General features: G+C 67.9%; 99 protein-coding genes, 3 tRNA genes and 1 pseudogene (2 of these 103 only partly in view). 67 read left to right on the top strand and 36 right to left on the bottom strand.

From position 1 onward, the window contains the following. The 4 genes from ABDJ85_RS16090 to ABDJ85_RS16105 form a co-directional block, all read right to left on the bottom strand. On the bottom strand, nt 1-105 hold the 5' end (the start) of the coding sequence (locus tag ABDJ85_RS16090) for a hypothetical protein (RefSeq protein ID WP_347705813.1). The gene continues 156 nt to the left of window position 1, outside the view; 105 of the gene's 261 nt are visible here — the first part of the coding sequence; the start codon lies at nt 103-105; the stop codon falls past the left edge of the window. Nucleotides 106-400: 295 nt separating this feature from the next. After that, nucleotides 401-491, bottom strand: a tRNA-Ser gene (locus ABDJ85_RS16095). A 20-nt stretch (nt 492-511) separates the two neighbouring features. Next, nucleotides 512-1,420, bottom strand: a complete 909-nt coding sequence (locus ABDJ85_RS16100) for an SPFH domain-containing protein (protein ID WP_347705814.1) — start codon at nt 1,418-1,420, stop codon at nt 512-514. Nucleotides 1,421-1,437: 17 nt separating this feature from the next. Continuing rightward, entirely contained in the window at nt 1,438-1,863 is a 426-nt protein-coding gene (locus tag ABDJ85_RS16105) for an NfeD family protein (RefSeq protein WP_347705815.1), read from the bottom strand. Between the two features lie 107 nt (nt 1,864-1,970). Between ABDJ85_RS16105 and ABDJ85_RS16110 the strand changes: the two genes are divergently transcribed. The 3 genes from ABDJ85_RS16110 to ABDJ85_RS16120 all read left to right on the top strand — a co-directional run bounded on the left by ABDJ85_RS16110 (nt 1,971) and on the right by ABDJ85_RS16120 (nt 5,665). Then, nucleotides 1,971-4,238, top strand: a complete 2,268-nt coding sequence (locus tag ABDJ85_RS16110; protein ID WP_347705816.1) for an Orn/Lys/Arg family decarboxylase — start codon at nt 1,971-1,973, stop codon at nt 4,236-4,238. Between the two features lie 106 nt (nt 4,239-4,344). Next, a complete protein-coding gene (locus ABDJ85_RS16115; protein ID WP_347705817.1) occupies nt 4,345-5,271 on the top strand; it encodes a GGDEF domain-containing protein in 927 nt (308 codons plus the stop codon). Between the two features lie 121 nt (nt 5,272-5,392). Next, complete coding sequence (locus ABDJ85_RS16120) at nt 5,393-5,665, top strand: hypothetical protein (RefSeq protein WP_347705818.1); 273 nt, start codon at nt 5,393-5,395, stop codon at nt 5,663-5,665. 68 nt (nt 5,666-5,733) lie between these two features. Here the strand turns inward: ABDJ85_RS16120 and ABDJ85_RS16125 are convergent, their stop codons facing one another. Beyond that, nucleotides 5,734-8,448 carry a TonB-dependent receptor gene (locus tag ABDJ85_RS16125; protein ID WP_347705819.1) on the bottom strand — a complete coding sequence of 905 codons (2,715 nt, stop codon included), beginning with the start codon at nt 8,446-8,448 and terminating at the stop codon, nt 5,734-5,736. 176 nt (nt 8,449-8,624) lie between these two features. Here ABDJ85_RS16125 and ABDJ85_RS16130 point away from each other — a divergent pair, with 176 nt between their 5' ends. The 6 genes from ABDJ85_RS16130 to ABDJ85_RS16155 all read left to right on the top strand — a co-directional run bounded on the left by ABDJ85_RS16130 (nt 8,625) and on the right by ABDJ85_RS16155 (nt 14,452). Then, complete coding sequence (locus tag ABDJ85_RS16130) at nt 8,625-10,061, top strand: cyanophycinase (RefSeq protein ID WP_347705820.1); 1,437 nt, start codon at nt 8,625-8,627, stop codon at nt 10,059-10,061. Then, on the top strand, nt 10,058-11,359 hold the full coding sequence (locus ABDJ85_RS16135; RefSeq protein ID WP_347705821.1) for a cyanophycinase: 1,302 nt from the start codon (nt 10,058-10,060) through the stop codon (nt 11,357-11,359). Before ABDJ85_RS16130 ends, ABDJ85_RS16135 begins: the two co-directional genes overlap by 4 nt. After that, a complete protein-coding gene (locus ABDJ85_RS16140) occupies nt 11,356-11,871 on the top strand; it encodes a YbaK/EbsC family protein (RefSeq protein WP_347705822.1) in 516 nt (171 codons plus the stop codon). The genes ABDJ85_RS16135 and ABDJ85_RS16140 overlap by 4 nt, the downstream gene beginning before the upstream one ends. Beyond that, nucleotides 11,868-12,098, top strand: a complete 231-nt coding sequence (locus ABDJ85_RS16145; RefSeq protein ID WP_347705823.1) for a DUF1289 domain-containing protein — start codon at nt 11,868-11,870, stop codon at nt 12,096-12,098. Before ABDJ85_RS16140 ends, ABDJ85_RS16145 begins: the two co-directional genes overlap by 4 nt. 238 nt (nt 12,099-12,336) lie before the next feature. Next, nucleotides 12,337-14,019, top strand: a complete 1,683-nt coding sequence (locus ABDJ85_RS16150; protein WP_347705824.1) for an MFS transporter — start codon at nt 12,337-12,339, stop codon at nt 14,017-14,019. 232 nt (nt 14,020-14,251) lie between these two features. Then, on the top strand, nt 14,252-14,452 hold the full coding sequence (locus tag ABDJ85_RS16155; RefSeq protein ID WP_347705825.1) for a hypothetical protein: 201 nt from the start codon (nt 14,252-14,254) through the stop codon (nt 14,450-14,452). A 34-nt stretch (nt 14,453-14,486) separates the two neighbouring features. Here ABDJ85_RS16155 and ABDJ85_RS16160 read toward each other — a convergent pair whose 3' ends face one another. Further along, nucleotides 14,487-16,118 (bottom strand): sensor histidine kinase, encoded by a 1,632-nt coding sequence (locus ABDJ85_RS16160; RefSeq protein ID WP_347705826.1) that lies wholly within the window; start codon nt 16,116-16,118, stop codon nt 14,487-14,489. Nucleotides 16,119-16,288: 170 nt separating this feature from the next. Here ABDJ85_RS16160 and ABDJ85_RS16165 point away from each other — a divergent pair, with 170 nt between their 5' ends. The 4 genes from ABDJ85_RS16165 (at nt 16,289) to ABDJ85_RS16180 (ending at nt 21,419) form a co-directional block, all read left to right on the top strand. Continuing rightward, nucleotides 16,289-17,398 (top strand): ABC transporter substrate-binding protein, encoded by a 1,110-nt coding sequence (locus tag ABDJ85_RS16165; RefSeq protein WP_347705827.1) that lies wholly within the window; start codon nt 16,289-16,291, stop codon nt 17,396-17,398. A gap of 65 nt (nt 17,399-17,463) precedes the next feature. After that, on the top strand, nt 17,464-18,252 hold the full coding sequence (locus ABDJ85_RS16170; RefSeq protein ID WP_347705828.1) for an SDR family oxidoreductase: 789 nt from the start codon (nt 17,464-17,466) through the stop codon (nt 18,250-18,252). Between the two features lie 9 nt (nt 18,253-18,261). Continuing rightward, nucleotides 18,262-20,628 (top strand): penicillin acylase family protein, encoded by a 2,367-nt coding sequence (locus ABDJ85_RS16175; RefSeq protein ID WP_347705829.1) that lies wholly within the window; start codon nt 18,262-18,264, stop codon nt 20,626-20,628. A gap of 32 nt (nt 20,629-20,660) precedes the next feature. Continuing rightward, a complete protein-coding gene (locus tag ABDJ85_RS16180; RefSeq protein ID WP_347705830.1) occupies nt 20,661-21,419 on the top strand; it encodes an SDR family oxidoreductase in 759 nt (252 codons plus the stop codon). Here ABDJ85_RS16180 and ABDJ85_RS16185 read toward each other — a convergent pair whose 3' ends face one another. Together ABDJ85_RS16185 and ABDJ85_RS16190 are read right to left on the bottom strand one after the other, a co-directional pair. Next, nucleotides 21,420-22,112 (bottom strand): DUF3047 domain-containing protein, encoded by a 693-nt coding sequence (locus ABDJ85_RS16185; protein WP_347705831.1) that lies wholly within the window; start codon nt 22,110-22,112, stop codon nt 21,420-21,422. Between the two features lie 147 nt (nt 22,113-22,259). Next, nucleotides 22,260-23,618 carry a hypothetical protein gene (locus ABDJ85_RS16190; protein ID WP_347705832.1) on the bottom strand — a complete coding sequence of 453 codons (1,359 nt, stop codon included), beginning with the start codon at nt 23,616-23,618 and terminating at the stop codon, nt 22,260-22,262. Between the two features lie 81 nt (nt 23,619-23,699). Here ABDJ85_RS16190 and ABDJ85_RS16195 point away from each other — a divergent pair, with 81 nt between their 5' ends. Beyond that, nucleotides 23,700-24,275, top strand: coding sequence for a YceI family protein (locus ABDJ85_RS16195; RefSeq protein WP_430765564.1), 576 nt, complete (start codon nt 23,700-23,702; stop codon nt 24,273-24,275). A 13-nt stretch (nt 24,276-24,288) separates the two neighbouring features. On the opposite strand, the gene ABDJ85_RS16200 is transcribed toward ABDJ85_RS16195, so the two are convergent. From ABDJ85_RS16200 to ABDJ85_RS16215, 4 genes are all read right to left on the bottom strand, one after another. After that, nucleotides 24,289-24,669, bottom strand: a complete 381-nt coding sequence (locus ABDJ85_RS16200) for a hypothetical protein (RefSeq protein WP_347705834.1) — start codon at nt 24,667-24,669, stop codon at nt 24,289-24,291. 92 nt (nt 24,670-24,761) lie between these two features. Then, entirely contained in the window at nt 24,762-25,604 is an 843-nt protein-coding gene (locus ABDJ85_RS16205) for a cupin domain-containing protein (RefSeq protein WP_347705835.1), read from the bottom strand. Nucleotides 25,605-25,618: 14 nt separating this feature from the next. Beyond that, on the bottom strand, nt 25,619-26,311 hold the full coding sequence (locus ABDJ85_RS16210; RefSeq protein ID WP_347705836.1) for a sigma-70 family RNA polymerase sigma factor: 693 nt from the start codon (nt 26,309-26,311) through the stop codon (nt 25,619-25,621). Next, on the bottom strand, nt 26,298-26,705 hold the full coding sequence (locus ABDJ85_RS16215; RefSeq protein WP_347705837.1) for a cupin domain-containing protein: 408 nt from the start codon (nt 26,703-26,705) through the stop codon (nt 26,298-26,300). Before ABDJ85_RS16215 ends, ABDJ85_RS16210 begins: the two co-directional genes overlap by 14 nt. Nucleotides 26,706-26,776: 71 nt before the next feature. Here ABDJ85_RS16215 and ABDJ85_RS16220 point away from each other — a divergent pair, with 71 nt between their 5' ends. Further along, complete coding sequence (locus tag ABDJ85_RS16220) at nt 26,777-27,241, top strand: SRPBCC family protein (protein WP_347705838.1); 465 nt, start codon at nt 26,777-26,779, stop codon at nt 27,239-27,241. Here ABDJ85_RS16220 and ABDJ85_RS16225 read toward each other — a convergent pair. Genes ABDJ85_RS16225 through ABDJ85_RS16245 form a run of 5 tightly spaced genes read right to left on the bottom strand, consistent with a single transcriptional unit; the run spans nt 27,220 to nt 31,024 of the window. Continuing rightward, nucleotides 27,220-28,467 carry a D-arabinono-1,4-lactone oxidase gene (locus tag ABDJ85_RS16225; protein WP_347705839.1) on the bottom strand — a complete coding sequence of 416 codons (1,248 nt, stop codon included), beginning with the start codon at nt 28,465-28,467 and terminating at the stop codon, nt 27,220-27,222. The genes ABDJ85_RS16220 and ABDJ85_RS16225 overlap by 22 nt on opposite strands. Before the next feature lie 16 nt (nt 28,468-28,483). Continuing rightward, nucleotides 28,484-29,374 (bottom strand): KPN_02809 family neutral zinc metallopeptidase, encoded by an 891-nt coding sequence (gene ypfJ / locus ABDJ85_RS16230; protein WP_347705840.1) that lies wholly within the window; start codon nt 29,372-29,374, stop codon nt 28,484-28,486. Between the two features lie 2 nt (nt 29,375-29,376). Next, the gene (gene dcd, locus ABDJ85_RS16235) at nt 29,377-29,943 is read right to left on the bottom strand and encodes a dCTP deaminase (RefSeq protein WP_347705841.1); all 567 of its coding nucleotides are present in this window, start codon (nt 29,941-29,943) and stop codon (nt 29,377-29,379) included. Further along, nucleotides 29,940-30,638, bottom strand: a complete 699-nt coding sequence (locus ABDJ85_RS16240; RefSeq protein ID WP_347705842.1) for a pseudouridine synthase — start codon at nt 30,636-30,638, stop codon at nt 29,940-29,942. The genes dcd and ABDJ85_RS16240 overlap by 4 nt, the downstream gene beginning before the upstream one ends. Beyond that, nucleotides 30,635-31,024, bottom strand: coding sequence for a YchJ family protein (locus ABDJ85_RS16245; RefSeq protein ID WP_347705843.1), 390 nt, complete (start codon nt 31,022-31,024; stop codon nt 30,635-30,637). The genes ABDJ85_RS16240 and ABDJ85_RS16245 overlap by 4 nt, the downstream gene beginning before the upstream one ends. Nucleotides 31,025-31,106: 82 nt before the next feature. Here ABDJ85_RS16245 and ABDJ85_RS16250 point away from each other — a divergent pair, with 82 nt between their 5' ends. Next, entirely contained in the window at nt 31,107-31,559 is a 453-nt protein-coding gene (locus ABDJ85_RS16250) for a GyrI-like domain-containing protein (RefSeq protein ID WP_347705844.1), read from the top strand. A 48-nt stretch (nt 31,560-31,607) separates the two neighbouring features. Then, nucleotides 31,608-33,974 (top strand): UvrD-helicase domain-containing protein, encoded by a 2,367-nt coding sequence (locus tag ABDJ85_RS16255; protein WP_347705845.1) that lies wholly within the window; start codon nt 31,608-31,610, stop codon nt 33,972-33,974. Here the strand turns inward: ABDJ85_RS16255 and ABDJ85_RS16260 are convergent. Next, nucleotides 33,928-34,710: an arginyltransferase gene (locus ABDJ85_RS16260; RefSeq protein ID WP_347705846.1), complete on the bottom strand. Its 783-nt coding sequence runs from the start codon at nt 34,708-34,710 to the stop codon at nt 33,928-33,930. The two genes, ABDJ85_RS16255 and ABDJ85_RS16260, sit on opposite strands and share 47 nt — an antisense overlap. Then, nucleotides 34,707-35,471 carry a leucyl/phenylalanyl-tRNA--protein transferase gene (gene aat, locus ABDJ85_RS16265; RefSeq protein ID WP_347705847.1) on the bottom strand — a complete coding sequence of 255 codons (765 nt, stop codon included), beginning with the start codon at nt 35,469-35,471 and terminating at the stop codon, nt 34,707-34,709. Before aat ends, ABDJ85_RS16260 begins: the two co-directional genes overlap by 4 nt. Nucleotides 35,472-35,477: 6 nt before the next feature. On the opposite strand from aat, the gene ABDJ85_RS16270 reads away from it, so the two are divergent. The 32 genes and pseudogenes from ABDJ85_RS16270 (at nt 35,478) to ABDJ85_RS16425 (ending at nt 68,585) form a co-directional block, all read left to right on the top strand. Further along, nucleotides 35,478-35,843, top strand: a complete 366-nt coding sequence (locus ABDJ85_RS16270; protein ID WP_347705848.1) for a Spx/MgsR family RNA polymerase-binding regulatory protein — start codon at nt 35,478-35,480, stop codon at nt 35,841-35,843. Nucleotides 35,844-36,010: 167 nt separating this feature from the next. Continuing rightward, complete coding sequence (locus ABDJ85_RS16275; RefSeq protein ID WP_347705961.1) at nt 36,011-37,216, top strand: ammonium transporter; 1,206 nt, start codon at nt 36,011-36,013, stop codon at nt 37,214-37,216. 73 nt (nt 37,217-37,289) lie between these two features. After that, complete coding sequence (locus ABDJ85_RS16280; protein WP_347705849.1) at nt 37,290-37,997, top strand: riboflavin synthase subunit alpha; 708 nt, start codon at nt 37,290-37,292, stop codon at nt 37,995-37,997. A 147-nt stretch (nt 37,998-38,144) separates the two neighbouring features. Further along, nucleotides 38,145-39,485, top strand: a complete 1,341-nt coding sequence (locus ABDJ85_RS16285; RefSeq protein WP_347705850.1) for an MATE family efflux transporter — start codon at nt 38,145-38,147, stop codon at nt 39,483-39,485. Between the two features lie 91 nt (nt 39,486-39,576). Beyond that, nucleotides 39,577-40,545, top strand: a complete 969-nt coding sequence (locus tag ABDJ85_RS16290) for a BMP family lipoprotein (RefSeq protein WP_347705851.1) — start codon at nt 39,577-39,579, stop codon at nt 40,543-40,545. Nucleotides 40,546-40,551: 6 nt separating this feature from the next. Further along, a complete protein-coding gene (locus ABDJ85_RS16295; protein WP_347705852.1) occupies nt 40,552-42,078 on the top strand; it encodes an ABC transporter ATP-binding protein in 1,527 nt (508 codons plus the stop codon). Beyond that, nucleotides 42,075-43,175: an ABC transporter permease gene (locus ABDJ85_RS16300; protein WP_347705853.1), complete on the top strand. Its 1,101-nt coding sequence runs from the start codon at nt 42,075-42,077 to the stop codon at nt 43,173-43,175. Before ABDJ85_RS16295 ends, ABDJ85_RS16300 begins: the two co-directional genes overlap by 4 nt. Beyond that, nucleotides 43,168-44,133: an ABC transporter permease gene (locus ABDJ85_RS16305; RefSeq protein ID WP_347705854.1), complete on the top strand. Its 966-nt coding sequence runs from the start codon at nt 43,168-43,170 to the stop codon at nt 44,131-44,133. The genes ABDJ85_RS16300 and ABDJ85_RS16305 overlap by 8 nt, the downstream gene beginning before the upstream one ends. Next, a complete protein-coding gene (cdd, locus tag ABDJ85_RS16310) occupies nt 44,133-44,546 on the top strand; it encodes a cytidine deaminase (protein ID WP_347705855.1) in 414 nt (137 codons plus the stop codon). Before ABDJ85_RS16305 ends, cdd begins: the two co-directional genes overlap by 1 nt. 7 nt (nt 44,547-44,553) lie before the next feature. Further along, complete coding sequence (locus tag ABDJ85_RS16315; RefSeq protein WP_347705856.1) at nt 44,554-45,393, top strand: purine-nucleoside phosphorylase; 840 nt, start codon at nt 44,554-44,556, stop codon at nt 45,391-45,393. Further along, complete coding sequence (gene deoC, locus ABDJ85_RS16320; protein ID WP_347705857.1) at nt 45,390-46,148, top strand: deoxyribose-phosphate aldolase; 759 nt, start codon at nt 45,390-45,392, stop codon at nt 46,146-46,148. The genes ABDJ85_RS16315 and deoC overlap by 4 nt, the downstream gene beginning before the upstream one ends. Before the next feature lies 1 nt (nt 46,149). Then, nucleotides 46,150-47,460 (top strand): thymidine phosphorylase, encoded by a 1,311-nt coding sequence (deoA, locus tag ABDJ85_RS16325; RefSeq protein WP_347705858.1) that lies wholly within the window; start codon nt 46,150-46,152, stop codon nt 47,458-47,460. A 12-nt stretch (nt 47,461-47,472) separates the two neighbouring features. Beyond that, nucleotides 47,473-48,162 (top strand): tRNA (guanosine(46)-N7)-methyltransferase TrmB, encoded by a 690-nt coding sequence (gene trmB / locus ABDJ85_RS16330; protein WP_347705859.1) that lies wholly within the window; start codon nt 47,473-47,475, stop codon nt 48,160-48,162. Continuing rightward, nucleotides 48,159-49,367, top strand: a complete 1,209-nt coding sequence (coaBC, locus tag ABDJ85_RS16335; RefSeq protein WP_347705860.1) for a bifunctional phosphopantothenoylcysteine decarboxylase/phosphopantothenate--cysteine ligase CoaBC — start codon at nt 48,159-48,161, stop codon at nt 49,365-49,367. The genes trmB and coaBC overlap by 4 nt, the downstream gene beginning before the upstream one ends. 9 nt (nt 49,368-49,376) lie before the next feature. Then, a complete protein-coding gene (gene dut / locus ABDJ85_RS16340; protein WP_347705861.1) occupies nt 49,377-49,826 on the top strand; it encodes a dUTP diphosphatase in 450 nt (149 codons plus the stop codon). A 128-nt stretch (nt 49,827-49,954) separates the two neighbouring features. Next, nucleotides 49,955-51,703 (top strand): diguanylate cyclase domain-containing protein, encoded by a 1,749-nt coding sequence (locus ABDJ85_RS16345; protein ID WP_347705862.1) that lies wholly within the window; start codon nt 49,955-49,957, stop codon nt 51,701-51,703. A 400-nt stretch (nt 51,704-52,103) separates the two neighbouring features. Beyond that, nucleotides 52,104-53,003 (top strand): FAD:protein FMN transferase, encoded by a 900-nt coding sequence (locus ABDJ85_RS16350; RefSeq protein ID WP_347705863.1) that lies wholly within the window; start codon nt 52,104-52,106, stop codon nt 53,001-53,003. Nucleotides 53,004-53,046: 43 nt separating this feature from the next. Then, nucleotides 53,047-56,061 (top strand): HzsA-related protein, encoded by a 3,015-nt coding sequence (locus tag ABDJ85_RS16355; protein WP_347705864.1) that lies wholly within the window; start codon nt 53,047-53,049, stop codon nt 56,059-56,061. Between the two features lie 4 nt (nt 56,062-56,065). Continuing rightward, nucleotides 56,066-56,623 (top strand): hypothetical protein, encoded by a 558-nt coding sequence (locus tag ABDJ85_RS16360; RefSeq protein WP_347705865.1) that lies wholly within the window; start codon nt 56,066-56,068, stop codon nt 56,621-56,623. After that, nucleotides 56,623-57,378 (top strand): SH3 domain-containing protein, encoded by a 756-nt coding sequence (locus ABDJ85_RS16365; RefSeq protein WP_347705866.1) that lies wholly within the window; start codon nt 56,623-56,625, stop codon nt 57,376-57,378. The genes ABDJ85_RS16360 and ABDJ85_RS16365 overlap by 1 nt, the downstream gene beginning before the upstream one ends. 7 nt (nt 57,379-57,385) lie before the next feature. Continuing rightward, nucleotides 57,386-58,000 (top strand): outer membrane beta-barrel domain-containing protein, encoded by a 615-nt coding sequence (locus ABDJ85_RS16370; protein ID WP_347705867.1) that lies wholly within the window; start codon nt 57,386-57,388, stop codon nt 57,998-58,000. Between the two features lie 8 nt (nt 58,001-58,008). Beyond that, entirely contained in the window at nt 58,009-58,494 is a 486-nt protein-coding gene (locus tag ABDJ85_RS16375) for a TlpA disulfide reductase family protein (RefSeq protein WP_347705868.1), read from the top strand. 5 nt (nt 58,495-58,499) lie between these two features. Continuing rightward, complete coding sequence (locus ABDJ85_RS16380; protein ID WP_347705869.1) at nt 58,500-58,739, top strand: DUF4266 domain-containing protein; 240 nt, start codon at nt 58,500-58,502, stop codon at nt 58,737-58,739. Between the two features lie 88 nt (nt 58,740-58,827). After that, nucleotides 58,828-59,682: pseudogene (locus ABDJ85_RS16385) on the top strand (DUF3570 domain-containing protein); the annotation flags it as partial. 141 nt (nt 59,683-59,823) lie between these two features. Next, entirely contained in the window at nt 59,824-60,417 is a 594-nt protein-coding gene (locus ABDJ85_RS16390) for an AraC family transcriptional regulator (protein WP_347705871.1), read from the top strand. Nucleotides 60,418-60,428: 11 nt separating this feature from the next. Then, the gene (locus ABDJ85_RS16395) at nt 60,429-62,333 is read left to right on the top strand and encodes a hypothetical protein (protein WP_347705872.1); all 1,905 of its coding nucleotides are present in this window, start codon (nt 60,429-60,431) and stop codon (nt 62,331-62,333) included. Next, nucleotides 62,323-65,493 carry a tetratricopeptide repeat protein gene (locus ABDJ85_RS16400; RefSeq protein ID WP_347705873.1) on the top strand — a complete coding sequence of 1,057 codons (3,171 nt, stop codon included), beginning with the start codon at nt 62,323-62,325 and terminating at the stop codon, nt 65,491-65,493. Before ABDJ85_RS16395 ends, ABDJ85_RS16400 begins: the two co-directional genes overlap by 11 nt. Beyond that, nucleotides 65,490-65,828: a hypothetical protein gene (locus tag ABDJ85_RS16405; RefSeq protein WP_347705874.1), complete on the top strand. Its 339-nt coding sequence runs from the start codon at nt 65,490-65,492 to the stop codon at nt 65,826-65,828. The genes ABDJ85_RS16400 and ABDJ85_RS16405 overlap by 4 nt, the downstream gene beginning before the upstream one ends. Continuing rightward, nucleotides 65,825-66,484, top strand: coding sequence for a MotA/TolQ/ExbB proton channel family protein (locus ABDJ85_RS16410; protein ID WP_347705875.1), 660 nt, complete (start codon nt 65,825-65,827; stop codon nt 66,482-66,484). The genes ABDJ85_RS16405 and ABDJ85_RS16410 overlap by 4 nt, the downstream gene beginning before the upstream one ends. Nucleotides 66,485-66,502: 18 nt before the next feature. Beyond that, on the top strand, nt 66,503-67,012 hold the full coding sequence (locus ABDJ85_RS16415; protein WP_347705876.1) for an ExbD/TolR family protein: 510 nt from the start codon (nt 66,503-66,505) through the stop codon (nt 67,010-67,012). Next, a complete protein-coding gene (locus ABDJ85_RS16420) occupies nt 67,009-67,494 on the top strand; it encodes an ExbD/TolR family protein (RefSeq protein WP_347705877.1) in 486 nt (161 codons plus the stop codon). The genes ABDJ85_RS16415 and ABDJ85_RS16420 overlap by 4 nt, the downstream gene beginning before the upstream one ends. A gap of 2 nt (nt 67,495-67,496) precedes the next feature. Continuing rightward, entirely contained in the window at nt 67,497-68,585 is a 1,089-nt protein-coding gene (locus tag ABDJ85_RS16425) for an AgmX/PglI C-terminal domain-containing protein (RefSeq protein ID WP_347705878.1), read from the top strand. A gap of 100 nt (nt 68,586-68,685) precedes the next feature. Here ABDJ85_RS16425 and ABDJ85_RS16430 read toward each other — a convergent pair whose 3' ends face one another. From ABDJ85_RS16430 to ABDJ85_RS16445, 4 genes are all read right to left on the bottom strand, one after another. Beyond that, nucleotides 68,686-69,102 (bottom strand): hypothetical protein, encoded by a 417-nt coding sequence (locus ABDJ85_RS16430; protein ID WP_347705879.1) that lies wholly within the window; start codon nt 69,100-69,102, stop codon nt 68,686-68,688. Between the two features lie 24 nt (nt 69,103-69,126). After that, on the bottom strand, nt 69,127-69,441 hold the full coding sequence (locus ABDJ85_RS16435; RefSeq protein WP_347705880.1) for a helix-turn-helix domain-containing protein: 315 nt from the start codon (nt 69,439-69,441) through the stop codon (nt 69,127-69,129). A gap of 76 nt (nt 69,442-69,517) precedes the next feature. Then, nucleotides 69,518-69,592 (bottom strand) — tRNA-Arg (locus ABDJ85_RS16440). A gap of 93 nt (nt 69,593-69,685) precedes the next feature. Next, complete coding sequence (locus tag ABDJ85_RS16445) at nt 69,686-70,726, bottom strand: acyltransferase family protein (protein WP_347705881.1); 1,041 nt, start codon at nt 70,724-70,726, stop codon at nt 69,686-69,688. Nucleotides 70,727-70,899: 173 nt separating this feature from the next. Between ABDJ85_RS16445 and ABDJ85_RS16450 the strand changes: the two genes are divergently transcribed. Next, nucleotides 70,900-71,751 (top strand): PEP-CTERM sorting domain-containing protein, encoded by an 852-nt coding sequence (locus ABDJ85_RS16450; RefSeq protein WP_347705882.1) that lies wholly within the window; start codon nt 70,900-70,902, stop codon nt 71,749-71,751. 120 nt (nt 71,752-71,871) lie between these two features. Here ABDJ85_RS16450 and galA read toward each other — a convergent pair whose 3' ends face one another. From galA to ABDJ85_RS16485, 7 genes are read right to left on the bottom strand one after another with little or no spacing between them, the layout of a single operon-like run. Then, nucleotides 71,872-74,760, bottom strand: coding sequence for a beta-galactosidase GalA (gene galA / locus ABDJ85_RS16455; RefSeq protein WP_347705883.1), 2,889 nt, complete (start codon nt 74,758-74,760; stop codon nt 71,872-71,874). Nucleotides 74,761-74,767: 7 nt separating this feature from the next. Then, on the bottom strand, nt 74,768-78,628 hold the full coding sequence (locus ABDJ85_RS16460) for a translocation/assembly module TamB domain-containing protein (protein ID WP_347705884.1): 3,861 nt from the start codon (nt 78,626-78,628) through the stop codon (nt 74,768-74,770). Between the two features lie 43 nt (nt 78,629-78,671). Beyond that, on the bottom strand, nt 78,672-80,483 hold the full coding sequence (locus ABDJ85_RS16465) for an autotransporter assembly complex protein TamA (protein ID WP_347705885.1): 1,812 nt from the start codon (nt 80,481-80,483) through the stop codon (nt 78,672-78,674). A gap of 2 nt (nt 80,484-80,485) precedes the next feature. Then, on the bottom strand, nt 80,486-81,667 hold the full coding sequence (locus tag ABDJ85_RS16470) for a vWA domain-containing protein (protein ID WP_347705886.1): 1,182 nt from the start codon (nt 81,665-81,667) through the stop codon (nt 80,486-80,488). Nucleotides 81,668-81,692: 25 nt separating this feature from the next. Next, nucleotides 81,693-83,699, bottom strand: a complete 2,007-nt coding sequence (locus tag ABDJ85_RS16475) for a S9 family peptidase (protein ID WP_347705887.1) — start codon at nt 83,697-83,699, stop codon at nt 81,693-81,695. A 30-nt stretch (nt 83,700-83,729) separates the two neighbouring features. Further along, nucleotides 83,730-84,323, bottom strand: a complete 594-nt coding sequence (locus tag ABDJ85_RS16480) for a GNAT family N-acetyltransferase (protein ID WP_347705888.1) — start codon at nt 84,321-84,323, stop codon at nt 83,730-83,732. Further along, nucleotides 84,323-85,186, bottom strand: a complete 864-nt coding sequence (locus tag ABDJ85_RS16485; protein ID WP_347705889.1) for an AAA family ATPase — start codon at nt 85,184-85,186, stop codon at nt 84,323-84,325. The genes ABDJ85_RS16480 and ABDJ85_RS16485 overlap by 1 nt, the downstream gene beginning before the upstream one ends. Nucleotides 85,187-85,303: 117 nt before the next feature. Between ABDJ85_RS16485 and ABDJ85_RS16490 the strand changes: the two genes are divergently transcribed. From ABDJ85_RS16490 to ABDJ85_RS16500, 3 genes are all read left to right on the top strand, one after another. Then, nucleotides 85,304-85,948: a c-type cytochrome gene (locus tag ABDJ85_RS16490; RefSeq protein WP_347705890.1), complete on the top strand. Its 645-nt coding sequence runs from the start codon at nt 85,304-85,306 to the stop codon at nt 85,946-85,948. Nucleotides 85,949-86,108: 160 nt separating this feature from the next. Further along, entirely contained in the window at nt 86,109-87,320 is a 1,212-nt protein-coding gene (locus ABDJ85_RS16495) for an HD-GYP domain-containing protein (protein WP_430765560.1), read from the top strand. Nucleotides 87,321-87,417: 97 nt separating this feature from the next. Continuing rightward, a complete protein-coding gene (locus ABDJ85_RS16500) occupies nt 87,418-89,349 on the top strand; it encodes a hypothetical protein (protein ID WP_347705892.1) in 1,932 nt (643 codons plus the stop codon). Between the two features lie 10 nt (nt 89,350-89,359). Here ABDJ85_RS16500 and ABDJ85_RS16505 read toward each other — a convergent pair whose 3' ends face one another. Together ABDJ85_RS16505 and ABDJ85_RS16510 are read right to left on the bottom strand one after the other, a co-directional pair. Further along, entirely contained in the window at nt 89,360-92,392 is a 3,033-nt protein-coding gene (locus tag ABDJ85_RS16505; RefSeq protein ID WP_347705893.1) for a glycosyl hydrolase family 28-related protein, read from the bottom strand. A 261-nt stretch (nt 92,393-92,653) separates the two neighbouring features. After that, nucleotides 92,654-92,741: transfer RNA gene (locus ABDJ85_RS16510), tRNA-Ser, on the bottom strand. Between the two features lie 473 nt (nt 92,742-93,214). Between ABDJ85_RS16510 and ABDJ85_RS16515 the strand changes: the two genes are divergently transcribed. From ABDJ85_RS16515 to ABDJ85_RS16530, 4 genes are read left to right on the top strand one after another with little or no spacing between them, the layout of a single operon-like run. Then, complete coding sequence (locus ABDJ85_RS16515) at nt 93,215-95,050, top strand: thiamine pyrophosphate-binding protein (RefSeq protein WP_347705894.1); 1,836 nt, start codon at nt 93,215-93,217, stop codon at nt 95,048-95,050. 60 nt (nt 95,051-95,110) lie between these two features. Continuing rightward, nucleotides 95,111-96,250: a cytochrome P450 gene (locus ABDJ85_RS16520; protein ID WP_347705895.1), complete on the top strand. Its 1,140-nt coding sequence runs from the start codon at nt 95,111-95,113 to the stop codon at nt 96,248-96,250. After that, the gene (locus tag ABDJ85_RS16525) at nt 96,251-97,057 is read left to right on the top strand and encodes a citrate synthase family protein (protein ID WP_347705896.1); all 807 of its coding nucleotides are present in this window, start codon (nt 96,251-96,253) and stop codon (nt 97,055-97,057) included. Further along, a complete protein-coding gene (locus ABDJ85_RS16530; protein ID WP_347705897.1) occupies nt 97,054-97,902 on the top strand; it encodes a citrate synthase family protein in 849 nt (282 codons plus the stop codon). The genes ABDJ85_RS16525 and ABDJ85_RS16530 overlap by 4 nt, the downstream gene beginning before the upstream one ends. Nucleotides 97,903-97,907: 5 nt before the next feature. On the opposite strand, the gene ABDJ85_RS16535 is transcribed toward ABDJ85_RS16530, so the two are convergent. Next, nucleotides 97,908-100,019, bottom strand: a complete 2,112-nt coding sequence (locus ABDJ85_RS16535; RefSeq protein WP_347705898.1) for a TonB-dependent receptor plug domain-containing protein — start codon at nt 100,017-100,019, stop codon at nt 97,908-97,910. 323 nt (nt 100,020-100,342) lie between these two features. On the opposite strand from ABDJ85_RS16535, the gene ABDJ85_RS16540 reads away from it, so the two are divergent. Both ABDJ85_RS16540 and ABDJ85_RS16545 read left to right on the top strand, forming a co-directional pair. Further along, nucleotides 100,343-101,290: an ABC transporter substrate binding protein gene (locus ABDJ85_RS16540; protein ID WP_347705899.1), complete on the top strand. Its 948-nt coding sequence runs from the start codon at nt 100,343-100,345 to the stop codon at nt 101,288-101,290. Between the two features lie 103 nt (nt 101,291-101,393). Next, the gene (locus tag ABDJ85_RS16545) at nt 101,394-103,061 is read left to right on the top strand and encodes an ATP-binding protein (RefSeq protein ID WP_347705900.1); all 1,668 of its coding nucleotides are present in this window, start codon (nt 101,394-101,396) and stop codon (nt 103,059-103,061) included. Here the strand turns inward: ABDJ85_RS16545 and ABDJ85_RS16550 are convergent, their stop codons facing one another. Then, nucleotides 103,062-103,889, bottom strand: coding sequence for a symmetrical bis(5'-nucleosyl)-tetraphosphatase (locus ABDJ85_RS16550; protein ID WP_347705901.1), 828 nt, complete (start codon nt 103,887-103,889; stop codon nt 103,062-103,064). Between the two features lie 147 nt (nt 103,890-104,036). Between ABDJ85_RS16550 and ABDJ85_RS16555 the strand changes: the two genes are divergently transcribed. From ABDJ85_RS16555 to urtE, 8 genes are all read left to right on the top strand, one after another. Beyond that, nucleotides 104,037-105,338: a hemolysin family protein gene (locus ABDJ85_RS16555; protein WP_347705902.1), complete on the top strand. Its 1,302-nt coding sequence runs from the start codon at nt 104,037-104,039 to the stop codon at nt 105,336-105,338. Continuing rightward, complete coding sequence (locus ABDJ85_RS16560) at nt 105,335-106,078, top strand: SapC family protein (RefSeq protein WP_347705903.1); 744 nt, start codon at nt 105,335-105,337, stop codon at nt 106,076-106,078. The genes ABDJ85_RS16555 and ABDJ85_RS16560 overlap by 4 nt, the downstream gene beginning before the upstream one ends. Nucleotides 106,079-106,283: 205 nt before the next feature. Then, nucleotides 106,284-106,952 (top strand): N-acyl amino acid synthase FeeM domain-containing protein, encoded by a 669-nt coding sequence (locus ABDJ85_RS16565; protein ID WP_347705904.1) that lies wholly within the window; start codon nt 106,284-106,286, stop codon nt 106,950-106,952. A 249-nt stretch (nt 106,953-107,201) separates the two neighbouring features. Beyond that, nucleotides 107,202-108,458: an urea ABC transporter substrate-binding protein gene (gene urtA / locus ABDJ85_RS16570; RefSeq protein WP_347705905.1), complete on the top strand. Its 1,257-nt coding sequence runs from the start codon at nt 107,202-107,204 to the stop codon at nt 108,456-108,458. Between the two features lie 161 nt (nt 108,459-108,619). Continuing rightward, on the top strand, nt 108,620-110,137 hold the full coding sequence (urtB, locus tag ABDJ85_RS16575) for an urea ABC transporter permease subunit UrtB (protein WP_347705906.1): 1,518 nt from the start codon (nt 108,620-108,622) through the stop codon (nt 110,135-110,137). Then, the gene (gene urtC, locus ABDJ85_RS16580; protein ID WP_347705907.1) at nt 110,134-111,180 is read left to right on the top strand and encodes an urea ABC transporter permease subunit UrtC; all 1,047 of its coding nucleotides are present in this window, start codon (nt 110,134-110,136) and stop codon (nt 111,178-111,180) included. The genes urtB and urtC overlap by 4 nt, the downstream gene beginning before the upstream one ends. Then, nucleotides 111,177-112,010 (top strand): urea ABC transporter ATP-binding protein UrtD, encoded by an 834-nt coding sequence (urtD, locus tag ABDJ85_RS16585; RefSeq protein ID WP_430765561.1) that lies wholly within the window; start codon nt 111,177-111,179, stop codon nt 112,008-112,010. Before urtC ends, urtD begins: the two co-directional genes overlap by 4 nt. Further along, nucleotides 112,000-112,704, top strand: a complete 705-nt coding sequence (urtE, locus tag ABDJ85_RS16590; RefSeq protein ID WP_347705908.1) for an urea ABC transporter ATP-binding subunit UrtE — start codon at nt 112,000-112,002, stop codon at nt 112,702-112,704. Before urtD ends, urtE begins: the two co-directional genes overlap by 11 nt. On the opposite strand, the gene ABDJ85_RS16595 is transcribed toward urtE, so the two are convergent. Continuing rightward, entirely contained in the window at nt 112,693-113,067 is a 375-nt protein-coding gene (locus ABDJ85_RS16595) for a VanZ family protein (RefSeq protein ID WP_347705909.1), read from the bottom strand. The genes urtE and ABDJ85_RS16595 overlap by 12 nt on opposite strands. A gap of 1 nt (nt 113,068) precedes the next feature. Next, on the bottom strand, nt 113,069-113,436 hold the final stretch of the coding sequence (locus ABDJ85_RS16600) for a hypothetical protein (RefSeq protein ID WP_347705910.1). It continues 1,912 nt past the right edge of the window; only the last 368 of its 2,280 coding nucleotides appear in the window; the start codon falls outside the window, past its right edge; the stop codon is at nt 113,069-113,071.

Consider the following 113,436-nt stretch of genomic DNA (forward strand, 5'->3'; position numbering starts at 1 on the left):
AAGCTTCACGACCTCGCTGGCCTCACTGGTCGCCGGGCTCAGTGCGAGCAGCGCCGCCAGTGCGCAGGCGAAGATTCCGAAGCGAGAGGTTTGATTCAGCGGCATGACCAACTCCGAGCCCGAGCAATGCGGTGGATACGGCCTGCACTGTGACTCGCTCGGCAGCGAGACGCGAGCAGCTTGCGATGAACTGCCTGAATGCAGCCATGAACTGCATTTTCATGCTGCGCAATGGACGCGCTGAAGCAGCGCTGCCAAGCAGAAACCCACCGTTGGGTGTAGTCCGCCAGTGTAGCGGCGACACCGCTCGGGAGGGCGGGCAGCCCCAGGCCGATCGCATGAAATGCACGTCAAGAAAAGCAAAAGCCCAGGGTCATCGACCTTGGGCTTGCGGCGTTGCTGGCGGAGAGGGCGGGATTCGAACCCGCGGTGGGCTATTAACCCACACACGCTTTCCAGGCGTGCGACTTAAACCGCTCATCCACCTCTCCGTGCAGCCAAGTATTCTAGCTCAGGTCTTGTGGGCCTTGATGAGAGCCATGGCGCTGCCGATAAGGGCTGACACCTCACCGAGATTGCTCGGGACGATCAGGGTGTTGTTCTTCTGTGCGAGCTGAGCAAAGGCATCGACGGCGCGTTCGGCCACCTTGAGCTGGACGGCTTGTTCGCCGCCCGGCTGTTGGATGGCGGATGCGATCTTGCGGATGGCGTCTGCTGTAGCGTCAGCCACAGAGGTGATGGCGGCGGCTTCGCCCTGGGCCTTGTTGATGTCGGCCTGCTTCTCGCCCTCGGACTTGGCGATGGCGGATTCACGCTCGCCGGTGGCGATGTTGATCTGCTCCTGGCGGCGCCCTTCAGACGCGGCGATCAAGGCGCGCTTCTCGCGCTCGGCCGTGATCTGGGCTTGCATGGAGCGCAGGATCTCGGCCGGGGGCGTCAGGTCCTTGATTTCGTAGCGCAGCACCTTGACGCCCCAATTGAGCGCGGCTTCATCGAGGGCTTGCACCACGGCGCTGTTGATGGAGTTGCGCTCCTCAAAGGTCTTGTCCAGCTCCATGCGGCCAATGACGGACCGCAACGTGGTCTGGGCGAGCTGTGTGATGGCGATCACGTAGTTGCTGGCGCCATAGCTTGCACGCATCGGGTCAGTCACCTGGAAGTACAGGATGCCGTCGACGGTGAGCTGCGTGTTGTCCTTGGTGATGCAGACCTGGCTGGGCACGTCGAGCGCGATTTCCTTGAGCGAGTGCTGGTAGGCCAGCCGATCAACGAAAGGGACCAGGAAGTTCAGGCCGGGCGTGAGCGTGGCGTGGTACTTGCCAAGTCGCTCGACCACCCAGGCGTGCTGCTGGGGCACGACCTTGATCGAGCGCACGACAAAGACGGCGGCGATGACGAGGAGGATGAGGGCGATTTCCATGGGGCTTAGCTCCGGGTTCAGCGGTCCAGCAGCAGGCAATTGCCGTCCAGCGCGCGGATGGTGTGGCGGCCAGGGGCGGCCGGTGGGGTGCCGATGAAGCGGGCTTGCCAACGGGCGCCGCGGTGTTGGACCTCGGCCCGGTCGTCCTGCCAGGCGGGCACCTCGACAGATTGGCCGATGTCGAGATTGACGTCGGGGTTGGCCGCAGCCGGCAGTGCAGTCGGATGGCGCTGACGCCGCTGGTACCAGCCCGCGATGCCCAAGCCGGCGACGGCTGCGGCGGCCAGGAATTGGGTCGTCATGCCCAGGTGCAGATGCGCCGCAAGCGCGCCCGCAGCGGCCCCGATGGACAGCATCAGCAGGTAGAAGGTGCCGGTCAGCAACTCGGCGGCCACCAGTGCGCCGGCAACCAGCCACCACAGTGTGGAGGTGTTCAAGTCCATGGCTGAGTGAACTCCCTTCTCTGTCAGGTCCGGCGCAGTGTAGTTCTGCAACACATGGCGCCCTACACTGCGCGCCGCTTTTGTGATCCCGCCCGCTGGAGGCTTTGATGCAGCGCTTTCGCTTTCCGATCGTCATCATTGACGAGGACTACCGTTCAGAAAACACCTCCGGGCTGGGGATTCGGGCATTGGCCGAGGCCATCCAGAAGGAAGGCATGGAGGTGCTGGGCGTCACCAGCTATGGCGACCTGAGCCAGTTCGCCCAGCAGCAGAGCCGGGCCTCGGCCTTCATCCTGTCCATCGACGATGAGGAGTTCACACCGGGTCCCGAGCTCGACCCCGCCGTGTTGAACCTGCGCAAGTTCATTGGCGAGATTCGATTCCGCAACCCGGACATCCCGATCTACGTCTACGGCGAGACCCGCACCAGCCAGCACTTGCCCAACGACGTGCTGCGCGAGCTGCATGGCTTCATCCACATGTTCGAGGACACGCCCGAGTTCGTGGCCCGGCACATCATCCGTGAGGCCCGCAGTTACCTCGATGGTCTGGCGCCGCCTTTCTTCAAGGCCTTGATGGACTATGCGCAGGACGGCTCCTACTCCTGGCACTGCCCGGGGCACAGTGGTGGCGTGGCCTTCCTGAAGAGCCCGGTGGGCCAGATGTTCCACCAGTTCTTTGGCGAGAACATGCTGCGCGCCGACGTCTGCAATGCCGTGGAAGAGCTGGGCCAACTGCTGGACCACACGGGCCCCGTGGCGGCCAGCGAGAAGAACGCGGCGCGCATCTTCAATGCGGACCACTGCTTCTTTGTCACCAACGGCACCTCCACCTCCAACAAGATGGTGTGGCACCACACGGTGGCGCCGGGCGACGTGGTGGTGATCGACCGCAACTGCCACAAGAGCAACCTGCACGCCATCATCATGTGCGGCGCTATCCCCGTGTTCCTCACGCCCACGCGCAACCACTACGGGATCATCGGCCCCATCCCCGAGAGCGAGTTCAGCGCCGACGCGATCCGCGCCAAGATCGCCGCCAACCCGCTGCTGCGGCACGTCGACCCGGAAACCGTGCAGCCGTCCATCATGACGCTGACCCAGAGCACCTACGACGGCGTGCTCTACAACACCGAGGTCATCAAGCAGAAGCTTGACGGCTATGTGCCCACGCTGCACTTTGACGAAGCCTGGCTGCCGCACGCTGCCTTCCATGACTTCTACGGCCAGTTCCATGCCATGGGCAAGAACCGTCCGCGTCCCAAGGAGGCCATGGTCTACGCCACGCAGAGCACGCACAAGCTGCTGGCTGGCATCTCGCAGGCCAGCCAGGTGCTGGTGCAGGACTCGCAGACGGTGAAGCTGGACAAGCACCTCTTCAACGAGGCTTACCTGATGCACACCTCCACCTCGCCGCAGTACTCGATCATTGCGAGCTGCGATGTGGCGGCGGCCATGATGGAGCCGCCGGGGGGGACGGCGCTGGTGGAGGAGAGCATCCGCGAATCGCTCGACTTCCGTCGCGCCATGCGCAAGGTCGACGAGGACTACGGCGACGACTGGTGGTTCAAGGTCTGGGGGCCCGACTTCCTGCGCGCCGAAGAGGGCGCCGAGCCTATGGCCGCCGACTGGATGCTGCATGCCAACGAAGACTGGCATGGCTTCGGCGGCTTGGCCGAAGGCTTCAACATGCTGGACCCGATCAAGTCCACCATCATCACGCCCGGGCTGGACATGGAGGGGCGCTTTGCCTCGACGGGTATCCCGGCCTCGGTGGTGACCAAGTTCCTGGTCGAGCACGGCGTGGTCGTCGAGAAGACGGGCCTCTACTCGTTCTTCATCATGTTCACCATCGGCATCACCAAGGGCCGCTGGAACACGCTGCTGACGGCGCTGCAGCAGTTCAAGGACGATTACGACCGCAACGCGCCGCTGTGGCGCATCCTGCCGGAGTTTTGTGCGGCGCACCCCAAGTACGAGCGCATGGGCCTGCGCGACCTCTGCCAGAGCATCCATCAGGCCTATGCCGAGGGCGACATCGCCCGGCTGACCACGGACATGTACCTGTCCAACCTGCAGCCTGCGATGACGCCGACCGACGCCTACGCCTGCATTGCCCAGCGCCGCACCGAGCGTGTCGCCATCGACCACCTGGAAGGCCGCATCACCACCAGCCTGCTCACGCCCTACCCGCCGGGCATTCCGCTGCTGATCCCGGGCGAGCGCTTCAACCGCAAGATCGTGGACTACCTGAAGTTCACCCGCGCGTTCAACGACAAGTTCCCCGGCTTTGCGACCGACGTGCACGGCCTGGTCCATGAGGTGGACGAAGCCACAGGGCGGGGCGCCTACTTTGTGGATTGCGTGCGAGATTGAACTGAAACGCCCAGTCGGGACCGATTTCACGCCTTAATCCATGGCAGGGCGCTGGCCGTACTGCCATAGTTGAGGGATTCTTTGGGCCTGCATTCGGAGCGCCTTCATGTCCTCTCCCTCGTCGCACGATGACCTCACCGCTGTCCGCATGCGCACGCTGCTGCTGCGTGCCCCGCTGGCCGTGGCTTTTGTCGTCAATGACAGCTTTGCCGTCGTCAGCGAGCACTTCAGCCACCTGTTTGGCCATGGTGATGACGCTGATCTGACCGGCAAATCCATCCGCCAGGTCTTGACCAATGACACGGCCTTTGCTTCGCTGCGCGAAAAGGCGCATGCGGCCGCACTGGCGGGCCGCCCGTTCGACGAAGAGGTCGAGTGCGCCCGCCGCGACGGCAGTCGCTTCTGGGCACGCTTGCAGGTCACGCCGCTGCACTGGGAGGCGCCCGAGGGCGAGGCCATGTGGGTGGTCGAGGACGTCACCGCCGCCCGGGCCCAGCGTCTTCAGCCCACCTGGACAGCCAAGCATGACAGCCTGACCGAGCTGGTCAATCGCCGTGAGTTCGAGCGCCGCCTGAGCGAGCACGTCGGCAGCCGGCGTGGCGAGCCCGTTTCCGTGCTGGCTGTGGACGTCGACAACTTCTCGGAAGTCGTCAAAGGCATGGGCGCCGAGGTGGGCGACCATTTCCTGTACGGACTCGGCCAGTTGCTACAGGCCAAGGTGCGGGCGTCTGACCTCGTCGCCCGGCTGGAAGAGGACCATTTCGCCGTGCTGCTGCCCGACTGCGACTCGCACTACGCCGAGATCGTGGCCGAGAAGGTGCGGTCGGCCGTTGCGGGCTACCGTTTGCATTGGGGCCTGCACCGGGCTCGCGTCAAGGCCAGCATCGGCGTCGTCCAGGTGCAGCCCACGCTCGACACGCCGGAGGGGGTGATCGGTGCCGCCACCATGGCCTGCGCCGAGGCCAAGGCCGCCGGCGGCGACAGCGTGCGGGTCTTCGTGTCGACCGGCGCGTTCGACCAATTGGCAGGCTGAAGACCCGCCAATCCCTCTCCAAGGCCCAAACTGCGCCGGAATTGGCGCTTTTCCTGGGCCCATTTCCGGCTTTTGGCGGGGCGCACTGGTGTTATGCCGGGCAGAGGCAGACAATTGGCCCATGAACGTCGCCCTGTCCACCGCGCTGTCGGGCATCTCCGCCGCAAACGAGCGCCTGCGCGCCGCTGCTGCGAACATCGCCAACCTGGCGGCCTCCAGCCAGACGCGCGGCAGTGCCGAGCCCACCAATGTGGACAAGCGGCCCGAGGTTGAAATCAACCCCGCCAACGAGATCGTGGAGCAGCAATCGGCGTCGTATGCCTACGTGGCCAACCTCAAGGTGCTGACGACGCAGCTCAACACGACTGGCGCGCTGCTCGATATCAAGACCTAAGATTTCGAGCACCCAAGCAAAACGGCCGACTCAATGTCGGCCGTTCGCTTTTTGGGGTCAAGCACTCGTTAGTGCAGGCTGTATCGGATGCTGGCGTAGACGCTGCGACCACGCGGGTCGGTGTAGCTCGGGTCATAGCCAGACAGGAAGAAGTAGGCTTGATTCGAGAAGGGTGGCGCTGTGTTGGCCAGGTTCTTGATGCCGGCTCGTACGGTGAACTGCTTGTTGGCTTCCCAGGCGGCCGACAGGTCCCAGAGCGAATAGGCCTTCACGCGATTGGGTGCCACAACGGTGCCAGCGTTGTTGTCGATGGCAGAGTTTTGGTCTGTGTAGCTCGACAGATACGTGTTGCTAAGCGTTGCATTCCATGGGCCCTGGCTCCAGTCGAAGGTCAAACGATGGCGCCAGCGCTGGACCACCCCATCGTTCACGAACTTGCCGAGGTTGCTGACGAAGTCGTCACCAAAGCCGGTTTGCCGCTCGGACTTGAGCGCCAAGGTGCCAATCAACTTTGCACCAAACGCACCGATGCTTGTTCGCAAGCTCTTCAGTTCCAGGCTGAGATCAAGTCCGTTGACGTTGTGTCGACCACGGTTGTCTTTGCGCAGTTCGATGAAGCAGATCGTCGAGTCCTCAGGGTCGTAGTCGCAGCCTTGAAGCCCTTCGTTCATATTGAGCCGGTGAACCAGCGACGCGTATTTGGCCTCGTTGCGCAGGATGATGTCGTCACCGATGGTGCTGATCACATCGCGCTTGAGGATCGACCAATAGTCCACGCTTGCGCTCCATCCCGGCAGGGGCTCGAGCACCATGCCGATGCTGAACTGCCGACTGCGTTCAGGCTTGAGCTTGGCGTTGGCGTAGGTGCGCGTGGTCCAGAAGTCTGCGCAGGTGGCCAGGTCGTTGTCGTTCTCGCGCATGCAAACCGGGTCCGGTAGTACCTGGGTCTCGCCAGTCTTGACGGGCCGATACAGGTCATTCAGCGAGGGGGCCCGGAAGCCTGTGCCGGCGCTGGCGCGCAGCAGCAGCGCCTTGGTCGGTTGGAAGCGCACGCCCAACTTCGGGTTGGTGGACGAACCGACGTCCTGGTAGCGATCATGCCGCACTGCGAATTGCAGCTCCAGTTGCTTGCTCAGTGGCGCGTTCACCTCACCGTAGAGGGCCCAGACCTTGCGGCGGTGATTGGTGGACTGCGCATCGCCAGGCGTCGTGTCACCCAGTATGTTGTCGGAAAGCAAGAGCGCTGAGGCGGCGCTCTCAACCTTCTCTTGTCGCCATTCCGCTCCCAGTGCCAAGCCCAATTCGCCCCCGGCAAGCTGGCCAAGGCTGCGTTGAGCTCGCAGGTCGACCACGTCCATCACGCCGCGCGCAGTGCGTGTTTCGACGTCCAGTTGGTTGTTGCGCAGATAGTCAAGCCCAGCAGCCTTCTGGGGGCCGAAGGGGTTGATGAGGCCGCTGTAGAAAGCGTCCATCATCTTGTCGTAAAGGTAGTAGCCCGCGACGTCACGTTCGCGGATGCGGTCGGTGCTGTGATTGATGGCGGCGTCGTAGTCCCAGTCAGCCAGGCTGCCTTGAAGGCCGATCAAGGTGCGGGCGCCCTTGCTCAGAACCTGACTCTTGCGAGGCCCTGCATCGATCAGCCGTGTGCGCACAGTCAAGTCTTCGTCCAAGCCGGTGGCGGCGATGCTAGGCACGAAGCTGACCGGAATGTCTGCGTCAATGCGGTTGGAGGTGCCGGTGTATCGAGTTCGAGAGTCGGTCAGTGACTGCTCGATGAACATCTGGTGGCCTGCGCTCAACTGGAAAACAGCACGACCGAGGAAGCTGCTCTTGCGGGAATCCGGGTAGAGCTCGACATCGCGCATGTAATCGAAGGTGCAACCATCCACGCCACCAATGCCATCGGGCAGGTACAAGGTGTGAGGTGGGCTGCAGGTTGGGGCGGCAAGATTGATCGTCCGACTGGAAATGGTGTGCCCGGCCACCTTGAAGTCGGCATCCTCCAGGAAGTTGCGCTGCGAGCGTGTCAGGCGGATGTTGGCCGGAAAGCCTGCCGAAGAGAGCAGGTGCGGCAGCCGCTCAGGCACTTTGAGTTCATCAATGAACTTGCGCTGCGCGGTGTTAAGGGCATCGGTCCTTTGTACGTCGACAACGGCCATCACGTTGAAACGATCTCGGGCGAGATCGCCAAAGCCCCCTCCGACCGATGCAGTGCGCTTGCCTGCGCCGCCTTCCTGGGTCCGCATGGCGGAGATATCCAGGTCCAGTCCGCGATAGTCCTTTCGAGTGATGAAGTTGATGACACCACCGATCGCGTCCGAACCGTAGAGCGCCGAGGCGCCGTCCAGCAGGACCTCCACCCGCTGTACGGCCGCGAGGGGAATGCTGTTGAGGTCCACTCCGGAGTCGTCGCCAGGCGAGGCGAAGTTGGCCATGCGCCGTCCGTTGAGCAGCACCAACGTAGAAGAGGTGCCCAGCCCCCGCAGATTCGCGGAATTGAAGCCGGCCTGGTCCTTGTAGCCCGCGTTCATCATGCTCACGCCGTCGGTGAGGCTGTTGCTTGCAGCGCTGATATTGGCCATCAGTTCTGCGGCGGTGGTGACACCCGCCTTGACGATGTCTTGCCGGGAAATGACCTGCACCGGGAGAGCGGTTTCGGACGCGAGGCGCTTGATCGCCGTGCCAGTCACTTCGACGCGGTCGAGCTTCTCCTGCGCTGCGGCCGGATTGCAGAGCGTGGCGAGCGCGGCAAGCGCGGCAAACGCGGTAGGGCGCATTGTCATGGGCATGATGCAGACTCGAATGGAGTGAGGACGGCGGAGTCTAGAGACACCGGCGCGCCAGCGAGCGGCCTCGTTAGGGGCCAGTCGCGCCGTCGCCACGCTGTCGACCTTTGCATTAGGGAAAGGCGGCCTCGCCGCTCTGCCATGATCCAGATCCGGTTTGCGTTGAGAAGGCCATGAACTTGCGATTCCGAAAGCTCACCCTGCGGGCAGTGCTGTCCGCCTCTGTCTTGCTGCTTGCCCTGCCGCTGGCCTGGGCTGCCAGCCCGGCCCCCGCGCCAGCCCGCCCTGCCAGCGCAGCAGCTGCCTACCCAGCCGCCGCCAAGCCGGCTGCCAAGCCGGCTGCCAGTGCGCCCCAAGCGGCGTCAGCGCCCGTCGCGGCCGCCCCCAAGCCGCCCGAGCCCGAACCCGCCGTGCGCGGCTATGCCGTGCCCATCGGCGGCGCGCTCAAGGCCGACAACGAAGAGGTCTGGCAGCGCCTGGTGCAGTTGGCCGGTGGCAAGGGCGCGCGGTTTGTGGTTTTTGGCACCGCCAGCGAGGACCCCGAGGCCAGCGCCAAGCAGGTGGTGGACCAGCTTCAACGGCGCGGCGCCCTGGCGGAGGCCCTGCCGGTGGCGCCCAAGTTCTCGTGGGTGGACCTGAACAAGGTCGTGCGCGACCAGGCCTTGATCGCCAAGGTCAAGGCGGCGCGTGGCGTCTTCTTCACGGGCGGCTTGCAGGAGCGCATCGTCGATGTGCTGCTGCCCAATGGCCAGACCACGCCCATGCTCGACGCCATCTGGGATGTCTACCGCCGGGGCGGCGTGGTGGCCGGCACCTCGGCCGGCGCGGCCATCATGAGCACGGTGATGTTCCGCGATGCCCCAAGCGTCATCAACATCCTCAAGGGCCGCTTTGCCGAGGGCAAGCAGATCGACCGGGGCCTGGGCTTTGTGGGGCCGAGCCTGTTCGTTGACCAGCACTTCCTCAAGCGGGGCCGCTTCGGCCGCATGATCCCGCTGATGATGTCCAAGGGCTACCAAATCGGCCTGGGCGTGGACGAGAACACAGCTGCCGTCATCCGGGGCGACGAGGTCGAGATCATTGGCGACCGGGGCGCCCTGGTGGTGGACCTCAGTGCCGCCACCAGCAAGCCCGAGCTGGGCGCCTTCAACGTCACCGGCGCGCGTCTGTCCTACCTGGAGCATGGCGACCGCTACCACCTGCGGGCTCGCAGCGTCACGCCCGCGCCCTTCAAGCTGCGGGGCGACCTGCATGACCATGAGTCGCCGAGCTTCCGGCCCTACTACACCGACGAGGTCTTCCACCTCGACATGCTGGGCGACTCGACCATCTCCAACGCCATGAGCCGCCTGATCGACAGCAACCGGACCGAGGTGCAGGGCCTGGCCTTCGATGTCGTGCCCCGGGCCGGCGACCCATTGGCCGAGCTGGGCTTCCTGTTCCGCCTCTACAAGGGCTCTGACAGCCTGGGCTGGAGCACCGAGGAGTTTGGGGGCGAGCAGTACACCGTCACCAATCTCTACTTGGACGTCTCGCCCGTGCGCCTGCCCAGGCCGCTGTACGGCCAGTGGCCGGTGCCGGCCGCCTCGGCGGCAGGAGCCCAGCCATGAGGCTGCCTGGCGCACGGCGGGCGCCGCGGGCCCTGCTGGCGCTTGCGGGGGTTCTCGCCACCGGGTTGGCTGCGGGGCAGACGGCCATCGCCATCGGCGGCGCCTTGCGGCTCGACAACGACGAGGTCTGGCAGCGCATCGTGGACGAGGCGGGCGGGCAGGGCGCCCACATCGCCGTGTTTGCCACCGCCGCCGGCAACCCGGAGCGCAGTGCCGCCTACATCGCCGCCGCGCTGGCCCGCCGTGGGGCGGTGGCCGATGTCATCCCCGTCGCGCCCAAGCTGCCCAATTCAGACCCGGCTGCGCGTGTCGGCGACCCGGCCCTGATCGACACCGTGCGCCGGGCGCGCGGCGTCTTCTTCTCGGGCGGCTCGCAGGAATACATCGTCGACACCCTGATGCCCGGCGGCCAGGAGACGCCCCTGCTGCGCGCCGTGCGCGAGGTGTTTGCCAAGGGCGGCGTGGTGGCCGGCACGTCGGCCGGGGCGGCGATCATGAGCCGCAGCATGTTCCGGGATGCGCCGGACAACCACATGGTCCTCAAAGGCGTGTGGCGCGAGGGCAAGGAGTTCGACCGGGGCTTGGGTTTCGTGCCGCCCCAGCTCTTTGTGGACCAGCATTTCCTCAAGCGGGGCCGCATCGGGCGCATCCTGCCGGCGATGCGGGCGCTGGGCTATCCGCTCGGCCTCGGGGTGGAAGAGAACTCGGCCATCGTCGTCAAGGGGGACCAGGTGGAGGTGATCGGCGGCAAGGGCGCCGTGCTGGTGGACCTGCGCGAGGCCCGCTCGGATGCGCGCCTGCCCGCCTTCAATCTGCAAGGCGTCCGCCTCAGCTACCTGGACCGCGGTGACCGGCTCGACCTGGGCACTGGCGCCGTCACGCCATCCGCACGCAAGCTGGCTGAGCCGCGCATCGACCCGGCAGCGCCAGACTTCAAGCCCTACTACCGCAACGAGCCCTATTACCTCGACATGCTGGGCGACCAGACCTTGCTCAATGTGATGGCTCGCCTCATCGAGAGCGCCGCGCCCGAGCTGCGCGGCCTCGCCTTCCGCGCCCGCCCGCGTGCCGAGGACCCTGCGCCCAGCCTCGGCTTCGAGTTCCGGCTCTACAAAGGCCCGGGCACGGTTGGCTGGTACTACGGCGGCCAGGGTAGCGAGGAATACACCGTGCTCAACGTGCGGCTCGACGTGCTGCCCGTGCGGGTGGCCTCGCCGCTCTTCACGCCGCTGGAGCCCGGGGCGGCCGAGGGCGTGACCGCCGCCAAGCCGCCAGAAGCGGCGACCAGCGCACGATGAACACCATCTCACCCGACGCCACGCCCAGCTCCGAAGGTTTTGCCCGCGTCACGGCTGCCTTGCAGGCGCTGGCCCACGCTGAGCCACCGCGCTGGCTCTCGGCCTCGGCGCGTACCGCGCAGGAGGCGGCTGACGCCTTGGGGGTCGAGCTGGGGCAGATCGCCAAGTCAGTGGTATTTCGCTCCCGGGCCGACGACCGTGCCATCCTCGTCATCGCGCCCGGCGACCGTCGCATCCATGAGCCCAGCCTCAAGCAACTGACCGGCCCGCTGGCGCGCGCCGATGCCGACTTCGTCAAAGCCCGCACAGGCTTTTCCATCGGCGGTGTCTCGCCGCTCGGCTTTGCGCCGGCAGCTGGGCTGCCTGCGCCGCACCTGTACCTGGACCGAGGCCTGTTTCGCTTTGCCCTGGTCTGGGCCGCTGCCGGCCACCCCAATGGTGTTTTCCCGGTGCGGCCAGACGACCTTGCCCGCCTGACCCAGGCGCCCATCGTCGAGGTCTGCCCCCCGTGAGCGCGCCATTGGCCCTCTCGCCCTGCACGCGTGTGTGCCGGATGGATGAGCGGCTGGGCTGGTGCCGTGGCTGCGCTCGCAGCCTGAACGAGATCGCCCGCTGGCGCGATGCTGACGATGCGGACAAGCAGCGCATCCTGACGGCCCTGCCGCCGCGCCGCGCGCAATTGCAGCGTGAAGGGCGCTGGCTGGAGCCGGATGCCGGTTCCGCTGATCTTCTCTTCTAGCTGCGCCGGGCGGGCACGGGGCCAGGGCTTGCCAAGCCTGACAAAGGCTCATCGCGCCGGCTGAGGACTTTCCCTTGAGCCCCCTTCGACTCTCGCAATGAGAAAAGCCAGCTCCGGGTTCGTGCTGAATTTGTCAGTTTGGGTTCAGTCAGCTGTCAGAAGCCGGTCAGAGCTACTGTGAATAGTGCACACGAGAGCGGCCCGGGGATGGGTGGCTCGACAACTCATGGAGACATCTATGGCAACTGCAACCGCTGGTTCGGCCGCCGCACCCATGACCGCAGCCGAGAAGAAGGTCATCTTCGCCTCGTCGCTGGGTACGGTGTTCGAGTGGTACGACTTCTATCTCTACGGCTCGCTCGCAGCGATCATCGCGAAGCAGTTTTTCGCTGGTCTTGAGCCTGGCGCGGCCTTCATCGCCTCGCTGATGGCTTTCGCCGCTGGCTTCATCGTGCGCCCCTTCGGCGCGCTGGTGTTCGGCCGCCTCGGCGACATGATTGGCCGGAAGTACACCTTCCTGGTCACGATCTTGATCATGGGCCTGTCGACCTTCATCGTCGGCGTCCTGCCCTCCTACGCCACCATCGGCGCGGCCGCTCCGGTCATCCTGATCGGTCTGCGTCTGCTGCAGGGCCTGGCCCTGGGCGGCGAGTACGGTGGTGCTGCCACCTACGTGGCTGAGCACGCTCCGCAAGGCAAGCGCGGTGCTTACACCTCCTGGATTCAGACCACGGCCACGCTGGGTCTGTTCCTGTCGCTGATGGTCATTCTCGGCACCCGGACCTACCTGGGCGAGAAGGACTTCGGTGAGTGGGGCTGGCGTGTGCCCTTCCTGGTCTCCATCTTCCTGCTGGGCATCAGCGTCTGGATCCGTCTGTCGATGAACGAGTCGCCGGCCTTCCAGAAGATGAAGTCCGAGGGCAAGACCTCCAAGGCCCCGCTGTCCGAGTCCTTCGGCCAGTGGAAGAACATGAAGATCGTGCTGCTGGCCCTGTTCGGTCTGGTCGCCGGTCAAGGCGTGGTCTGGTACACGGGCCAGTTCTATGCGCTGTTCTTCCTGACCTCGGTGCTCAAGGTCGACGCCTCGGCAGCCAACATCATGATCGCGGTCTCGCTGATCATCGGCACGCCCTTCTTCGTCGTGTTCGGCACCCTGTCTGACAAGATCGGTCGCAAGCCCATCATCATGGCGGGCCTGCTGCTGGCCGTGCTGACCTACCAGCCGCTGTTCAAGATGCTGACCGAAGCCGCCAACCCGGCGCTCGCCAAGGCTCAGGCCACCGCGCAGATCAAGCTGACGGTCAACACCGCCACCTGCTCCTTCCAAGGTAGCCCGATCGCTCGGGAAGTGGACTTCACCAGCTCCTGCGACATCGCCAAGCGTGCTCTGGCCCTGTCGGCCGCCAGCTACGAGACCGTCCATGACGCCTCCGCCGCTGTTGCCGTCGTCGCCGTTGGCGACAAGACCATCAGCAGCCTGAACGCTACCAAGCTGACCGAGCACAAGTTCGACGAAGCTTCGGCCAAGGGCATCGCCGCCTTCAAGAAGGACCTGGCCGACGCGCTCAAGGGCGCTGGCTACCCTGCCAAGGCCGACCCCGCTGGGGTTGACCAAGTCAAGGTCGTCGGCATCCTGGTGATCCTGGTCATCTTCGTGACCATGGTCTACGGCCCGATCGCCGCCATGCTGGTCGAACTCTTCCCGACCCGCATCCGCTACACCTCGATGAGCCTGCCGTACCACATCGGCAATGGCTGGTTCGGCGGCCTGCTGCCTTCCATCACCTTCGCGATGGTGGCGCAGAACGGCAACATCTACTACGGCCTCTGGTACCCCATCGGCGTGGCTGCGATGAGCTTTGTCATCGGCATGCTGTTCGTCAAGGAAACCAAGGACGTGGACATCTACGCCCGCGACTGAGCGTCGCACATGCGCAGCCCGCGTCGGCCTGAGGGCCGACCGGGCGCCTGACCAAGGCCGGCTTCAAGCCGGCCTTTTTCATTGGCGGATTAGCGGATTGGCGTGCGCGTTGCGGGTGGTCAGGCTCGCTTGTCGGGCCTCCTGCCTGGGCCGTTTGGGGCCTGCTTCAGGTGCACGTCAGTCTGGGCGCGCACACTGCCGCTCTCCCTCAGACTCTCATGCCCTCACGACCATGTGGAAGCTCCTCGCCGCCTTCGCCGTCTTCGCCGCTCTGGCCATCTACATGCTGATGAAAGGCGGGGCCAACGTCGACATGTCTGGCGAGAAGCACGATGTCACCGCTCCGGCGCATGAGGCGGCCAGCACTCCTGCGGTGCCTGCGGCCTCGGCCCCTGAGGCGGCTGTGCTGCCGGCTTCTGCCGCCTCGCAGTAAGCCTCGTATTCAGCCTCGTCGTGAGCCGATCGGTTTAGACCGCCTCGGGGCGGTCTGACCCGGTGCGATACGGGGCCACCGAGGGCAGCCTGATCGTCATGCGGGTGCCCTGGCCCGGCGTGGATCGCACGTCGATCACGCCGCCGAGCACATTGGTCACGATGTTGTGGACGATGTGCATCCCGAGGCCCGAGCCGCCCGTGCCGAGCTTGGTCGTGAAGAAGGGGTCGAAGATCCGGCGCCTGACGTTCTCGTCCATGCCCCGGCCGTCGTCGATCACCTGAAGCTCCACCTCCAGGCTGCTCACCGCGCGGCACAGTACGCGCACCGTGCCCTCCGCGCGGCCGTCAAAGGCGTGGACCAGGGTGTTCATCAGCAAATTGGTCAGCACCTGCCCAAGCGAGCCCGGGAAGCTGTCCATGTGCAGGCCAGCTTCCAGTTCGGTCTTGATGACATACGGCGTGTGCTTGAAGCGCGGCTCGACCATCACCAGCACGTCCTCGATCACCTGCGCCAGATCGAAGGCCCGGCGCTGGTCGGTGGTCTGGTCGATGGCGACCTGCTTAAAGTCGCGCACCAGGTCAGCGGCCTTTTGCACGTTGCGGTGCAGGATGTCCTGCCCGTGGCGCGAATCCCGCACCAGGTCCTCCAGCACGCTGCGGCGCAGCGATCCGCCGCCGGTCAGCATGCGCTCCAGTTCCTTGTAGCGGTCTTCCAGTGCTGTCACCACGGTGAGTGCGTTGCCCAGGGGCGTGTTCAGCTCGTGGGCCATGCCGGCCACCAGGCGGCCCAGCGAGGCCAGCTTTTCAGACTCCACCAGCTCGCGCTGCGCCGTCTGGAGCGTGGCCAGCGCGCGGGACAACTCCTCGTTGCTCAAGGTCAGCTCCGAGGTGCGCTGAGCCACCGTGGCCTCCAGGCTCAGGTTCTGACGGCGCAGGGCCTCAAAGGCCGACAGCAGCGCCAGGCGCATGCGCTCCATCGCGCTGGCCACGCGGGTCAGCTCATCGGCGCCGCCGCTCATCTCCAGCGGTCGGTCCAACTGGCCCGACGCCAGCAGTTCGGCATCGTTGGTCAGGCGTGCCGTGGGCCGCAGCACCAGCGCTCGCATCACCCACAGGATCAAGCCAGCCGACAGCACCAGCATCACCGAGCTGCGCATCAACGCCCACAGCTGCTCCTCCTGCTTGGCGCGTAGCAGGGGCAGGGCGCTCATGCTGATCTTCAGGCGTGCAATTTCGCGGCCATCGCGGCGAATGGGACGGCTGTCGGTCAGCGTCAGTTCGTCTTCGCTCTCCTCGTGTTTGCGCTCGTAGACGAGGAAGGGCTGGGTCGCGTGCGGGTCCACCACGGTCACGGCCACAAAGCGCGGGTCCTCGACCTGGGCATTCACCATCGGCAAGGCCAGCTCGGGTGCCACCTGCCAGACCGGCTCGGCCAGCGACAGCGACATGATGGCCAGCGTGTGGCTCAGGTCGCGCTGCAGGTCTTCCATCACCGCGCGGCGCGTCTTCTGGCCGTCGTAGACCAGGACCGCCGCCGTGGGCAGCAGCAGGCCCACGGCCAGCGCGAGCAGTACGGCAAAGCGCAGCGAATTGCCCCGCACACCCAGCCACCGCTTGGCCGGAGGCGAAGCAGGTGCGGGCGGCAGCGGTGTGCTGGGCGACATGCTGGCTGAGTTTAGGGCGCTGTGCGTTTTGCCGCATGCCCCGGCGCGCCACATCTGCCGCTCGGGTTAACACCAAGTGGAAGCAGCAGCTACAGGGCTGGGTGCGCGATCAAAATTCGCGCGCTCAAGAACATGCCGAGGAAGGGGATCGTATGGATCGACGGAATTGCTTGCGTTCACTGGGAGGGACCCTGGGCGCAGCGTCGACCCTCGGATGGTGGAACCCCGCCCAGGCGCAGTCCGTGCTGCGCTTCGGGATGATCGCGGGCTTCACCGGCCCGGTCAGTGCACTCACGCAGGAAAGCGCCGACGGCGCGCGCCTGTGCTTCGAGGCCGTCAACGCCCAGGGCGGCGTGCGCGGCCAGCAACTGGAGCTGGTGGCGCTGGACGACAAGTACGACGCCGCGCTCACCGCGCAGCACGGCAAGAACCTGGCATCGCAGGGCGTGCTGGCTTTCCTGCTCAGCCGCGGCACCACGCAGTCCGAGGCGCTGGTGCCCATCGCCACCCAGGCGCGCATGGCGCTGATCGCGCCGGTCTCCGGGGCCATGAGCCTGCGCTATCCGGTGCAGCCCAATGTCTTCAACCTGCGTGCCAGCTTCCAGCTCGAAGCAGAGCGCGCCGTGCGTCACCTGGCGCAGACCGGTGTCAAGCGCATCACCATCATCAAGAGCAATGACGTGTTCGGCACCGACGGTGGCATGGGTGCCATCAAGGGCCTGGAAGCCGTTGGGCTTCGCGTGCTCTCGAACCTGAGCTACGACCGTGCCAAGCCCAACCTCGCACCCATGATGCAGGCCGTGGCCAAAGCCGGCATCGAGGCCGTGGTGCTGATCGGCCCTGGCTACGCGGTGGTCGAGGGCGTGCAGGCGCTGCGTGCGGCGGGCTCCACCGCGCACGTGGCCACCTTGTCCAACAATGCCAACGCCGATTTCGTGAAGTCGCTGGGCGACCAGGCGCGAGGCGTCATCGTGACCCAGGTCATGCCCTATGAGCGCTCGTCCAACAACCCGATGGTGCGCGAGGCGCTCAACCTCGCCAAGGCCAGCGGCCGTACCGAGCTGACCTCAGCCCACGTCGAGGGCTTTGCCGCCGCACGCCTTGTGGTCGAGGCGCTTAAGCGCGTGCCCAAGGACATCTCGCGCGACAACCTCGTCAAGGCGCTGGAAGGCGGCCGCTTCGACCTCGGCGGCCTGCAGGTGCGCTACACCGACAAGGACCACTTCGGCCTGGAGTTCACCGACGTCTCCATCATTGCCGACGGCAAGTTCCTGCGCTGACCGCCAGCGTTGGCGCCATCATCCGGCCCTGCCCATGCAGGGCCGTTTTCGTTTCGGGGGTATCGATGGATCTTGGCTTGACTGGGCGCTGGGCCCTGGTGTGTGCAGCAAGCAAGGGCCTGGGGCGCGGCTGCGCCGAGGCGCTGGGCGCTGAAGGCGCGAACCTCGTCATCACCGCGCGCGGCGAGGCCACCCTGCAAGCCACGGCCGCTGCGCTGCGCCAGGCTTACCCCGGCATTGAGGTGCGCGCCGTGGCGGGCGACATCACCACGCCCGAGGGCCGCGCCGCCGCACTGGCCGCCTGCCCGCAGGTGGACGTGCTCATCACCAATGCCGGTGGCCCGCCGCCTGGCGATTTTCGGGACTGGGCGCGAGACGACTGGATCGCCGCGCTCGACGCCAACATGCTCACCCCCATCGAACTCATCAAGGCCACCGTGGACGCCATGGCCGAGCGAGGCTTTGGGCGCGTTGTCAACATCACCTCGGCGGCCGTCAAGGCGCCGAACGATGTGCTGGGCCTGTCCAACGGTGCGCGCACCGGCCTCACCGGCTTTGTGGCGGGCCTTGCGCGTCAGCCGCGCCTGGCGGGGCGCAATGTCACGCTCAACAACCTGCTGCCCGGCGCCTTTGACACCGACCGCCTGGCCAAGACGCTCGCGGCCGGCGCGGTAAAGGCCGGGCTCAGCCAGGACGCCTTTGCCGAGCGCCGCCGCCAGGGCATCCCCGCCCAGCGTTTTGGCACGGCCGCCGAGTTCGGTGCAATCTGCGCCTTCCTGTGCAGCCAGCAGGCCGGCTACCTGACCGGGCAGAACCTGCTGCTGGACGGCGGCGCCTACCCCGGCACCTTCTAAGGACGGCCCATGCGCTGGATCAAACGCCTCACGTTGTGCCTGCTTGCCCTGGTGCTGCTGCTTGCTGCCGTGCTGACCGGCTTGTTGCGCGGCAGCCTGGCCCAGCTCGATGGCGAGCGCAATGCCGGCGCCGCCGACCTGGCCGCCCCGGTCGAGCTGCAGCGCGATGCGCGCGGCTACCTCAGCGTGGTGGCCGAGAGCCGCCTCGACGCCGCCAGGGCCTTGGGCTTTGCGCATGCGCAGGAGCGCTTCTTCCAGATGGACCTGCTGCGCCGCAATGCCGCCGGCGAGCTGGCTGCCCTCGTGGGGCCCAAGGCGGTGCCGCTCGACAAGGGGCGGCGCGTGCATCGCTTTCGCGCCCGGGCGGAAGCCGCGCTGGCCGCACTGGAGGCGCCTGACCGCCAACTGCTCGACGCCTACGCCGCCGGCGCGAATGCCGGCCTGGCCGCGCTCTCGGTGCGCCCGCCCGAGTACCTGCTGCTGCGTCAGACCCCAGCGGCCTGGCGCGCGGCCGACACCCTGCTGGTCACGCTCAGCATGTACCTTGACCTGCAGCGCGGCCAGGGGCGCGACGAGCTGGCCATGGGCGCGCTGCACAGCCTGGTCCAGCCCGACTGGTATGCCTTCCTGACCCAGCACAGCAGCGACTACCAAGCCGCGCTGGACGACTCGCGCGTGGACCCGGTGCCCGTGCCCGCCTCGCCCTGGCCCGCAGCCCTGCGCGCCGCCCAGGTGGCCTGCAGCGACTGCCGTGGCACCGATGCGCGCGACATCGGCTCCAACAACTTCGCCGTCTCGGCCGCCCACGCCACGCACGGCCACGCCATGGTGGCCGACGACATGCATCTGGGCCTGCGCGTGCCCGGCACCTGGTTCAAGGCCCGGCTGCAGTGGAAGGAGCAGGGCGCCACCCGCGACGTGACCGGCGTGACCCTGCCCGGCACGCCGCTGGTCGTGGCCGGCAGCAATGGCCAGGTGGCCTGGGGCTTCACCAACACCACGTCGGACTGGACCGATGTGATCCGCCTGCAGCTCTCGGCTGACGGCCAGGCCTACCGCAACGGCGGGGCTGACAAGCCCTTCGTCCGCCACCTGGAGCGCATCGAGGTGGCCGGTGCTGCTGCCGAGAGCATCGAGGTGCTGGAGACCGACTGGGGCCCCGTGCTGGAGCCCGCCGGCCAGCGCGGCCCGCGCCATGCGCTGCGCTGGGTGGCGTATGACCCGCAGGGCCTCAACGTCGGGCTGCGCCAGCTGGAGCGCGCAGCCACGGTGGACGAGGCTGTGCGCGCCGCCGCCGGCATGGGCCTGCCCGCGCAGAACCTGATGCTGGCCGACCGCAGCGGCCGCATTGCCTGGACCGTGGCCGGTGCCATACCCCGCCGCGTGGGCAGCGACGACCCCAACCGCCCGCAGGACTGGAGCGACGGCAAGCCCCGATGGCAGGGCTACCTCGGCCCCGACGAGCAGCCCCGCGTGCTGGACCCCGCCGATGGCCGCCTGTGGACCGCCAACTCCCGCATGGTGGGCGGCGCCGCGCTGGCCAAGCTGGGCAACGGCGGCTACGACCTGGGCGCCCGCGCCCAGCAGATCCGCGACGCACTGCGGGCCCAGGACCGCTTTGATGAAGCCGGCCTGCACGCCATCCAGCTGGACCACCGCGCGCTCTTCCTGGCGCGCTGGCAACGCCTGCTGCTGGACCGCGTGCTCACGCCCGAGTTTGTCGCCAGCCAAGGCTTGCAGGCCTACCGCCAGCATGTGGAGCAAAGCAGCGAGGCCGCGCGCGTGGATGCCGTGGGCTACGTGCTGGTGAGGGAGTTCCGCGCCACGCTGTTGGAGCTGCTGTTTGCGCCACTGGCCGGCCAGCTCGAAGCCCAGGGCCACAAGTTTGCCGACCTGCGCCTGGCGCCCGAGGTGCCCGGCTGGGCGCTGATCCGCGCCGGCCGGCCCGACACCCTGCCCGAAGCCTTTGCCTCCTGGCAGGCGCTGCTACAGGCCGCCGTGCTGCGCAGCCGCGACGCCCTCATCGCCCGCCACGGCACGCTGGACCAGGCCACCTGGGGCCGCGAGAACCCCGCCAACGTGCGCCACCCGCTGTCTGCCGTGCTGCCGCCGCTGGCGCGCTGGCTCGACATGCCCCAGCAAGGCCTGGCCGGTGACCGCCACATGCCGCGCGTGCACGCGGCCGGCCACGGCCAGTCCGAGCGCATGGTGGTGGCACCCGGCCATGAGGAAGACGGCTGGCTGGTGCTGCCCGGCGGGCAGAGCGGGCATCCGCTGTCGCCCTTCTACGCGGCCGACCACGCGGCCTGGGTCAGCGGTGAGCGCGTGCCCTTTTTGCCAGAGGCCACTCGGCATCGTTTGATACTTCGGCCCTGAGAGCCCTCGAACAAATCCGGCCCACCTCGCCCATGCCAACCTCACCAACCTCCCGCATTGCTCTCGTCACCGGCGCCGGCAGCGGCATTGGCCGCGCCGTGGCGCAAGCCCTGGCCGAGGCCGGCTGGCAGCTCGCGCTGCTGGGGCGCCGTGAGGCCGCGCTGCGCGAGACCGCTGTCAGCCTCGCCACGCCTGAGGCCCTGGTGCTGCCCGCCGACGTGACCGACGAGGCCCAGGTGGCCCACGCCTATGCGCAGCTTGAGGCGCGCTTTGGCCGGCTCGACCTTTTGTTCAACAACGCCGGCGTGTCGTCCCGCAAGGTGGCGGTGGACGAGCTCTCGGTCGAGGAATGGCGCGCGGTGGTGGACACCAACCTCACCGGCAGCTTCCTGTGCGCCCGCGCCGCCTTTGCGCTGATGAAACGCCAGCAGCCGCGCGGCGGCCGCATCGTCAACAACGGCTCCATCTCGGCCCATGTGCCCCGGCCCTTCTCGGCGCCCTACACGGCCACCAAACACGCCGTCACCGGCCTCACGCGCAGCCTCGGGCTCGACGGCCGAGCGCACGACATCGCGGTGGGCCAGATCGACATCGGCAACGCCGCCACCAGCATGGCCACGCCCATGCAGCAGGGCATCCTGCAGGCCAATGGCCAAGTGGCCGTCGAGCCCACGGTGGACGTGGCTGAGGTGGCGCGGGCGGTGGTCTACATGGCCAGCCTGCCGCTGGGGGCCAATGTGCCCTTCATGACCGTGATGGCCACGGCCATGCCCTACATCGGGCGGGGCTGACTACTTCAGCTTGATCTCGCCGTACCAGGTCTTGGCGCGGCTGCGGGTGTTGTCGGTGTCGGTCATCACCGCAAAGGACGCCAGCTTGCCGGGCTCCTCGCCAAAGGCGAGCCGGAAGTCGGCTGCCAGGTCGCGCTTGTGGTCGCGCCAGTGGCGGCGCTCGCCGGGGCCCGAGTCCACGACGATCTTGCGGATGCGGTCACTGCGCGGGTGGATCACCACCGTGCCCACCGGCAGCTCGGCATCCCACACATAGACCAGGCTGGCATAGGGCGGCGTGTGGCCGGTGAGGGCATGGGCCAGCTCGAACATCATGCGGGTCTTGAGCGGCAGGGCATCGATGTCGCCCTCAAAGCCGAAGACCACGCGGGCCACGGCGTCGGAGCGCTCGGCAACACCGACGTTGGCGTTGGGAAGCATGTCTTGCACCCACCACGAGAACTCGACCTCGTGCACCGGCTGCGGGCCGCCGGGCAGGCGCTTCATCCAGAAGCTGGCCGAGGCATCGGCCTCGGCCGCGAAGGCCGGTCGGCCGTCTTTCTCGGCCCAGCTGTAGCGGGTGGCGCGCTTGCCGGGGATGGGGATGTTCTCCCAGCCGTCCACACTGGGGCTGGCCGTGGGCGGCGCTGACGCGCAGGCCGCCAGCAGGGCGGCCAGGAGCGTGATCAGCAAAGTGCGCAGCGGCGTGAACATGGGGGTGAGTGGCTCTTCAGCGTCGGCCCGATTCGATCACGCAGCCCGTGACACCGGGGTGGTCGCCGGGCAGTAGCGCTCGCAGCGGTGTCAAACCCGTCACGCGGCAGGGCGGTTTGCGAGGCTTCAGCGGCTGATCAACGGAGGTCAACGAGCGGGGCGCAGCGCCTCGGCCGCCTGCACCCAGGCCAGCGCCTCGCCGGGCGTGACGGGGCCATCGGCGGCGTCCACCTCGACGACGACGAGATACCCCGCCAGCGACTCGGTGGCCACGCCGGCATAGGCCTGGGCCAGGCGCAGTTGCTGGCTACTGAGCAGCCGACCAGTGCTGGCGTCCCAGCGCTCGGGGGCCACCAGGCAGCCGGCCGAGGGTGTGCCGGGCAGGAAGCGCGCTGCCGGGTGGTAGGCCTCGGTGCGCACCACGCTGCCGTGGGCCAGGATCTCATCACGGCCTGCACGGCCGGCCAGCCAGGCCTCCTTGAAGGGCGCATAGCCTTGCCAACTGGGCGGCAGGAAGCTGTCGTAGGTGGCCTCGGTCCAGGGCTCGCTGCGGGTGGCGTGCTCGAACTCGGCGACCGTCGCCTCGATCGGCAGCTTGCTGTGTAGGAAGGGCGTGGGCCCGATGGTGGGGTTGCTGGCCGCCACGCTGCTGCCCACGATGGTGAACAGGCCCTGGGGCGTGTTGCCATTGGTGATGGTGCCTGGCAGGCCGGAGCGGGCCAGCGCGAGTTGGGGGATGGCCAGCAGCTCGCCGTTCGCCTCGCGCAGGAAGCGGCCATCGGGTGCGCGCACCAGGGCCAGGCCGATGTGCTGGCGGCCTGGCCGCTGCAGGCTGAAGACCACCGGGTAGCCGGGCCGCAGCGGCGCGGCCAGCAGTTCAGCCAGCGGCGGGTGCTGCGGCGCTGCGCTGTCCAGCCGCTGCATCAGCGCCGTCAAGCGCGCGTCGTCGCGCCATTGCGGGAACTGCTGCGGGATGCGCTCGCGCAGCCGTGCCTCGACCCCGGGCACGCGGGCGGCCAGCAGGGTGTAGGCCGCAATCGCAAAGGGCTTGGTCTCGGGCAGCTGAGGCAGCAGGGGCTCGACCAGCGGCGCTGCCTCCTGCGGGTAGAGCGTGTGCGCGGCCGTGAGCAGCGCGCGCTGAGTGTTGGCGTCCAGCGCTGGCAGGTTAGGCAGCGCGGCCAGCAGCATGGGACGGGCGGTGTCGATCTCGGTGTCGTAGTGGGCCGCGAGGTCGAGCAGGCCGGGCAGGGCGGCCAGGCGCTCGGGGCCGTCCGGCAGGGCCAGGCCGCTGCGCAGCCGGGCCAGGTCGGCCTCGCGCTGGGCTTGCTCGCCGGCATCGCTGGTGGCGGGCCACTGCAGGTCGGCCGGGCGCAGCGCCAGCAGTTGGGTCGCCGTGTAGCTGGGGGGCGCTGGCGGGGGTTGGACGGTGCTGCAGCCGGCCAGGGCGAGCAGCACCCCCAGCAGCACGAGAGCGGCGCCCCGCAGGCGCCAGGAACGAGCATTCATGCGGGCGAGGTTACCCCGGGATGTCGAGAGCCCGGCACCTGCTTCGTCATGCTGACAATCGCCGCCGACAAACTCTCTGCCCTGCCCATGAAACACCTGCTGCTCGCGCTCTGCCTCCCCATGACCCTGGCGCAAGCCGCGCCCGTGACCTACCAGATCGACCCCGCCCACACCTTCCCCAGCTTCGAGGCTGACCACATGGGCATCTCGGTCTGGCGCGGCAAGCTCAACCGCAGCAGCGGCAGCGTGGTCTACGACAAGGCTGCCGGCACGGGTACGGTGGAGGTCAGCATGGACCTGGCCAGCATCGATTTCGGCCTCTCGGCGCTGAACGATTGGGCGCGCGGCCAGGCCCTCTTCAACCTGGCCAGCAAGCCCGCCACGGCGGTCTACAAGGGCCGGCTGGCCACGCCGGTGAACGGCGTGCCGAGCAAGGTGGAGGGGGAGTTGAGCCTCAACGGCGTGACGCGGCCGGTGACGCTGTCCATCAGTGCGCTCAAGTGCGTCCCGCACCCGCTGTCAAAGCGTGATCTCTGCGGTGCGGATGCCTATGGCAGCTTCCAGCGCGACGACTTCGGCCTCACGGCCGGCAAGGACTATGGCTTCAAGATGGATGTGCAGTTGCGCATCCAGATCGAGGCGGTGGCGACGGAGTAGTGCAGCTTGGGCTTTAGTGCACCAGGCCGATGAACTCGCCCGCGCCCTGGTAGTCGTTGAACAGCTGCTCTGCCAACTCGCACAGCTCGGGCTCATCGCTGGCAGCACCTTCGGCCAGGCGGTCAAAGGCATAGATGCGGTCGTAGAGCATGCGCGTGGGCTGCAGCGGGATGCCGGCATTGGCCATCAACTGACCAAAGCGCATCAGGTCTGCGCTTTGCACGCCGCCGGTGGTGGGGCCTGACACGCTGAGCCCCAGCTCGCGGATATCGCCCAGGTGCAGGCCGGCTGCGATCTTGAGCCCCGAGTTGGCGCCACGCCAGGCATGCCCAGGGTCGCCCAGGCCGGCAGGTTCGTCGGCGGGGATGGGGATGAGGTGCAGGGGGATCAGCATGGCGTTGGCTCCAAGGAGGCTTGGGCCAGATGCTGACGGCTCGCGGCAAAACTTAAGCCGGAATTAGCGGGTGCTTTGCCGGCTGATTCGATTCAAGTTTCGCCAGCGATGAATTGCAGCTCGACGTCGCCATGGGCAAAGAGCACCCCGGCCGTCTCGGCGCGCGTCAGGGCGTGCTGCGTGCCGGCGGGCGCGACCTGGTAGTCGCCGGCCTGCATCAACACGTCGTCCAGGAAGAGCTCGCCTGCGAGCATCAGGCACTCTTCGTCGTGACCATGGGTGTGGAGAGGCACGAAGGCGCCGGGGTCCACTTGGTAGAGCAGCGCGGCTTCGTCACCTTCGGCCCAGAGCACGCGGCGGCGGATGCCGGGGCCATAGGCGGGCCAGCCGGCCTCGCAGTCGCGCACCAGCCGGCTCGCATCGCCCGGGCGTGCCGGTGCCTCGCGCACAAAGAGCCGTGCTCCCTGTGGGCCGGCCTGCAGCGAGGCGGCTGCCGTGGCGGGCAGGCGCAGATAGTCACGCAGGCTGAGTTCGTGGCCGGCCAAGCAGGCGCTGCCAGCCATCACCAGGCATTCCAGCGTGGCGCCTGGCAGGCTTGGCAAGGTGGGGATGTCTGCGCCTGGGGCGAGGTCCAGCAAGCGCACACGCTGCGGCTCGCCTCGGCGCAATGGCCGGTCGGTGGCGGCGGTGTAGAGCAGCCGGGCGCTGACACCTTCGGCCAGCGCCTCGGGCGCGGCGCGGCGCAGGCGTGTGGTGTGCATGCCGGCTTCCTTAGCGTGTGAGCGGGCGAGGCGACCTGCCAGGCTGCTGCGGGCGCTCGATGCGGCCGGCGTGGGCGCCGCCCAGGCCTGGGCAAAGGGCTCACTGAGCAAGGGGCTGAGGTCGTCGGGCAGCGCCGCGTCGGTGTCGGGGGAGAGCGGAGGCGTGGGCTTCATGATGGGGGCTTGGGTCAGGACACCAAGGCGTGGGCAGCGCCCTCGCCCAGCACCTGGCGCAGGCTGTGCAGCGCGCGGCGGATCTGGGACTTGACGGTGCCCAGCGGCAAGGCCATCTGGGCGGCAATCTCTTCGTGGCTGAGGCCATTGAAAAAAGCCAGGGCCACGAGCTGGCGGGGCTGGGGCTTGAGCAGCAGCAGGGCCTCATGCAGGTCGGCATGGCCGCGCGCCACGGCCAGCAGTTCGTCGCCGGGGTCGATGCCCGCGTCGGGCGGTGCGGGCAGGGCCTCGTCGTCCAGGCTGTCGGCCACGAAGCGCGCCTCGTGCCGCAGGGCGTCGATGGCGCGCGAGCGAGCCATGCCCAGCAACCAAGTCAGCGCCTTGCCCCGCGAGGCATCAAAGCGCGGCGCCTGGCGCCAGACCTGGAAGAACACCTCCTCGACCACCTCCTCAGCCAACTGCGGCCGCCGCACCACGCGCAGCACCAGGCCCCAGACGCGTGAGAGCGTGGCGTCGTAGAGCAGCATCAGTGCGCGCTCGTCGTGGTCGACGATGCGGTCGATCCAGGCGCAGAGCTGGGCCTCGTCGGCGGCCGGGGTGCGGGGCAGGGCCGGCGCGGCATCGACCGGCGCCTCGTCCTCGTCAGGCTCAAAGTCCAGGACCTCGGGCTCTGCGGGCGCTGGCAGCTCAGGGTCAGAAGCGTGCATGCTCGGCCTCGGGGATGGCGCCACGCAAAAAGAGGGTGGCCCCGGTCGCGGTGTGGATGCGGGCGTGCAGATGCCCAGCCCGCGCCAGATGGTAGCCACCGGGCCCCACCTCGATGCGGCTGCCCACGCAGAGCCGGCCGGCCAGCACCAGGCACTCTTCGTCCTGCGGGTGGCGGTGTGGCGGGATCTCGGCGCCGGGCGCCAGTTGCAGCAGATAGGAGAGGGCGCCGCCCGACTCATGCAGCACCTTGATGCGCACGCCGGGCAGCCAGTCCTGCCACGGCGCCGCGCCGGGCTCGCCGTCGGCGGCCAGAGTCAGGTGGGCTGCCTCGGCATCGGCCACGCGCTCGATCACGCGGCTGCGCAGGCGGCGGGGTGGGGCGGCGGTGGGCATGCGGGGTGTACGTCGCCAGCGCTGGTTTGGATGCAGGCATCCGCCGGCCGGGCCTGCGCGTATCCAGACGCATGACTCCAGCAAGCCCCTGGCACTTCGATCTCGTCAGCCACTGGCGCCTGCGGGCGCGCCCGGAAGACGTCTGGGCGGTGCTGACCCAGCCCGAGTGCTGGCCGCAGTGGTGGCCCCAGGTGCAGGCCGCCCAAGACCTGGGCGAACAGCGCCGTCGCATGGTCTGGCGGGCGCCACTGGGCTACCGGCTGGTGGTGGAGCTGGAGGTGACTGAATCCCTGGCGCCCCAGCGCTTGCGAGCCCAGTCCCGTGGGGACCTGCAGGGCGAGGGCATCTGGCTGCTGCGCGAGCACGCGCCCTACACCGACGTCACCTACCTCTGGCGCGTTCAGCTGCCCGCCGGCTGGATGCGCGCCTTGGCGCCCGTGCTGGCCCCGCTCTACCGCTGGAGCCACGACCGGGTGATGCGCGCTGGCGGAGAAGGCCTGGCGCGCTACCTGGGTCAGAGCGCCGAGAACAAGTGACGTTCGAGGAAGGCGTTGGAGAACTTGCCGGCCGGGTCCCAGCGTCGGGCCAGGGCGGCAAGGTCGCGCCAACGCGGGTAGACGCTGGCCAGCTGCGCCGGGCTGTGCGCGAATAGCTTGCCCAGGTGGGGCCGGGCCCTCATGGGCGCGAGAGCGGCTTCCAGCGTGGGCAGGAAGGCTTCGACCTCGGGGCCCTTCTTCAACCAGTTGAAGTGCAGGCCCACCGTGGGCCGGCCCTGGGTGCAGCTGAGCCAGAGATCGTCGGCCGCCATGGTGCGCACTTCCGAGAGGCCCAGGATCGGCGCCAGGCCGGCTCGCAGGCCCACCACGGCGCGGATTGCGGCGCCGGCCTGCTCACGGTCGACAAAGTATTCGCTCTGCAGCTCATTGCCCACGGCGAGCGCATCGCGGAAGGCGTAGTGCGGCAGGCGCTCGTGACAAGGGCCGGGCTGCCCGCAGGGCGTGAGCGTGCGGTCGGTGGGCGGCGTGCCCGTGGGGCCGGCTGTCGCGCCGTGGAAGCTGGCGGGCATCGCCGACGGGAGCCGGCGCTTGAGCCACACGGTGTCGATGCAGTCTTGCTGCCAGGTCGTGAACGCACTGACGCTGTAGGCCGCACCGCTGATGGCATCGAAGTCGGCCAGGTAGCGCTCGAGCGAGAGGCGTTCAAAGCAGTCCTGCTGCACCTGGAAGCTGGGCACCAGGTCCAGGCTGAGCCGCGCGACGATGCCGAGCGCGCCGATGGAGACGGCGGCCGCGCGGAAGTCGTCGCCATCCTGGCCGCGCTCCAGCACGCGCAGCGAGCCATCGGGCTGCACCAGCTCCAGCCGTTTGATGGCGGTGGCCAGTTGGCCGATGTTGTCGCCCGAGCCATGGGTGGACGTCATGCAGGCACCCACCACCGTCACATGCTTGAGCGAGGGCAGATTGGGCAGCGCCCAGCCGGCGGCCTCCAGCAGCGGGCAGAGCTGCTCGTAGGTCATGCCGCCGTGGATCGTGACCTGCCGCCGGGCGGCGTCGATGACCGGCGCCTCCTGCAGGTCACCCAGCCAGAGCAGGTCGCCGTCGGTGTCGGCAATGTCGTGAAAGCAGTGACGCGAGCCGATGACGTGGGCCTTGCGCGCGTCGCGGACGAGGGCTTGCAGCTCCTCAATCGAGCGGGGGCTGTGCACGCGGGCGGCGCTGAAGCGCACATGGCCCGACCAGTTCTGTTGCTGCCAATCCTGCATGGCGGTGCCCTCGGGCTCAGCTACGTGCGAAGGTGTTGCACTGGTTGATGTCGCCACTGGCCATGCCGCGCTTGAGCCAGCTCATGCGCTGCTCGCTGGAGCCGTGCGTGAAGCTTTCGGGCACGACGCGGCGGCCGGCGTTGCGCTGCAGGGTGTCGTCACCGATCTGCGTGGCGGCATTGAGGGCCTCTTCCAGGTCGCCTTTCTCCAGCCAGCCCTTGCTTTGCTGCGAGTGATGGGCCCAGACGCCGGCCAGGCAATCGGCCTGCAGCTCGACGCGCACGCTCAGCGCATTCATCTGCGCCTCGCTGACGCGGCCGCGCTGGCGGTCCACACGGTCGGTCACACCCATCAGGTTCTGCACATGGTGGCCCACCTCGTGGGCGATCACATAGGCCTGGGCAAAGTCGCCCGGCGCGCCAAGGCGGCCGCGCAGGGTGTCGAAGAAGCCAAGGTCGATGTAGACCTTGTGGTCACCCGGGCAGTAGAAGGGGCCGGCGGCCGCTTCGCCCCGGCCGCAGGCGGTGTCCGTGCCATTGCGGAAAAGCACGAGCGTGGGCTGCTCGTAGGTTTTGCCACTGGCCTTGAAGACAGCGCCCCACACATCCTCGGTGTCAGCCAGCACGGTGGACACGAAGGCGGCGCTGCGGTCATCGGCCGGCGGGCGCTGGGCGGGCGTGGCGGGGGCTTCGTAGGCGCTGGGCGCGCCGCCGCCCGAGAGCAGGCCAAGCACTGTGAGCGGGTTGATGCCGAAGATCCAGCCGGCAATGAGTGCGATGGCCACGGTGCCCAGGCTCAGGCCCCGCCCGCCAAAGGCGCGCACCGGCAGGCCCATGCCACCGCCGCCGCCACCGTCACCGCGTCGGTCTTCGACGTTGTCGCTTTGGCGTTGGCCTTCCCACTTCATGATCAGGTCTTGGGCAGGGTCACGCCGCGCTGGCCCTGGTACTTGCCGCCGCGGTCCTTGTAGCTGGTCTCGCAGACCTCGTCGCTCTCGAAGAACAGCACCTGGGCGCAGCCTTCGCCCGCGTAGATCTTGGCGGGCAGGGGCGTGGTGTTGCTGAACTCCAGCGTCACATAGCCTTCCCACTCGGGCTCGAAGGGCGTGACGTTGACGATGATCCCGCAGCGGGCATAGGTGCTCTTGCCGAGGCAGATGGTGAGCACATTGCGCGGGATGCGGAAGTACTCCATCGTGCGCGCCAGCGCAAAGCTGTTGGGCGGGATGACGCAGACATCCTTGTTGATGTCGACGAAGCTGTTCTCGTCGAAGTTCTTGGGGTCCACCACCGTCGAGTGGATGTTGGTGAAGACCTTGAACTCGGGCGCGCAGCGGATGTCATAGCCATAGCTGCTGGTGCCGTAGGAGACGATCTTGCGGCCATCCACCTCGCGCACCTGACCGGGCTCGTAGGGCTCGATCATGCCGTGCTGCTCGGCCATGCGCCGGATCCATTTGTCGCTTTTGATGCTCATGGGGCAGAGATTAACTGACGCCATTCCGGCCCGGGCTCGGCAGCGATCCGAAGCGGCGTGTGCATGAGGGGGTGGGGCAGGCGCAGCTCGGCCGCGTGCAGCCACAGGCGTTGCAGCCCGAAGTGAGAGGCCAGCACGCGGTTGAGCGGCCCCTTGCCGTGCGTGGCGTCACCCACGATGGGGTGGGCGATGTGCTTGAGGTGGCGGCGGATCTGGTGCCGGCGGCCCTGTTGGGGCCAGAGTTCGAGCAGGGCCAGGCGCGTGGTCGGGTGCTGGGCCGACGTGGCGACAGGCAGCTCGATGCGCTCGCGGCAGCGCCAGCGGGTCTGGGCATCGAGCATGGGCTGCCCAGCGGACGGGAGTTCGGGATCGCGGGCCAGCGGGTGGTCGATCAAGCCCTGGTCAGCGCCCGGCCAGCCGCGCACCAGGGCCAGATAGCGCTTGTCCGGCAGGCCCGCTTCAAACATCGGGCCCAGCAAGCTGGCCACTTCGGCCGACAAGGCGAAGAGCAGCACGCCCGAGGTGCCTCGGTCCAGCCGATGCACGGGCCACACCGGCTGGCCGAGCTGGTCTCGCAGCAGCTGCACGGCGGCTTGCTGCTCGTCGGCAGCGAGTTGGGTGCGGTGCACCAGCAGGCCGGCCGGTTTGTCGATGGCGACGAGATGCTCATCGCGGTGGAGGAGGGTCAGCGTCAACGCAGATCGCCGTCCACGTAGAACCAGACGCCACCCTCGCGCACAAAGCGGCTGAGCTCGTGCAGCCGATGCGCCCGCCCGCCGAGCTTGCTGCGGGCGACGAACTCGACCGTGCCGTGGTCAGCATCCTGCAGTGCGGCAGCCTTGACCGTGAGGCCCAGCCACTTCAAGCCGGGCTCGGGCGCGTCCAGCACGGCCGGGCGGGTGCTCGGGTGCCAGGTGGCGAGCAGGTAGTCCCGCAGGTCCAGCACAAAGGCGCTGTAGCGGGAGCGCATCAGGGCCTCAGGGCTCGGGGCGGGCAGGGCGCCATCGGCGGCAAAGGCTGCATGCCAGTGTCCGCAGCAGGCGTCGTAGGCAGCGGGCAGGCCGCAGGGGCAGGGCGTCATGGGCGGCGATGATGCCAGCGCGCGTTGTCGAGACGGGCTCTCGTCGTTCGTCGTGCCTGAATCTGCTCCCTGGAGACCCGCAATGTCCGTCACCGTCCAAGCCCGCAACGCGTTCACCGTCATCGGCCTGTCGCTGCGCACCGTCCCCATGTCCCCCGAGATCCCGGCGCTGTGGCCGCGCTTCATGGCGCGCGTGGCCGAGGTCGGCGGGCGGACCGAGCCCGAGGTGACCTATGGCGTGATGCGCTCTGCCGGCGCCGCGCTGGACTACCTGGCCGCCGTGGCCGTGCAGCCTGGCACCGCAGCGCCTGCAGGCCTTGATCGCGTCGAGGTGCCAGCCGGCCTGTTTGCGGTGGTTGCCTACCCGCTCTCGCAACTTGGCGAGGGCTATCACGAGATCTTCTCCAAGCTGCTGCCCGAGTCTGGCTACCAGCAGCGGCAGGACTGGATGCTGGAGCGCTACGACGAGAACTTCTGCCCCGACGAGCCGCAGTCGCGGGTCGAGATCCTGGTGCCGGTGGCGCCACGAGGCTGACCGTTTGCCGGCGGGTGCGCCTGCGGGCGGCCTTCCTACAATCCCTGGATGCATCTCCAGCCCCCGGCCGCCGCGTCCAGCCCGCTTCTCAAGAACCTCAACCCCGAACAACTCGCGGCCGTGACGGCGCCCGCTGAGGCGGCCTTGATCCTGGCCGGGGCGGGCTCGGGCAAGACGCGGGTGCTGACCACGCGCATCGCCTGGCTGATGCAGACGGGGCAGGTGAGCCCCGGCGGGATCATGGCCGTGACCTTCACCAACAAGGCCGCCAAGGAGATGCTGACGCGGCTGACGGCGATGCTGCCCGTGAATGTGCGGGGCATGTGGATCGGCACCTTCCACGGCCTGTGCAACCGCTTCCTGCGCGCGCACTGGAAGCTGGCCAAGCTGCCGCAGTCCTTCCAGATCTTGGACGCGAGTGACACGGTCTCGGCCATCAAGCGCGTGATCAAGGCCATGAACCTGGACGAGGAGCGTTTTGTTCCGAAGCAGGTGGGTTGGTTCATCGCCGGCTGCAAGGAAGACGGCCACCGCCCCGGCGACGTGGTGGCGCACGACGAGCAGACGCGCAAGCTGGTCGAGATCTACGCCAACTACGACGACCAATGCCAGCGCGAGGGCGTGGTGGACTTTGCCGAGCTGATGCTGCGCTCCTACGAGCTGCTGCGCGACAACGCGGCCATCCGCGAGCACTACCAGCAGCGCTTCCGCCATGTGCTGGTCGATGAGTTCCAGGACACCAACAAGCTGCAGTACGCCTGGCTCAAGATGTTTGCGCCGCCGGACAGCCGCTCGGGTCAGAGCCTGATCGCTGTGGGCGACGACGACCAGAGCATCTATGCCTTCCGAGGTGCGCGCGTCGGCAATATGGCGGACTTCGAGCGCGAGTACCGCGTCCAGCAGGTCATCAAGCTGGAGCAGAACTACCGCAGCCACGGCCACATCCTGGACGCTGCCAACGAGCTGATCAGCCACAACAGCCAGCGCCTGGGCAAGACCCTGCGCACCGATGCCGGCCAGGGCGAGCCCCTGCGCGTCTACGAGGCCGCGAGCGACTTTGCCGAGGCGCAGTGGCTGCTGGAGGAGCTGCAGTCGCTGTACCGCGGCGGGCTGGTGCGGCAGGAGATGGCCATCCTCTACCGCAGCAATGCGCAGTCACGGGTGATCGAGTCGGCGCTGTTCAATGCTGGCATTCCGTACCGCGTCTATGGCGGCCTGCGCTTTTTCGAGCGCGCCGAGGTCAAGCACGCGCTGGCTTACCTGCGGCTCTTGGAGAACCCGAACGACGACACCAGCTTCCTGCGCGTCGTTAACTTCCCGACGCGGGGCATCGGCGCCAAGACGCTGGAGACCTTGCAGGACCTGGCCAAGGCCAGCGGCCGCAGCCTTTACCAGTCTGTCAGCGCGGTGCCGGGCAAGGGTGGCGCCAACCTGGTGGCCTTTGCCAACCTGATCGACTCGACCCGCAACCTGACCCAGGGCCACACCCTGCGCGAGATCATCGAGCAGGTGCTGGCGACCTCGGGGCTGATGGACTTCTACCGCACCGACAAGGACGGGGCGGAGCGCGTCGAGAACCTAGAGGAACTGGTCAACGCGGCCGAGGCTTTCGTGACGCAGGAGGGCTTTGGCAAAGATGCCGTGGCGCTGCCGGTGGACGAGGTTGCAGAAGCGGGAACGCCCGGCGCCACGCCCGACGCCGAGACGGGCGAGATCATGTCGCCGCTGGCGGCTTTCCTCACGCACGCGGCGCTGGAGGCCGGCGACAACCAAGCGCAGGCCGGCCAGGACGCCGTGCAGCTGATGACCATCCATTCGGCCAAGGGGCTGGAGTTCGATGCCGTCTTCCTGACCGGCCTGGAAGAGGGCTTGTTCCCGCACGAGAACGCGCTCTCGGCCCACGACGGCTTGGAGGAAGAGCGCCGCCTGATGTACGTGGCCATCACCCGGGCGCGCAAGAAGCTGGCGATCAGCTTCTGCCAGACCCGCATGCTGCACGGCCAGACGCGCTACAACGTCAAGAGCCGCTTCTTGGACGAGCTGCCCGAGACCAGCCTCAAGTGGCTGACCCCGCGCAACCAGGCCGGGGGCATGGGCTTCGGCTCCGGCTTCTCGCGCGACTACGCGAGTGCCTGGGAGCGAGGCAGCGGGCTCAAGAGCATGGTGGGCGCCGGCCGGGTTGAGCAGAAGGCCGCCTGGGTTGAGCCGCCGCTGCCGCCTTCACTGCGCCAGAAAGTCTCTGAGGAACACGGTGGCCTGCGCGTGGGCAAGGGCGTGTTCCACACCAAGTTTGGCGAGGGCGTGCTGCTGACCCTGGAGGGCAGCGGCACCGATGCGCGCGCCCAGGTCAACTTCGGCCGCCACGGCGTCAAGTGGCTGGCGCTGTCGGTGGCGAAGCTTCAGCCGATTGATTGAGGTCGTCCGCGTCGCTCCACTCCCCCTGCCGCAGCACCTGGTGCGGCCTGAACTTGGCCTTGTAGGCCATCTTGGGGCTCTCGGCGATCCAGTAGCCGAGGTAGAGGTGGGGGAGCTTCAGGTCGCGCGCCTGCTGGATCTGCCAGAGCACGGCGTAGGTGCCGAGGCTGCCTTCGGCCTCGGGGTCGTAGAAGGTGTAGACCGCTGAGAGCCCGTCGCTCAGGATGTCGAGGATGGCGACCATGCGCAGCAGGCTGCTGCCATCAGGCTGCGGCTCGCGGAACTCCACCAGGCGCGAGTTGATGCGGCTTTGCAGCAGGAACTGGGTGTACTGGTCAACGCTGTCCTGGTCCATGCCGCCGCCACTGTGGCGGCCGGCCTGGTAGCGCAGGTAGAGGGCGTAGTGCTCGGGCGAATAGCCCAGGCGCATCACCCGGGCCTGCAGGTGGCGGTGCGCGGTGAAGGCGCGGCGCTGGCTGCGGCTGGGCGCAAAGCGCTCCACGGGGATGCGCACCGGCACGCAGGCGCGGCAGTCGTCGCAGTAGGGGCGGTAGGTGAAGAGCCCGCTGCGGCGAAAGCCCGAGGCCACCAGGCCGGAATAGGCATCGGCGTGGATCAGGTGGCTGGGTGTGGCGACCTGAGAACGCGCCTGGCGCCCGGGCAGGTAGCTGCACGGGTAGGCGGCAGTCGCATAGAACTGGATCTGCGCGAGCGGGAGGTCTTTGGGGTAGGTCACGTCTGGGGTGGCGGGGCGTCCAGCAGCCAACGCCACAGGCGTGAATCGTAAGACCAGTCGTGACCCCAGCTTTCGGGGCTCGGAGCCCGGACAACCACGGCCACATGGGCCTCAAAGGCCGCTCGTGGGACCTCGGCGGCACCGAACGAGGCCAGGTGCCGGGTGTTCTGCTGGCAGTCGATCCAGGGGATGTCGAACTCCCGGCACAGGCAGATCAGCGCGCACAGCGCGATCTTGGAGGCGTCGGTGCGGCGGTGGAACATGGACTCGCCGTAGAACATGCGCCCGAGGTTGACGCCGTAGAGCCCCCCGGCCAGTTCGCCGTCCATCCAGGTCTCGATGCTGTGCACGGCGCCGCGCGCTGCCCAGTCCAGGTAGGCAGTCTGCAGCTCAGGCACGATCCAGGTGCCGCTTTGGCCGTCGCGGGCCGTATTGGCGCAGGCTGTCAGCACGGCCGAGGTGGCGGTGTCGATGCGGATCTCGCAGCGCGGGTCGGCCACGAAGTGCTTGAGCGTCTTGCGCAGCGAGCGTGAGAGCTTGAAGTCGGCCGTCTTGAGCACCATGCGCGGGTCGGGGCTCCACCACAGCGGTGGCTGCCCCGGCGCATACCAGGGAAAGATGCCGCGCCGGTAGGCCGCGTGCAGGCGTTCGGGGCTCATGCTGCCCCCGGCTGCCAGCAGGCCCGGCACGTCGGTGTCCCGGCCCAGCGCCTGGCTGGTGGGCGGGAATTCGAGCGAGGCATCGTCGAGCCAGGGAATCATCGGCCCATGGTAGCTTTGCATCCCATGATCACCGTCTACGGCATTCCCAATTGCGACACCGTCAAACGCGCCCGGGCCTGGCTGGCCGAGGCGGGCTTTGAGGTGGCCTTTCATGACTTCAAGAAGGCCGGTGTGCCGGCTGATCTGGCCGCCGAATGGCTGCGGATTTTTGGCCGCGATCGTGTGGTCAACCGCGCCGGCACCAGCTGGCGCAAGCTGGACGAGGGGACCCGCGCGGGCGTTACGGACGACGCCTCGGCCCTGGCCCTGATGCAGGCCCAGCCGTCGGTGATCAAGCGCCCCCTGGTGCGCTGGCCGGACGGGCATTGGACGCTGGGCTTTCGCGCCGAAGAGTTCCAAACTGGTGCATAGCAGGCACGGAAATAGTGCCCAGGCGCCAGTTCGCGGTGCGGGCTTGGCGCCCCAGCGGGGGTTGATGCGCACCTAATGCGGGCACGCAACTTGCTGCCATGGTGCGGTTCGCCTCGCAGGTGTGCGTGGCGGCATCCATTGAGCCACCCGAGACCGTTCTAACCACCATGGATTCGTCGATCAAGCAGGGCGCCGATGCGCTCTTCATCCTCCTGGGCGCCATCATGGTGCTCGCCATGCACGCGGGCTTTGCCTTCCTGGAGCTGGGCACCGTGCGCCGCAAGAACCAGGTCAATGCCCTGGTCAAGATCCTGGTCGATTTTTCAGTCTCGACCCTGGCCTATTTCTTTGTCGGCTACTCGGTGGCCTACGGTGTCAACTTCTTCAGCGGCGCCGAGGTGCTGGCCGCCAAGAACGGCTACGAGCTGGTCAAGTTCTTCTTCCTGCTGACCTTCGCGGCGGCCATCCCGGCCATCGTGTCGGGCGGTATTGCCGAGCGTGCACGCTTTGGCCCGCAGCTCATCGCCACGGCCGTGCTGGTGGGCTTTTTCTACCCGGTGTTCGAGGGCGTGGCCTGGAACCAGGCGCTGGGCTTCCAGGCCTGGCTCAAGGGCTTCACGGGCGCTGAGTTCCACGACTTTGCCGGCAGCGTCGTGGTGCACGCCGTGGGTGGCTGGATCGGCCTGGCGGCCGTGCTGCTGCTCGGCGCCCGCGCCAACCGCTACCGCCGTGACGGCGCCATGAGCGCGCACCCGCCGTCCAGCATCCCCTTCCTGGCCCTGGGCGCCTGGATCCTGGCGGTGGGCTGGTTCGGCTTCAATGTGATGAGCGCACAAACGCTCGACAAGATCTCGGGCCTGGTGGCGGTCAATTCGCTCATGGCCATGGTGGGCGGCACGCTGGCCGCCACACTGATGGGCCGCAACGACCCCGGCTTTGCCTACAACGGCCCGCTGGCCGGCCTGGTGGCCGTGTGCGCCGGCTCGGATCTGATGCACCCGCTGGGCGCTGCCGTCACCGGGGCCGTGGCCGGTGTGCTCTTCGTCAAGTTCTTCACCTGGACGCAGAACAAATGGCGCATTGACGACGTGCTGGGCGTTTGGCCCCTGCACGGCCTGTGCGGCGCCTGGGGTGGCCTGGCCTGCGGCATCTTTGGTCAGACGGCGCTGGGCGGGCTGGGTGGCGTGTCTTTCCTGTCCCAACTGCTGGGCACGGTGCTGGGTGTGGCCTGGGCCTTTGTGGGCGGTTTGGTGGTCTACGGCGTGCTGCGCCAGGTGATCGGCCTGCGCTTGAGCCAGGAAGAGGAATTCGAAGGCGCCGACCTCGCCATCCACAAGATCAGCGCCTCGCCGGACAACGAAGGCAGCTGGTAATCTCCCCGGCATCCCCATCTCTGCGAGGGCCCTCTATGCTGAGGGCCCTCGTTTCGTTTCAGGAGTCGCGTTCGTGTTCACCGGCATCGTGCAGGGCGTCGCCCAGGTCGAATCCATCGAGGCCCGCGAGGGCCTGCACACGCTGTGGCTGCGATTCCCCGAGGGCTTTGACACCGACCTCGCCATCGGCGCCAGCGTGGCCTGCGATGGCTGCTGCCTGACGGTGACCGAGCGCCAGCCCGGCGGCCGCGCCGGGTTTGATGTGATGGCTCAGACGCTGAAGCTCACCACCCTGGGCGGGCTGCAGGTGGGCTCGGGGCTCAATGTCGAGCGCGCCGCCCGCGATGGCGCCGAGATCGGCGGCCACCCGCTCTCGGGCCATGTGGACGCGACCGCACGCATCGCCGAGATCCGCCGCCCCGAGAACAACGTCGTGCTGCGCTTTGCCGTGCCCGCGCCCTGGATGCGCTACGTGTTTGCCAAGGGCTATATGGGCGTCAATGGCTGTAGCCTGACCGTGGCTGAGTGCCAGCGCGAGCGCGACGGCTCGGGGTGGTTCGAGGTCTGGCTGATCCCTGAGACCCTGCGCATGACGACCTTTGCGAACAAGCAGGTGGGCGACGCGGTGCACCTTGAAATCGACCGCAGCACCCAGGTGGTGGTGGACACGGTGCGCGACGCGTTGGAAGAAAAACTGGGCGCACTGTTGCCCCTGCTGGAAGACCTGGCCCGCGAGCGCGGCATCGAGTTGGGGCAGATCACGCCCCGCCTGCCAACTTGAACCCAATTCGTCCCCCGAAATCCGGGTAAACGCGGATTTCGGGCGCTTGATTGCCTTAGGATGCCGACCCTGGCTGACAAGCGCTTTCATAGCTGCCACACGTAGTGACAGCGGTGTCTTCAGGCCCCATACCGTCCCGCCGCCCTGATGCACGCCCGTCCCCGCTTGTTCGCCCTTGTCTGGCCGATGTTCCTGGAGTTGTTGCTGGGCATTGGGCTGGGCGTGGTCGCCACCGGCCTGGCGGCGCGCATCTCCGACACCTCGGGCGCGGCCTTTGGCATTGCCAACCACGTGTTCACGACCCTGTTCATCCTGTTCCGGGTGGTGGGCGCCGGGGTGAGCGTGGCCATGACGCAGGCGCTTGGCGCCGGCCGGCGCGACCGGGCCGATGCCATTGCCCGCGCCGTGGTCGGCGTGAGCACCTGGATGGGCGGCATTGGCGCCTTGGCGGCGCTCGTGGCGGCCAAGCCGCTACTGCTGCTGATCAATGCGCCGGCCGAGGTCATGCCGCTGGCCGTGCCCCTGCTGCAAACCTTGGCGCCCGCGCTGATGATCGACGCCTGGAACGCCAACATGGCCAGCGTGCTGCGCTCCCACCTGCGCAGCCGCGAGGCGCTGGTCGTCGTGGTCGTCATCCAGGCGATCACCCTGGCCAGTGCCGTGTTCCTGATGCCCGAGATGGGCTTGCCCGGCTATGCGCTGGCCTGTGCGCTGGGTCGCTCTGCGGGGCTGGCGCTGCACATCCTGCTCTGGCGCCACCGGCTTGACCTCAAGCTGCGCGCGCCGGATTGGTGGCAGCTGCGCCGGCCCGAGCTGGCGCCGGTCTTCCACGTGGGCCTGCCGGGTGCGGCCGAGAACATCTGCCACCGCATGTGCTTCATGTTCAGCGTGGCGGCGGTGGCCAAGCTGGGCGCCGGCGCGCTGGCGACGCACGCCTACGCCTTTTCCTTCATCGGCATCATCCTGCTCAATGGCCTGGCCATCGGCTTCAGCGTCGAGATCCTGGTCGGCCACATGATCGGCGCGGGCAATCTGCATGGCGCCAACAAGCTGGTCAAGCGCGCGCTGGCCTGGGGGCTGGGCATCACCCTGGCGGTGGCTGGCAGCTTTGCGCTGTTCGCCAAGCCGCTGTTTGGCCTTTTCACCAAGGACCCGGAGCTGCTCAAGCAAGGCGCCATGCTGCTGGCCATGACGATCATCCTGGAGCCCGGCCGCACCTTCAACCTGGTCGTCATCAATGCGCTGCGTGCCACCGGTGACGCGCGCTACCCGGTGATGGCCGGCGCGGCGTCCATGGTGCTGGTGCTGGCCGGTGGCTCCTGGCTGTTTGGGGTCTACCTGGGCTGGGGGCTGGTGGGCGTGTTCATCGCCTACACGCTGGACGAATGGATCCGCGGCCTCTCGATGTGGCACCGCTGGGTCACCCTGCGCTGGGCGCCCTATGCGCGCGCTTCGCATCGCAAGCTGCGCCGGGCTCGCGCCCACTGAGCTTGTCGTAAGCGTGGGGCGGATCCCACGGGAAGCAACGCCGCTCTTCCTAGAATCGCCCGGTGTTTACTCACCCGTCGAAGTTGCCGCGATGAAGCTCCGCCTTGCTCCCCTCGCGCTGCTGGCCGCCCTGGCCACGGCCCATGCCCAGCAGCCTGCTGTCATCTTCGACATGGGTGGCAAGTTCGACAAGTCCTTCAACCAGGCCGGCTACGTCGGCGCCGAGCAGTGGAAGAAGGAAACCGGCAAGGCCTATCTCGAGTTCGAGATCAGCAACGACACCCAGCGCGTGCAGGCGCTGCGGCGCATGGCAGAGAAGGGTGCCAGCCCCATCATCGGCATCGGCTTCGCGCAGGCCTCGGCCATGCAGCAGGTGGCCAAGGCCTTTCCCAAGACCCAGTTCGTCATCATCGACGGCAAGGTGGACCTGCCCAATGTGCAGTCCGTGCTTTTCAAGGAGCATGAGGGCAGCTATGTGGTGGGCGCGCTGGCGGCCATGGTCAGCAAGACCGGCAAGCTGGGCTTTGTCGGCGGCATGGACATCCCGTTGATCCGCAAGTTCCAGTGCGGCTACGAGCAAGGCGTGAAGGCCACCAACCCCAAGGCCGAGGTGTTCTCGAACATGACCGGCACCACCTCGTCCGCCTGGAACGACCCCACCCGTGGCGGTGAGCTCGCCAAGGCCCAGTTCGCCAAGGGCGCGGATGTCGTCTTCGCAGCGGCAGGCGGCACGGGCGTGGGCGTCTACCAGGCGGCCAAAGATGCCGGCAAGCTGGCCATCGGGGTCGATAGCAACCAGAACCACGTGCAGCCCGGCACCATGCTGACCTCGATGGTCAAGCGTGTGGACGTGGCCGTGTACACCGCCCTCAAGAGTTGGACCGGCGGCCTGCAGGTGCTGGGCCTGAAGGAAGGCGCTGTGGACTACGCGCTCGACGAGCACAACGCCAAGCTGATCCCGGCGCCGCTCAAGGCCAAGGTCGATGCCGTGAAGGCCGACATCGTGGCCGGCAAGATCAAGGTCGCCGACTACATGGCTGACGGCTCTTGTAAGTACTGAGCCTGCATGCCAGTCGCTGTTCGCCTCCACGGCATCTCCAAGCGCTTTGGCGCCGTCCAGGCCAACCGTGAGGTAAGCCTGTCGGTGGCCGCTGGCTCGGTGCATGGCCTGGTGGGCGAGAACGGTGCGGGCAAGAGCACGCTGATGGCCATCCTCTATGGCTACTACCTGGCGGACGCCGGCCACATCGAGGTGAACGGCCAGCCGGCCCGCATTGCCAATTCGCACGAGGCCATCGCGCTCGGTATCGGCATGGTGCATCAGCACTTCATGCTGGTGGACACGCTCTCCTGCCTGGAGAACGTGATGCTGGGCGCCGAGGGTGGCTTCTTCCTTGGCGCGGCCAAGCGGCTGGTGCGGGCCGAGCTGCAGCGCCTGATGGCCGAGACCGGTCTGCAGGTCGATCTCGATGCCCTCGCGGGTGACCTGCCCGTGGGCGAGCTGCAGCGTCTGGAAATCTTGAAGGCCCTGTACCGCGGCGCACGCATCCTGATCCTCGACGAGCCCACCGCCGTGCTCACCCCGCAGGAGACCGACCAGCTCTTCGTCACCCTGCGCGCCCTGCGCGAGCGCGGCACCACCATCCTTCTGATCACGCACAAGCTGCGTGAAGTGATGAGCCTGTGCGACGCGGTGACCGTGATGCGCGCGGGCCAGGTCGTTGAGTCGCGCCCCATTGCCGAGTGGACCGAGGAGCGCCTGGCTGAGTCCATGGTGGGCCGCAAGGTCAGCCTGGGGCGGCCTGCCGCAGCGGGAACCGAAGTGGGCGCCATTCGCTTACAAGCCACCGGCCTGCGCCTGCGCCATGCCAATGGCGTGCCCGCGCTGCGTGACGTGTCATTGAGCCTGCGTGCGGGCGAAATCGTCGGCGTGGCCGGTGTGTCCGGCAATGGGCAGAGCGAGCTGCTGGAGGTGCTCTCCGGCCTGCGCGCGCCCGAGGCTGGGCAGATGCAGCTGGGCGATGTGCGCTTCACGTTTGATGCCTGGCTCCACCCCGCCCAGGCCCGCGAGTTGCGCCTTGCCCATGTGCCCGAAGACCGCCATGCCGTGGGCCTGGTGATGAGCTTCCCCGCCTGGGAGAGCGCCGTGCTGGGCTACCAAGACCTGCCCAAGTACCGGCGCGGCCCGAGCATGAACCACCCGGCCATGCAGGCCGCCACCGCCGCGATGCAGGAGCGCTTTGACGTGCGGCCGCGCGATGTGCAGCTGGGTTCGTCCAAGTTCTCGGGCGGCAACCAGCAAAAGCTCATCCTCGCGCGCGAGATCGGTGAGCAGCCGCAGGTGCTGCTGGTCGGCCAGCCCACGCGCGGCGTGGACATCGGTGCCATCGAGTTCATCCACAGCCAGCTGCGCGCGCTGCGCGATGCCGGCTGCGCCGTGCTGTTGGTCTCCAGCGAGCTGGACGAGATCCTCGCCCTGGCCGACCGCGTGCTGGTGATGAACGCCGGCCGCATCACCGGCGAGCTGGCCATCGACGACTGCGACGAACGCCGCCTCGGCCTCTTGATGGCCGCGCAGCAGGAGGCCGCATGACGCCGCTGCCGCGCTGGATCGACCTCGGCCTGCTGCCGATTTGGAACCTGGCGATGGCGCTGCTCGTCGCGGGCCTCGTGGTGCTGGTCATCGGCCACAGCCCCTGGCAGGCGCTGAGCGTGTTGCTGCAGGGCTCGCTCGGCAGTGCGCGCGGGCTGGGCTACTCGCTCTACTACGCCACCAGCTTCATCTTCACGGGCCTGGCGGTGGCGGTGGCCATCCATGCGGGGCTGTTCAACATCGGCGGCGAGGGCCAGGCCACGCTGGGCGGCATCGGCGTGGCCCTGCTCGCGCTGTGGCTCGGGGCCAAACTGCCGGCGGTGGTGCTGCTGCCGCTGCTGGTGCTGGCCGCCGCCGGCTTTGGCATGGTCTGGGCGGCGCTGCCGGGCTATCTGCAGGCTTGGCGCGGCAGCCATGTGGTCATCACCACCATCATGTTCAATTTCCTGGCGGCGGGGCTCAATGGCTATCTGCTCGTCAACTGGCTGCGCCCGGCCGACAGCATGGCCGTCGAGAGCGCCGAGTTCGCGCCCAGCGCGCGCTTCCCCGCCGTGCATGAGCTGCTGGAGAGCGTGGGTGTTGAATGGCCATCGTCGCCGCTCAACCTCAGCCTCCTGCTGGCGCTGGCGGCCTGCGTCTTCGTCTGGTGGTTCCTCTGGAAGAGCGCGGCCGGCTATGCGGTGCGCGCCGTCGGGGCTTCGCCGCGCGCCGCGCACTACGGCGGCATCGCACCGCGCCGGCAGATCCTGCTGGCCATGGCAGTGTCGGGGGCCCTGGCCGGCCTGGTCGGTGTCAACGAAATCTCGGGCGTGCAGGGCAAGCTGACGCTGGACTTCGTGGCTGGCGCGGGCTTCACCGGCATCGCCTGCTCGCTGATGGGCCGCAACCACCCGGTGGGCATCCTGCTCGCGGCCTTGCTCTTTGGCGTGCTCTACCAGGGCGGGGTCGAGGTCTCGTTCGAGCTGCAAGGCTTCAGCCGCGAGATGGTCGTCACCGCCCAGGGCTTGATCGTGCTGTTCTCGGGCGCGATGGCCACGGTCAGCGCGCCGCTCTTTGCCACCCTGTATGCCCGCTTCAAGGGAGCAAAGCATGGATGAGCTGCTGATCGGCTCCCTGCTCGCTTCGCTGCTGCGCGTCAGCGTGCCTCTGCTGCTGTGCGCGATGGCCGGCGTGCTGTCCGAGCGCGCGGGTGTGGTGGACCTTGGGCTGGAAGGCAAGATGCTGTTTGCCGCCTTCGCCGCAGCGGCCACAGCCTCGCTCACGCAGTCGGCCGGGCTCGGTCTGCTGGCGGCCATGGGCGTGGCCTGCTTCGTGTCCCTGGTGCATGGCTTTGCGACCGTCACCCACCGGGGCGACCAGATCGTCTCCGGCGTGGCGCTCAACATGATTGCGGCCGGCCTCACCGTGGTGCTGGGCATCGCCTGGTTCCAGCAAGGTGGGCAAACGCCCGCCATCGGCCCCGAGGTGCGCCTGGGCGCCCTGATCCCGGGCTTTGGCGAGCCGCGCGCGGGCGATTGGCTGGCCTCGGTGCTGGGCCATGGCCTGCTCAGCCACAACGCGCTGGTCTACCTGGCCTTTGTGCTCGTTGCCTTGGTGTGGTTCTTCCTGGAGCACACGCGGCCCGGCCTGCGCCTGCGCGCCGTGGGCGAGAACCCGGCCATGGTCGATGCCGCCGGCGTCTCGGTGCCCGGCCTGCGCTATCAGGCGCTCATGATGAACGGCGTGCTCTGCGGCCTCGCGGGCGCTTACCTGACCCTGGCGCAGAACGCGTCCTTCTCTCCCAATATGACGGCCGGCCGTGGCTATATCGCGCTCGCGGCGATGATCTTTGGCAAGTGGCGCCCGCTGCCCACGCTGGGCGCCTGCTTGCTGTTCGGCTTCCTGGACGCGGTGGCCATTCGCTTGCAGGGCGTGCAGGTCCCGGGCATTGGTGAGGTGCCGGTGCAGCTGATTCAGTCGCTGCCCTATCTGCTGACGGTGGTGTTGCTCGCCGGCTTCATCGGCCAGGCCGTGGCGCCCAAGGCGCTGGCCAAGCCGTACTTGAAAGAACGTTGATGAACCTGGACGACGCCCTGTTGGCCGACCTGCTCGCCGCCTCGCTCGACGCCCGTGCCTACTCGCACTCGCCCTACTCAGGCTATGCGGTCGGCGCCGCCGTGCTGGATGAACAAGGCCGCATCCACAAAGGCGCCAATATCGAGAACGCCGCCTACCCGCAGGGCTGGTGTGCCGAGGCTTCAGCCTTGACGGCTATGGTGATGGCCGGGGGCAAGCAGGCGAGGGCGGTGCTGGTGACGGGGCCGGGGCCCGAAGTCATCACGCCCTGTGGCGGCTGCCGGCAGAAACTGCGCGAATTTGCGGGCCCTGAATTGCTGATCCTGGCGGGCGACCCGAGTGGCCTGCGGGGGCGCTGGACGCTCTCCGAGCTGCTGCCGCACAGCTTCGGGCCCGACCATTTGAAACCTTGAGGACGACATGACGACGAACTCTCAGTCGCTGGATGCTTTGATCGACGCCAGCGTGGACGCGCTGAAGGCGCAGTGTGGTGAGGCCCCGGCCGTGGCCGTGGTGCTGGGCTCGGGCTGGTCGGGCGCGGTGTCGCGCGTCGAAGGCGCGCTGCACCTGCCCTACACGGCGCTGCCCGCCTTCCCGCAGCCCAAGGTCGAGGGCCACGTCAGCGAAGTGGTGGTGGGCCGCATCGGCGCCCAGCGCGTGGTGATGCTGCGCGGCCGCGTGCACACGTATGAGAGCGGCGACTGCACCGGCATGGCCGGCGCCATCCGCACGCTCAAGCGCTGGGGCGTCAAGCTGCTGCTGCAGACCAATGCCTCGGGCTCGCTGCGGCACGAGATGCCCCCGGGCAGCCTGATGCTGATCAACGACCACATCAACGCGCCGCAGCGCAGCCCCCTGGTGGGCGAGACCGGCATGCACCGCTTCGTGGACATGAACGGCGCCTACGACCCCGAGCTCCGCGCCCACGCGCGCACGGTGGCGGCAGGGCGGGGCCGCATCCTGCCCGAGGGCGTCTACGTCTGGGCCTTGGGGCCGCAGTTCGAGACCCCGGCCGAGATCCGCATGTTTGCCGCCTGGGGCGCCAGCGCGGTGGGCATGAGCACCGTGCCCGAGACCATCCTGGCTCGCCACGCCGGCCTGCGCGTGATGGGCCTGGCGTTGATGACGAACATGGCAGCCGGGATGTCGGCCGAGGCGCTGACGCACGAGCTGACGCTCAAGCAGGCGGCTGCATCGGCTGAAGACGCCGCCGACTTTCTGGCCGCGTTGGTGGCCAGCTTTGCGGACATCCCGCTATGAGCCTACAAGACGCCGCCCGCCAGGCGCTCGCTTGCCTGGACTTGACCAGCCTGAACGACGCCGACACGCCCGCCGACATCGACGCCCTGTGCCGCCGCGCCCAGACGCTCTTTGGCCCCGTGGCCGCCGTGTGCGTATGGCCGCGCTTTGTGGCGCAGGCGCGCGCTGCGCTGCCCAAGGAAATCGGCGTCGCTGCGGTCGCCAACTTCCCGCACGGCGGGCTGGACCTGGCGCCCGTGCTTGCCGAGGTACAGACCATCATCGACGCCGGCGGCGACGAGATCGACGTCGTTTTGCCCTATGCGGCGCTCAAGGCCGGCAAGGGCAGTGAGGTGTCTGAGTTCCTGGGCGAGGTGCGCCACGCCAGCCGGCCGCTGACGCTCAAGCTCATCATCGAATCGGGCGAACTGGCCACGCCAGAGCTCATCGCCGAGGCCACGCGCTTGGGGCTGATCGCCGGCGCCGACTTCATCAAGACCAGCACTGGCAAGAGCAAGGTCTCGGCCACGCTGGCCGCTGCCGAGGTGATGCTGAAGGAAATCGCTGGCAGCGGCCTGCACGCAGCGGGCTTCAAGGCCTCGGGCGGCATCCGCACGGTGGCCGATGCGGCGCCGTATCTCGACCTCGCGGCGCAATTGCTGGGCCCCGATGCCGTCAATCCGCGCCGCTTCCGCTTCGGCGCCAGCGGCCTCTTGAACGACATCGAGGCTGTGCTCTCCGGCACCGCTGCCGCGCCTGCCAAGGCAGGCTACTGAAATGCTCGCCCAAGAAATCATCCGCACCAAGCGCGACGGCCGCGCGCTCGATGCCGCGCAGATCGAGGCCTTCGTCAAGGGCCTGACCGATGGCTCCTGGAGCGAAGGGCAGGTGGCGGCTTTAGGCATGGCCGTCTTCCTGCGCGGCATGGGCCGCGATGAGGCTGTGCTGCTGACGCGGGCCATGATGCATTCGGGCCGTGTGATGCAGTGGCCTGGCATGCCCGGCCCCGTGCTCGACAAGCACTCCAGCGGTGGCGTGGGCGACAAGGTCAGCCTGATGCTGGCACCCCTGGTGGCAGCTTGCGGCGGCTATGTGCCCATGATTGCCGGCCGGGGCCTCGGCCACACCGGCGGCACGGTGGACAAGCTCGAATCCATCCCCGGTTACACCACCACGCCCGACCCGGCCGCCTTCGACCGCATCGTGCGCACCTTGGGCTGCGCCGTCATCGGCCAGACGGCCGACCTGGCGCCGGCCGACAAACGCTTCTACGCCACGCGCGACGTGACAGCCACGGTCGAGAGCGTGCCGCTCATCACCGCCAGCATCCTGTCCAAGAAACTGGCCGCCGGCCTGCAGGGCCTGGCCATGGACGTGAAGTGCGGCAACGGCGCCTTTGCCGCCACGCCCGCGTTCGCCCGCGAGCTGGCCGAGAGCATCGTGGCCGTGGCCACCGGCGCCGGCCTGCGCACGCGGGCCTTGATCACCGACATGAATCAGATCCTCGGCACCGAGGTGGGCAATGCGCTCGAAGTGCTGGAGACCATCCGATACCTGCGTGGCGAGGCCCGCGAACCTCGGCTGCATGAAGTGACCCTGGCCCTGGCGGCCGAGATGCTCGTCATAGGCAATCTGGCACCCGACCTGTCTGCCGCCCGCACCCAACTGCAAGCCGCGCTGGACAGCGGCGCCGCCGCCGAGAAGTTTGCGCAGATGGTGGTGGCCCTGGGCGGCCCGGCCGATTTGCTCGACGCTCCCGCCAAGCACCTGCCCGCCGCGCCCGTGGTGGTGCCCGTGCCCGCGCCCCGCAGCGGCGTGCTCACCGGCATGGCCACGCGTGACCTGGGCCTCTTGATCGTCGAGATGGGCGGTGGCCGCCGCGTGGCCGGTGCCCGCATCGACATGCGTGTCGGCTTCAGCGCCGTGCGGCCGGTGGGCAGCGCCTGCCAGGCGGGCGAGCCCATCGCCTTCGTGCACGCGGCCGACAAGCCCCAGGCCGAGCGCGCCGTGGCCAGCTACCTGGCCGCGACACAATGGGGGGATGAGCCGCCTCCCAGCACGCCCCTGGTGCTCGCGGAGGTCGGTTGACTGCCGATCCCGATGACTGCTGATACCCCCGAATTCCCCCGCGCCATCAAGAGCTTCGTGACCCGTGCCGGCCGCATGGGCACGGGCCAGATCAAAGCCCTGGCCGAGCTGGGCCCGCGCTTCGTCCTGCCTTATCAAACGGAGCGGCTCGACCCGGCCGCCGTCTTCGGCCGCCAGGCCCCGCTGGTGCTGGAGATCGGCTTTGGCATGGGCGGCGCCACCGCCGAGATTGCCGCTGCGCTGCCCGACCACGACTTCATCGGCTGCGAGGTGCACGAGCCCGGCGTGGGCGCGCTGCTCAAGCTGATTGGCGAGCGTGAGCTGCCCAATATCCGCATCGTCCAGCACGATGCCGTCGAGGTGCTGGAGCACATGGTCGGCCCGGCGGCCTTGGCCGGCGTGCACATCTTCTTCCCCGACCCTTGGCACAAGAAGCGCCATCACAAGCGCCGGCTGATCCAGCCCGCCTTTGTGGCCAAGCTTGTGCAACATCTGCAACCCGGTGGCTACCTGCATTGCGCCACCGACTGGCAGCCCTATGCTGAACAGATGCTCGAAGTCTTGAGCGCCGAGCCGCTGCTGCAGAACACCGCCAGCGGTTATGCCGACAAACCCGCCTACCGGCCGCTCACCAAGTTCGAAGCGCGCGGCCTGCGGCTGGGGCATGGGGTCTGGGACCTCGTCTTCCGGAGACGTGCATGAGCTTTGCCAACCGCCTCGGCGGCCGCCATATCCTCGTCGGGATGAGTGGCGGCATCGCCTGCTACAAGATCGCCGAGCTGGTGCGATTGCTCACCCAGGCCGGCGCCACCGTGCAGGTGGTGATGACCGAGTCGGCCGAGCAGTTCATCACCCCGGTCACCATGCAGGCCCTCTCGGGCCGCGCGGTCTACACCAGCCAGTGGGATGCACGCCCGGGCAACAACATGGCCCACATCAACCTCAGCCGCGAAGCGGACCTGATGCTGATCGCCCCGGCCAGCGCTGACTTCATTGCCCGCCTGGCCCAGGGCCGGGCCGACGAGCTGCTCAGCCTCACCGCCCTGGCGCGCCGCGTGGACCACTGCCCGCTCTACGTGGCGCCCGCCATGAACCGCGAGATGTGGGCCCACCCGGCCACGGTGCGCAATGTGGCCCAACTGGTGGCCGATGGCGCCCGCATCCTCGGCCCCGACAGCGGCGCCCAGGCCTGCGGCGAAGTGGGCGACGGGCGCATGCTCGAAGCCGCTGCGCTCTTTGAGGCCATTGGCGCGCACTTCCAGCCCAAGGTGCTGCGCGGCAAGCGCGTGCTGGTCACCGCCGGGCCCACCTTCGAGCCCATCGACCCGGTGCGTGGCATCACCAACCTCTCCAGCGGCAAGATGGGCTTTGCCATTGCCCGCGCTGCGGCCGAGGCGGGTGCCGAGGTCACGCTCATCGCCGGGCCCGTCGTGCTGCCCACGCCGGCCGGCGTGCAGCGCATCGACGTGCAGACCGCCGTGCAGATGCACGACGCGGTGCTGCCCATCGCCGCCAAGCACGATGTCTTCATCGCCACCGCAGCGGTGGCCGACTGGCGGCCCGCCGCCGTGCACGCGCACAAGATCAAGAAGGCCGAGGACGGCATCACCGCGCCCCAGATCGCGATGACCGAGAACCCCGACATCCTGCGCGCCGTGGCCCAGCTGCCGCAGCCGCCGTATTGCGTTGGCTTTGCGGCCGAGAGCGAAAAGCTCGCCGAGCACGCCGAGGCCAAGCGCCGCCGCAAGGGCATCCCGCTCATCGTGGCCAACCTCGGGCCCGCCACCTTCGGGCGCGACGACAACGCGCTGCTCCTGATCGACGCCACCACGCAGCGCGAGCTCTCGCGTGCCGACAAGCTTTCGCTCGCGCGCGAGCTGATCCAGGAAATCTCCGTCCGAATCTGATCCCGACCGATGCACACCATTGACCTGCAAGTGCTCGACAGCCGCATGGCCGAGCACATCCCCGCCTACGCCACGCCCGGCAGCGCCGGCCTCGATCTGCGCGCCTGCCTCGATGCACCGCTGACGCTGCAGCCGGGGCAGACCGAACTCATCCCCACGGGCCTGGCCATCCACATCGCCGACCCGGGCCTCGCCGCCATGATCCTGCCGCGCTCGGGCCTGGGCCACAAACACGGCATCGTGCTGGGCAACCTGGTCGGCCTGATCGACAGCGACTACCAAGGCCAGCTCATGGTCAGCTGCTGGAACCGTGGCCAAACGGCCTTCACCTTCCAGCCCTTTGACCGCATGGCCCAGCTCGTCATCGTGCCCGTGGTGCAGGCGGCCTTCCGGCAGGTCGTGAGTTTTGACGCGTCTTCGCGCGGAACCGGCGGTTTTGGCTCGACGGGCAGGGGCTAAAAGCCCTTCGACCCCAGGGGTGGCTTCCTAAAATTGCGGCTGGGTTGTCACTGGGCGTTCTCCCGGTGGCGTGACGTGTTCTTCGCCCGGGTCCGCGCAAGCGAACAAGCCCGGGTGCCCCCCTGTACATGCAACTTCTCAGCCGAGGTGGTTTACAGCGCCGACTGCTCGTGGCCGTGCTCAGCGTGGCCACCTTGCTGTGCGCCGTTGTGGGCGTGATTGGCTACGAGTGGGCTTACCAGCGTGTCGATCAATCCAGCCAGAGCACGCTGGAGGCGCTGGCCCGTGCCGTCGAGCGGCCGCTGGCTTTTGCCGTGCACAGCGGCGACACCGCCCTGGTGGAGGAAATCCTTGAAGGTCTGGCCCGCCACGAGCTGCTGACGGGTGTCGAAGTGCGCACCCCGGTCGGGAACCTGGTGGCCCAGTACCCGCGGGACCGGGCTAACAGCGCCACCGAGGCGTCCAGCCTCTTCGTGACGCGGCGCCTGGCCTCGCCCACGGCTGTGCGCCAAAGCGCCGGCACCCTGACCCTGGAAGCCAACACGCAGCGTGTGACCGAGCTGGCGGCCCGCCAGGCCTGGATGGTCAGCGCGCTGCTGGGCAGCCAGGTGCTGGTCTTGGCCGTGGTGCTGTACTTCGCGGCGCAGCGCCTGGTGTCACAGCCCATCGTGAAGCTGTCTGACCGCCTGCGCCAGATCACCCCCGGCGGCACGCGCCGCCTGCGCAAGCCCTCGCGCCACAGCCAGGACGAGATCGGCCAGCTGATCGACAGCGCCAACGCCCTCATCATCGCCAGCGAGACCGCGCTGGCCAGCGAGCGGCGCATCGGCATCCGCATGGCCGAGCTGGAGGCCCAGTTCCGCGAGATCTTCGAGTCCAGCCGCGCCGGCATCTTCCTGCTCGACACCAGCCTGCGCCTCGTCACCTGCAACCCGGCTGCCGCCCACCTGCTGGGCCATGTGGCCGAGGCCCAGAGCGGGGACGAGGCGGCGCCGCCCTTCATCGACCTCGTCTTTGCCCGGCCCACCCGGGTGCGCGAGATCCTGGAGCGCGCCAAGACCAGCGGCGGCACCGCCACCGTGGACCTTGAACTTGCCCGGCAGGACGGCCAGGGCACCGAGCCGACCCAGAGCGCCCCGCGCTGGGTGCACTGCACGTTCTCGCTGCGCCAGGGCACGGGCGCCGACGAGCGCATCGCCGTCGAGGGCGTGATCTTCGACATCACCGAGCGCAAGCAGGCCGAGCGCACCGCCCGCTACCAGTCCCAGCACGACCCGCTCACCGGGCTCAAGAACCGCGTGGGCACGCTCAAGCGCGCCTCGCAGCACCTGGCCGAGGCCCAGCTGCAGCGCGGCTCGCTGAGCGTGCTGTGCATCGACCTCGACGGCTTCAAGGCCGTCAACGACAGCTATGGCCACCAGGCCGGGGACGAGGTGCTGATCGCCTGCGCCAAGCGCATGCGCACCGTGCTGCGCCGTGCGTCCGACCTGATCGGCCGCTTGGGCGGCGACGAGTTCGTCGTTGTGCTGCCCGGGCTGGACGTGGGCGACGAGCAACTGGCCGAGGCAGCCACCGCGCTGCTGACTGCTTTGTGCGAACCCATCGCCCTCAGCACAGGCGGGCTGGCGCGCGTCAGCGCCTGCATCGGCGCCGCCAGCCTGTGGCGCCATGGCCGTGATGTGGACACTTTGATCGCCGCAGCCGACCAGGCCATGTACGCCGTCAAGCAAGGCGGTAAGGCCGCCGTGGCCTGCGCTCTGGCCGACCGCGATGCCGGCGGCGACACCGAGGTGTCCGAGCTGGAGCTGCTGCGCCGCCAGCGCGCGGCGGCGGCGCTGACATCGACCATGTCGGTGTTTGCTGACTCCGAGGCCTGAGCCTCTGAGTGGGGCCCGCGCGGCGACGAGTGCCGCCGCGTGCCGCAGGTTTTTGCGTTGCGTTGAAACCTAAACAACCAGCTTGGTAGCAACTGCTGGCGGCCCGCAACCCATCGTTACCGACAGCCTGCGACCGAATGTAAGGTGTTCGCGGTTCGCTAACCAAATGCGCCTTTTTTCACGGCGCAGCCCTCCATCATGCCGCGCATCGTTGCGGGAACGTGATCAGAGCGCTGGCTGTTGCGCACTGCTCGTGCCCGTTTTTTGTTTGGCATGAAGTCAGTGGGTTAGCGACATGAGCCTGGCTCTGAACCTTGTCGATCCCCGGCCGAGCCCTATGGCTTGGCCGCGTGAGCCTGCGCACCCGCAGGATGGGTGGCACGCGCGCTGTGAAGCCATCATGGGCACGGCCATTCACGTCGAGCTGTGGTGCGAGGACGCCTTGCTGGCCCATGCGGCCATGGCGGCCGTCATCGACGAGATGCACCGCATAGACCGCCGGATGAGCCCGCACAAGCCCGACTCCGAGCTGTCACGCATCAACCGTGATGCAGCCGCCCAGCCGGTGCGGATCAGCGCCGAGATGTTTGCGCTGTTGGAGCGTGCACAGCACTTCTCGGCGCTCTCGGGCGGTGCCTTCGACATCACCTACGCCAGCGCCGGCCAGCTGTACGACTACCGCGCGGGCCTGAGCCCCGACGACGCCAGCCTGGCCGTGGCCCAGGCGCTGATCGGCTGGCGCGGCCTGCTGCTGGACGCCGCCACGCGCAGCGTGCGCTTTGCGCGGCCCGGCATGCGCATCGACCTGGGCGGCTTTGCCAAGGGCCATGCGGTGGACCAAGGCATCGACATCCTGCGCCGCCACGGCATCGCCCACGGCATGGTGAGCGCGGGTGGTGACAGCCACGTGCTCGGTGACCGGCGCGGCCGCCCCTGGACCATCGGCGTGCGCGACCCGCGCCGCGCCGGCGAGGTGGTGGCCGTGCTGCCTCTGCAGGACACGGCCATCTCCACCTCGGGCGATTACGAGCGCTTCTTCGAGCGCGACGGCGTGCGCCACCACCACTTGATCGACCCCGCCACCGGCCGCTCGGCGCTGGGCGTGCAGAGCGTGACCATCCTGGCCGACGACGGCCTGACCAGCGAGGCGCTGTCCAAGTGCGTCTTCGTGATGGGCCCGAAGCGCGGCCTGCGCTTCATCGAGACGCAGCCCGGCGTGGATGCCGTGGTGGTGGACGCCGATGGCGTGCTGCACACCTCGTCCGGCCTGCACAACGCAGCCAGCGGAGCGGTGCAGTGAGCCGCGCGGCTGGCCCTTTTGAACATCGTTGAAGGAGGTCCCCATGCGGAACCTGATACGTGTGACCACGCTCGCCCTGGCGAGTGTCTTGAGCCTGCTGCTGGCTGCCTGCGGCGCCGGTGAGCGCAGCGAACCCAGCCACGACCCTGACACCCTGACCGTGCAGGGCGACGTGCCCATCGCCTACGCCAAGCGCGCCAGCGGCATCAACATGAACCCCACCACCGGCGTGAGCTTTGCGCCCGGCGGCGACTTGATGATCCGCGAGAAGTCGTCCGCCAGCGCGGCCGAGTTCAACGTCACGCAGGCCTACACCCAGGGCAAGGGCGATGTCTCCGACCCCGAGGCCTCGTACGACGGCAAGAAGATCGTCTTCGCGATGAACTGCCCGGTGGCCAACCACGCCGACTGCACTGGCCGCTGGAACATCTGGGAGTACGACATGAGCGCCGGCGGCCTGCGCGGAGGCTCGCTCAAGCGCCTGACCAGCTCGACCACCGGCGACGACGACGTCGACCCCGCCTACCTGCCTGCCGGCGCGGGCTTCGTGTTCGCGTCCAACCGCCAGCGCGCCACCGTGGACCTGCCCAGCGGCACTGACACCTACGCCGCGCTCGACGAGTACGAGCGCGAGAAGGTGCTCAACCTCTACACCATGGACGCCAAGGGCGGCGCCATCACCCAGATCTCGGTCAACCAGAGCCACGACCGCAACCCCGTGGTGCTGATGGACGGCGACATCATGTTCTCGCGCTGGGACCACGTCGGCGGCCGCAACCATTTCAAGATCTTCACGGTGCGGCCCGACGGCACCAATATGTTCATCCGCTACGGCGCGCACAGCGAGGGCAACAGCTTCCTGCACCCGCGCGAGATGGACACCACCGGGGCCTTCAAGGGCTACCTGGCGTCCGACCTGATGCCGCTGTCGGGCACGCACGAGGGCGGGGCGCTGGTCTTTGTGGACGCCGCCAACTTCTCGGAGCAGGACACCCCGGCCACGAGCAAGGTCAAGGCCATGTCGGGCCAGAGCTACCCGACCGAGAAGCCGCTGGAGTTCGAGCGCGGCCTCTCGCGCTGGGGGCGCATCACCACGCCCTATCCGCTGTGGGACGGCAGCAACCGCGTGCTGCTGTCCTTCGCGCCCTGCCAGGTCAACAAGCGCGCTTCTAGTTCTGAGGCCTACATCGTCACGCCCTGCGCCAACCTCAGCGAGGCTGAGCTGAAGGCGCTTGGCGACGACATGAGCCCCGCCGCCGAGGCCACCGCCAACATCCGCGACAACGTGCCCCCGGTCTACGCGGTCTATATGTTCGACCCGGCCAAGAAGACCCTGCTCATCGTCGCGGCGCCGCCCGAGGGCTTCATCTACACCGACCCCATCGCGCTGCAGCCGCGCCCCGAGCCCAACCCCTCCGCCACCACAGCCTCGGCGCGCCGCGCGCTGGCGGCCGGCAGCTCCAACCTGCCGCCCGGCATGGGCTTGCTCTCGGTACGCAGCGTCTATGACACCGACGGCCTCGGCCGCATGGGCGACCCGGTGCTGGCCGAGGCCGACCGCGCCAACGGCTGCACCACGCCCATCCCCACCATCGCGCCCACCGACCCCGACGACACGCGCAAGCAGGTGGCCGATCTGCTGTCGCTCAAGGACCCCGCCAAGCCGGCCTACTACTGCAGCCCCGCACGCTTTGTGCGCGTGGTGCGCGCCGTGCCCCCCAAGGGAGGCATGGGCACGCGGGAGGCCATTGGCGAGACCGACTTCGAGCCTCAGCAGATCCTCGGCTATGCGCCCATCGAGCCCGATGGCTCCTTCCAGATCCAGGTGCCGGGCGATGTGCCGCTGGCCGTGGCCGTGATCGACGAGGCCGGCCGCGCCTTCCAGACCCACACCAACTGGATCCAGGTGCGCCCCGGCGAGACGCGCACCTGCGACGGCTGCCACAGCCCGCGCCGAGGGGCCGCGCTCAACTCCTCGACCATCAAGGACACCGTCCCTGCCGCGCTGATGAGCACCTTCCCGCGCAGCTCGGGCGAGACCATGGCCCAGACGCGCACCAACAACGTCGCCGGCTTGCTGAGCCTGTCGATGGACGTGGCCTACAGCGACGTCTGGGCCGACCCCGCCAAGACCGGCGGCCGCAAGCGCGCCAGCCTCTCGCTCAAGTACACCGGCAACACCACGCCCGACGGCAAGCCCGACCCGGCCAACGACCTGGCCACGCCCGTGCCCACCAAGGGCATCGTCAACTACCCCGACCACATCCAGCCGCTGTGGTCGCGCGACCGGGGCGCCAACACCTGCACCGGCTGCCACAACATTTCGGCCAAGCTCGACCTCAGCGGCACGCGGGCGGGCACGGGGCGCTTGATCTCCTACGAAAAGCTGATGGTGGGCGACCCCAAGATCGACCCCCAGACCGGCCTGCCCATCGTGCGCGTCGAGGACGGCGAGGCCCGGCTGGAGCGCCTGCCCGCCCTGGTGGACACCGGCGCCAGCGAGGGTGATGCCCTGGGCCTGGCGCGCAAGAGCCGGCTGATGGAGATCCTTTCCGGCCAGACCTTGATGGTGGGCAGCGAGGCCCGCAAGGTCCACCCCACGCCCACCACGCTGGACCACAGCAAGCTGCTGAACAAGGCCGAGCTGCGCCTGCTGGCCGAGTTCATGGACCTTGGCGGCAAGTACTACAACGACCTCAGTGCCGGCGGCGTCAAGCAAGTGGCCAAGCTGACCCAGCGCTCCTTCGAGGCCACCGTCTACCCCATCCTGCAGAGCACCTGTGCCGCCGGCTGCCACCAGGCCATCGGCAGCAAGAACGCAGCAGCGGGCAGCAACTTCCGGCAGAACCGCTTCGTGCTGACCGGCGCCCCCGAGGGCGACTTCAACGTCACCCTCAGCATGATCTCCAACGTCTGCGCGCCGCCCAGCAACTACCTGCTCAGCCGGCCGTCCACGGTGCCGCACCCGGCGGCGGCATCGGCCTCGGCACCTGCGGTGCTGCCGGCCGACAGCGCCAACTACAAGGCCATTGCGGCGTGGATTGCAGGAGGCTGTTAGAGCCATGCGCAGCGTCCTTCCATCGCTCTTGGTGCTCACCGCCGCCCTTTCAGCTTGCGGTGGTGGCGGCAACCCGCTCGACAACCCGGCCACCATCACCAACACCTCGGCCGACGCGGGGCAGAAGCTCTCGTTCGCCTACTACCAAAAATGCGTCAACCCCATCCTGCTGGAGCTGCTGCCCATCGCCGGCACGGCGGTCACCAACACCTGCGCGGCTGGCGGTTGCCATGACGTGAACACCGGCAGCGGCGGGGCCTTGCGCATCAACCCGCGTGCGGCTGAGGTCGTGATCGGCCCCACGCCCGACGTCGCCGCGCTGCGGCTGAGCGAGATGTACCGGAACTTCCGCTCCGCCCAGGCCCAGGTGGTGTTTGCCGAGCCCGCAGCCAGCCGCCTCATCACTAAGCCCCTGGTGCGCGGCGTGCTGCATGGGGGAGGGCGCGTCTTCCTGGACGAGAACGACCCCAAGGCGCGCACCTTGATCTACTGGATGTCCCACCCCGTGCCGCAGGGGCTGGACGAATTCAGCGCTCCGGCGCCAGCGTCATGCGCGGGTTGATGCGCTTCGTCCTGCCCTTGCTGGCTGGGTTCACCCTGCTGCTGGCCGCACCCGTGCGTGCGGCCGACGAGCCGCCCGAGCAGGTGCAAGTGGCCGACGCCTTCCTGGAACTGCACACCGGCCCGGGGCGTGGCTTCCCGGTCTTCCATGTGGCGGGGCGGGGCGAGCAGGTCGAGATCCTGCTGCGCCACACCGACTGGTTCAAGGTGCGCGTCAGCCGCGACCTGCACAACGTCAAGGAGGGCTGGGTCTCGCGGGCGCAGATGGAAACCACGCTGACCCAGGCCGGCCTGCGCAAGACCTTCCGCGACGTGCTGCTGGACGACTACCTGCACCGCCGCGTCGAGATGGGCATGGCGGGGGGGCGCTTCAAGAACGAGCCCGTGCTCAAGCTCTGGACCGCCTACCGCCTGAGCGAGACCCTGTCCGTCGAGGCCACCGTGGGCCAGGTGCAGGGCGTGTTTGCCGGCACCGACTTCTGGCACCTCGGCGTCAATGCCGAGCCTTGGTCTGACAAGCGGCTCTCGCCCTTCATCGGCATTGGTCTGGGCAAGTTCAAGAACATCCCCAACACCAGCTTGGTCAGCTCGATCACCACCGACGCCAAGCTCGCCAGCGCCGTGGCCGGCGTGCGCTGGCACCTGACCGACCGCTTTGTGCTGCGCGCCGACGTCAGCCTCTACACCGCCTTCGTGGCCGACACGCGGGCCAGTGAATACCGCGCCTTCACGGCGGGCCTCTCCTTCTTCTTCTAAGGCAGCCATGCACATCACCCGCGCACTCGCCCTCGTCTTGCTGACCCTCGCCAGCGCAGCCTGGGCCGCCGAACCCGTCATCACCCCCGAGGTGGACCGCCGCGACGTCAGGCTGCCGCGCATCCCCTCCAACGACTTCACCGTGGGCGCCTTCGTCGGCACCTATGCCACGCAGAACTTCGGCTCCAGCCTCGTCAAGGGCCTGCGCCTGGGCTATCACATCACCGAGGACTTCTTCGTCGAGGGCAACCTCGGCCGCTCCCAGGTCACCGACGCCAGCTTCCGCCAGATCCTGCCCGGCGGCATCTTCGTGAGCGAGGAGCAAAAGCTCAGCTACTACAACATGCTCGCGGGCTGGAACTTCCTGCCCGGCGAGGTCTTCCTGGGCCGCAGCGTGGCGCGGGCCTCGGCGCTCTATGTGGTGGCCGGCGTGGGCGGCACGCGCTTTGTGGACCAGAAGCACCAGACCATCAGCTTCGGGTTGGGGGCACGCGTCTTCGTTTCCGACTGGGCCTCGCTGCAGGTGGACCTGCGCGACCACCGCTACGCGCTGGACCTGCTGGGCAAACGCCAGAGCACCAACAACCCCGAGTTCACCGTGGGTGCCACCTTCCACTTCTGAGCCGCGCCATGCACGCCTTCCCTCTCTCACGTGTGCTGGCCTGGGCACTGCTGGCTGCCTCCAGCCTGTGCGCTGCCGCCCCCGCGCCCGACTTCACGCTGCGCACACTGGACGGCAGCAACCTGCGCCTGCACGAGCAGCGCGGCCGTGTGGTGCTCATCAACTTCTGGGCCACCTGGTGCGGCCCCTGCCGGCAGGAGATGCCGCTGCTCAACCAGCTGTTCCAGAAGTACCGGGGCTCGGGCTTCACGCTGCTGGGCATCAATGTGGATGAAGACGGCCGCAAGGCTCAGGCCGTGGCCAAGCAGCTGGGCCTGGCCTTCCCCGTGCTGCTGGACGCCGACAAGGCCGTCAGCCAGCGCTACGAGCTGGCCAGCATGCCCTCCACCCTGCTCATCGACCGCGACGGCCGCGTGCGCTACCTGCACAAGGGCTACCAGGCCGGCTACGAGGCCCTCTACGAAAAGCAGATCCGCGAACTGCTGAAGGAATGAACGCCATGCATCGCACCCTTCTGAGTTGTCTTCTGGTGGTCGCCACGCTGCTGCTGAGCGGCTGCGCATCGATCAAAGCACCTGAGCCCTGGGTCAAGCCTTACGAGCGCGAGCGCCTGGCCGACCCCATCATGCAGGTGTCGCGCAATGCGCTGTCCAGCAAGCACTTCGAGCACGTGTACGAGGTGCGCGAGGGCGCACGCGGCGCGAATGGTGTTCAAGGAGGCGGTTGTGGCTGCAACTAAGGCACTTCGGGCCGCAGCCTTGCTCGGCACCGCCCTGGTCGGCGCCGAGGCCGGCGCCGTGACCCTGCCTGACGACCAGGCCGAGGCCATGGTCCACATCTACGAGGCCGACGGCCTGCGCGCCACGGGCCCAGCCGTGCTGGTGCGCAAGAAGCTGGGCACGGCGGTGTCGCTGCAGGGCAGCATTTATGTCGATCAGGTCAGCAGCGCATCCATCGACGTGGTCACCACGGCCAGCCCCTTCAAGGAAACGCGCAGGGAGTTCAGCGTCGGGGGCGACTACGTCTACCGCGACAGCCAGGTCACCGTCTCCACCACGCAGAGCACCGAGCCCGACTACAAGGCCCGCTCGCTCAGCGTCGATGTGGCGCAGGACATGTTCGGCAACATGACGACGGTGTCGCTGGGCTTCTCGCGCGGGGCCGACGACGTGGGCCGGCGCGACGTGGGCTTCTTCGACAAGGCGCGCCACTGGCGCTACCGGCTCGGGGTCACGCAGATCCTGTCGCCCAACTGGCTGGCCACGCTCAATGTCGAGGCCGTGGCCGACGACGGCTACCTGGGCAACCCCTATCGATCAGCCCGCGTGGGCGGCGCCTTCGTGCCCGAGAACGACCCCCGCACCCGCTCCAGCCGCGCGCTCAAGCTCGGCACCGTGGGCGCTCTGGCGGGCGGCAGCGCGATGCGTGTGTCCTACCGCTACTTCTGGGACAACTGGGCCATCCGCGCCCACACTGTCGAGGCCGGCTACAGCCGCTATGTGGGTGAGAGCTTCCTGATCGACGGCAGCTTGCGCCTGCACTCGCAAGGCAAGGCCCTGTTCTACAGCGACAACGCCCTGGCCGACACCCTCTACCTGTCGCGCAACCGCCAGCTCAGCAGCTTCAAGAGCATCGGGCTCGGCGCCAAGCTCACCTACACGGCCGGCAAGGTCCGCGAGACGGATATCAAGCTCAGCGCCGCCTACCAACTGCTGCACTTCAAGTACAGCGACTTCACCGACCTGCGCACCGGCAACGCCTATGCGCTCAACGCCCACGTGCTGCAGCTGTTTGCCACGGCGAGCTTTTGAAGGAGAACGCGAGTGCGTGCCTTGATGACCCTTGTGTTTGCGCTGTTGGTGGGGGCACCGGCCTGGGCGGCCGATGCCGTGCCAGTGCCTGCGGCTGCTGCAAGCGCCCCGGCGGATGTGGCCAGCGCCCCCGCCGGAGCAGCCAGCGCGCCCGAGCCCCCCCAAGCCCTCGACCAGCGCGTCGAGGCCGTGAAGGCCGAGGTCATCCGCCTCAACCGCGACCTGCTGGTGCTGGAGGAGGAGTTGCTCTTCCCCGCCAGCACGCAGGTGGCGGTGTTCGTCTCCATGGACGTGGGCAAGATGTTCGAGCTCGACTCGCTGCAACTGAAACTCGACGACAAGCTCGTCGCCAGCCACCTCTACTCGCCGCTGGAGGTGCAGGCCCTGCACCGGGGCGGCATGCAGCGCGTCTACCTTGGCAATCTCAAGTCGGGCACGCACGAGGTGGTGGCCTTCTTCACCGGCAAGGGCCCGCACTTCCGCGACTACAAGCGCGCCGCCACCATCAAGTTCGAGAAGGGCGCCGACCCGTCCTACATCGAGCTGCGCATCGTCGACTCCACGGCCAAGCTGCAGCCCGAGTTCGACGTCAAGGTCTGGCAATAAGAGGGCAGGGCGTGCGCCGGGCTATCACTCTCATCGCTGCGCTGGCCTGCTGGGCTGGCACGCCCTGGGCCGCCGAGGCGCCGCCGCCAAAGCTGGTGCAGGCGCCGCACTACGGCGACACGCTCTTCCACTTCTTCCAGGACCACTACTTCAGCGCCATCACCGGCCTGATGACCTCGCAGCACTTCAATCGCCTGAGCCCGCATGACGACGAGGCCGAGCTGCTGCGCGGAGGCATGCTGCTCTCTTACGGCCTGCACCGCGAGGCCGGCGAGGTGTTTGCAAAGCTGCTCGACGCAGGCGCCAAGGCGGCCGTGCAGGACCGGGCGCGTTTCTTCCTGGCCAAGATCCGCTACCAGCGCGGGCTGCTGCCCGAGGCGCTGGACGCCCTGGGCCGCATCGGCAAACAGTTGCCGCCTGCGCTGGAGGAAGAGCGCGCGCTGCTGCACGCCAATGTGCTGCTCGCCAGCCAGGACTACGCCGGCGCCGCGCAGCAGCTCAAGGCACTGAGTGCGCTCAAGACCACAACCACCGGCGCCAGCCTCTATGCGCGCTACAACCTCGGCGTGGCCCTGGTGCGCAGCGGCGACGTGGCCGGTGGCCGCGTCTGGCTCGATGAACTCGGCAAGGCCACCTCTCCAGCCTTGCCCGCCACCCCCGAGTACCGCGCGCTGCGCGACCAGGCCAACCTCGCGCTCGGCTTTGCCATGCTGCGCGACGAAAAGCCCGACGCAGCCTCTGGCTACCTGCAGCGCGTGCGCCTGGAGGGCCCGCAGTCCAGCAAGGCCCTGCTGGGCTATGGCTGGGCGCTGGCCGCCGCCAAGAAGCACCGCGAGGCCCTGGTGCCCTGGCAAGAACTGCTGCGCCGCGATGCGCGCGACGCCGCCGTGCTGGAGGCCCGGCTGGCCGTGCCGCTGTCCTACGTGGAGCTGGGCGCGCTGGGCCAGGCGCTCACGCGCTACCAGGAGGCCATCGCGCTCTACGGGCAGGAGAGCCGCTCGCTGGACGAATCCATCGCCGCCATCCGCGCCGGCCGCCTGATCGAGGGCCTGCTGGCCGCCAACCCTTCGGCCAGCCCGGGCGCCGAGATGAGCTGGTTCGACGCCATCCAGTCCCTGCCCGCCATGCCTCACGCCGGCCACTTGAGCGATGTGCTGGCCCAGCACGAGTTCCAGGAGGCCTTCAAGAACCTGCGCGACCTGCAGTTCCTGGCCGGCAACCTGCAGGCCTGGCAGGACAAGGTCGAGGTCTATGGCGACATGGTGGCCCACCGCCGCCAGGCCTATGCCCAGCGCCTGCCCCAGGTGCTGGCGCAGGCCAATGCCGCCGGCCTGGGCCAACTCCAAGCGCAGCGCGATGCCCTGGCCACTGAGCTGGACCGCGTGGAGCGCGAAGTGGACATCGAAGCCCTGGCCACGCCCGCGCAGCGCGCACTGCTGGAGCGCGTGCAGCGCGTCAACGCCAGCCTGAAGGCGCTGCTTGAAGAGCCCGGCCTGGACGCCGCTCGCCAACGCGCCCGCCTGGCCACCGGCCTGCTCACTTGGCAACTGGCCCAGGACCACGCCGACCGGCTGTGGTCCGCGCAAAAGGAGCTGCGCACCATTGACCGCGAACTGGCCGAGGCCCGCGACCGCGAGGCCGCGCTGGCCCGCGCACAGCAGCAGGAGCCCGCCCGCTTCGACGCCTTTGCCACCCGCACCCAGGCCGAGGCCGCCCGCATTGCCGCCCTGATCCCGCAGGTGGCCCGCCTCACCCAGCAGCAACAGCAGGCCGCGCAGGAGATCGCCATTGCCCAGCTCGTGAAGCAGAAGGAGCGCCTCGCGCTCTACAGCACCGAGGCCCACTTTGCGGTGGCGCAGCTGCATGACCGCGCAGCGCAAGCTGAGGGGAAGAAGGAGGGCGACCGTGCGAAGTAGCCCGCTGCTGATCGTCGTGGTCCTAGCCTTGAGCGCCTGCTCCAGCGTGCAGCGCTGGTTTGCCAGCGACCCACCGGAGCCGCCCACGCTCAAGACCCTGGCCGGCCGCAGCGCGACGGTCGAGAAGGACGCGGGCGTGCAGGCCACCGAGGAGCAGACCATCGCGGCCTACCGCAAGTTCCTCGACGCCGCACCCGCCACCAAGAAGGCCCCGCAGCGCGCCGAGGCCCTGCGCCGTCTGGGCGACCTGGAGATGGACCGCGCCGACAAGCAGTCCGCCACCAGCACGGCTGCCGTGTCCCCCACGGACCCCGACTACGCCACCGCCCTGGCCCGCTACCGCGACTACCTCAAGGCCTACCCCCAGGACCCCGGCAACGACCGCGTGCTCTACCAAATGGCTCGCGCCCACGAGCAAACCGGCAAGCTTGAAGCGGCCCTGAGCACGCTGGACCGCCTAGTCAGCCAGTACCCCAAGACCAGCTACCTCGACGAAGCCCAGTTCCGCCGCGGCGAGCTGCTGTTTGCGCTGCGCGACTACGCCAAGGCCGAGACGGCTTATGGCAGCCTGCTTGCCAGCAGCAACCCCTTCCAGGAGCGCGCCACCTACATGCAGGGCTGGTCGCGCTTCAAGCAGTCGCGGCTCGACGAAGCGCTGCAGTCCTTCTTCAAGGTGCTCGACCTCAAGGCCGAGCCGCTCGCCCGCACCGGCGAGCTGCAAAGCTTGAGTGGCCTCACGCGCGCCGAGCGCGAGCTGCTGGAGGACACCTTCCGCGTCACCAGCCTCAGCCTGGCCGCGCTGCAGGGCGCCGAGTCCATCACCGCCTACGTGAACCAGCCTGGCCGGAGCAGCTATGAGTTCCGCGTCTACGAGCAGCTCGGCGAGCTCTACCTGAAGCAGGAGCGCCTCAAGGACGCCGCCGACACCTTTGGCGCCTTTGCCCGCCGCCAGCCGCTGCATGCCCAGGCCCCGCTGCTGCAGGCCCGTGTCATCGACATCTACCAGGGCAATGGCTTTGCCAACCAGGCGCTGGAGGCCAAGAAGGCCTACGTCTCGCGCTATGGCCCCGAGGGCGAGTTCCGCCAGGCCAACCCCGAGGGCTGGGCGCAGGCGCAGCCCCTGGTCAAGACCCACCTCACCGAGCTGACCCGCCACCACCATGCGCTGGCGCAAAAGACCAAGGCCCCGGCCGACTATGCCGAGGCCGTGCGCTGGTACCGCCTCTACCTCGACGCGTTCTCGAAGGAGCCAGAAGCCGCCCAGCAGCACTTCCTGCTGGCCGAGCTGCTGTTTGAGGACAAGCGCTTTGCCGAGGCCGTGCCCGCCTACGAGCAAACCGCCTACGGCTACCCCGCGCACGCCCGCAGCAGCGACGCCGGCTACGCCGCCTTGCTGGCCTACACCCAGCTTGAGAAAACCACCCCTGCACCCGAGCTGCCCGCCTTGCGCAAAACGGCCGCCGCCAGCGCCCAGCGCTTTGCGAGCAGCTTCCCCGCCGATGCCCGCGCCAGCACGGTGCTCACGCACGCGGCCGAGCAGCTCTATGCGCTGGGCGAGGCCGGCCCCGCCACGGCCACCGCCCAGCAAGTGCTGGCCCTGAAGGCCGCGCCCGCCGAGCTGCGCGTGGCCTGGACGGTGCTGGCCCATGCCGCGTTTGAGCGCAACGACTTTGCCGCCGCCGAGCCCGCCTATGCCCAGGTGTTGGCGTTGACGCCCTCCAGCCCCGCCACTGACGGCGCCCGGCGCGATTTGGTCGAGCGCCTTGCCGCCTCGGTCTACAAGCAGGGCGAGCAGGCCCGCAGCAAAGGGCAATTGCGCGAGGCCGTCGGCCACTTCAGCCGCATCGCTGGCCTGGCGCCTGACTCGCCCGTGCGCGCTGCCGCGCAGTACGACGCGGCCGCCGCGCTCATCGCCCTCAAGGACTGGCCGCAGGCCGCCGCGGTGTTGGAGGACTTCCGCACCCGCTACCCCAAGCACGCGCTCCAGGCCGAGGTGGCGCCCAAGCTCGCGGTCGTCTACACCGAGAAGGGCAGCTGGGCTCAGGCTGCGAGCGAGATGGAACGCCTCTCGGCCGTGCAGACCGACGCCAGCCTCGCCCGCGCCGCGCTGTGGCAAGCGCTGCAGCTGCGCGAGAAGGCCAGCGCCGAGACCCCCGCCGCCCGCACTGCGTTGGCCCAAGCCTACGAGCGCTACCTCAAGGCCTACCCCCAGCCGCTGGAGCCCGCGCTGGAGGCCCGCTACCGCCTGGCCTTGCTGGCCCGGGCCGATGGCAACGCCGCGCGCGAGCTGGGCTTGATGCGCGAGGTCTTCCAGGCCGACCAGGCCGGGGCAGACGCTCGCACCCCACGCACCCGAACCCTCGGCGCGCTGGCCGCGCTCAGCCTGGCCCAGCCGGCGCTGGAGGCCTACCGCAAGGTCCAGCTCGTCGAGCCCCTGGCCCGCCAGCTCAAGGCCAAGAAGGCCAAGCTCGAAGACGCCCTCAAGGCCTACGCCGTAGCGGCCGACTACGGCGTGGCCGAGGTCGTCACCGCAGCGGCCTACCAGTCGGCCGCGCTCTACCAGGACTTCGGCCGCGCCATGCTCGCCTCACAGCGGCCCAAGGGCCTGAAGAAGCTGGAGCTGGAGCAGTACAACGTGATGCTCGAGGAGCAGGCCTTCCCCTTCGAGGAAAAGGCCACCGAGCTGCACGAGATCAACGCCCGCCGCACGGCGCAGGGCGTGTACGACGAGTGGGTGCAAAAGAGCTTTGTGGCACTGCGCGAGCTGCGCCCGGTGCGCTACGGCAAGCTGGAGGTGGCTGACGTTGCCGCCACAACACCACTCGCCATCGAGCCGCTGGAGCAAGCCGTGGCCAAGGCGCCCGGCCAGGCCCGCCTGCACCACCAGCTCGCCTTGGCCTACCGGCAGGCCGGCCAGTTCAGCAAGGCCCGCGCGGCCTACGAGCAGGCCCTGCAGCTGGACCCGCAACTGGCGCCGGCGGTGCTCAATCTCGGCATCCTCTTTGACCTCTACCTCGGCGACGGCGCCCGCGCGCTGGCCCAGTACGAGCGCTACCTCGCGCTCACGCCGCAGGGTGATGCGAGTGTGAGCAAGTGGATTGCCGACCTGAAGAACCGCAAGCCCGCGCCCGTGGCGGCGGCCACGAAGGAGAAGCCATGAAGCGCTGCGCCGCCTTCTTGCTCGTCGCCCTGGCCGGCGCTGCCATGGCCCAAGACCGCGCCGAGATCGACCAGACCAAGATCATCGGCAACCGCGAGCTGCCCAAGGTGCTCTACATCGTGCCCTGGAAGAAGCCCGCCCCCGGCCAGCTCTCGGGCAAGCCGGCGGCCAGCGTGCTGGACGAAGTGCTCGCGCCGGTGGACCGCGAGGTCTTCCGCCGCCAGGTGGCTTATCAAGCCCAGACACAAGCGCAGGCCCAGGCCCAGAGCAGTGCTGCCACCCCACCCACCCCCCAACCAACAACCGATCCCGAACCCCAGAGGAGAGCGCCATGAGCGTCGTCGATTTCGCCGTCAAATTTTTCCAGGACAGTGGCGTCGCCATCTACTTCAGCATCGCCATCATGGCCGTGGGCCTCGCCATTGCCATCGAGCGCTTTGTCTTCCTGCGCAAGGCGCGCAGCGACAACCGCCAGCTCTGGGCCAGCCTGCTGCCCGTGCTGCAGGGCGGGCGCTTCAAGGAGGTCCATCACATGGCCTCGGGCTCCGACGCCGCCATCGGCAAGATCGTCGTCAACGGCCTGGAGCGCATGCAAAGCCCCGGCCGCCGCGAAGACTTCGACGCCGCGATGGAGGAGGGCATGATGGAAATCGTCCCCCGCCTGGAGAAGCGCACCCACTACATCGCTACGTTGGCCAACGTGATCACCCTGGTGGGCCTGCTCGGCACCATCATCGGCCTGATCAAGGGCTTCACGGCCGTGGCCGCCGTCAACCCGGCCGAGAAGGCCGAGCTGCTCTCGGCCTCCATCTCCATCGCCATGAACAACACGGCCTTTGCGCTGTCGGTGGCGATCCCCTTCCTGCTCATCCACGCCTTTCTGCAAGCGCGCACGACCGAGATCGTCGATGGCTTAGAGGCCGCCAAGATCAGCTTCCTGAACGTGACCGGCCGCATCCGCGCCGAACAGCAGGCCGGGCACGCCCACTGAGCCGCCGGAGCGCAGACCATGCCCGTCCGCCGCCCCCGCAAGCCCGTCGCCCACCTGGAGGTGACGGCCTTCATCAACGTCATCGTGGTGTTGGTGCCTTTTCTGCTGTCCACCGCGGTGTTCTCGCACCTTGCGGTGATGGACCTGGCCCTGCCCGCCAAAAGCTCAGGCCCCGAGCAGATCAACACCGAGCAGCTGCTCAAGCTCGAGGTCGTGATGCGGCCCGACGCGCTGGAGGTGGGCGACCGCATTGGCGGCCTCATCGAGCGCATCCCGTCCACGCCCGAGGGCTATGACCTGGCCGCCTTGTCCACCCTGCTGCAACGCATCAAGGACAAATACCCCGACACCCGCTCGGCCAGCGTGCTCGCCCAGCCCGACACGCCCTACGACAGCCTCGTGCAGGTGATGGACGCGGTGCGGCAAGCCAAGCCACCGGCTGGGGCCGGCAAGCTGCCAGACATCGAGCTCTTCCCCGATGTCTCCATCGGTGATGCACCGGTCATCACGAAGAAGGGCCCCGCATGAAGCTCACGCCCCTCCAGAAGCGCGCCGCACGCCTGGCCCGCAACCACACCGGGCTGGACATGAACCTCGTCGCCCTGATCGACATCTTCACCATCCTGATCTTCTTCCTGATGTCCAGCACCGGCATCGAGACCCTGACCAATGCCCGCGCCGTCAAGCTGCCCAGCTCGGTGGCCGAGAAGGCGCCGCGCCAGACCCTGGTGGTGTCCGTGAGTGAGACCGACATCGTGGTCGAGGGCCACAAGGTGGCCGATGTGTCCGAGGTGCTACAACTGGACGGCGACCTCATCCCCGGACTCAAGCAAGAGCTTGATGTGCTGGCCGCGCGCCCCGTGCTCGGCGCCGACAAAGACAACAGCCGGCAGGCCGTGACCGTGATGGGTGACAAGCGCATCCCCTACCGCCTGCTGCGCAAGGTGATGGCCACGGCCGCGCAGGCCGGCTTTGTCGAAGTCGCCTTCGCGGTGCAGAGGAAGACGTGAGCATGAGTGCCCTCGCCATCACCTTCCGCCCCGACGTGCTCGCCTGGGCCGACGTGCCCGAGGACGACGCCCGCTACCGACGCGTCCTTAACACGGTGCTGGCTGCGGTGGCGCTGGTCTGCATCGCACTGCTGCTCAGCCCAAAGCCCGTGCTCGACCGCGCCCAGCCCCCCGAGCTGCCGGCCCGCCTGGCCAAGCTGCTGGTTGAAAAGGCGCAGACGCCACCTGTCAAACCCAAGCCCGAACCCACCCCACGCACCGAGGCTGAAAAGCCCAATGAGCCCAAGGCCCCCACCTTGCCCAAGGCCCCGCTCTTGAAAGGCGCCCCCGTCCCCGAGGCCCGCAACCCCGTGGCCGACCGCCCCCCCGGCGAAGTGGCCGCCGCCCGCCGCAAGGCCGCCGGCGTGGGCCTGCTGGCCATGAAGGACGAACTCGGTGCCCTGCACAGCGTCCCGGCAGCCGTGCAGCTGCGCCAGGACATCAAGCCCGGCGCCGGTGTGGGCACCGGCAGCGGCCCCGGCGTCGGCGCAGGCACGGACGCCGGCATCCCCGAACGCAACATGATCACCTCCAACGCCGCCGGCGGCAGCGGCGGCATCAACACCGCCGCCTACAGCCGCAACACCGGCGGCGGCGGCCTGGCCGGCCGCTCCACCACCTTGGTCGAAGGCGTCATCGGCGGCGGCGGTGGGGGGGGCTACGGCGGTGGCGGCCAAGGCGGCAAGGGCAACACCCTGGGCGGCGGCGGCAACGGCACCGCGAGCGCGGGCGGCACCGTGCAACGCGGCTCAAGCGGCAAAGCCTCCCGTTCGCTCGAAGACGTGCGCCTCGTCTTCGAGCGCAACAAAGGCTCCATCTACGCCATCTACAACCGCGCCCTGCGCGAAGACCCCGCGCTGCAAGGCAAGGTCGTCGTCGAACTCAAGATCGCCCCGTCCGGCGAAGTCACCGACTGCCGCATCGTCTCCACCGAACTCAAAACCCCCGAGCTGGAACGCAAGCTGCTCGCCCGCATCCAGCAGTTCGACTTCGGGGCCAAGCAGGTGGATGTGATGGTGGTGACGTATCCGCTGGACTTTTTGCCGTCGTGAGGGGCTTGCTTGACCGAGTGCCGGCGGACGCGACGGATCCCTTGGGGCTGGTTCGGCTCGAGCGACTGACTAAGCGCCTTTTATAGAAGTGCTGACCGCATCACTGATTGAGCAGGTCCTGTGCGGAGGTCGCATAGCGCTGAAAGAACTCCTCCAACGTGGCCGCCACCAAGGCCGGAGGAGAACCATCAAAACGATCCACGAACACGGAGCTATGGGTCTCGCTGACAGGCCTCAACCTGTATTCCCAACAGGAAATCAGATAGTCAGAGAACAGCACTCCAAACTCGGAAAAGCTCTGGGCCGCAATTTCTTCAAGCGTCCAAAGACGCCAGTACTCCTCGTCCATCGTCCGCATGCCGCCAAGCGTGCTGTAGAGCGAAACGACATCTGGCGTCGCGATTGAGCCTAAGTGTTCAAAGACCTTCGCGACCTCCCCTGGACGCTCCGGAGGCAATGGTTCCGCACCCTCTGCAACCCAGCGAGGAAGCAAACTGAACAGGGCGTGCTGGCTCATGGTTCGGTTACGCCGACGCCCGGGTCACGCCACGACCTCCAGCCCGCATTTCTGCACGAGATGCAGGAGCTTCAGCGCGGTGCCGGTCGGCTTCTTCTGACCGATCTCCCACTTCTGCACCGTGGACAGACTGGTGTTCAGCAGGCGGGCAAAGACGGCCTGGCTCACATGCGAGGACTCGCGGATGCGTTTGATCTGGGTAGGTGCCAGTGGCTCGACCGGTGGCGGGCACAGCTGGTCGAACTCGCGCAGCGTGACTTGCTCCATCACGCCCGCCTTGTGCAGCCCGTTGGCCGTGTCATGCACCGCCGCAAGGATGGGGGACTTAGTCTTGCGCATCGAAATCTACCTTGCGCTCGCGCTCTTGGCGGTCCGAGACCAGATCCTTGGCAGGGCGGCAGCGGCTGGTTCCGGCTGGTCCCGCCGACAGGAATCGAACCTGTATTTGCCGCTTAGGAGGCGGCCGTTCTATCCATTGAACTACGGCGAGCGAGGGGGCGGATTCTAGGTGCCGGCTGCTGGCTTGCTGGCCGCCGGATGGGAGCAAGACCAGCGACCTGGCCGATCCGGCAAGTCGCGCGCGTCAACGCGAGCCCGCGAGCAGCCGCATCAGGCGCGGCGAGAGTTTGTGGAGTGCGGCATGCGACAGCAGCAGCGCGACGATGACGATCACGGGTGCCAGCAGGTAGACGGCCAGCGGCGCGCTGATGACGGAGGGCAGCAGCTTCTTGACGATGGTGAGCAGCGGCTCGTGCGCGGCGAATATGAAGAAGCTGGCGGTGGCGAAGCGGAGCAGGAAGGCGCGGGCCTTGCCGGACGGTGAGCCCAGGCCCGTCAGCCACAGCGCGACCGGCACGCCCAGGGCGATCTCGAGCTTGCGGAGGGCCAAGCCGTAGGGCTGGCCGAGGTAGGCGGGCGTGGCCAGAAGCAGCAGCAGGTAGGGCCACAGGAGGAAGCGGGTGCGGCCGTCCAGGCTGAACAGGCTCAGCCCGCGCGCGCGGCAGAACAGCCCGACCGAAAAGAACAGCGCCGCCTCTGGCGCAGGGATGGGGTAGGGCTTGGCCGTGAGCAGCCACAGGCTTGCCATCAGCGCCAGCGTGACCTTGGGTGCTGCCTTGACCGCCAGCAGGAGCAGCGGGGAGACGATGACCATCACGATCAGGTCGCGGATGAACCAGAACTGGTGGGCGATGGGGAGTGCGGAAACTCCGAGCAAGGCGTTCCCGTAGTCCATAGGCCCGAAGTTGGCGATGACGGTGCTGCCCGAGAAGTAGCGCGCCGTGGCTGGGTGGGCCTGGGAGGCAGCGAAGAGGCCGAGGCTGAGGGCGTTCCAGAGCACCATGGGCAGCAACAGCGTCCGGGCGCGCGCCTTGAGCTTCTCCAGGTAGGTCGCGCCCGACCAAGCGCCGTGCCCGTACAGGAAGAAGCCGGCCATGAGAAAGAAGATCGGCACAGCCAGCCGGGCGACGCCATCGGACAGCAGCAGTTGCGCGAGCGTCTTGGCGTCGATGGTGTAGGCGCCTGAGCCGGGTGGCGGCAGCGTGGACGCGTGGATGAAGACCACGCCCGCGATGAGCGGCAGCCGAAGCATGCGCAGGCGGTCGGACTGGGCCCGGTCGATCATGGGTGATGGCTGTCTTGCAGGCAGACCCATCGGCATGAGCCCGCTCGGGAGGAGATGGCGTTCAAGGCGCCGCCTTCACTTCGAAGCCTCACGATGGCCTGCTGGAGGCTCGGCGAGATGATGGTGACCTGGGCAGGGCCGGGGTCGCGGGTGGCTTGCACGATGAGTTGGGCGTGGCCGTTGAAAGCCCTGCGTTGCCAGGGGGCTGCTGGGATGGTGATGCGCAGTTGGGTCCGGCGGGCGGCGTCGGCGGTGGCGTGCATGCCGACGGCGGCGAGGTCAGCTCAGCTGTCGAACAGCTTTACAGAGAGCGTGACCGGAAAGTGAAACTTCTTCTAAGTGACTGTCATCAAGGAGATTTCATCGCTGGTATGAAGTTTGCTCAAGTTGGGCGCACGCCTGAATATAGGCTTGTCTCAAGTGCAAATCATCGAACAACCATTAGCAAAAGGCTTGACATGAAACTCAAAGGTCTTGCGGCAGCAGTCGCGGCAGTCGTCACCATGGCGGCGCCGGCTGTTTCGAACGCAGCGGTCATCAACACCAGCCCGATCCCCACAAGCGTCATCGTTGTCGGCGACAACGGTATGGAGTTTGTCTACGGTGCTGTCACCAGCCCCAACGCCCCGTGCTGCAGTGTTCAAGTGACCTTGACGCAGGGCTTCCGTCTGCCCACCGCCGAAGAATTGGTTGCAGGCTTTGGCACGCTGAATTCGCTGCTCGCGGACTTCAATCTGCTCGACGACGACGACAGCAACAATCGCGTGGCCTTCCAGTACTTCAACAACTTCGATGTCGCGCCTTCGGGCAACGTCGGTGATGTTCGCGCTGGGTACATCAACAATCTGAACTTGGGCGCGGGCTTCTACGACTACGCCGGCTCCGCTTTCCGTACTGACGACAACGCGGATTTCTTCTTCGTCCGCGAAGCTCAACAAACGGGCCGTGACGTTCCTGAGCCTGTGACCCTGGCACTTGTCGGCCTGGGTTTGGTTGGCGTTGGCGTCTCGCGCAAGAAGCGCTGATCTCGGTTCACAGATGCGCAAAGCCCCTAGCGATTGCTAGGGGCTTTTTTCTTTCTGCGAGCAGTGCATTGCTCCTGAAATGCGCCGAGCGAGGGGCTTGTCTCTTGGAAGCGGCACTGCTCAGGGCGCCGCTTTTACTTCGAGCCTCACGATGGCCGGCTGGAGGCCGGGCGAGGTGATGGTGACCTGGGCGGGGCCGGGGTCGGCCGTAGCTTGGACGATGAGTTGGGCGTGGCCGTTGAAAGCCTTGCGTTGCCAGGGTGCGGCCGGGGTGGTGATGCGCAGTTGGGCCCAGCGGGCGCCGTCTTGGGCGGCGTCGGCGGTGGCGCGCATGCCGGCGGGGGGCGAGGCGAGGTGCCAGACCAGCTCGTTGCTGTCTTGCAGGGTGCTGGGGTCGAGCCTCAGCACCTGCAGGCCGTCCGCCGCAGGCTGGGGCGTGACGGGGCGGCCGTTGAGCAGCAGTTGCTGGCCGGGGGCGATGGTGGCGACGAAGAGTTCGGCCAGCTCGCCGGGCGCGAGCACGGGCATGGCGAAGTGGGTGCGGATGGCGGCGTAGGGCGCGGGGGCGGGGCGTTCATGGTCAGGCACCCACTGGAAGGGGTCGCGCCAGGCGCGCGGGTCGGCGTGGCGGGTGGGGTCTGCCAGGGCTTCAGCTCGGGTTTCGTCGCGGATGGACCAGGGGCCAAAGCCGTTGAAGCGGTAGCGCTCGGCCGGCTTGTCGGCCTCGTGCGAGCCGGGGTGGCCGTTGCCCATGCCGAGCAGGCGCAGCGGGCCGCTGGCCTGGAACTGCAGCAGGTTGTCGGCGCCGGGCACGAGGCGGCCTTGGGCGTCGTGCACGGTCAGCTCCAGCACGGCGACGTCCTGGCCATCGGCGCTCAAGCTCTGGCGGGTGGTGGTCACGGCGATGGCGGCCGGGGCGCCCGCGGTGGCCACGGTCTGGGTGGCGGTGAGCTTGCCGCCTTGGTAGCCCCGCGCCACCAGCTCGCCAGGGGCGTAGGGCACGGTCCATTGGCCGTGCGTGTAGCGGGCGATGGCCTTGCGGCCGAGGGACTGGCCGTTGAGCAGCAGCTCGACCTCGTCGGTGTTGGTGTAGACGCGCACGTCGATGGGCTGGCCCTCGCGGCCGGGCCAGGTCCAGTGCGGCAGCACGTGGACCATTGAAGCTTGCGTCCAGGCGGCGCGCAGGTAGTGGCCGCTGTCCTTGAAGACGCCGGTGGTGTCGAGCATGCCGAACTGCGAGGAGATGGCCGGCCAGCCGTAGGGCGCGGTCTCGCCTCGGTAGTCGAAGCCTGTCCAGTAGAAGGCGCCGGCGATGAAGGGACGCTCGATGTTGTAGCGCCAGGTCTGCTCGACGGACGCGGTGCTGGCGCCGCCCGAGGGCTGGTCGTAGGCGGAGGAGAACACGCGCGCCGGGTCGGCGGCGTAGATGCCGCGCGTGGCGTGGGTCAGGCCTTCTTCGGTGACGACGACGGGGCGCTGGGGGAAGCGCTTGTGCATGGCGTCGATGTCGTGCTGGGCCTTGTAGTTGAAGCCGAGGATCTCGCTGCCGACATAGGTGCCCTCGGGCTGGCCGGAGCTGGACGCAGCCAGGGTGAGGCCGCGCGTGGGGTCGAGCCGGCGGACGATGGTTTGCATCTCGCGGGCGAGGCGGGTGCCGAGTTCGTTGTTCTCGATGGCCCACTCTTCATTGCCCACCGACCACAGGATGACGGACGGGTGGTTGCGGTCACGCCGCACCATGCGCTCCAGCTCGTGCCGCAGCTCAGGCGTGGTGCCCATCACGCGGTGCTCGTCGATGACGAGCAGGCCGAGGCGGTCGCAGGCGTCCAGCAGCTCGGGCGTGGCGGGGTGGTGGGCCGAGCGGATGGCGTTGACGCCCATGGTCTTAAGGCGCTGCAGCCGCCATTCGATGAGCGAGTCGGGCAGGGCCACACCCACACCCGCGTGGTCCTGGTGGTTGTTGGTGCCTTGCAGCTTGAGGTGCTGGCCGTTGAGGAAGAAGCCCTGGTCGGCATCGAAGCGGATGCTGCGGATGCCGAAGGGCGTGGTGTAGCGATCCACGACCTCGCTGCCCTGGCGCACTTCGGTGACGAGGGTGTAGAGCTGGGGCGTGGCCAGCGACCACAGCTGCGGGGCTTTCAGTTCAATGCGGCTGTTGGCCTCGGACTGGCTGGCGGCGGCGAGCGTGGCGGCGGGCAGGGTCTGACGGGCGACGCGGCGGCCTGCGGGGTCGAGCACCTCGTGGACGAGGGTGTAGCGCGTGGGGGTCTTGCCGTCGTTGACGACGGTGGTGGCTATGGTCAGCCGTGCGCTGGTGGCTTGGTTGCCCTGCAGGCCTGAAATGTCAGCCCGCACAAAGCTGCCCCAGTGCCCGACGTGCAGCGGCGCGGTCTTGCTGAGCCAGACGTGGCGGTAGATGCCGGCGCCTTCGTACCACCAGCCTTCCATGCCGGTAGCGTCCACGCGCACGGCGACGACGTTCTTCTGGCCGTAGTGCAGGTAGTCGGTGATGTCGTAGCGGACGCTGGCGTAGCCGCTGTGCTCGCGGCCGATGTAGTGGCCGTTGACCCAGACGACGCTGTCGCGGAACACGCCGTCCAGCTCCAGCGCGATGCGCCGGCCTTGGTCGGCGGCGGGGATGTCGATCTCGCGCCGGTACCAGCCGACGCTGTTCTCGGGGAAGGGCCGGCCTATGGCCTTGGAGCCGTGGTTGGTGTCGCCCCGAGAGTCAAACGGCAGCTCCACGGCCCAGTCGTGCGGCAGGTGAAGGCGGCGCCAGGTGCGGTCGTCAAAGTCGCGCGCAGCCGGGCCATCCCCATAGCCGGCCTTGGCAAAGAAGAAGGGCCGCAGGCTGTGCTTGAAGTCCTGCCCGGCGTCCACCGCATGGCCGTAGGCAAAGCGCCAGTGGTCGTCGATGCGCACGCGCTCGCGCGGGGCGGCGTGCAGGCTGAGGGCGGCGGCGGCGAGCCAGGCGGCGGCCAGGAAGCGCAAGAAGAAGAGCTTGGTCATGGTGGGGTCAGTTCCAGCGCCACTGCCAGATCAGGTCCAGCGCGTTGTCGTCGCCGCTTTGAGCGCGCAAGGTGAAGCGCTGGGCGATGCGATAGATGAGCTGCCAGGAGCCGGTGGTGGCGTTGAGGCTGCGCTCGTAGCCGACGTACCAGCGCTGCGAGAGCTGGCGGCCGAGGCGGACGATGGTGGTGCGGGTGTCGTCGTCGGCGCGGGCGACGGAGAGTTCGTCCAGGCCGAGGCTGCGCAGCGAGCGGCCGGAACCGCCTTCGCCGGCCAGCAGGGCCACGGCGGCACGTTGCAGCAGGGCGGCGTCGGTGCGGCCCAGGCCGTCGGGGCCACGGCCGAGCAGCAGCCAGGAGAGCTTGTCGGTTTCGGACAGCTCGGGCTCGGAGAACAGTGCCACGCGAGGCGCCAGTGCGGTGCCCGTGACGCGCACGCCGACACGGGTGTCGGTGTTGGGGCGGGTGGCGATGACGTCGAGCGCCGGGTTGTCGTAGGCGCCGGTGAAGACGAGTTCACCTTGCTCGATGTCGAGCCGCTGGCCGTAGGCGAGGTACTGGCCGCCGTGGGTTTGGATCTTGCCGGTCAGCTGCAGTTTCTGGTCGCGCTGGCCGAGGTGCAGCTTGCCGCGCAGCTGGGTCTCCAGGCCACGGCCGAGCACGTGGAAGGCGTCGCCAAGATCGACGTCGAGATCGACCTGGGTGGTGCGCGCAGGGGCGCGGCGCGTGGCACGCTCAGCGCTGACCGCAGGGCCGCGCTGCACGACGACGTCGTCTGCCAGGGACGGTGCATCGGCGCGGCTGAAGTCAAAGCGGCCTTCGTCGGCACGAAGCAGGCCCTTGAGCTGCAAGGTCTCGGGCGTGAGGCTGAGCTGGGCCTTGCCGCTGGCCACCAGGCGCTGGTCGGCGCGGCCCAGGATCTGCAGCCTGTCGGCCTGGAACTGCAATCGCGCGGCGGGCTTGGCGCCAAGTTCTGCGTCGCCCGTGGCGGTGATCACGCCTGGGCCGGCATGGGCCTCGAACTGTTCGAGCCGGGCCTTGTCTCCGTCGAGCTTGAGGAGGATGCGGCCATCGCCCACGTCCACGCCTTGCAGCGCGTGGCGCACCGAGAGGCCGTCGCCCTCGACCTGGCCCTTCCAGAGCGGTGCGCCGAGGCGGCCGCTGAGCCGCGCCAGGCCGTTGATGCGCCCACCGAGGCGCCAACCGGCGGGCAGCCAGCTGCCCCAGCGAGAGAGGTGGTCCACCTGGGCTTGCAGCACGCCGTCGAGCGCGCTGTTGGCATCGGGCCAGGGGCCAGGGCCGGCCAGGCTTTGGGTGGCAACAAAGTTGCCCAGCTGCTGGCCGGCCACGCCTTGCGCAAAGCGCCAGACGCCGTCGTGATGGCTGGCTGCGAGTCGCAGATCCGAGAGGCCGAGTGGCATGGGGCCGGCGTCGTCTTGCACGCGCAGGTCGCCGCCGAGACGTTCGATCAGCAGGTCGCCATCGAGCCGGCCGGCGCGCCATTGCCAGCGCGCGGTGCCGCCCACGCGCAGGTCGCCCGTCCAGCCAAAGTCGGGCTGCCAGCGGGCCAGCAGGGGGGCCACATCAAAGGGCAGCAAGCGTAGGTCGAGCAGGGCTTCAGAGCCCGTGTCCTTTGGCTGCCAGCGCAGGGTCTGCCAGGCGATGCGCGCGCCGGCGATGTCGGCCTGGGCGGAGGCGAAGTCCAGGCCTTGGGCTGAGGCTTGAAGGCCAAGGTCCTGGGCCTCCAGCAGCGGCGGCAGGCCGGGGCGCAGCGGTGCCAGCTGCACGCGGGCCAGGCGGCCGCGCCATTGCAGGCGCTGCAGGTCAGGCAGACCTTCCAGCCCGCCTTGCGCGTCGGCTTGCAGGGCGAGGGTGTCGCCCGGGCGGCCGGGCAGGGGCGAGGAACCACCGGCCTTGAGCTGCAGCCGGTGTGCGGCCCAGTTGCCGTCGAGCTGGGCTTGCAGCTCGTTCAACTGCAGGCCGGGCAGGCTGATGCCGCTGGCCTTGAGGTCGAGCGCGAGCGGGCCTGAGCTGTCGAGGGCGGGGAGTTGCCAGCGCGCTTGCAACTGGTTCAGACGGCCTTGCTCGCCCCAGCGCAGTTGGCTGGCTTCGCCTTGGCCGTCAGCGACCAGGCGCCAGCCTTGGCTGGGGTGGCTGAGCGTGAACGTGGTGTCGAGCTTGAGCTGGCCGGCGAGGTGGGCCAGGGCAGGGTGCAGCGCCTTCAGCGTGTTCAGTTCGGCCAGTTGCGGGGCCTGCAGGCGCAGGCGGCCTTCAAAGCTCTCTAGGCGGCCTTGGCCCTGGGCATTGAGGTCGGCACTGCCCAGCTTGAGCTGCAGTTGCAGGCCCCAGGGGTTGGTGGGCGCGCCGCGCTCCAATGCGGCTTGGCCGCTGAGGGGCAGCTCGGCCACCTTGCTGTCTTGCAGGCTGAGCTGGACGGCGGTGCGGGCCGTGCTGTGTTGCCCTTCAAACTGCCCGTTCAGCCGCATGGCGGGCAGGCTGCCGCGCCACAGGCGCGAGGGGTCGAAATCAGCCAAGCGGCCGGTCAGGGTGGAGCTGCCAGCCGGGTCGTGCTGGCCGCTCAGGGTGGCGCGGCCGCCGGCGGCGAGGATCTCGCCCTCGTCCAGCCGCCAGCGTTCGCCCTCGTGCGTGAGCAGGGCGCGCAGGCGCAGGGGTGCTGGCGTGCGTTGGCCTTGCAGGTCAAAGCGCAGCTTGAGGGGTTGGCCACCGCCGCCGCTGAGGTCCACCGGCCCATCGAGCCGGCCGGCCACCAGGCGGGCGTCGAGCCGTTCGGGCTGCAGGTCGTCCAGCTGGGCTTGCAGCTGCCAGCGCCCATCGGGCGAGACCTGGCCCCGGCCGGTGATGCGGGCATCGCCGCCGAGGCGGGCTTGCAGGGCGTCGATGCGCAGCTCCTTCAGCGCGTCGGGCATGAAGCTGGCATCCAGCACCAGCTCGCGCACGGGCAGGCGGCCCAGGTCCCAGCGGCCGACGTGGGGGTTGGTGAGGCGCAGGTGCAGGTGCTGGCGGGTGGTGTTGGCCTCGGGGGTGAGCCGGGCCTCGCCCTCCAGCGCGGTGTGCGGCGCAGCGCTGTGCAGGGCGGCGAGGTCGAGCGCGTGGGTCTCGAGCGTGAAGGCGCCCAGGGGCCAGGGGGCAAAGGGCCGCACCAGGCCTTGGAAGGCGAGCGATTGGCCTTCAGCCTCCAAGCGGCCCTTGGTTTGCAGCGCGGCCAGCGGGCCTTGGGCCAGCAGCTCGCCGCGCCAGGCGGGCAGGTCGGTGCCGGCATCGGCGGGCCGGTTTTCCGGGCTGCTGACGCGCAGGGCCAGGCGCGTCTGCATGGGCGCGCTGCCGTCCACGCTGAGTTCGCCCGCGAGTTGCAGCTGCTGCCAGCGCAAGCGCTGCAGGGTGAAGGCGTGGTGTTCTCCCAGGGAGCCGGCGGCGCGCAGGTCTTGCAGCTGCACGCCGGCCAGGTCGAGCGAGGCGATCTCGATGGCTGCGACCTCGACGGCCACCGGCGAGCGCCAGGCCTGCAGCGGGGCGCTGTTGCTAGGCGTGGGGCTGGGGCGGAACAGCAGCTGCTGCAGGCTGAGGCGGTCGAGCTTGAGGCCGCCAGCCTCCCAGCGCAGGCCGCGCCAGGCCAGGCCACGCAGCTCGATCTGCTCGCCGGTGCTGAGCTTCAGCTGCAGGTGATCGGCCTCGAAGTCACCCAGCAAGGGGCCACGCACGCCCTCGGCCTGCACGCCGGGCAACTGCTGTAGCAGCAGGAGTGAGCCGCGCGAGGTGGCGAGCAGGCCGAAGCCGGTGGCCAGCAGGAGTAGGGCTGTGAGACCCAGGCCGAGCAGGGCCCAGAGTAGGGTGCGAGCGGGCCGGTTCATAGCGCGATGCCCACACTTGTCAGCGAAGCTGCAGCGTCTAGCTTCATAGCGCAATGCCTACGCTGAAATGCAGCCGCCAGCGCCCCGTCTGTTCAGCACGCGCGAGGTCCACCTTCAGCGGCCCCACGGGGCTGCGCCAGCGCAGGCCGGCACCCCAGCCGATCTGGGGCCGGTAGCTGCCCCAGGAGGTGGCGGCCTGGCCTGCGTCGATGAAGACGGCACCCATCAGCTGCGGCATGGCAAGGTTGATGGGCCGGGCGGCTTCCACGCTGGCGGTGGCCATCACGCGGCCGCCCACCACGGCGGGGCTGCCGTTGACGATGGCCTGGGGCCCGAGGCTGTGGAAGGCGTAGCCGCGCACCGAGTCGTCACCACCGGCGCGCCACAGCAGCTTCTCGGGCAAGGCCACCTGACCGGCGCCCAGCACCTGGGCGGCTTCAACGCGGGCCGAGCCAAACCAATGCGCGCCCAGCGGCCTGAAGACGCCGAGCTTGAACTGCGCCCGAGCAAAGCCCGCACTGCCGCCATCGTCTCGCGCCATGCCCGCGCCCACCAGCAGCAGGCCGTGGTGGCCGTCGAGCGGCAGCAGCACGTTGTCCAGCCGGCGCTGGATCCATTGCCGGTTGAGCGACACAGCGGCGCGCCGGTCGATGCTGCCGGTGCGCTCCTCGCGAGAGCGCAGCAGCTCGGCATAGGTGAGCTGCTCGTCGTCGGTGGTGTCGCGCAGCCAGCCAAGGCGCAGGCCGAGGCTGGTGCTGATCTGGTCGCCCGAGCGGTCCTGCTCGTACTGCATGGAGGCGAGGCGGCGGGTGAAGTCTTCTTGCGGGTGGGAGCTGAGCTCGAACTCGGCGGTGCGCAGCTCGCGCCCCAGCTCCAGCTTGCTGCGGGCGCGCAGCGGCAGGCCCAGGGGCTGGCGGTTGAGGTACTCCAGCCCCACGCGCTGCCCGGCGTTGGCGTGGTAGCCGACCGAGGTGGTGGCCTGCTGCTGCGGCGCCTCGCGCAGGCTCACCAAAACCGGGTAGAGCCCATCGGGGCTGGCTTCGTCCAGCAACAGCTGCACGCGTGCGGCATCGAAGAGCTGGGTCTTGACCAGGCGCTCCTGGAAGTCGAGCAGGCGAGACTCCAGGTAGCGGTCGCCGCTCTGGAAGCCGGCCAGGCGCTGGACCACGCTCTCGCTGTGACGCTCCAGCCCCTCGATGCGCAAGCTGCCCAGCCGCGCGCGCACGCCGGGCTGCAGGCGCAGGCTGAGCTGGGCACGGGCAGCCTCGGGGTCCACGTCGGCGCGGGTCTCATCCCAACGCGCCAGCGGGAAGCCGCCCGCGCGCAGGCGCTGCAGGGTGGCGCTCTTGGCGGCGGCCCAGGCGGTCTGGGTGAAGGCGTCGCCCTCGGGCAGGGACCAGGCTTGGCGGGCCATTTGCAGCACGGCTTGCTGGTCGGCTTCAGGCAAGGCGGTGTCAGCGGCCAGGTCGAGCTGCAGGCTGCCTACGCGGGTGAGGGCGCCGGGCTCGACGATGAGGCGCAGGTCGCCAGGGTGCTCGTCGGTCTGCTCGACGCGGGCGGTGGCGTTGAAGTAGCCCTCGGTCTCCAGCAGGGCGCGGGCTTCGGCCGGTGTGGCGCGCACCAGGCGCTGCAGCTCGGCGGCCCCCAGGGGCACGCTGCTGGCGCGGAAGCGGGCGAGGTCGAGGTGGGTGTCGAGCAGCTCGCGCAGCGCGCTGGGGCTGACCTCAATGCTGAGGCGGTATTCGGCCGCCGCTGCGGGCGTGGTGGCGGAAGGCGCCACCGGCGGGGGTCGCGAGGTGGCGCAGCCAGCCAGCAGCAGGATCCAGAGAGCAGCACTGGCTGCTCGTGCAGACAAGGTCATTTGGAGAGCAGGCGCATCGCGCTCTCCAGGCCGCTCAGCGTGAGCGGGAACATGCGCTGGCGCACGATCTGCTGGACGAGGGAGATGCTTTGTCGGTACTGCCAGACGCCCTGGGGTTCAGGGTTGATCCAGGCGTGGTGCGGGAAGGCGTTGACGAGGCGCTGCAGCCAGTCGGCGCCGGGCTCCTCGTTGTTGGTTTCAACGCTGCCACCGGGCTGCAGGATCTCGTAGGGGCTCATGGTGGCGTCGCCCACGAAGATCAGCTTGTAGTCGCGGTTGAACTTGTGGATCAGGTCCCAGGTGGAGAGCTTCTCGGCGTAGCGGCGGCGGTTGTTCTTCCACACGTAGTCATAGACGCAGTTGTGGAAGTAATAGAACTCCAGGTGCTTGAACTCGGCCTTGACGGCGGAGAACAGCTCCTCGACGCGGTGGATGTGCTCGTCCATGGTGCCGCCCACGTCCATCAGCAGCAGCACCTTGACCTTGTTGTGGCGCTCCGGCTGCATGCGGATGTCGAGCAGGCCGGCGTTGGCGGCGGTGCCGTGGATGGTGCCGTCGAGGTCCAGCTCCAGCTCGGAGCCCTCCCGCGCAAAGCGGCGCAGGCGGCGCAGCGCGACCTTGATGTTGCGGGTGCCGAGCTCGACGCCGTCGTCATAGTCGCGGTAGGCGCGTTGCTCCCAGACCTTGACGGCGCTCTTGCTGCCTCCCTTGCCACCGATGCGAATGCCCTGCGGGTTGAACCCGCCGTTGCCGAAGGGGCTGGTGCCGCCGGTGCCTATCCACTTGCTGCCGCCTTCGTGGCGTTCTTGCTGTTCTTCGAGCCGTTGTTTCAGCGTCTCCATCAGCTCGTCCCAGCCCATCTTCTCGATGGCAGCTTTTTGCTCTGGCGTGAGTTCGAGATCGAGCGTCTTCTTGAGCCAGTCGAGCGGCACCTCGGTCTTGAAGTCGGTCAGCATCTCGACGCCTTTGAAGTAGGCGGCAAAGGCGCGGTCGAACTTGTCGAACTGGGTTTCGTCCTTGACCAGGCAGGCGCGGGCCAGGTGATAGAAGTCGTCGATGGAGGCCCAGCCCTCGGCCCCGATCACCTTGGCCTGCAGGGCTTCGAGCAGGGTCAGGTACTCGGGCACCGTCACCTTGAGCTGGGCGGCGCGCAGGGTGTAGAAAAACTGGGTGAGCATGGCGGGGCCGATTTTCCCAGGGCCGTCAGCGGCTGCGAGCCTTGGCCTTGGGGGCGTGCAAGGCCAGCCAGTCAAACACCTCGCGGTACCAGAGGCGGCTGTTGCGCGGCTTCAGGATCCAGTGGTTCTCATCGGGGAACCACACCAGCCGCGCCGGCACGCCCAGGCTTTTGAGCGTGTTGTAGTAGGCCAGGCCCTGGGCGTCGGGCACGCGGTAGTCCTGCGCGCCATGGCTGACGAGAGTGGGCGTGCGCGCGCCGGCGATGTGGGCGGCAGGGCTCTGGCGGGCGACCTGGGCCGGGTCGTCAAAGTAGCGGGCGCCCAGCTCCATGTGGTGCCAGCTGTAGGCGTCGTCGGCATACATGGCCTGCCAGTCGAAGCAGCCGGCGTGGCAGACATAGGCGCGGTAGCGGCCAGGTGCGACGTGGGCGTTCATCCAGGCCACCATATAGCCGCCATAGCTGCCGCCGGCGGCGCTGATGCGCTTGGCATCGACCCAGCGCTGCTGCAGCAGCCAGGTGGTGACGGCTTCGATGTCCTGCAGCTCCAGCTCGCCCCAGCGGTGGGTGATGCTGTCGAGGAAGGCATGGCCGAAGCTGGAGGAGCCGTGGTAGTTGACGCAGGCGACCACATAGCCTTGCTGGGCAAAGACCTGGTGGTTCCAGCGCCAGTGCCAGCTGTCGCCAAAGCAGGTGTGCGGGCCGCCGTGGATGAGGTGCAGCACCGGGTACTTGCGGCGCGGGTCAAAGCCCGGCGGCAGGATGAGCCAGGTTTGCACGGGCTCGCCCTGAGCGCCTTCTATCCAATGCTCCTCGGCCTCGCCAAAGCGGTGGCGTGCGAGCCTCTCGTCGTTGAAGTGCTCGATGCGCAGCGGGCCTTGGTCCGTCAGCACCGAGAGGCGAGGGGGGTGGTGCAGGCTGTCGTGCTGGACCACGCAGGTGGTGCCCTGCAGGTCAAACGCGCCCACATGGCCGCCACGGCACAGGCAGTCCACCTCGCCGCTGGGCAGGTGCATCTGCCAGAGGTGGCGGCGCCCTTGGTCTTCGGCAGCAAAGACGATGGCGTCGTCCTCGGTCGTCCAGCGCAGCGGGGCGGCGATGTCGCGGTCCCAGTCGGCGCTGCACAGTGCCCAGTGGCCGCGCTGGTCGAGCACGCCGAGCTGGTTGGGCGCCGTGTGACGGGCGCCTTGGTGGCTGGCCAGGAAGGCCAGGTAGCGCCCGCTGTGGCTGTAGCGGGGGGCGTCGAAATGCCAGTCGGCGTCCTGCAGCAGCACGCGGTGCTGGCGGTTGCGCACCTCGATCTCGGCCAGCGCAAAGCGGTTCTCGCAAGACGGCTCTGGTGCGGGGTCGAAGGCGAAGACGATGCGTTTGCCGTCGGGCGCGATGTCGTAGGCCTGGGCGCTGTGGTCCATGCGGCCGAGTTCAAGCTTGGTCCCCTCGAAGAGGTCGCGCACGCGGCCGGTTGCGGTGTCGAGCACGTGCAGATGCAGCGCGCGGCCTTGGGGCAGGTTTTGGTCCCACCAGCGGTAGAGCGTGTGGTCGGTGACGTAGGCGCTTTCCTTGCGCGCGCGCTCGGCCTGCATGCGTGCGGCTTGCGCGGCGTGCTTCAGCTCGGGCCAGACCCAGGCGGCAAAGGCAATGTGCCGACCATCAGGGAACCACTTGAAGGACTCGATGCCGGTGGGAAGCTCGGCGGCACGGCGGGCCTCGCCGCCGTCGGGGGCGATCAGGTAGAGCTGGGGATCGGCATCCGGCTTGCCGTCGCTGTGGCGCTTGGCGATGAAGGCGATCAGGTCGCCACGCGGGCTCCAGTGCGGCGTGTGGTCCTTGTCGCCGGCTTCGGTCAGGCGGCGCGGGCGGCCGCCGAGCGTGGAGAGCAGGTGGAGGCTGCTGCGGCTGCGGTTGTCCTCCATCGAAGGCTGGCTGACGCAGACCACCGCTTGGCCGCCATCGGGCGAGAGGCTGGGCTCGCCGACGCGGGCCAGGGACCAGAGGGCATCGGCATCGAAATCAAGGTGCGGGCGAGACGGCATGGGGGAGCCCGAGGGCGAAGCGGTCAGGGGTCAGCGCGGCCGGCTCAGCTGCCACTGCAGGTGGGCCTTGATCTCGGGCCACTCGCCGGCGGTGATGCTGTACATAACGGTGTCACGCACGGTGCCATCACGCCGCAGCGTGTGGTGGCGCAGCACGCCGTCGCGCTTGGCGCCGAGGCGCTCAATCGCGCGCTGCGAGGCGAGGTTGAAGTTGTCGGTGCGGAAGCCAACGACCTCGGCGTCCAGGGTCTCGAAAGCGTGAGTGAGCAGCAGCAGCTTGGCGGTGGTGTTGACGGCGCTGCGCTGCACGCGGCGGGCGTACCAGGTCCAGCCGATCTCCAGCCGGTCAATCACCGGGACGATGTCGTGATAGCTGGTGCAGCCCAGCACCTTGCCGGTATGGGCGTCCAGCACGGCAAAGGGCAGGCGGTGGCCTTCAGCCAGGCCTTGCAGGGCTTTCTCGACATAGGCCTGGGTCTCGGCCGGCTTGGGGACGCTGGTGAAGCGCAGGTTCCAGAGCTCGCCATCGGCCGCCGCGCTTTGCAGGCCATCCACGTGGGCCAGCGACAGGGGCACGAGCCGGAGGTGCTCCGACTCCAGCGTCACGGGTTGCACGTCCAGCATCAGCGGTTGGCCCTTTGCATGAACACGAGTTTTTCAAAGAGGCTCAGGTCCTGCTCGTTCTTGAGCAAGGCGCCCACCAGGGGCGGCACGCTGACCTTGCCGTCCTCGCTGCCGAGCGATGCAGCGGCGATGTCCTCGGCCAGCAGCAGGCGGATCCAGTCCACCAGCTCCGAGGTGCTGGGCTTCTTCTTGAGGCCGGGCAGGGCGCGCACGTCGTAGAAGCTCTTGAGCGCAGCGGCCAGCAGCTCGCCTTTGAGGTCGGGGAAGTGGACCTTGACGATGCGCGTCATGGTCTCGGCGTCGGGGAAGCGGATGTAGTGAAAGAAGCAGCGGCGCAGGAAGGCGTCGGGCAGTTCTTTCTCGTTGTTCGAGGTGATGACGACCAGCGGCTGGTGGCGCGCCTTGATGAGTTGCCGCGTCTCGTAGACGTAGAACTCCATGCGGTCGATCTCGCGCAGCAGGTCGTTCGGGAACTCGATGTCGGCCTTGTCGATCTCGTCGATCAGCAGGACCACGGGCACCTCGCTGTCAAAGGCCTGCCAGAGCACACCTTTGACGATGTAGTTATCGATGTGGCGCACGCGCTCACTGCCTTCGATGCCCGCCACATTGGCCATTTGCGAGTCCCGCAGCCGGCTGACGGCGTCGTACTCGTAGAGGCCCTGCTGTGCCTTGGTGGTGCTCTTGATATGCCACTGCATCAGCGGCATGCCGAGCGCCTTGGCAACCTCCTCGGCCAGCAGCGTCTTGCCGGTGCCGGGTTCGCCCTTGATGAGCAGCGGCCTTTGCAAGGTGGCGGCTGCATTGACGGCCAGCATCAGGTCTGGCGTTGCAACGTAGTGGTCGGAACCCTGGAATTTCATGGGTACGGCAAGCCCTCGGGGTCGGAAAACCAGTATAGGAGGCTGTCGGGCTTTGGGCCGGGGGCTCCTAGGTGCCACCCTATAATTCCGGCCGCTTAAGACTGGACCCCTGGCACCATGAAACAACTCTTGAAGATTTCGCTCGTCCTGGCTGCGTTGGCTGGAAGCTTTTCCGTGCAAGCGCAGGATGTGAAGGCGGGCGAGAAGAAGATCGCCATGTGCATCGGCTGCCATGGCATCGTCGGCTACCAAGCCACCTTCCCCGAGATCTACAAGGTGCCGATGATTGCGGGGCAGAACGCCAAGTACATCGTCTCCGCCCTGCAGGCCTATGCCAAGGGTGACCGCAAGCACCCGACCATGCGCGGGATCGCGCAGTCCCTGAGTGAGCAGGACATGGCCGACGTGTCCGCGTACTACGAGCAGCAGGCCAAGGCCCCTGCCGCGCCCGACACAGCCTCCGCCGCCCCTGAGGCCGTGGCCAAGCTGCTGGAAAAGGGCGCTTGCGCGTCCTGCCACGGTGCCAACTTCAGCAAGCCCATCGACGGCGCCTACCCCAAGCTGGCCGGCCAGCACGCCGACTACCTGGCCGCTGCGCTGCGTGCCTACAAGACCGAGGGCAACCCCAACGTCGGTCGTGGCAACGCCATCATGGCCGGCCAGGTCAAGCAGTTCAGCAACGCTGAGCTGAAGAGCATCGCCGCCTACCTGGCCAGCCTGCCGTCCGAACTCAAGACCGTGCCGCAGAGCAAGTTCCGCTGACACCTGCGCGACACCGCGAAAAAACCGCCTCGGACGAGGCGGTTTTTTTTCGCGTTTCTGGTGCATGGCTCAGGCCATGGCCCTGCCGACTTCAGGGTCTGAAGGCCATACTGCCCGACCAATGCTGAAGCGGATCGCGACCTCTGACGTTAAGTTGGGCATGTACCTTCACTCGATGGAGGGTGCTTGGCTGTCCCATCCCTTTTGGCGCACGCGTTTCGTGCTGGCGGACCCGGCAGACCTCGTGGCGCTCAAGGCCAGCGCCGTCCAGGCGGTGTGGATTGATGCGTCCAAGGGTGCCGATGTGGCAGACCCTGAGCCCGCCAAACCTTCGCCGCAGCGGTCACCGCCCCCATCCCCGGTTTCTGCCCCAGCCCCTGCGGCTGCGCCGGCTCCCGCGCCGCGCCCACCCGAGGCGCGCACTTCGATCGAATCCGAGTTCGAGCGCGCCGCCCAGGTGCTGAACCGTTCGCGCGTGGCCGTCACGGCCATGTTCAACGAGGCACGGCTGGGCAAGGCCGTGGACACTGAGCGCTGCCTGCCCATCGTGGACGAAGTGGCCGGTTCAGTGGCGCGCAACCCGGCGGCCTTCATGTCGCTGGCGCGGCTCAAGAACAAGGACGACTACACCTATATGCACTCGGTCGCCGTGTGCGCGCTGATGGTGGGTCTGGCCCGGCAGTTGGGCCTGAATGAGGAACAAACCCGCGAGGCGGGGCTGGCGGGCCTGCTGCACGACATCGGCAAGATGGCGATGCCGCTTGAAATCCTCAACAAGGCAGGATCGCTGACGGACGCTGAGTTCGACGTCATCCGCAGCCACCCGGAGCGTGGCTACGAAATGCTCAAGGGCAGCGAGGGCGTGACCGAAGGCGCACTCGACGTGGCCCTGCACCATCACGAGAAGATGGACGGCACCGGCTACCCGCATGCGCTGGCCGGCGACAAGCTCAGCCTGCTGGCCCGCATGGGCGCGGTGTGCGACGTCTATGACGCCATCACCTCGTCGCGGCCCTACAAGGCGGCGTGGGACCCGGCGGGTTCCATCCAGCGCATGGCGCAGTGGCAGGGCCACTTCGACAGCAATGTGTTCTCGGCCTTTGTGCGCTGCGTAGGCATCTACCCGGTGGGCACCCTGGTGCGCCTGCAGTCCGGCCGCCTGGCGGTGGTGCTGGACCAGAACCCGGCTGCGCTGGTGTCGCCCCGTGTGAAGGTGTTCTTCTCGACCAAGTCGAACATGCCGATCCCGATCACCACGATCGACCTCGCCGCCCAGGGCGTGACGGACAAGATCGTTGGCCGCGAGCCGCCCGAGAACTTCGGCTTCAAGCACCTGGACGACCTCTGGAAGCCGGCCCTGCCAGGGCGCTGAGACAGCCCCCGACACGGCCTTCTGAGCCCCTTCTGCGGGGCAGTTTCAAGCATCGACACCGCCGGGTTCGGCAGACACTTTGCGCATGTGCGCCTTGATGTCCCGCCCCCTCGTCTTGCTTGTCCTGACCGCCGGCCTGCTGGCCGCCTGTGGAGGCGGTGGCGGGGGAGGCAGCAGCAGCAACAACGGTGGCAGCGGCGACACGCCCGCCGTGCTGGCTGGTGTGGCCGCCACGGGCGCGCCCTTGGTCAGCGCCAAGGTCACCGTGCTGGACGGCAAGGGCGCGAGCATCGGCACTGCCACCACGCACGGCAGCGATGGCAGCTACCGCATCACCCTGCCCACCAGCGCGCCCACGGGGCCGCTTTTTGTGCAGGTGGCGGGTCTGGATGCCGCGGGCAGCCCGCAGCTGATGTTCTCCGCCGTGCCCACCGTCTCGGCCAATATGGTGGCGCACCTCACGCCGCTGACCACCGCCACGGTCGCGCTGGCCTTGGGTACCGAGCCCGGCCCGGTGTTCGCTCAGGCGGCGACTGACAGCTCGGCCCTGCCCAAGCTCGCCAGCAATGCGGCGGCCGCCCAGGAGTTTCTCAAGTCCCTGCTCAAGACCCAGTTCTCCGACCTCAAGATCACCGACCCCAAGACGCTGGACCTGCTGGCCGACGCCAGCTTTGCCGCCAACAAGGGCGCGCACGACCTGCTGATCGAGAGCGTCCGCGTGGATCTGGCGCGCAGCAGCCGCAACGTCCCGTTGCTGCAGTTGGCCAACAAGTTCATCGGCGGCCTGACACCCGAGGTGGTGGTGGACCTCAGCACCGCGCAGACCGAACTGGCCAAGACCGGCGGCACACCGGTCAACGCCATCCTGTCCACTCTGAAGGCCACGACCAGCGCTACCTCGGTGCTGGGCAACCTGGGGGCGCTTGACGACATGACGGCCGCGCTCAACCAGCTGATCGCCACTGGCCCGGACGCCGGCACGCTCACGGCCCACCCCCAGCTCAGCGCCTACGACAAACACAACGGCGCCTTGGTGGGTGACATGGTCACCCGGCTGTACGACATGTCGCGCGCCAACCGCCAGTTCGGCCGCATGCAGACCCTGGGCTGCGCCGACGACGCACCCAGCGCCGGTGCCTGCAGCCGCGTGTTGGTGGCGGCGCCGGTGATCGACGCCTCGGGCACGGTGATCGACCATGTCCTCGACGCCGTGACCTACAGCAAGACCTCGATCACCACCAACAAGTGGAACCTGATCGGCAATGGCAAGAAGCTGGCCGTGACGGTGAGCCCCCTGGCCTATATCGGCTACGAGGCCGACGGCACGCTCAGCAGCTCCCTGGTGCCCAACCCCGGCATCGGCCTGCTGGCCGACATCCAGGCTCAAAAGCCCGACCCCAGCATCCCCACCAACCCGCCCGTCAAGCTGATGGACACTGCCACGCTGCAAATGCCCGGCGGCTTCAGCATCGCCTTCGGCTACTGCAACCGGCCATCGATGTGCATCTCCAGCACGCCGGGCACGACCAGCCTCATCCCCACCGGCGGCATTGGCGACGTGGCCATCCAGCGCGCGGCGGTGGGCTGGGTGGGCAGTGCCGACACCGTGCGCGGCGCGTTCTTCAGGGCCAGCTACACCACCGGCGGCGCTGCCGAGGTGCGGCCGGTCTACCTGCGGTCCGACGTGCTGTCAGACCCGGCGCGGGCGCGCTTCCCGACGCTGGACGGCGGCCTGAGCAGCACCAAGCCTTTGAAAGCGGGCGACCTGCAATCCGGCACCCTCGCCATCGCCTGGCAAAGCTGGGCCACGGCCAACCCCGACATGCGTTTGATCGAGATCCGCCGCGTCTACGCCCCCAGCACCGGCAGCCCGACGGTCACCAACACCACCGTGCCGCTACCGCCCACGGCCAAGGCCACCCTCACCGGCGCTTTCACGCCCGTGGCTGCGGTGCGCAGCGAACTGTGGCTGGGTGCCATCGACGGGCAGGGGCGCCGCTACTACACGCGCTATCTGGCAGCGCCGTGAGGGGGGGGCATCAAATCCGCGTCGCATACAACGCGTGATGCGTCAGGATGAACAGCGTTCGCCTGTCCGCCCCGCCAAAGATCAGCTGCAACGGCCGCGCCGGCACATCGATCCGCCCGGTTTGCTTGCCATCCGGCCCGTAAATGAAGATCTGCCCGTTCGCCACATACACGGTCCCATCCGGCCCGACCGCCGCGCTTTCGCCGCCGCGGTCTGCCACCTTCTTGAGGTCGGTGATCGCGCCGCCGGCGCCCACCAGCCCGCTGTAGGTGATGTTTTCCGAGCTGTTGGTGAACACGGCGCGCTGGCCGACCTTGGCGTAGACGAAGCCGTGCGTGTCGAGTAGGTCGGACCAGCGGTAGCCCAGGTGGTCGAGCGGGCCCTGGCGCGTCACGCGGAAGGCTGGTAGCACCAGCGAGCCGTCCGGCGACACGTATTCGCGCGCCTTCGGCTTGGCCACCTCTTGCACGAACATCTCATTGAGCGTCGTGAACTCCATGGTGTCGTAGTTCAGCTGGTCCCAGAACTCGCCGTTCTTCCAGAAGTTGACGGGAATGGCGACGCGCGCGTTCGGGCGCGCGCCGCTCGCGGTCGGCGGAATCAAGGAGATCGTGGCGCCCGGCAGGTTCGGTTTGAGCGAGTACACGGTCGCTTCCTTGCCGGCGGATGAAAGCACCAGCAGGTTGTCGCTGCCGTCGACGGCCAGGTTGATCGGGTCGAGCGGGTAGTTGCTGACCATCTTCAGGCCTTCGCCTTGGGCGTAGCTGTAGATGTTCTTGAACCAGCGGTCGATGAAGTACAGGCGGCCTTTGGAGTCGACGGCAGCGCCGGCGATCGAGTAGAAGCCGTCTTCCAGCTTGTCCACCTTTGCCTTAGTTGGGGCAGCCGGGGCGCGGGTCTGCTTGCCGGTGTAGTCGAGCACGGCAAACATGCGCTCGCGCACTTCCAGTCGGTGCGTCACGTCGGTGATCGCGTTCTCGTACGGGTACTTGGAGGCGCGCAAATAGGCGGTGCAGCCGTTTTCGTCGCAGGTCGGGAAGCCCGATTCAGCGTTGACCGCCACGTTCCGGAAACGGATGTCGCTCGAGTTCGTGATCTTGATGGCGCTCGGCGCCGGCTTGATCGAGCGCGTCACGCGGTAGCCGTGGTAGTTCGCGAACAGCAGGTTCTTGGAGTTGCGGATGTCGAGCGAGACGGAGTCCATGCCGTCGCGGACTTCTTCTTCCGTCTGCGGGGCGTGGAACTCCCAGTTCTCGACGCCGTCCAGCACGATCTCGTTGCGGATGTGGTGCTCGGCCGAGAGCTCGTACACGCGGCCCGGCGTCTTCGTGTTGGTCACGTAGAACGCAGCCTGAGCGTGGCCGGCCGGTGACCAGATGCCGGTGAACGTACCGCCGCCGCCGTCTGTCACCCACACGCTCGGGTACTGGCGGTCCCACCAGGCGGCGGTGTCGAAGCGGTCGCTCTTTTTGTACGTGTCGCCCGGCAGGCCGAAACCCCACATGATGCGGATGTCGTCCATGAGCGATTTCTCGCCGGCGCGCCACAGGATGCCGACCGCGCGGTTGTTGACTTCACCGGTCTGAATACCGATGCCGGTGACAACCGCATCGCCGCCTTCGGCCGACTCGAGCAGTGCCTTCGGCGTGTCGGCGCCCTGGAAGTTCGGCGAGCCGTTCGGAATGCGCAGCAAGGTCTGGCTCGGGTGCAGGCCGATCAGCACGGTGTCCGGCTTCATGCGCAGCGTGTCGGTGACCGCGTACACGCCCAGCGGCAGGTAGACGACGCGTTTCGTGTCGATGGCCTTCTGAAGGGCGGCGGTGTCGTCGGCAATGCCGTCGCCCTTGGCGCCAAAGCTGTGCACGCTGGCCCATTCGCTGACCGGCGGCAGGTAGCGCCGCACGCGCTCTTCCTTTACGTTGGCCGTGCCGGCCGTCATGTTGACCTTGGTGTCGAAGCGGCCGGGGGCGCCCAGGGTGTCGATCTTCAGGCCGTGGGTGAACTCGTTCACCTGGTAGCTCGCGCCCTTGCCGGCGACAGCCCTGCCGCTGTCGCGGAAGTGCGCGAACACGGGCATGTTCTTTGCGCTGATCTTCTCGAAGCCGATCTGGGTGTAGACGTTGTTCTCGTTGCTGATCACGACGCCCGCTTTCGACACGTTCTCAAAGCGTACGTTGGAGCCCCACAGCCAATCGCCGTAGCCGCGGTCGATCTCGATGCCGACGGGCGTGTTGCGGATGTCCGAGTTGACGAGGGTGAGATTGGCTTCGTGTTCGCGCACAGCTGCGTCGCGCTGGCTGTCGAAGGTGGAATCGAGCAGCGTGAACTGCCAAGCGGGCGAGGTCTTCTCAGCCAGGATGCCGTAGCGGCCGCCGTGGAAGTGCAGGTCGTAGGCGTAGTTGCCAACCTGGTAGATGCCGGCCAGGCCCGAGCCCATGCGGAAGTCGATGTGGGACAGGTTCGAGTGCTGCGCAGTGTGCATGCGCACGCCGGCCGCGGCCGGGTTGCCGTCGCCGACTTCGAAGTCGACGTTCGACAGCACCGAATAGAAGGTCGCCGAGTTCGCGTCTTGCAAAGGCTTGGCGCCCGGCGTGCCAGGGGCCGGCACGGCGCTTGGCACCGGCTGGGCGATGCCGCCGATGCGGTAGGAGTCGGCGCCCGTGAAGATCACCATATTGGCCACGCCCTTCTGGAAGCCTGGCGTGTTCGCCGCCAGCACCAGCACCGGACGGGTCTGGCCGATGCCATACACGCGCACGGCGATCGGGATGATGATCGTGCGCGTGATGCGGTAGCGGCCCGCAGGCAGGAACACGACGCCGCCCCTGTTGGCGTTGGCGGCGCTGTCGATGGCCTGCTGCAGCGCGTCGCTGTCGTCGGCGACGCCATCGCCCGTCGCCTTCACGACGATCGCGCGCGGATCGTCAGGCAGCGTCTGGTAGGCAGAGACGGAAGCGGCGGGGGGCGCGGCAAAAGCGCCACCGGCGGCGGCGAGCAGGGCTGCAAGCGCGATGGCAAACAGGCCGGTCCGACGGAAAGTCATGGGGAGGTCTCCAGGATGAATTCACTAAGCCGTGAGGCTTTGCGTCAGGCGACTACTCCCTCGCCCCAGGCCATTCCGGACATTGAACGACTGATGTTTCAATGAACGGCGATGGCCGACGTGCCCCCAACGAAAACAGCCCCTGACGGGGCTGCTGAATGTAAGGCTTGCGCTCTGTAACTGGCGGAGGCTGTGAGATTGCCGCACCTCTCGGTGCGTCCAAGGTCGCTGCGCGCCCTTGACCGAACTCCCTGGAGTCGGTGGCGGAGGCTGTGAGATTCGAACTCACGGGCCCTTGCGGGCCGGCAGTTTTCAAGACTGCTGGGTTAAACCACTCCCCCAAGCCTCCATTGGTTTGTGAACACGAGGGCAGTTTTGCCACCTGTCCTGCGGCCAGGTGTCCGACGCCGCAAGGGCGTCGAGCAAGACTGCTGGGTTAAACCACTCCCCCAAGCCTCCTGGCAGCCACACATTCTAGGTGTGCGAACAAGGCACCCAGACCGGCTTGAAGTTGTCATCCCCCTGAGGGGGGCGGCGTCGGCCCTCAGTCACGGGGGCGTAACGAAAGTTGCAATTCGATACAGTGCAAGCGTTGTCGTACTGAGTTTGTTCAGTGCGCAAACATGACAAAAACTAGATGCTGACCGGCCCGCAAGGCCTGAAAGGCACCAGGGAGGCACGGTGGCCGAGTCGTACGGGCTGCCGCCGGGGGTTCCAGTTCGGACCCACTTGTTCACCCAATGCCTCCCGACGACCGCCTGCTTGCAGCCCCGTGGCTGCTGGTCAGCTTTCCCGTCGAGGGGCGGACCTTGCCCTGAGACCGTGGAAGCTTTGAGGAAACTCGTACCGACGCGTGTGGTGTCGTCGGTGATGGCGCCCGAGACGCCGCAGCGTGACGCTGCTGATCTCATCGTCGATGCGCTGGAAGCGCTGGGCGTGGAATTCGTGTTTGGCGTCCCTGGCGGTGCCATCGAACCCCTCTACAACGCGCTGGCCCGCAGTGGCCGCCGGGGTGGCCCGCAGGCCGTGGTGGCGCGCAACGAACAAGGCGCCGCCTACATGGCCGACGGCTATGCCCGCGAGACCGGGCGCCTGGGCGTTTGCATCGCCACCTCCGGCCCTGGTGCCACCAACCTGATCACCGGCGTGGCCTGCTCGTTTGACAACAGCGTGCCCATGCTGGTGCTTACGGGCCAGCCGCCCATCCGCAACTTTGGCAAGGGGGCGCTGCAGGAGTCCAGCTGCACGGGCATCAACACGGTGGCCATGTTCCGGCCCTGCACCCGTTACAACTCGCTCGTCTCGCACCCGGACCAGATCCCCGTCAAGCTCTTCAATGCCGTGATGCAGGCACAGCGCGCGCCCAGTGGCCCGAGCCATTTGTCCATCCCGGTGGACATCCTGCGCCATCCCATGTCGCCCGAGACCGAGGTGCCCGACTTTGCGGGGCTGCTGCGCTGGACGCCGGCCTTGGTGGACGTGGCCGCCGTTGAGCAACTGGCACGTCTGGTGTCCGAGGCGCAGCGCCCGGTCTGGCTGATTGGCGACGGCTGCGGCGAGGCCGGCAGCGAGCTGATGCGCCTCGTGCAGATCACTGAAGGCAGCTTCGTCACCACCCCCGATGGCAAAGGCTTCGTCAACCCACGCCATCCGCGCTTCAAGGGCGTGTTCGGCTTTGGTGGGCATGGCACGGCGGCCGAGCTCTTGTCCAGCGAGCCTGACCTCGTGATCGCGCTGGGCACGGGCTTTGGCGAGTTCAACAGCGGCGGCTGGTCCAGCGCGCTCTTGAACAGCCGCCTCGTCCACGTGGACGACAGCGACGAGAACCTGATGCGCTCGCCCATGGCGCGGCTGCACGTGCGTGGCCATATCCGCTCGGTCTGCGAGCAACTGCTGCGCTTGCTGGACGCGCCGCAGGAGGGCGCGCTGCTGCCCTTCCAGCACCCGCAAATGGCCCAGGAGGCCTATGACGACATGGTGGACGAGCCTGAAGCCGCCCGCCAGCCCTGCAGCCCCGTCAAGCCCCAGCGCCTGCTGGCCACGCTGGGCCAGCGCTGCCCGCCCCACACGCGCTTTGTGGCCGATGCCGGCAACAGCGCCGCCTGGGCCGTGCACTACCTGGCCCCGCAGGACCGCCGCAGTGCCCGCCTGCCGCGCAACACCTATTTGCCCAGCGGCCAGGAGCAGCGCACCAGCCGCTCCAGCTGGCTGCGCGTCACCATGGACTTTGCGCCCATGGGCTGGGCCATCGGCTCGGCAGTGGGCATCGCGCTGGCCAACCGCCGCTGCCCCGTGGTGTGCTTGACGGGCGACGGCAGCTATCTGATGAACGGCCAGGAGATCACTGTCGCCGCCGAACTCGGCCTGCCGGTCATCTACATCGTGCTGAACGACGGTGCGCTCGGCATGGTCAAGCACGGCCAGCGCCTGGCTGGCGCCGAACCCATCGGTTTCGAGCTGCCGCAAGTCGACTTCGCCGCCATGGCCGCCGCCATGGGCATCCCCGGCCAGGTGATCCGCTCGTCCGCCGAGCTCGACGCCGTGGACTTCGACGCCCTGCTGGCCCGCCCGGGGCCGACGCTGCTGGACGTGCGTATCGACGGTGAACAAGTGCCGCCGATGAATCTGCGGATGCGGACGCTGGGGACGGCGCGCTGACTGAATCTCCGCACCGGGGCGACCGCTGCGACAACCACTTCAAGAACATCCTGACCTCCCATGAGCCAAGAACGTTTTGATCACTACGCCCGCATGCGCGCCAATGCTCCGGTGCATTTCAACCCCCAGCTCCAGCTGTGGGAGGTGTACCGCTACGCCGACATCCAGACCGTGCTGGGCGACCCGCACACCTTCTCGTCTGACGCGTCGGTGCTGCAGACCATGGCGACCATGGACCCGCCGCGCCATACGCAACTGCGTCGGCTCGTGGCCCGGGCCTTTTCTGCCAAGCTGATTGCCGATCTTGAGCCGCGCATCGTCCACATCGTCGATGGCCTGCTCGAGCGTGCGCGGCGAAGCGGCGCCCTGGATGTGGTGAATGACCTCGCATTCCCTCTGCCGGTGACGGTGATTGCCGAGCTGTTGGGCCTGCCGGTGGAGGACCAGCTGAAGTTCAAGGCCTGGTCCATTCCCGCCATCAAGGCGGCCGAGGCCGAACTGCATGGCATGCCGGTACCGCCCGAGCATCTGGCGGCGGTGGCGGAGCTGGAGGCCTATCTCCTGCAGATGGCCAACGCCCGCAAGACCGAGCCGCGTGCCGACCTGGTCAGCGGCCTGGTGCATGCCGAGATCGAAGGCCAGCGTTTAACGGACGAAGAGATCGTCAGTACCTGCCGGCTGCTGCTGATTGCCGGGTTTGAGACCTCGGCCAACCTGATTGGCAACACCCTGCACCTGCTGCTCCTGCACCCTGAAGTGCTGGCGCGCGTGCGTGAGGAGCCGGCACAGATCGAGGCGGTCATCGAGGAAGCTCTGCGCCTTCACACGCCCTTCCAGTTCCTCGCGCGCAAGACCCTGCGTGAGGTGGAGTTGGCCGGTCAGCAGATCCCTCAAGGCCAACTGGTGCTGTTGATGCTGGGTTCGGGCAATCGAGATGAGACCGCTTTTGAGCGGGCCGACCAGTTCGACCCCTGGCGCCCGCCCGTCCGCCACCTGAGCTTTGGCCATGGCATCCACTACTGCCTGGGCGCAGGTCTCGGCCGAATGGAAGCGCGCATCGCCGTGACGCGTCTGCTCGCCCAGTTCCAGGGCCTGCGCTTGAACGAGGCGTCACCGCCTGTGCCCCTGCAGTCGGTCGTGCTTTTTGGGCTGCAGCAGCTGCCCGTGCAGTGGGACGGCACGCTCGCCAAGGCCGCGTGAATGGCTGAGCGCATCCACACGGAGATCTGGCAGGAGATCGCCGAGCCCGGCAATCGCTTCGTCACCCAGCGGGCCTATTGCCGAGGCTATGACGTCTATGGCGACATGCTGGGTCGGGCGCGTTGGGTGGACATGCTGTGGTTGCTGTTTTGTCCTGAGCTGCCCACGCCGGGGCAGGCGGCGGTGCTTGAGATGCTCGCGGTGGCTTTGGCCAACCCCGGGCCGCGCGATCCCGCGGTCCATGCCGCCATGTGTTCGGGCCTTGGCGGCTCGCCTGCCGCAGCGTCCTTGATGGCCGCCTTGTCGGTGGGTGCCGGTCGCCTGGGCGGCGGGCAGGACGTGCATGCGGCGATGCAGCGGTGGGCGCAGTTGCCGGCCGTGGGCGATGACCTGCAGCCTGAGCAATGGCTGCAAACCTGGCGTGATGCACCCGCCACCGTGGGCGCCAACTGGCCGGATGCCGATCACCTGTCCGGCTTTGACCCCAACGCCCGTGGTGGCCATGGCCTGGCAGCCCAGGCACTGGTGCGGCTCGCTGGCTTGTCGGGCACGCCGAGGCTTGGCTGGCTGGTCGAGCATCTGGCGGCCTTGGAGGCATCGCTGGGCTCGGCGCTGACGCTGTCGGGCGTTGCTGCCGCCGCGTTCAGCGATCTGGGTCTTTCACCGGCGCAGGGCGAGATGCTTTTCCTGCTGCTGCGATTGCCGGGCGCTGCGGCGCATGCGCTGGAGCAACAGGCGTCGAGCTACCAGGCCTTTCCGTTTTTCAAGCTTGAGCTTCAGGACGATCCGCTGAAGGAGCCCGCATGAGCCAAGCTCAAGCGCATGAAGGAGCGCCCGGCGACGCTCCTGGCGTTTCACCGCTCGAGGCGCATGCCGGTGTGTTGCGCACACGCATGGGCGGCGCCTACGTCGGGCAACGTGCGGTGTTTCGTGGGCATGACCTGCATGCCGAGTTGGCGGGGCTCGACTGGGTCGAGTTGTATGTCTTCGGCGTCACCGGCTTGCGCGTCACGCCGCCCCAATTGCGCGTACTGCACGCGCTTTGGGTCTACACAAGCTACCCGGATGCGCGCATCTGGAACAACCGCGTGGTGGCCTTGGCTGGGTCGAGCCGCAGCTCGGGCACCCTGGCCACGGCTGCAGCACTGGCCGTCTCCGAGGCCGACATCTATGGTCGGGGCATCGACATCCGTGTCGCCAGCTTCCTGCAGCGTGCTTGCCAACTCCAGGCCGCTGGGGGGGATCTTGAGGCCTATGTCCGAACCGAGCTGAAGACACATCGGTCCCTGGCCGGCTACGGTCGTCCCATCGCTGCTGGCGATGAGCGACTGGCGCCGATGCTGGCTTTGATCGAGCGGGAAGGACTGCGTGACGGCGCCCACGTGAAAACTGCGTTCGCCGTCGAGGCACTCTTGCAGGCTGGACGCTGGCGCCTGCGGATGAACTACGCGGCCTTGGCTGCGGCGCTCACCTTGGACATGGGCTTCACGCCGCGCCAGCACTACCTGTTCAGCTTCCCTGCTTTTTTGGCTGGGATGCAGCCCTGTTTCATCGAGGCCAGTGAAAGGCCGGCAGGTACCTTGCTGCCCCTCAGCTGCGACGACATCAACTACCAAGGCCCAGCGCCACGCGCGTGGCCCGCGCGCGGTTAGCGCGGTCAGAAGCGGTAGAGCACCTGCGCGTCGAGTGCGCGCCCGGCCTGCGGGAGGTCATTGGGCAGCGAGGTACCAGGGGCCAGTGAGGGCTCGCGGATGTCGGCATCGAAGGCATTGCGCAGACTCAAGGCGAATTCCCAGCCCCTGGCGTTGGGGGCATGCCTCAGTGTGAAGTCGGCAGATGTGTAGTCGCGGATGGGTTGGCGGGCATCGCCAGCGGGTCGTTTCCGGCTCCCCACGTGCTTGAGTTGCGCGGCCAGCGACCATGCCTGATCAAACCGCCAATCAGCCCGGACATAGCCCATGCGGTGCGGTGCGTAGCCGACGTCCTGGCCGGTGGCTTTGTCGGTGGCGCGTTGGAACGAGAGGTTGGCGGCCAGTCGCAGGTCGCGGCTCAGGTCCTTGGTCACTTCCATCTCCAAGCCGTGCCCACGCTGAGTCCCGGTGTTTTGGTATTCGGACGTGCCTCCGCCCACCGCCGTGGCGCGAATCATGTCGGCTGCGGTGTAGCGAAACGCGCTCAACTGCCACTGGGTGTCCGTCGACGCCTGCCAGCTGACGGCCAATTCCGTCGTGCCGATGCGTTCCGGCTTCAGGGCAGGATTGCCCTGGATCACGGGGTTGTTGATGCTGTACTCCTCCGAGAAGGAGGGCGCGCGGAAGGCGCGGCCGGCCAGCAGCTTGACGGTGACGTCGAGACTGGCGTCCCAGACAAGCGCGGCACGCGGGTTGGTCGTCGAGCCGAAGTCACTGTATTGGTCGTGGCGCACGCCGGCCGTCAGGGTCCAGTCACGCGCAACGCTCCACTCGTCCTGCGCGTACACGTAGGAGACGCGGCGGCGGTGCGGCGTGACAAAGGAGTCGGCCACCGGGACTTCGATCACACGGGCATCGGGCAGGGGGCTGGGCAAGCCCTTGAAGGGCCCCGACGCAATCACCGTGAAGTTCTTGAACTCCTGCGTCCGGTACATGTTCAAGTCGTCGTGCCCCATCGCTACACGCAAACTGTGGCCTTTGACGCCGCGGTATTCGAGCATGGCTTGCGTGCGGATCTGGCGCTCCCAGGTGTTGGGTGCGCCAAACATGCCATTGGGGAACGCGCCACCGAAGGCGCCTGGTGGCAGCAGCTGCAGCGGTGTCGGAAACTGGTTCACAAACTGGAAGAAGCTGCCGGTCAGGTTCAGCCGCAGGTCGTCCGACAGCGCCAGGTCACTGAGCCCGATGGAGGCATTCCAGCGTTGGCTGCGGCCCCGTCCGACCGGGTCCAAGGCGGAGGCAGCACCGGCGCCGGGCTGGACGTCGTCACGCAGCGTGTAGCCGGCGCGCAGCTTCAGTTTGTCGACATTGGCCTCGACATGGGCATCGATAGCCTGGTATCCGAGGTTCACCGGGCCGGGGGCGCGGCTGGCTTTTGTGGCAAAGAGTGCGTCCAGTCCGGTCTGCGCGTCGGCGCCGATGGTCTTGCGCTGGCCGTCGGTTGACGCCACACGCAGGTAGCCCGACCAGGAACTGGTGCCGGACTGGTGGCCGTACTGCAGCCAGGCATCCTGGCTGGCAAAGGAGCCGAGCCGCACGCCCGCCTCCATGCCATTCAGCTCGGTGGCCGACTTGGTGATGATGTTGATCACGCCTGCATAGGCGTCGGCCCCATACAGCGCGGACCCCGGTCCGCGGATGACTTCCACGCGCGACACGTTGTGCACGGGCATGCTGGCCCACATGGCGCCACGGTTGCCGATGAACATATTGGTCATCGGCACGCCGTTGTAGAGCACCAGGGTCTGGTTGTTGTACTCGCTGTAGATGCCGCGGATGACGTAGAGCGGGTTGTAGGCCTGAAGGTTGCGGCTGACGTGCAGCCCTGGCACGGTAGCGAGTGCTTGGTCGAGATCCGTGACGCCGGCGGTGGCCATGTCGGCAGCGGTGATGACGGAGGCGACCGCTGGCGCGCGACGGAGCAGTTGCGGCGCTCCCGTAGCGATGCTGACCGTGGTCTTGTCGCCAAACGCCTGCGCCAGCTCTTCTTCTTCGCTGGTCGATTGCGCCCGGGCAGCGGAAAGCAAGCTCAGCAGGCCGAGCGCGGCGAGGCTCGATGCGCGAACGAGGTGCTTCATGGCAGATTGCTCCAACGGGGCCCGGCGCCATTCTGCGCGCACTTCTGAGGTGCAAAGTGCGAAGAAGTGGCGGTCTGCGCCTTTGTTGGCTTGTCCCGCACATTGGGCACTTGCCTAGCTGTTTGGGCCCTACAAGCCGTGATAACGCGGGGGGCGGGCCTGCAGCCGGGCTGCGGCAGGGTCCCATAATGCGGCACCCTGTTTTCAGAGTAGCAAGCGAGCGGACCTGCTTGGCTGATCGGAACCCCCACGTCGAATGCGGAGCAGTTTGGAGTCCTCCCGACCCAGGCCGGGCTGACCGGGGGCTACCCGGGCCGGTGGCCGTGAGTCGGCGTGTCTGCCTGCAATTGGGCGCCGCTGCGGTGCTGCAGGGCCTGCACCGTGCAGCGTGGGCGGCCGAGCCCTCGCGGGTGGTGGCGGTGGCCTACCCGGAGCTGGCCGAGCCCTTCCGGCAGGTGTTCACGTCCATCGTCGAGGGTGTGCAGGAGCGCTTGCGCGCAACCGTGCAGACCTATGTGGTGACGCCGGCCACCAGTGCCGCCGAACTGGTCGAGGACATGAAGCGGCGCGAGCTGAAGGCCTTGATTGGGCTGGGCCGGGGCGGCATGCGGATGGCGGCGGCCCTGTCGAACGACCTGCCGGTGTTGGTGGGCTGCGTGGTGTCGGTGCCCGAGGTGGAGGCGCGGAACTTCCCGGTGCACAGCCTGGCCCCCGACCCCGTGCTGTTGCTGGGGCGCCTGCGGCGCCTGGTACCGGCGGTGAAGCGGGTGCACGTGGTGGTGGACCCGCGCGTGAACGGCTGGCTGGCGCGCCTGGCGCGCGAGGGCTTGCGTGCCGACGGCGTGGAGTTGCTGGTGCAGGAGGCTACCGACCCGAGCGTGGCGCTGCGCCTCTATTCGCAATTGATGGCGGGGACCGAGGCCGGGCGCGATGCGGTGTGGTTGCCGCAAGACCCGACCACGGTGGACGACAACGTGGTGCTGTCGCTGGTGTTGCGCGAGGCCTGGAATCGGGGCATCCCGGTGGTGTCCAGCCAGGTGGCGCACGTCAAGCGCGGGGCCCTGATTTCGATGTACCCCGACAACTTTGAGATCGGGCGCAGCCTGGCCACGGCGGCGCTGAAGTTGCAGTCCAACCCGAAAGCCCTGCCGCCCGGCCTGCAGCCGATGCGGGAGACGCGTTCGGCCATCAATGTCCGCACTGCGGCGCACCTGGGCATCGAACTGGGCGCAGCGGCGGGCACCTTTGACATGGTCTTTCCTGCGAGCTGACACCCTTGAAACATCGCGCTTTCGCTGTGAGTCTGTCTGGGAGTCTGGTGCGTACGCCTGCCGTCAGAGTGGCGCCGCCGAACCTACCGTCGGGGGGCTGCCCATGACGCAGAGCTCACGGGGCCCGCGCCCCGAACTCGAGGCACCGCCGGAGTACCGGCCCGCCGCGCCGCCACGCGAGCCGATCACGCTGCGGATGGTGATGCGGCGCTATGTGCGTGAGGCGTCGTTCCGCCGGCATCTGAGTGTGGCGGTGGCGCTGGGCGCCGTCTGCATGGCGCTGCTGATGGCCGTGGTGAGTGCTTGGCAGGGGGGGCGCCAGGTGCGCGCGATGCTGATGGAGCAGGGCGAGCGCGTGGCGGCCAATCTGGCGTCGAGCAGCTCGTTGGCGCTGCTGTATGCCTCGGCAGACAACGCCGAGGAGGCGGTGGGCGCCTCGCTGGCCTTCCCGGACGTGCTGGCGATCGAGATCCGCGACCACACGGGCCGCGTGCTGCTGGCCCTGGGTCCGGCGCGCGGACGCCTGCCTGAGCGCGGTGCGGGGGCGCCGCGCACCTCGGATGCCGGCCCTTGGCTGGACCTGGAAACCGACGAAAGCTGGACCTACGCGGCGCCGGTCTGGTCCAAGCCCGACACCTCGCCTTTTGATGCGACGGAGCGTCCGGCACGCTTGCTGGGCCATGTGCGCGTGATGCAGAGCAAGGCCACGCTGGACCGCGCTCAGGCCTCGCTGTTCCTGTCCAACCTGACGGCGGCCTTGGCGTTCACGGCGCTGTTCCTGGTGGGGGTGCGTTACCTGGCGCTGCGGCTGACGCGGCCGCTGCAGGCGCTGTCGGATTCGATGGGGCGCGTGGAGCGTGGGGATGCCGATGTGCGTGCCCCGGCCGGCGGCCCGCGCGATATTGCGGCCATGGCGCATGCCTTCAACCGCATGCTGGAGGCCTTGCGCGAGCGCGAGGCCGAGCTGGCCGGGCACCGCGACCATTTGGAAGAGTTGGTGCAGGCGCGCACCGAGGCGCTGAGCGCCGCAATGGAGCGCGCCGAGGACGCCAACCGGGCCAAGAGCCAGTTCCTGGCGCGCATGAGCCATGAGCTGCGGACGCCGCTGAACGCCATCCTCGGCTATGCCCAGATCCTGAAGATGAGCGAAGGCCTCAACCACAAGCAGACGGCTGGGCTGGAAACCATCCAGAGCAGCGGCCAGCATCTGTTGACCTTGATCGTGGACATCCTGGACCTGTCGCGCATCGAGGCAGGCAAGGTCGAGCTCTTTCTCGGGCCGGTGGACCTGCCGACACGGGTGCGCAGCGCGGTGGACATCGTGGGCGTGATGGCGGCCGAGAAGGGCATCGAGCTGCGCCTCGATCTGGCGGACGACCTGCCCAGCCATATCCAGGCCGACGAGAAGCGGCTGTCGCAGGTCTTGATCAACCTGCTGGGCAATGCCGTCAAGTTCACGCACTTTGGCGGGGTGGCGCTGGCGGTGCGCAGCATGCCGCGCCCGGATGGCGAGGCGGGTCAGGTCTTGCTGCGCTTCGACGTGCGGGACACCGGGGTGGGCATTGCCGAGGACCAGATCGAACAGCTGTTCGAGCCCTTTGAACAGGCGGGCGATGCCAAGCAGCGTCTGGGTGGCACCGGGCTGGGCTTGACCATCAGCCGTCAGTTGGTGCGCCTGATGGGCGGCGAGATCACCGTGGAGAGCCGCCTCGGCGTGGGCAGCGTGTTCTGGTTCGAGATCGAGGTGCCCGTCCTGCCGCCGGCAGCTTGATCAGTCGCGGCCGGGCTGCTGAGCGGCCGCGCAGCGCACCTGGATGATCTCGCGTGCCTCACCGTCGATGCGGGCGGCCGTCAGTGCGCCGCCCCAGACGCAGCCGGTATCCAGGCCGAGCAGGTTGGGGCGGTTGAGCAGGTCGAGCGTGGACCAGTGGCCGAAGGCGATGCGCACGTCGGCGCTGCGGCGCGTGGGGATATCGAACCAGGGCAGGGTTCCGGGCGGGGCTTGGTCGACCCCGTCCTTGGCCTTGAAGTCCATGTCGCCCTCGGGCGTGCAAAAGCGCAGCCGCGTGAGGGCGTTGATGGCGCAGCGGGTGCGCTCGTGCCCTTGCAGGGTGTCAGACCAGCGCACGGGCTCATTGCCATACATGTGCTGCAGCAGCGCAGGCAGGTCAGGGCCCTGCAGCTGGGCTTCGATGCGACTTGCCTCGGCCAGGGTCTGGGCGGCGTCCCATTGCGGGGGTAGGCCGGCATGGACCATCAACCAGCCGTGCTCGAACAGCGCCAGGCGCTGGTGGCGCAGCCAGTGCAGCCAGTGCTCGCGGCGCGCGGAGGCCAGCAGCGGGCCGAGCGTGTCACTGCGGTGCGGTGGGCGCACGCCGGCGGCTACGGCGAGTAGGTGCAGGTCGTGGTTGCCCAGCAGGCAGGTGGCCGAGGCCCCAAGACCGGCGAGCGTTTCCAGGGTCTCGACCGAGGCGGGGCCGCGGTTGACCAGGTCACCCAGCGCATAGAGCCGGTCCCGCGAGGGCGAGAAGTCGATGTCGGCGAGCAGGCGATGGAGGGCGTCGCAGCAGCCCTGCAGGTCGCCAAGCAGATAGTTCATGCCCGGATTGTTGCGGCCCGGCGCAGCCGGCGTGGCGCCCTTGCCCTACGGGGCAGCGGCAATGCCCGCCGTCAGGCCGATCTGCTAGGCTGCCGCCCCTTGTGTTTTGTTTGCGCTACCTGGCTTTGCTGCCGGCTGGCGCTGTCGATGGATACCGCTCTCGTTCTCTTCCTGATCGTCCTGAATGGTCTGTTCGCCATGTCGGAGATGGCGCTCACCGCCAGCCGCAAGGCGCGTCTGCAGGTGATGGTGGAGGGCGGCGAGTCCGGCGCGCAGGCCGCGATGGATCTGCACGAGAACCCCACCAAGTTCCTCTCCACGGTGCAGATCGGCATCACCGGCATCGGGGTGCTGAACGGTATCGTGGGCGATGCCGCCTTCTCGGGGCCGCTGTCCAAGTGGTTGCAGGCGACCTTTGGCCTGCATGCCCAGGCCACCGAGATCGCGTCCACCGCGCTGGTCGTCGTGATCATCACGCTGCTGACCATCGTGTTTGGCGAGCTAGTGCCCAAGCGCATCGGTCAGCTCTACCCGGAGACGGTGGCGCGCCTGGCGGCACCGCCGATGAACCTGATCTCCAGCGCCGCGCGCCCGCTGGTCCGCACCCTCAGTTTCCTGACCGAGGCCACGCTCGGCTTGCTGGGACTGCGCAATATGAGCCAGCGAGGGGTGACCGAAGAAGAGATTGCCGCCAGCCTGGAAGAAGGCCTGGATGCCGGCGTCATTGAGGAGCATGAGCACCAGATGGTGCGCAATGTGTTCCGCCTGGACGAGCGGCAGATCGGCTCGATGATGATCCCGCGCGCCGAAATCGCCTGGCTGGACGCCGATGGCAGCACACAGGACGTGCTGGCAGTGCTGCGCGAGCGTGGCTTCAGCCGCTACCCGGTCTGCCGCGGCGGGCTGAACGAAGTGCTGGGCGTGGCCACCGCGCCCGCGCTGCTGGCCCGGCTGCTGGATGGCCAGCCGCTCAACCTGTCCGAGGGGCTGGAGCCCCCTGTCTTTGTGCCCGAGACGCTCTCCGGCATGGAGTTGCTGGAGCACTTCCGCGCGTCTGACGCCCCGCTGGTGTTTGTGGTGGACGAATACGGCGAGGTGCAAGGCGTGATCTCAGTGCGCGATGTGCTGGAAGCCATTGCGGGAGAATTCAATGCCCCGAACGATGCTGACGCCTGGGCGGTGCAGCGCGAAGACGGCAGTTGGCTGATCGATGGCCTGATCCCGGTGCCCGAACTCAAGGACCGGCTGGGCCTGAAGGAACTCCCGGAGGAGGACCGTGGCCGCTACAACACACTGGCTGGCATGGTGATGCTGCTGCTTGGGCGGCTGCCGCGCACGACCGATGTGGTGGAGTGGGACGTGTGGAAATTCGAAGTCGTCGATCTTGACGGCAAGCGTGTAGACAAAGTGCTGGCCAGTCGGCTGGCCATCAACGGAGAAACAACGTGAGCAACCCCCCGATGTACGGCAAGCTGGAAGCCCTGGACCGCGAGGTCCATGCCAACTTGAAGTTGGACCCTGTGAAGTCGGTGGCGCCGCGCGTCGCGGACATGAATTCGATCTTCATCACGGCGATCGAGTTCCAGGACGCCTGCCGCGAATTCCCGATCGTGTTCGTGCGCGCCGGCGAGCCGGTGAACGGCCGCCAGGAGATTGCGCCCCTGGCCGTGCTCGGCCTCAAGCCGGGCTCCAACCTGTTCGTCAAGGGTGACGACTGGACCGGTAACTATGTGCCGGCCTATGTGCGGCGCTACCCGTTCGCCATGGCGCGCATCGACGGTGCCGGCGACAACTTGGCGATCTGCTTCGATCGCGAATGGGGTGCTTTCAGCGACGAAGCCGGCGAGGCCTTGTTTGCCAACGGTGAGCCGACCGAGTTCCTGCTCAATGCCAAGAAGTTCCTGGAGCACTTCGAGCAAGAGACGGAGCGCACCCGCTTGGTCTGCCAGAAGCTGGCCGAGCTGGACCTGTTCACCGACATGCGCTTTGAAGCCAGCCTGCCCGATGGTGAGAAGCTGGACGTGGAAGGCTTCCTGGCGCTCAACGAAGAGAAGTACCACGCACTGACCGATGCGCAAGTGCTGGAGCTGCACCGCCTGGGCCTGATCGCCCTCATCGAGATGCACCGTGTGTCGATGGGCAATATGAACCGCCTGGCCAACCGCTACATCGCGCCGCCGGCTGCCTGAGCCAAGCGCCAGCCTGCTCCAGACCGCGCTGAAAGGCGCGGTTAGCAATCAAGGGCCACGCCGCGTGCGTGGCCCTTTGCATTTCAGGGTGGCGGGTAATTCAAGGCTTCATGCGTATCAGTGTGTGACAGCAGAGATTTCTCGCCATGGATATCCCTAGACTGCGAGCCCCCAGCGTTCATGCCGGGGTTGCCGAAGGATGTCGATGTTTGATTCGGAAGTGCAGGAGCGTCCCGCCGAAGACTGGCTGTCTCTGGACAGCGATTTCGGCGCCGCAAAGGACGATGCCAAGGGCTTGCTCGCGCAGAAGTACGGTGCGCGCGGTCTGGCCTTTGACGTCGATCGCTACAGCAGCACCCTGCAGACGGATGACATCGTTTGCACCGCCCGCGAGAACGGCTTCATCGTCGGCACCATGACGGTCCGGTTTGACCGCGAACAGCCGCTCAATGCCGACCAGATCTTTGCCGCCGAACTCAACCAATGGCGCCGTGCCGGCGTCAAGCTGTGCGAGTTTGGCCGCCTGGCCGTGGACCGCCGCGCGCTCGAGCCCAAGCAGTTGCTGGCCCGCATCTTCCACCTGGGCTACTTGCATGCCCACCGCCGGGAGGGCTTTGATCGCCTGGTCATCGAGGTCAATCCCCGCCACGTCGCCTTCTATCGGCGCTGGCTCGGCCTGCTGCCGCACACCACGCCGCGCCACAACCCCAGCGTGAACGCGCCGGCGGTGCTGATGAGCCTGCATTTCCAGCATGTGCGTAGCCAGATCGCCCGCTGGGGTGGACAGCCCTCGGCCATGGCCAGCGCGCGCAGCCTGTACCCGCTTGCCTGGGGCCCGGCCGAAGAGGCCGCGATGCTGGCGCGCCTGGCCTGATCAACTGGTATCCCAGCTTGCATGGCACCTGCCCGGGGCGCGGCTTGCCCTGGGCTTGCGCGCGTTTGCGCAGTTCTACCGCCCGCTTTGGTTCAAAGTGGTGCAAATGAATCCCAATCGGGTGCTTTTTGGGTGGCGCAGCACCAAAGTGGCTGCTAGCGCCCCTGAATGCGCAGCACTAGAACTGGCACACCCTTTGCGTTGAGTGGCATTGGCAGTTGTCTGTCAAACCCCAACTGGAGGATTCCGATGCTTCGTCGTTCTGCGCTCACCGCACTCAGCCTTGCCGCTGGCTCGCTCTTTGGTACTTCTGCGTTCGCTGCTGACACCATCAAGGTCGGCGTGCTGCACTCGCTCTCCGGCACCATGGCCATTTCCGAGACGGTCCTCAAGGACACCGTGCTCATGGCCATCGACGAGATCAACGCCAAGGGCGGCCTGCTTGGCAAGAAGCTCGAGCCGGTGGTCGTGGACCCGGCTTCCAACTGGCCGCTGTTTGCCGAAAAGGCCAAGCAGCTGATCACCCAGGACAAGGTCTCGGTGGTCTTCGGTTGCTGGACCTCGGTCAGCCGCAAGTCGGTGCTGCCGGTGTTCGAGCAAACCAATTCGCTGCTGTTCTACCCCGTCCAGTACGAGGGCGAAGAGCTGTCCAAGAACGTGTTCTACACGGGTGCCGCTCCCAACCAGCAAGCCATCCCTGCGGTTGAATACCTGATGAGCAAGGACGGCGGCTCGGCCAAGCGCTGGGTCCTGCTGGGTACCGACTACGTCTATCCCCGCACCACCAACAAGATCCTGCGCGCCTTCCTGAAGAGCAAGGGTGTCGCTGACGCCGACATCATGGAGGACTACACCCCCTTCGGCCATGCTGACTACCAAAGCATCATCGCCAAGATCAAGAAGTTCGCCTCCGAAGGCAAGAAGACCGCCGTGGTCTCGACCATCAATGGCGACTCGAACGTGCCCTTCTACAAGGAACTGGGCAACCAGGGCCTGAAGGCGACCGACGTGCCCGTGGTGGCCTTCTCGGTGGGTGAGGAAGAGCTGCGCGGCGTGGACACCAAGCCGCTGCAAGGCCACCTGGCCGCCTGGAACTACTTCATGTCCATCAAGGCGCCCGCCAATGACGGCTTCGTCAAGAAGTGGAGCGACTACGCCAAGGCCAAGGGCATCGCTGGTCACAAGGACAAGCCGCTGACCAATGACCCGATGGAGGCCACCTACATCGGCATCAATATGTGGGCCCAAGCCGTCAAGAAGGCCGGCAGCACCGACACCGACAAGGTCATCGCCGCCATGGCCGGCCAGACCTTCACGGCTCCGTCGGGCATCACGTCCAAGATGGACGAGAAGAACCACCACCTGCACAAGTCGGTCTTCATCGGCGAGGTGAAGGCGGACGGCCAGTTCAACGTGGTGTGGAAGACGCCGGGCCCCGTCAAGGCCCAGCCCTGGAGCCCCTACATCCCCGAGAACAAGGGCAAGAAGGACGAGCCCGCGAAATAAGACCCCCCCGAGGCGCCTTCGGCGCTTCCCCCCAGGGGGCGCACCCAGTGGACCGGCAAAGCCGGATCCACGGGTGCCATTGAATGGGCGCCGGCACTGCGTGCGGCGTGTGGGCGGGCGTGCGCGACGTACGGCGCCCGATCTCTTTCAATCGGATTTCTATGCGATCACTACTCGGCTTGCTGTTGATGCTGGCCGCTATTTCCTGCCATGCGCTTGCGCCAGACCTTGCCGCCAAGATTGCGGTGGGCGAAAGCGACGAGCGGGTTGCGGCCCTGAATGAGGCGGTGGCCAAGGGCGAGCCGCAGTTGGCGGAGTTCCTGCACGCTTTGCAGGACGGCCGGGTGCGGGTCAAGGACGGCAAGGCGCTGATCGATGCGCCGGAGGGCGATGAGCCCATCGTCAACAACCGCATGCGCCGTGAGATCGACGCGGCGCTGGCGGGGCTGGATCTGGTGTCGCCTGACCGCGCGGTGCGGGCCAAGGCGCTGACGACGCTGCGCGACGAGGCCGACGCCTCGCGCCTGCCGATGTTTGAAAAGGCCCTGGCGGCCGAAACCGATGCTGGCTTGAAGGCGCAGCTGACCGACCTCGTCGCGGGCGCCTTGCTCACGAGTGACGACGCGGCCAAGCGCAAGCACGCGGCCGAACAGCTGACGGGCAGTGCCGACCCGGCCAAGCGCGCGATGCTGCTGGAGCGGCTCGCGAGCGAACCCGATGCCGGTGCCAAGCGGGCGATGGAGAAGGCGGCCGATGCCATCCAGTCGCGCTTGGCCTGGGGTGACCGGGCACAGCTGCTGTTCTCGGGCATCAGCCTTGGGTCCATCCTGCTGCTGGTGGCGCTGGGCCTGGCCATCACCTACGGGCTGATGGGCGTCATCAACATGGCCCACGGCGAACTGCTGATGGTGGGTGCCTATGCCACCTGGGCGGTGCAGCAGGCCTTCCGCTCGCTGGCGCCGGGGGCCTTTGACTACTACCTGGTTGTTGCCATCCCGGTGAGCTTCCTCGTCGCCGCCGCAGTGGGCGCGGCGATGGAGCGCAGCGTGATCCGCTGGCTCTACGGCCGCCCGCTCGAAACCTTGCTCGCCACCTGGGGCATCTCGCTGATCCTGATGCAGACGGTGCGCAGCCTCTTCGGCGCGCAGAATGTGGCCGTCGAGAACCCGGCCTGGCTGTCCGGCGGCTGGGCACTGCTGCCGAACCTCACGCTGCCCTACAACCGCATCGCCATCCTCGGCTTCGCGGCCCTGGTGCTGATCGCGATGGCGCTGCTGCTGTCCAAGACCCGCCTCGGCCTGATGGTGCGCGGCGTCACGCAGAACCGCCGCATGGCGTCCTGCGTGGGCGTCAACACAGCGCGCGTCGACACCATGGCCTTTGCACTGGGCTCGGGCATCGCCGGCCTCGCTGGTTGCGCGCTGAGCCAGATCGGCAACGTCGGCCCAGACCTCGGCCAGAGCTACATCGTCGATGCCTTCATGGTCGTGGTGCTGGGCGGTGTGGGCCAACTGGCCGGCACGGTCTACGCGGGCCTGGGCCTTGGCGTGCTGTCCAAACTGCTGGAGGGCTGGCAGGGCGCGGTGCTCGCCAAGATTGCTTTGCTGCTGCTGCTCGTCCTCGTGATCCAAAAGAAACCACAAGGCCTCTTCGCGCTCAAGGGGAGGTCGGTCGAATGAAACGCATCCTCTTGATTGCCGCGGCCCTGCTCGTCCTGCTGCTGCCGCTGCTGCACCTGATCTTCCCCGCAGGCTCGGCCCTGCACCTCAGCGAGTTCTACGTCAGCCTGCTGGGCAAGTTCCTGTGCTTTGCGATCTGCGCGCTGGCGCTGGATCTGATCTGGGGCTTCGGCGGCATCCTCAGCTTGGGCCATGGGCTGTTCTTCGCGCTCGGCGGCTACGGCATGGGCATGTACCTGATGCGCCAGATCGGGCGCGACGGGCAGTACCAATCGGACCTGCCCGACTTCATGGTCTTCCTGAACTGGAAGGAGCTGCCCTGGCACTGGGCGCTGTCCGACTCGCTGGTGGCGCAGATCCTGATCGCGCTGGCCGTGCCGGGGCTGATCGCGGCGGTGTTCGGCTACTTCGCCTTCCGCTCGCGCATCCAGGGCGTGTACTTCTCGATCATCACCCAGGCCCTGGTGGTGGCGGCCATGCTGCTCTTCTTCCGCAATGAGACGGGCTTTGGCGGCAACAACGGCTTCACCGACTTCAAGCGCATCGCGGGCTACAGCATCACCAGCCCCGGCATGCGCGTGGGCCTGTGCGTGGCCAGCGGCCTGGCCTTGATCGGCTGCTACCTGCTGGCGCAGTTCCTCACGCGAAGCCGCTGGGGCCGATTGCTGCAGGCCATCCGCGACGCCGAGGGTCGTGTGCGCTTCATGGGCTATGACCCCGTGGCCTACAAGCTCAGCGCCTATGTGATCTCGGCCCTGATGTGCGCGTTGGCGGGCATCCTCTACGTGCCCCAGGTCGGCATCATCAACCCGAGCGAGATGAGCCCTGCGGCCAGCATCGAGATGGCCATCTGGGCGGCCGTGGGCGGGCGTGGCACCTTGATCGGGCCGGTGCTGGGCGCCTTCTTCGTCAACGGCACCAAGTCGGTCTTCACCGTCTGGTGGCCCGAGGGCTGGCTCTACATCTTGGGCGCGCTCTTCATTGCCGTCACGCTGTTCCTGCCCACGGGACTGATCGGCCTCATCAAGCGGGTGAAAGCATGACCCCCGAGCTGCTCGAACAAGGCTCCGTCAGCCGGGAGCGCATGCTGACCCAGCATGCCACCAGCGGCGAGCCCATCTTCAACCAGGGCGTGGCCCTGTACGTCGAAGACCTCAAGGTCAGCTTCGACGGCTTCCAGGCGCTGGGCGGTTTGTCCTTCACCGTTGGCGTGGGCGAGCTGCGCTGCATCATCGGCCCCAATGGCGCTGGCAAGACCACCATGATGGATTGCCTGACCGGCAAGACCCGGCCCGACAGCGGCCGCATCTACTTCGGCAGCAACCTGGACCTGCGCCGCATGAGCGAGACCAACATCGCGCGCTCAGGCATCGGCCGCAAGTTCCAGAAGCCCACGGTCTTCGAGGCCCTCACCGTCTACGAGAACCTGGAGCTGGCCTTGGCCGGCGACCGCCGCGCCCGCTTTGCCATGCGTGCCCGGCTCTCGGCCGACCAGCGCCAGCGCCTCGACGAAGTGCTAGCCACCGTCCACCTCAAGGACGAGCGCGACCGGACTGCGGGCTTGCTCAGCCATGGCCAGAAGCAGTGGCTGGAGATCGGCATGCTGCTCGCGCAGGACCCCAAGCTCCTGCTGCTGGATGAACCCGTGGCCGGCATGACCGACGAAGAGACCGAGCGCACCGCCGAACTCTTCCTGAGCCTCGAGGGCAAGCACTCCCTGGTCGTCGTCGAGCACGACATGAGCTTTGTAGGCACGCTCGCGGGCCAGCACCGCACCGTTACCTGCCTGCACCAGGGCAAGGTGCTGGCGGAGGGCACCATGGCTGCCGTTCAATCCGACGAACAAGTGATCGAGGTCTATCTTGGCCGATGAAGTTCTCAAAGTAGAGGGCCTGCAACAGCACTACGGCGGCTCGCACATCCTGCGCGGGCTCGACTTCACGCTCAAGGCGGGCGAGGTCACGGTGGTGCTGGGCCGCAATGGCGTGGGCAAGACGACCCTGCTCAAGAGCTTGATGGGCGTCGTGCCCGTCACCTCGGGCCGTATCGAACTCGGCGGCGTGGACGTCACCAAGCTCAAGTCGCACGAGCGGGTGCGGGCCGGCTTTGGCTACGTGCCGCAGGGGCGCGAGATCTTTGGCCGCCTCTCGGTGATGGAGAACCTGGAGATGGGCCTGGCCAGCAAGCCGGCCAGCACACCGCTGCCGGGCGAGATCTTCGAGCTCTTCCCGGTGCTCAAGCAGATGCAGGGCCGGCGCGGGGGCGACCTCTCGGGTGGCCAACAGCAGCAGCTGGCCATCGGCCGGGCGCTGGCCGCTGGGCCCAAGGTGCTGTTGCTCGACGAGCCCACCGAAGGCATCCAGCCCAATGTCATCAAGGACATCGGCAAGGTCATCAAGCACCTAGCCCACGACAAGGGCCTGGCGGTGTTGCTGGTCGAGCAGTTCTACGACTTTGCCGCCGAGCTGGCTGACCAGTACCTGCTGATGCAGCGTGGCGAGATCGTCGCCCGCGGTCGCGGTGCGGACATGGAGCTTGATGGCGTGCGCGAGAAGCTAGCGCTTTGATGCGAAGCGGCGCGTCAGCGCCACCACCGCGAGGCCCAGCAGGGCTCCGGCCATGTCAGCCACCACGTCCTGCCAATCCGCCTCGCGCGGCGGCAGGAAGTGCTGGGCGATCTCGATGCCGATGCCATAGGCCAGCAGCACGCCAAGCAACTGCAGCCATTGGCGGGGCTGGCGCCAGTACGCCTGGACGCTGACCCAGGCAAGGCTGCCAAATGCCAGCAGGTGGTTGGACTTGTCCCAGCCCGTGGAGAGGCCCTCGGGAGGTTTGGGCGTCAAGGCCAGCGCGGTGATGGCCAGGTAGAGCAGCGCCAGCAGCGCCCGCCAGACCGGCCGCAGCCGGGCGTCTTCCAGACGATGAAGCATCTCAATGCATCAGGTTGAACCACTGCCGCGCCTGCTTCAGGTGGGCGCTGAGCTGGGCTTGGGCCGGCTGGCCCCAGGGGTCGTCGGCGCGGGTGGTTTCGGTCAGGGCGGCGTCGATCTGCTCGCGCGAGCTGGCATTGAGCATCCAGTTCATCGACGGGTCACGGCGGTCCTTGAACTTGGGCAGTCGCAGCTCGGCCACGCGGCCACAGCCACCGACACGCTTGATCAGCTCCAGCTGTGAGTCGAGCGCGCGCGCGCCATTGCTGGCCAGGATGCCGGCCGGCGGCGCCACCATCTCGGGCAGGCCCATGCTGGTGGCGCGGCGGCGGCCCGGGTCCACCGGCGGGATGTTGTTGCCGCGCGGGG

Origin of the sequence: Roseateles paludis, from assembly GCF_039872745.1 — a bacterium.
GTDB lineage: Bacteria > Pseudomonadota > Gammaproteobacteria > Burkholderiales > Burkholderiaceae_C > Pelomonas > Pelomonas paludis.

Coding starts and splice junctions, on each gene's coding strand:
- ABDJ85_RS16100 (WP_347705814.1), bottom strand. CDS start 1,420: ATGGAAATCGCCCTCATCCTCCTCGTCATCGCCGCCGTCTTTGTCGTG.
- ABDJ85_RS16105 (WP_347705815.1), bottom strand. CDS start 1,863: ATGGACTTGAACACCTCCACACTGTGGTGGCTGGTTGCCGGCGCACTG.
- ABDJ85_RS16110 (WP_347705816.1), top strand. CDS start 1,971: ATGCAGCGCTTTCGCTTTCCGATCGTCATCATTGACGAGGACTACCGT.
- ABDJ85_RS16115 (WP_347705817.1), top strand. CDS start 4,345: ATGTCCTCTCCCTCGTCGCACGATGACCTCACCGCTGTCCGCATGCGC.
- ABDJ85_RS16120 (WP_347705818.1), top strand. CDS start 5,393: ATGAACGTCGCCCTGTCCACCGCGCTGTCGGGCATCTCCGCCGCAAAC.
- ABDJ85_RS16125 (WP_347705819.1), bottom strand. CDS start 8,448: ATGACAATGCGCCCTACCGCGTTTGCCGCGCTTGCCGCGCTCGCCACG.
- ABDJ85_RS16130 (WP_347705820.1), top strand. CDS start 8,625: ATGAACTTGCGATTCCGAAAGCTCACCCTGCGGGCAGTGCTGTCCGCC.
- ABDJ85_RS16135 (WP_347705821.1), top strand. CDS start 10,058: ATGAGGCTGCCTGGCGCACGGCGGGCGCCGCGGGCCCTGCTGGCGCTT.
- ABDJ85_RS16140 (WP_347705822.1), top strand. CDS start 11,356: ATGAACACCATCTCACCCGACGCCACGCCCAGCTCCGAAGGTTTTGCC.
- ABDJ85_RS16150 (WP_347705824.1), top strand. CDS start 12,337: ATGGCAACTGCAACCGCTGGTTCGGCCGCCGCACCCATGACCGCAGCC.
- ABDJ85_RS16155 (WP_347705825.1), top strand. CDS start 14,252: ATGTGGAAGCTCCTCGCCGCCTTCGCCGTCTTCGCCGCTCTGGCCATC.
- ABDJ85_RS16160 (WP_347705826.1), bottom strand. CDS start 16,118: ATGTCGCCCAGCACACCGCTGCCGCCCGCACCTGCTTCGCCTCCGGCC.
- ABDJ85_RS16170 (WP_347705828.1), top strand. CDS start 17,464: ATGGATCTTGGCTTGACTGGGCGCTGGGCCCTGGTGTGTGCAGCAAGC.
- ABDJ85_RS16175 (WP_347705829.1), top strand. CDS start 18,262: ATGCGCTGGATCAAACGCCTCACGTTGTGCCTGCTTGCCCTGGTGCTG.
- ABDJ85_RS16180 (WP_347705830.1), top strand. CDS start 20,661: ATGCCAACCTCACCAACCTCCCGCATTGCTCTCGTCACCGGCGCCGGC.
- ABDJ85_RS16185 (WP_347705831.1), bottom strand. CDS start 22,112: ATGTTCACGCCGCTGCGCACTTTGCTGATCACGCTCCTGGCCGCCCTG.
- ABDJ85_RS16190 (WP_347705832.1), bottom strand. CDS start 23,618: ATGAATGCTCGTTCCTGGCGCCTGCGGGGCGCCGCTCTCGTGCTGCTG.
- ABDJ85_RS16200 (WP_347705834.1), bottom strand. CDS start 24,669: ATGCTGATCCCCCTGCACCTCATCCCCATCCCCGCCGACGAACCTGCC.
- ABDJ85_RS16205 (WP_347705835.1), bottom strand. CDS start 25,604: ATGAAGCCCACGCCTCCGCTCTCCCCCGACACCGACGCGGCGCTGCCC.
- ABDJ85_RS16210 (WP_347705836.1), bottom strand. CDS start 26,311: ATGCACGCTTCTGACCCTGAGCTGCCAGCGCCCGCAGAGCCCGAGGTC.
- ABDJ85_RS16215 (WP_347705837.1), bottom strand. CDS start 26,705: ATGCCCACCGCCGCCCCACCCCGCCGCCTGCGCAGCCGCGTGATCGAG.
- ABDJ85_RS16220 (WP_347705838.1), top strand. CDS start 26,777: ATGACTCCAGCAAGCCCCTGGCACTTCGATCTCGTCAGCCACTGGCGC.
- ABDJ85_RS16225 (WP_347705839.1), bottom strand. CDS start 28,467: ATGCAGGATTGGCAGCAACAGAACTGGTCGGGCCATGTGCGCTTCAGC.
- ypfJ (WP_347705840.1), bottom strand. CDS start 29,374: ATGAAGTGGGAAGGCCAACGCCAAAGCGACAACGTCGAAGACCGACGC.
- dcd (WP_347705841.1), bottom strand. CDS start 29,943: ATGAGCATCAAAAGCGACAAATGGATCCGGCGCATGGCCGAGCAGCAC.
- ABDJ85_RS16245 (WP_347705843.1), bottom strand. CDS start 31,024: ATGACGCCCTGCCCCTGCGGCCTGCCCGCTGCCTACGACGCCTGCTGC.
- ABDJ85_RS16250 (WP_347705844.1), top strand. CDS start 31,107: ATGTCCGTCACCGTCCAAGCCCGCAACGCGTTCACCGTCATCGGCCTG.
- ABDJ85_RS16255 (WP_347705845.1), top strand. CDS start 31,608: ATGCATCTCCAGCCCCCGGCCGCCGCGTCCAGCCCGCTTCTCAAGAAC.
- aat (WP_347705847.1), bottom strand. CDS start 35,471: ATGATTCCCTGGCTCGACGATGCCTCGCTCGAATTCCCGCCCACCAGC.
- ABDJ85_RS16270 (WP_347705848.1), top strand. CDS start 35,478: ATGGTAGCTTTGCATCCCATGATCACCGTCTACGGCATTCCCAATTGC.
- ABDJ85_RS16275 (WP_347705961.1), top strand. CDS start 36,011: ATGGATTCGTCGATCAAGCAGGGCGCCGATGCGCTCTTCATCCTCCTG.
- ABDJ85_RS16285 (WP_347705850.1), top strand. CDS start 38,145: ATGCACGCCCGTCCCCGCTTGTTCGCCCTTGTCTGGCCGATGTTCCTG.
- ABDJ85_RS16290 (WP_347705851.1), top strand. CDS start 39,577: ATGAAGCTCCGCCTTGCTCCCCTCGCGCTGCTGGCCGCCCTGGCCACG.
- ABDJ85_RS16295 (WP_347705852.1), top strand. CDS start 40,552: ATGCCAGTCGCTGTTCGCCTCCACGGCATCTCCAAGCGCTTTGGCGCC.
- ABDJ85_RS16300 (WP_347705853.1), top strand. CDS start 42,075: ATGACGCCGCTGCCGCGCTGGATCGACCTCGGCCTGCTGCCGATTTGG.
- ABDJ85_RS16305 (WP_347705854.1), top strand. CDS start 43,168: ATGGATGAGCTGCTGATCGGCTCCCTGCTCGCTTCGCTGCTGCGCGTC.
- cdd (WP_347705855.1), top strand. CDS start 44,133: ATGAACCTGGACGACGCCCTGTTGGCCGACCTGCTCGCCGCCTCGCTC.
- ABDJ85_RS16315 (WP_347705856.1), top strand. CDS start 44,554: ATGACGACGAACTCTCAGTCGCTGGATGCTTTGATCGACGCCAGCGTG.
- deoC (WP_347705857.1), top strand. CDS start 45,390: ATGAGCCTACAAGACGCCGCCCGCCAGGCGCTCGCTTGCCTGGACTTG.
- deoA (WP_347705858.1), top strand. CDS start 46,150: ATGCTCGCCCAAGAAATCATCCGCACCAAGCGCGACGGCCGCGCGCTC.
- trmB (WP_347705859.1), top strand. CDS start 47,473: ATGACTGCTGATACCCCCGAATTCCCCCGCGCCATCAAGAGCTTCGTG.
- coaBC (WP_347705860.1), top strand. CDS start 48,159: ATGAGCTTTGCCAACCGCCTCGGCGGCCGCCATATCCTCGTCGGGATG.
- dut (WP_347705861.1), top strand. CDS start 49,377: ATGCACACCATTGACCTGCAAGTGCTCGACAGCCGCATGGCCGAGCAC.
- ABDJ85_RS16345 (WP_347705862.1), top strand. CDS start 49,955: ATGCAACTTCTCAGCCGAGGTGGTTTACAGCGCCGACTGCTCGTGGCC.
- ABDJ85_RS16350 (WP_347705863.1), top strand. CDS start 52,104: ATGGGCACGGCCATTCACGTCGAGCTGTGGTGCGAGGACGCCTTGCTG.
- ABDJ85_RS16355 (WP_347705864.1), top strand. CDS start 53,047: ATGCGGAACCTGATACGTGTGACCACGCTCGCCCTGGCGAGTGTCTTG.
- ABDJ85_RS16360 (WP_347705865.1), top strand. CDS start 56,066: ATGCGCAGCGTCCTTCCATCGCTCTTGGTGCTCACCGCCGCCCTTTCA.
- ABDJ85_RS16365 (WP_347705866.1), top strand. CDS start 56,623: ATGCGCTTCGTCCTGCCCTTGCTGGCTGGGTTCACCCTGCTGCTGGCC.
- ABDJ85_RS16370 (WP_347705867.1), top strand. CDS start 57,386: ATGCACATCACCCGCGCACTCGCCCTCGTCTTGCTGACCCTCGCCAGC.
- ABDJ85_RS16375 (WP_347705868.1), top strand. CDS start 58,009: ATGCACGCCTTCCCTCTCTCACGTGTGCTGGCCTGGGCACTGCTGGCT.
- ABDJ85_RS16380 (WP_347705869.1), top strand. CDS start 58,500: ATGCATCGCACCCTTCTGAGTTGTCTTCTGGTGGTCGCCACGCTGCTG.
- ABDJ85_RS16405 (WP_347705874.1), top strand. CDS start 65,490: ATGAAGCGCTGCGCCGCCTTCTTGCTCGTCGCCCTGGCCGGCGCTGCC.
- ABDJ85_RS16410 (WP_347705875.1), top strand. CDS start 65,825: ATGAGCGTCGTCGATTTCGCCGTCAAATTTTTCCAGGACAGTGGCGTC.
- ABDJ85_RS16415 (WP_347705876.1), top strand. CDS start 66,503: ATGCCCGTCCGCCGCCCCCGCAAGCCCGTCGCCCACCTGGAGGTGACG.
- ABDJ85_RS16420 (WP_347705877.1), top strand. CDS start 67,009: ATGAAGCTCACGCCCCTCCAGAAGCGCGCCGCACGCCTGGCCCGCAAC.
- ABDJ85_RS16425 (WP_347705878.1), top strand. CDS start 67,497: ATGAGTGCCCTCGCCATCACCTTCCGCCCCGACGTGCTCGCCTGGGCC.
- ABDJ85_RS16430 (WP_347705879.1), bottom strand. CDS start 69,102: ATGAGCCAGCACGCCCTGTTCAGTTTGCTTCCTCGCTGGGTTGCAGAG.
- ABDJ85_RS16435 (WP_347705880.1), bottom strand. CDS start 69,441: ATGCGCAAGACTAAGTCCCCCATCCTTGCGGCGGTGCATGACACGGCC.
- ABDJ85_RS16445 (WP_347705881.1), bottom strand. CDS start 70,726: ATGATCGACCGGGCCCAGTCCGACCGCCTGCGCATGCTTCGGCTGCCG.
- galA (WP_347705883.1), bottom strand. CDS start 74,760: ATGACCAAGCTCTTCTTCTTGCGCTTCCTGGCCGCCGCCTGGCTCGCC.
- ABDJ85_RS16460 (WP_347705884.1), bottom strand. CDS start 78,628: ATGAACCGGCCCGCTCGCACCCTACTCTGGGCCCTGCTCGGCCTGGGT.
- ABDJ85_RS16470 (WP_347705886.1), bottom strand. CDS start 81,667: ATGCTCACCCAGTTTTTCTACACCCTGCGCGCCGCCCAGCTCAAGGTG.
- ABDJ85_RS16475 (WP_347705887.1), bottom strand. CDS start 83,699: ATGCCGTCTCGCCCGCACCTTGATTTCGATGCCGATGCCCTCTGGTCC.
- ABDJ85_RS16480 (WP_347705888.1), bottom strand. CDS start 84,323: ATGCTGGACGTGCAACCCGTGACGCTGGAGTCGGAGCACCTCCGGCTC.
- ABDJ85_RS16485 (WP_347705889.1), bottom strand. CDS start 85,186: ATGAAATTCCAGGGTTCCGACCACTACGTTGCAACGCCAGACCTGATG.
- ABDJ85_RS16490 (WP_347705890.1), top strand. CDS start 85,304: ATGAAACAACTCTTGAAGATTTCGCTCGTCCTGGCTGCGTTGGCTGGA.
- ABDJ85_RS16495 (WP_430765560.1), top strand. CDS start 86,109: ATGTACCTTCACTCGATGGAGGGTGCTTGGCTGTCCCATCCCTTTTGG.
- ABDJ85_RS16500 (WP_347705892.1), top strand. CDS start 87,418: ATGTCCCGCCCCCTCGTCTTGCTTGTCCTGACCGCCGGCCTGCTGGCC.
- ABDJ85_RS16505 (WP_347705893.1), bottom strand. CDS start 92,392: ATGACTTTCCGTCGGACCGGCCTGTTTGCCATCGCGCTTGCAGCCCTG.
- ABDJ85_RS16520 (WP_347705895.1), top strand. CDS start 95,111: ATGAGCCAAGAACGTTTTGATCACTACGCCCGCATGCGCGCCAATGCT.
- ABDJ85_RS16525 (WP_347705896.1), top strand. CDS start 96,251: ATGGCTGAGCGCATCCACACGGAGATCTGGCAGGAGATCGCCGAGCCC.
- ABDJ85_RS16530 (WP_347705897.1), top strand. CDS start 97,054: ATGAGCCAAGCTCAAGCGCATGAAGGAGCGCCCGGCGACGCTCCTGGC.
- ABDJ85_RS16535 (WP_347705898.1), bottom strand. CDS start 100,019: ATGAAGCACCTCGTTCGCGCATCGAGCCTCGCCGCGCTCGGCCTGCTG.
- ABDJ85_RS16545 (WP_347705900.1), top strand. CDS start 101,394: ATGACGCAGAGCTCACGGGGCCCGCGCCCCGAACTCGAGGCACCGCCG.
- ABDJ85_RS16550 (WP_347705901.1), bottom strand. CDS start 103,889: ATGAACTATCTGCTTGGCGACCTGCAGGGCTGCTGCGACGCCCTCCAT.
- ABDJ85_RS16555 (WP_347705902.1), top strand. CDS start 104,037: ATGGATACCGCTCTCGTTCTCTTCCTGATCGTCCTGAATGGTCTGTTC.
- ABDJ85_RS16565 (WP_347705904.1), top strand. CDS start 106,284: ATGTTTGATTCGGAAGTGCAGGAGCGTCCCGCCGAAGACTGGCTGTCT.
- urtA (WP_347705905.1), top strand. CDS start 107,202: ATGCTTCGTCGTTCTGCGCTCACCGCACTCAGCCTTGCCGCTGGCTCG.
- urtB (WP_347705906.1), top strand. CDS start 108,620: ATGCGATCACTACTCGGCTTGCTGTTGATGCTGGCCGCTATTTCCTGC.
- urtC (WP_347705907.1), top strand. CDS start 110,134: ATGAAACGCATCCTCTTGATTGCCGCGGCCCTGCTCGTCCTGCTGCTG.
- urtD (WP_430765561.1), top strand. CDS start 111,177: ATGACCCCCGAGCTGCTCGAACAAGGCTCCGTCAGCCGGGAGCGCATG.
- ABDJ85_RS16595 (WP_347705909.1), bottom strand. CDS start 113,067: ATGCTTCATCGTCTGGAAGACGCCCGGCTGCGGCCGGTCTGGCGGGCG.